This is a genomic window from Acinetobacter lwoffii (genome assembly GCF_022967985.1).
In the GTDB taxonomy this organism is placed as follows: domain Bacteria; phylum Pseudomonadota; class Gammaproteobacteria; order Pseudomonadales; family Moraxellaceae; genus Acinetobacter.
Genome location: NZ_JALJVC010000008.1, coordinates 1 through 115343, shown reverse-complemented (window position 1 = coordinate 115343; position 115343 = coordinate 1). Strand labels below are relative to the sequence as shown.

Below are 115343 nucleotides of genomic sequence, written 5' to 3'. Positions count from 1 at the left end.
ATACGGTCATTATTTTACTGGCGAATCATTATTTAAAATTGCCCGCGACTATACGCAGTCGTTTGCAGCATTTTGCTTTGGACCGGATTTCCGCAGAACAATTTAGCGATTATGTCCAGAATCAGCTCCCAGATGCAGGTGCTAGCCAACAACAGTTATTGATGAACCTGTCCAATCAGATGCCGTTACAGGCACTAGAGATTGCACAAAGTGCCTGGCTGCCACTACGTCAGGAATTCCTGCAAGACTGGCAAAAACTGGTCATGCAAAAAAATATGCCGATGGCAATTGCGACCAAATGGAATAAAAACCTGAATTTTGGTGACTTTGCTCAAATGTTTGAATACTTGTTGTCCGATTTAATTTGTGTCAAGCTAAATCAGACGGTGAAAAACATTGACCTTGAATTCAATGTGCTTGCCGAACAATATTCATTAGAAGCACTTTTTAAAATTTATGAGTATTTTCAGCAAGCCAAGCAATACCTCGAGCAGAATGTCCAAAGCAATCTGGTTATTGATGAATTGTTTATCAAGCTGATGAATCTTTAATTAAGGGGAAATCACATGCAACCACGTATGGGCGGTATTATTCAGGCCAATATTCCTGACATCGAAACACTGTTTGCCAGCTATATGCCTTATGTTGTGGGTGGTGGGCTTTTTATTCCTTCCAAGCAGCCGGTCAAACTGGGCGAAGAAGTTTTTGTATTGACAACTTTGCCTGACCAGACCCAGAAAATTCCTTTAACTGGTAAAGTCATCTGGGTCTCGCAAAAGCAGAATGGCATCAAGCCCCAAGGCTTTGGCATCCAGTTAAGCGGTGAAAAAGGCGTTTATTTTAAAAATGAAGCAGATCGTCTGGTTGCAGGTCTTAAATCTGAAGGACGTAAAAGTTACACTATGTAGTTAATTTACCCTTGGTAGGAACGCATCGTGTTTGTAGATACTCATTGTCATTTAACCCTGCTTGATTTGACACCATATTATGGTGATCTGGATCAGGCATTGGCTCAGGCTCGTGAAGCCGGTGTTTCCAAATTCATGAGTATCTCGGTCGATCTGGATGATCATATCGAGCTGGCCAAAATTGCCGCGCGTCATGCAGATGTCGGATATACCGTTGGCGTACATCCTTGCGAAGATGCTGCAACCATGGCGCGTGCCACGACTGAATATCTGGTCGAACTGGCGCAACCGGAGAAAGTCTGGGCACTTGGTGAAACAGGTCTGGACTATTATCACAGTACCGATTTTATTGCAGAGCAAAAAGCCTGTTTCGCCCGGCATATCCATGCGTCACAAATCACCAAAAAACCTGTAGTCGTTCATACCCGTTCCGCCAAGCATGATACCGTCGATATTATTCGCGCGGAAAAATCTACGCATGGCATCCTGCACTGTTTTACCGAGGACTGGGAAACCGCTAAAGCAGTACTGGATTGCGGCTATTATGTGTCATTTTCCGGAATTGTTTCATTTAAAAATGCGCAGGATCTGCGTGATGTCGCCAAACAGGTTCCGCTGGATCGTGTGCTGATTGAAACCGATAGTCCTTATCTTGCGCCAATGCCGTATCGTGGCAAATCTAATGAGCCTAAATACGTTCCTTATGTAGCCAAAGCGCTTTGCGATGTATATGATAAGTCACTGGAAGAAATGGCTTATATCACAAAGCAGAACTTTGAAAATCTTCTGAATTTAAAGTAAATAAAGTTATATAAAGTACAAAGAGAGTTTATAGGGTGAAGATGGATCGTCAAGCTCAGTTTCGAGCAAGAGAAACCTTGATTTTTCAAGTAGCAGAGCAACTCCTGTTAGAAAATGGTGAAGCAGGAATGACGCTCGATGCGCTTGCCGCCGAGCTTGATCTGGCCAAAGGGACACTTTATAAACATTTCCAGAGTAAAGATGAACTATACATGCTGCTGATTATCCGAAATGAGCGCATGTTGCTGGAAATGATTCAGGATAGCGATAAAGCCTTTCCTGAACATCTGGCCTTCTTTATGCTGCATCATTTGCATCATCCGGAACGAACCGTGCTGTTTCATCAGATTGAAGAACGCCTGTCGACGACTGGGGTTGGAATCCAGCACCTTTTTAGCGAACTTTATCAGGTGCGCAAACAGCGTTTACGCCTGATTATCCGTATGACAGAAACTTATCTGGCTTCTATTAATAGCCGCATGTCAGTACGCGATTATCTGGCTTCGATCTGGTCGTTGACCCATGGTGCAGCTGCAATTCTTAATTCCAGTTTCTATCAGCGTTATTTGGGTTCGCGCGATACCTTGCGTGTAGCCTATATCGATCAGGCACTGGCTTTGCCTAAGCAGGTACATTCAGCCGAGCAGTTTGCCTAAGGTTGTCCTATGATCAGATCACCTCACAGTGCAGTTCGTGGCTTTACCTTAATCGAATTGATGGTGGTGATTGTGATTATGGGAATTATGGCTTCACTAGTGCTGCTGAATACCAGTGGTGTCGATCAGCGCAAAGCGATGCAGGCACGGGAAATTTTATTGGTGGACTTGCAACGGGTGCTACGCGAGGCTAATGACCAATCCAGAATACTCGCGCTTGACGTTCAATCAGCGACAGATGTCACGCCATTTCGCTATGGAATTATAGAATATCGTTCGGCAGCGCAGACTGAACCGAACCTGCAAAATGAGAAATGGCAAAATTATGCAGATTTTAAATTGCGTAGTTTGCCTGATCATATTTCCTTTCAAATTCAGGCACTGGAACAGCAGCGTTATGCCAGGGCACAAAATCGTGACCTGACTCAGGCAAATTCACCTCAATTAATCTGGCTCGGCAATGGTGAAGTCAAACCGGTGCGGATTCAGTTCTTTTTAGAAGACCGTGAAGTGGGTGCTGCGATTGAGATTGATCATCTGGGTAAAATCAATGAAATCTAGATATTTCAAGCAGAGCGCTGGGTCTGGTGTAATCAAGTTGTTTAAGGCGAGTGTTCATGGATTTGATCATGTGTGCTGCAAGCATAGGACTTCGTCTTGCGCTGCTATCGGACTTTCTTGCGCGACAATGTCGCTCAGGTCGAGTGTTACTCGACTTAATCGTGCCTCAGGTTTTACCTTATTGGAAGTTATGGTCGCCTTGGCAATTTTTGCGACCGCAGCCATAACCCTGACCAAAGTCGCGATGCAATATACCCAATCCACCTCAAATGCCATTCTACGTACCAAAGCACAGTTTGTTGCCTTAAATGAAGTGGCACAAATGGAAATCAATCAGGAATGGATGGAAGGCACGGCTTCCAAACAGCTGACCCAGCAAGGTGAAACCTGGCAGATTGACAAGCGTAGTGAGCCGACGGTCAGTCCGAATGTCCAGCGAATCGAATTACAGATTAGTCTGGTTAATCAGGACAGTGGTCAGGTTGAATCTGGCATCAGCAGTCTGATGTTCTTTAATCATCGCATGAACAATACCCCATGAAGCCTAAAGGATTTACCCTAGTTGAATTAATGGTCGCAATTGCGATCTTTGCGGTGCTGTCTGCTTTGGGCTGGAAAGTTTTTGATTATATTGTCAAAACCAAAGATCAGAATGTGATTCATGAACAGCGTTTAGGTCAGTTACAGCAAACCTATCAGCAGATTCTGCGAGATACCGTACAGGCAGTACCCTTAACGGCCAATATCAATGGCGATATTCAGCCGGCTCTAGTGCTACAGAACGGACGCTTTAATTTCAGTAAAACTGGAGTGACTGACCCTTTAGAAGAAGGGATTTCCCCAGATGAGCGCATTGAATATCAGTATCGAGCCGATGAGCAGAAACTTTATCGCTTGAAATACCGGAATCTAAATCAGGCAGGTCAAGATCAGCCCGAATCCAGTGTTTTATTGTCGGAAGTGGAACAATTTCAGATCATCGTACTTAATCCGAATGAACTCACGCAATGGCCGGATGCTTCTGCTGATCTGAATCAGTTAGAGCATAAACAGCGTTTGCCTAAAGGGATTAAAATCAATTTAACCGTGAATGGTGTAAGTTATGAATGGATGTTCAGTTTATTGAATACGGACTTTTTGCTTGATACTCAGAACACCGGTCAACCCAGCTCAGAATAATAAGAAATGAAAATGAATAAAGCGATCATGATCAAGCAGCAGCAGGGCATTGCACTGATTACCATTCTGGTGATGGTAGCGCTAGCGACTATTCTGGCGGCTACGATTGCGCAACGTCAAGCTGCAACTGCTGAAAGCACTGCCTATTTGATGCGACAAAACCAGTCCTTAATGTATGCCAAAAGTGCTGAGGCCTTTTTTTCTGAATTGCTGGTCGATGATGCTGAAAATGCCGCAGAGGTCGACCATCTGCAGGAAACCTGGGCGCAGCCCATGCCAGCTTTTCCGGTAGATGACGGTTATGTCTCCGGAATAATACAGGATGAATCAGGCAAGTTTAATTTAAATAGCCTGATCACTGCCGAAGGTGCTGTCAATGAAAATGCCAAAGCATGGTTCGAGCTGATTTTAAAACGTGCCGGTTTGCCGGTACAGCTCAGTGAAGCAGTCATTGATTGGCAGGATGCAGACGAGCTGGTTAGTGGAGGCATGGGTGCTGAATCTAATTATTATCAAGGTTTGCCGAATGCCGCTTTGCCACCAAATGCAAAATTTCATAGCGTGGAAGAATTAAAGCTGGTACGCGGTTTTGAAGAGAATAAATATAAGTTGATAGCACCTTATCTGAGTACTGCACCGGTGCAGGAGAGTCCGGTCAATATTAATACGGCTTCAGCTTTTCTTTTGGCGAGTATAGATGAAAAGCTGGATGTGAATGCGGTGCAGCAATTGCTGGATCAGCGTCAGGCCAATTTGGAGTATTTTTCCAATGTATCTGATTTGTGGTCACTCGAGCCTTTCGCTCAGGTTGATGCGGATAAGCGTAATCTATTTAACAGCCTGCTTGGGGTTCAATCCAATTATTTTAAAGCCCGAATCGAAGTGGTTTTAAGTGAGCGTAAGCGCCAATTCAGCAGTGATCTGGTTCGTCAGGACAAACAGGTTTATGTAGCCTATCGTAGCATGGCGCCATTTTAATTTTAGCTCATGAATTGTACAGGCTGGATAAGCGCAAATGCCGGGCTGATGCCTTTTCCCTATCATGCTAAACAGCAAAATTAATCCTCAAAGCTTTACTTTTGCTTTATAATCAAAATTAATTCACCTATTTTTTGACGACATTACGGCATATGTTAATTCGTAAGTTATTTAAGTTTGAGAATGCTCATATTGTGCGTAACTGCACGTCAGATCGCTGTAAGCGTTCGATCCATGGCCATAGTTATAAAGTCGAGTTATTGCTAAAAGCCTCGAAGCTAGATCATGGTCAAATGGTCTATGACTTTGGTCTGCTTAAAGGTGTGATTAAGGATTTCTTTGATTCTTTCGATCATGCCATCTGCTTTTGGCAAAATGACGATCCGGAATATATTCAGGCCTGCAAGAATTTCAGTGCGCGCTGGGTGTCTTTGCCGGTATCGCCATCAGCAGAACAGTTTTCACGTATTTTCTTCTTTCTGGCACAGCAGGTGCTGGCATCGACCGTGACTCAAAATGGTGAAGGCGATGTCGAAGTCTATTCTGTGATTGTGCATGAAACCGACACCGGCTATGCACAAAGCTTTTTAGAAGATATTCAAAATGAACAAATGGGCATCCTTAGTCTGGAGCAACTTGAGTTCTCTGAACAAGTGCAGGCTGAATGGACAGATCCGGACATGTTTGCCAAGCTCAAACAGGGCACACCATTTCATAACCCTACAGTAGATTTACAGGTACAGATTTAAAGTCTGCGTGACTTTAAATCCATTGACATAGATTTAGGATTGAAGAATGTCTTTAAATGAACAGCAACTGGCCAAGCTGAATAAAGTTCAGTTGGATGAAAGCTGGAAATATGGATTGAGTGAATTTTTGCTCAGTCCAAAAATGGATGAATTAAAAGCATTTCTCGTTGAAGAAAAAAAAGCAGATAAAATCATTTATCCTCCCAATCATCTGATTTTTAATGCTTTGAATACCACGCCGCTAGATCGGGTAAAAGTGGTGATTTTAGGGCAAGACCCTTATCATGGCCCAAATCAGGCGCATGGATTAAGCTTTTCCGTGCAAAAGGGGGTTGCATTACCACCATCTTTGCGTAATATTTTTCATGAGTTACATGCAGATGTTGGGGTTGAAAGACCGAAGCATGGTGACTTGACGCATTGGGCAGAGCAGGGTGTGCTTCTGTTAAATGCAGTACTGACCGTCGAAGCAGGTCAGCCGACTTCGCATCAAAAGCGCGGTTGGGAAGAATTTACCGATCACGTCATTGATGTATTAAATGAACAGCGTGAACATATTGTCTTTATTCTTTGGGGCGCATACGCACAGCGTAAAGGACAGCGCATTAATCAAGACAAGCATCTCGTGTTAAAGGCAGCACATCCATCGCCTTTGGCAGCAAACCGTGGTGGTTTTTTTGGTTGTAAAGTATTTTCAAAATCGAATAACTACCTCAAACAACATGGCATTGAGCCTATAGATTGGCAGCTGGACGCATGAAATATTCTCCCCTTACTAAACATTATCATCCGGATTTGATTGTTGAAGAAGCGCACAATGGTTGGCGTATCGTTCGTTTAAATCGCCCGAAATCTTTGCATGCTCTCGATGAATCGATTGCTTCCGCACTTCTGGAAGTATTTCAGGACTTTCATCATGATGATAGCGTCAAAGCCATCTGGCTGGATTCAACCACACCGAAAGCGTTCTGTGCGGGTGGGGATGTGCGTAAGCTGCGTCAGTTAGTGATTAATGATGAAGTCGCGGCTGCCAATAAATTCTTTGAACAAGAATATGCACTCGATCTGTTACTGCATAATTATGCCAAACCCGTTTTAGTCTGGGGTGAAGGTTATGTGATGGGTGGTGGCTTGGGCTTGTTTATGGCGGCGCCTTTCCGTTTAGTGACGCCATATTCACGTTTGGCAATGCCTGAAATTAATATCGGTTTGTATCCAGACGTGGGTGCAACCCGCTTCTTGGCAGATCGTGGTGCGATTGGTCTATTTACCGGCTTGACCGGTTCAATCATGACTGCTGCGGGCGCTTACGGGATTGGCTGGGCAACGCATATTTGTGATGCACAGCGTGATTCAGTTTTGGATAAAGTCATTAATATTGACTGGGAGCATTATCCTGCAGGTGACTTCCGTGCCATTGATGACACCCTGAATAGTATGCACCGTCCGGTCGGCCCGGGACCGTTGCAAAACTCTCTGGATGTGATTCATAGTGTTTGCCGTGGTGTCAACTTTGAGCATGATTATGAGTCGATTATTGGCCTGAGTGACGCACGCAGTGACTGGTTGCGTCAGGCCAGTGAAAACCTGAAAAAAGGTTCGCCAACTACTGCAGCCTTGACCTGGCTATTGTGGCAATGGGGTAAGCAGATACATTCCTGGAATGAAGTTTTCGAACTGGAAGTTCAGATCTCAGACTGGAAAATCCGTCATCATGACTTTGTCGAAGGTGTGCGCGCACGTCTGGTGGATAAAGACCTTTCTCCTGCATGGAAAAAGGGTGCAGATATGAGCTTAAAAGGTATTTTGTCTGCAAACCCTCCGGTGACCAATATTGAAAGCTGGAATGCCTTGCTAAAACAGTATGGTGTGATTTAAGTTTTACATGTCCGAAACACAATTGAGCGATGAATACTGGATGCAGCTTGCCTATGCGCAGGCTGCACTTGCTGCCGCACAGGGCGAAATTCCGGTGGGTGCGATTATTGTTAGTCAGAATCAGATCATTGGTCAGGGCTTTAATGCGCCGATTTCTTTAAATGATCCGACCGCGCATGCCGAGATTGTGGCGCTGCGTGATGCCTGTCAAAATATCCAGAATTATCGTTTACCTGATGATGCAGTGCTTTATGTGACTTTAGAGCCGTGCACCATGTGTGTTGGTGCGCTGGTGCATTCACGGGTTTCACGGGTAGTATTTGGCGCATTTGAAGCGAAAGCAGGTTCACTGGTGAGTGCGCGTCAACTGTTTGAAACCGGTTATTATAATCACGTATTTTCTTTCCAGGCAGGCTGCATGCAGCAGCAATGCTCTGAACAGCTGAGTGCATTTTTTAAGTTGCGTCGCGAGCAGAAACGAGAACTCAAGTTACAAGAAAAGTTATTAAATACGCAGAAATAAATCTGCTTTATCCGCTAAAATTTTCCCACTTTCAAATATCTGCAATCTTCAGGAACAATAATGAACAGCATCCAAGTAAAAAAAGAATTCCCAGCAGCCCTTGATGATGTCTTCAATTTGATGTCCAAGCATGCCACCTATAATATTGCCTTCGCACCGATGCAGGTCGAACGAATCAAGGATTCTGCGGATGCTGAATATCCTGATGGACTCGGTTCAGTACGTGCAATGGGTATGGGGCCAGTGAAGCCGCTGAAAGAACAAATTACCTTGTTCGAGCCAAATAATCGCATCGAATATCAGATTATTAAAAATCCATTGATCAAGCATCATTTAGGCATTATTGAATTTGAAGCACTGGCTGATGACAAAACGTTAGTAACTTATACGATTGAATTGCAGGCACGTGCGCCTTTTGTGAGTAAATTAATCCTTGCACAGTTACAGGCAGCGATTAAACTAGGCCTGACAAAACTCGCAAAATCTGTTTAAACAACAACGGGAAAGCAATGACAGTTCAAATTATTACCATTGATGGTCCAAGTGGGTCTGGCAAGGGCACGTTAGCAGCGAAACTGGCTGCACATTATCAGTTTCACTTATTGGATTCTGGTGCTTTATACCGCCTTTTGGGTTTGTCATTGCATCACCATGATTTGCTGGATTCGCTAGACACGAAATTGCCAGAATGCGTACAAATCGCAACAAATTTAGATATCCAGTTTGTCAGTACCGACACCGGGGTGCAGGTGTGGCTGGATGGTGAAGATGTGTCCCAAACTATTCGAACTGAACGGGTAGGAGAGTTTGCTTCAAAAGTTGCAGCAATTCCTGAGCTTAGAACAGCGATGGTTTCACGTCAGCATGCCTTTGCACAGGCGCCTGGTCTGGTAGCAGACGGACGTGATATGGCGACAAGTATCTTCCCGAATGCTCAGGCAAAAATATATTTGACGGCCTCGGCTGAATCACGCGCGCAAAGACGTGTAAAGCAGTTGCAGGGCATGGGACTGGATGTTAAAATAAGCGACATTTTAGCTAATATCATCGCTCGCGATAAACGAGATACGGAACGCGCTGTCGCTCCACTCAAGCCTGCGGATGATGCTTACATTATTGATAGTTCAGATTTGAATATCGATGAAGTATTCCAGCTGATGACCACTTATGTGGATCAGCAGTTAGCAAATTAACCCAATTTTATCAGCAAACGCATAGCTTGATCAGTTTTATATGGACTATGTAGATGCTTAATTAAACCGGCCTTGTCTGATCCAAGACCGCTGACTTTATCGGAAATATCATGACCGAATCTTTTGCAGCCCTCTTTGAAGCAAGCGAATTAAACCTCAACGTTGAAAAGGGTGCAGTTATCCAGGGCGTTGTAGTAAGCATTGACTCTGATTGGGTAACTGTTGACACTGGCCTTAAATCTGAAGGCGTTGTTGACCGTGCTGAGTTCTTAAATGAACAGCGCGAACTTGAAGTTCAAGTTGGCGACACTGTAGACGTAGTTGTTGAAGCACTTGACAACGGTATGGGTCAAACAGTTCTTTCTCGCGAAAAAGCTAAACGCGCAGAAACTTGGACTAAACTTGAAAAAATCTTTGAAGACGGCGAAATCGTTACTGGTGTTATCTCTGGTAAAGTTAAAGGTGGTTTCACTGTTGACATCGGTCCAGTACGTGCGTTCCTTCCAGGTTCTTTAGTTGATACTCGTCCTATTCGTGATACTACTCACCTAGAAGGCAAAGAGTTAGAATTCAAAGTAATCAAACTTGACGCTAAACGTAACAACGTTGTTGTTTCACGTCGTGCTGTTATGGAAGCTGAATCTTCAGCTGACCGTGAAGCTCTTCTTGCTCAGCTTGAAGAAGGTCAAACAGTTACTGGTACGATCAAAAATCTTACTGACTACGGCGCATTCGTTGACCTTGGCGGTATTGATGGTCTTCTTCACATCACTGACATGGCTTGGAAACGTATCAAGCACCCTTCAGAAGTTGTTGAAGTGGGTCAAGAAGTTACTGTTAAAGTACTTAAATTCGACCGCGAACGTAACCGTGTTTCTCTAGGTCTTAAACAGCTTGGCGAAGATCCATGGTTAGCGATCATGAACCGTTACCCTAAAGGTTCAATCGTTAAAGCGCGCGTAACTAACCTGACTGACTACGGTTGTTTCGCTGAAATCGCTGAAGGCGTTGAAGGTTTAGTACACGTTTCAGAAATGGATCACACGAACAAAAACATCCACCCATCTAAAGTTGTTCAGATTGGTGATGAAGTTGATGTTATGGTTCTTGAAGTTGATGAAGAACGTCGTCGTATTTCTCTTGGTATCAAACAAACTCGTGCTAACCCATGGGAAGAGTTTGCTAAAGACCACGATAAAGGCGAAAAAGTTTCTGGTACGATCAAATCTATCACTGACTTCGGTATCTTCATCGGTTTACCAGGCGGTATCGACGGTCTAGTTCACTTGTCTGATATTTCTTGGAACGAACAAGGCGAAGAAGCGATTCGTCGTTACAAGAAAGGCGACACTGTTGAAGCGGTTATCCTTTCTGTAGACGCTGAAGGCAACCGTATCAGCCTTGGCATCAAGCAAATGAACAACGATCCGTTCAATGACTTCCTTGCTGCTAACGAACGCGGTGCTTTGGTTAAAGGTACTGTAACTGCAGTTGACGCTAAAGGCGCTACTGTTAAGTTAGCTGACGAAGTTGAAGCGACTTTGAAAGCATCTGAAATCAACCGCGATCGCGTTGAAGATGCAACTAAGTTCCTTGAAGTTGGTCAAGAAGTTGAAGCGAAGATCATCAACGTAGATCGTAAATCTCGCGCAATCAACTTGTCTATCAAAGCGAAAGACGAAGCTGAAGAGAAAGAAGCAGTTGCTAACTTGAAAACAGCTCCTGCTGGTCAAGACAATGGTCCTAAGACGATTGGTGACCTGATCAAAGCTCAAATGGGCAACTAAGTAAGCGTTTGAATTGTATTGTTAATGTAATTTAACTAATACTTTTTATACAAATACTGTAAACGGTAGCGTAGTATTTAATTATTGCGCTACCGTTTTGTATTTAAACAGGTTATTATCGGGAAATAGATCCCAAGTAGCTTGATAATTAAAGAGGTCGCAGATGACTACTGAAGCACTTAATAAGTCTGACTTAATAGAGCGTATTGCATTAAAAAATCCGCATTTGGCTGAGCCTTTAGTGGAAGAAGCCGTTAAAATTATGATCGATCAAATGATAGAAGCATTATCAACTGACAACCGTATCGAGATTCGTGGATTTGGTAGTTTTGCATTGCATCACCGTGAACCGCGCGTAGGTCGTAACCCTAAAACTGGTAAATCAGTAGAAGTGGCTGCAAAAGCAGTTCCGCACTTTAAACCAGGCAAGGCACTTCGTGACGCTGTGAACGAGTCTGCACAAAAATAATTGTAAATATTTTGCGGGGTGTTCATGCGTTACGTTCTGGTCATTCTTTTATTGGTACTGTTTGGTTATTCATTAGCTTTAGTTTTGCAAAACGGTACTGAATTGTCAGTGGACTTGTTATTTACTCAAGTTCCCGCAATGCGCCTGGGATTATTACTTCTCCTCACGTTATCTTTAGGTGTCGTTTTGGGCCTGTTATTGGGCGTTCAGATCTTCCGGGTTTTTCAGACGAATTGGGAAATTAAACGACTGCGTAAAGACATTGAACATCTACGTAAGGAACAGTTGAATACAGCCAAGTTAATGGCCGCTGAAGCAGCAGCCCATACCCGGCATGAAAAAACTGTATTAGATATTACCAATGAAAATCAAAGCCCATTATAATGGGCTTATTTTTTGCCTATATGAAGGGGTAATCTCTTGAGTATCATCGTCGCACTAGATGCCAAAAGCCAATTTGATGCCTTAGCCATTGCAGAACAGTTAGATCCTGCCTTGTGTCGACTTAAAGTTGGTAAAGAGTTATTTACCCATGAAGGTCCAATCATTGTCAAAGCGCTTCAAGATAGAGGCTTTGATGTATTTTTGGATCTGAAATTTCATGATATTCCAAATACAACAGCACAGGCAGTATGCGCGGCAGCAGATTTGGGTGTGTGGATGGTCAATGTGCATGCCTCAGGTGGCCGCAAGATGATGGAAACCTGTGTAGAGCGTTTACAAGCGGGTAATTATAAAACTCAGTTGATTGCAGTGACTGTATTGACGTCAATGGGCCGTGAAGACTTGAAAGATATTGGTCTGGATATTGAGCCGAATGAGCATGTAAAACGTCTGGCACAACTGACAAAAGACAGTGGTCTAGATGGGGTGGTTTGCTCAGCTCAAGAAGCGAAAATGTTACGTAAAACGATTGGAAAAGACTTTGCATTAGTGACACCCGGCATTCGTCCAGAAGGGTCGAATGCAGATGACCAGAAACGTATTGTGACACCGAAACAGGCAATGCTAGATGGCTCAACACATCTGGTAATTGGTCGCCCGATTACCCAGTCTAAAAATATGCGTCAGACTTTGAAAGATATTTTGGCAACGCTTTAATACGGTTTGAATGACAAAAAGCCTTTCAGTCGAAAGGCTTTTTTTATATATTGAAAAAATGGTTATAAAATAAAAAGGAAAAATGATGACTTCATCTGAACCACAATTATAAAAAGTACAGAATGACGTGATTCAAAATATTCAACAGGCAGAACAGCTTAAGCAACAAGAATAGCAACAACAGCAGGCAAGCTCAGCAGATCGGACAGCGGGGATCGATGTGGTCAGTTTGGCATCTGATGCCATCAGTCTTGCTTCGGATGTTATTGAAACAGTAGGCGATGCCTTAAGTGATATTGATTTAAGTTTTTAGTCAGCCCTCTCGGCCTACTTGCTTGTGCTTCGTTTTAAAATTCTGCTTTTAAACTGAATCAGGGAGGAGAGTTCCTTTTTATAAAAGAGGAATTTAGTGAGATTGAGAAAGTGATAAAGTAATTAAATCGCTGCCAGTACACTCACCATGACTGGTGCTAACAGTGACAAAATAAAACCACTGACCATGGCATGTGGAATAAAATCATGCCCACAGGCCTGTTTAACCATCGGTAGAGTCACATCCATCGCAGTTGCACCCGCTGCGGAAATGGCGGATCTTGGGTATCTCCAGCCCATACAATACATGAGTAAGATGGCAAAAATTTCTCTAAACAGGTCATTCATTAGCGCGATACTGCCGAGTTCTGCATTTCTGAGTTCTGTTACGACAACACCTGACATTGAGTAAAATCCATAGCCTTGTGACAGCATGATCAAATCTTTTAGACTGATGTCTGTATTCCAGAATGAATAAAGCATGACTGCAAATAATGAACCAAAAATACAACCAATCGGAACTAAGAGAATTTTAAAATTTAACCAGGAACGATCTAAAGGTGAATAAGCCAGATCCAGGCCAATCATGAACATAAATACCAGCAACAAATGCCAGGTGCTGATTTGCAAGGATAGATCAAACAGATTCAAGCCCGCATGTAAACAATATCCACCTGCGAGAGCCAAAAAGGCATAGCTCATATTCAGCAAGGATTTAAGTACCAGGTCGACGGAGACTCGGCCTGAACTCGGAAGATAACCTGCCCATTTAAATAGTAGATAACAAAATGCAAAAGCACCGAGCGAAGTCAGAAAGGCAATACTGATCGACGTACTTAGAATCTGTAGGGGATGCTGTAATTCATCTACCAGTTGTGAAAATTCAAAGGCAATCGCAATCAATAAAACATAGCTAAAATAGGGCAATAGCTTGAAACAGATTTTAATAATCGAAAGTGGAATTCGTTTTGCCATGGCAAAACCGAGTGCTAGACAGAATAGAAGCTGAAAGATAAGCCAAAGCGATTGCATAAGTTTAATGGATTGAAAAAATTACCTATAAATTATGCCACCGCTTGATGTCAGATGGTAAAAGCTTTTAGGCGACTTTATTCAATAATCGATAATCTGTGGCATTTGGCATTTGGCATTTGGCATTTGGCATTTGGCTTTTTGGTTTTGAGCCAGTATTTCCAGGTATAAGTTGGCCATAAGGCAAAGTTCTTGCCACCTTCCTGCTGATACCAGTTGACACAGCCAGATTGCCACACGGTCTTTTCAAACATATGTTGCACCTGCTGATTAAATGTATCTTGTGCCTGGTCTTTAACCATAATGGCATCGCTTTGGGATTGATCGACCAGTTGCATCAATTGCAAAATATATTCAACTTGTGCCTCAATCATAAAAATGACAGAATTGTGTGCCAATAGGGTATTTGGCCCCAGTAACTGAAACAGGTTTGGAAAGTCTTTCACGCAAATTCCATAATAGCTTTCAGCACCTTGTTTCCACATTTCATTCAGTTCTACGCCATCAAGCCCGGTACATTGAAAATTCTTCATATAGATACGTGGATCGGTAATGAATCCGGTGCCATAAATCAGACAGTCAATCGGCCGCTCTTTTCCATCTTGTGTAATGATACTGTGTTCAGTCAGTTCCTGAATCTTCTCGGTCACCAGTTCCACATTATGGCGGTTAAACGTCGGGAAGTATTTATTTGAAACCAGAATACGTTTGCAGCCCATGATGTAATCGGGAGTTAGTTTCTTGGCCAATTCAGGGTTTTTGACCTCATATTTAATGAATAGTTCTGCCAGTTTTTGGGTGAATTTCATAATGCCCGGTTTGACAATCGGTACCACACGCGATTCATTTGACCAATACAGGCGGGCACGGTGTAGCTTTCTAAACCAGTCATATTTTTTAAAGAGTTTCTTTTCAAGATTCGGGTAGGCACGTTCATCCCGAGGAATGACCCAAGCCGCAGTACGTTGCATGACATACAGTTGTTTGCATTTCGGGGCAATTTCCGGAATATATTGAATGGCGCTGCCACCTGTTCCAATCGATGCGACATTTTTGCCAGTCGGGTCATAAGTGTGATCCAATTGCGCAGAATGAAAGACTTTGCCTTGGAATTTCTCAATACCGAGAATATCTGGGATTTGCGGAATATGTAAAGGTCCGGAAGCGAATATAACAAACTGGGCTTCAAGGATACTTTGATCCTGTAGCTGTAATTGCCATAGACAGCGTTCTGCCTGGTAATGTGCTGCCAGTACTTCGGTATTTAAACGGCAAAAAGCACGCAGGTTATAATCGGTCACCAGATCCTGAATATAAGAAAATATCTCGGGTGCTTCCGCATAACGTTTGGACCAATTGCTTTTCGGTGCAAATGACAAGGAATATAAATGTGATTGCACATCACAGGCTGCTCCAGGGTACTGATTGTCCCGCCAGGTTCCGCCAAAATCGCTACCTTTTTCAAGAATAATAAAATCATAAATACCATGCTGTTGTAAACGTATTGCCATGGCAATCCCTCCGCAACCAGCTCCAATAATGGCAACTTTGGTATGAGGGGGGGAGCGTGTAGCGGTGGCATGATCTAGCATCACTACATTCCTTACTTATTTTAATGTTGGATATTTATCGTAATTTGCTCCCTGGTGATTAGACAGAAAATTGATCTAAACGGCAATAGCCGACACATTATTTTTATAGTACAACTAGAGCAATCACATTGTATTTGTATGGTTATGAAACGTTCTGTTCTCAGTCTGATGTATTTGATTCAAGGGATGCGCAAGGCTGGCATGAAAGTCGATCAGAAACTGCAAAACATTGGGCTGCGTGTAGATGCCTTTGATCCAAGCTCGGTCATTCACCCTAGTCTGGAACATGATGTGCTTAAGGTGGTAGGACAGGAAATCCAACCTGAACAGGGATTATTGATTGGCCAGCATTATGCTTTGGCAGGTTATGGTCCCTTACTCATGTTGCTGGTGACCAGTCCTACAGTACGTGATGCACTGAATCAGGTGATCCGTTTTCAGCAGTTGACGCATCTGACCGGTCAATTGGCTTTGGAACACAGCGAACATTATAGTGCGCTATGTTATCGGGCCAAGCAGCAAGATGATCATTTGGGGATGCTGCTGGCACAGGCGGAGATTTCCGGAACGTTTAAGTTTATCCGGGAAATTTACAAATTGATGGGCTTATCCAAACCTGATTTGCGGATCGAGTTGCCATTTGCCTATCCAGAAGATCTGAATACCTTAAAGGTCTACCATGATTATTATGGAACACAGGTACAGTTTGATGCATCTCGGGCAGCATTCTGGTTTGATGAAGCAGTGCTGGATATTAAAATTCCCTCTGCGGATGCGGTCACTTTTGCCGTCTATGAAGCCAAATGTCTGGCTGAACTGGAGCGGTTGCAACAGGATGAACAGACACCGACTGTGGTGCAGCGGGTGCAGGATTATCTGGAAATCCAAAGTGGCCTGATGCCGAGTATGGCTGAAACGGCACAGGCGCTGAATATTCCGGAACGAACCTTGCGACATCAGTTACAGCAGTGTGATACCAGTTATAAGCAAATTCGCGAAGAAATTATTAAAGATAAGGCTTTGCGACTGATTGAATATAAACAGTATTCGATTGAGATGATTGCAGAATTATTAGGCTATTCTGAGCCGGCTGCTTTTAACCATGCCTTTAAACGCTGGTTTGGGCAAAGTCCTCGGCAATATATAAAATAGCCTAAGTTAGTTTATGCCAAAGTGTTATAGCGTGTTGATTAAACTCCGCTATAATTAAATTGATCCCAAATAGTACGAAATTCTATGTCCGATTTTAATTCACAGCACAGCACCGCTTTTAGTCCGATTTCTCCTGCAGAACGTTATGCACAAGCGATCTCTTCGGGACAGTTTATGCCTGATGAAGCACAGGCAATGGCAGTACATGAACTGAATCGTGTCTGGCTGGAATTGATTCAGCGTTTTAAGGCATCGAAAAAAGCATTTCGCCGCTTTCGCCGTCAGACATCTCCGAAAGGGGTGTACATGTGGGGTGGTGTGGGGCGTGGAAAAACTTGGTTAATGGATCAGTTTTACGATTCGATTCCGTTTCGCCGTAAAACCCGGATGCATTTTCACCATTTTATGCAGCATGTGCATCGTGAGTTAAACAAATTATCCGGACAGCGTAATCCGCTAGATATCGTGGCGGATCGAATTTATAAAGAAGCGGTCATCATCTGTTTTGATGAATTTTTTGTGTCTAACGTGACGGATGCAATGATCCTGAGCGATCTGTTCCAGAAGCTGTTTGAACGTGGTATCACCTTGGTCGCTACTTCGAATATCGCACCGGACGGTTTATATAAGAACGGCATTCACCGTGACCGTTTTATGCCTACCATCGAACTGGTCAAGAAAAACTGTGTGGTCTTAAATGTCGATGCCGGAGTCGATTACCGTCTACGGGTTTTGAAACAGGCACAACTGTTTAAATTCCCGTTAACACATGATCATAAAAACTGGATTGCTCAACGTTTTAGCGCTTTGACCCAGACTCAGACCTGTTCTGAAGAGCCGATTATTATCAACAACCGTGTTGTTGAAACCGTGTCACATACTGAAGATGTATTGTGGTGTGAATTTTCTGAACTGTGTTTAAAGCCACGCAGTCCGGCTGATTTTATTGAAATCGCCAATATTTATAATACGGTTTTGGTCAGCAATGTGCCGCACCTGACCGATTTCCTGAATGATGGAACACGCCGTTTTATTTATCTGGTGGATGAATTTTATGACCGCGGCGTCAAGTTACTCTTAACCTCAGAAGATAATATCGTGGATATTTACCAGGGTGAGAAACTGGCCTTTGAAATTGAACGGACCCGTTCCCGTTTGCTGGAAATGCAGTCAGATGAATACCTGAATTCTGAACATCGCCAGATTGAGAAAATCGCCTCCGTGAACGGAGAGTAAGAATAAAAGCGCTGGTTATTTACTGGCGCTTTTTTTTATAAAAATAGGTACTTAAATTATCGACAAGCCTGATCAAACATGGCTTAATCTTGATCTAAATATGATCGTGTATAACTAAAATGCATAATTTTTACTCGAAAATCTGAACTTAAGTCTAATTTCTACATTTCGAAAACTTTATACACTGTCATTAGGGTATTTAGCAGAATGATATCTATTTGTAACTGAGAAATATCAAATATGTTTATGAGGGTATTCATATTGGAAAAAATGCTCAGTATTTAGCAATGTGATAATACTATTCAGCTAGATTTTAATCGGTATACTAGAATCTCTTGTATAAAAAGTAGCAATATCAGGAAAGACAATGACTGCACGTATTCAAAAAGGCAAGTTAGCGATTGCTAAAGAACTTTACGATTTCATCGAAAATGAAGCACTACCAGGTTCTGGTTTAGACAGCGAAACATACTGGAAAAACTTTGAACAAGTCGTTGTTGATCTTAGCCCTAAAAATAAAGCACTTTTGGCTAAGCGTGATGACATTCAGGCGAAAATTGATGAATGGCACCGCAATAACACATTTGAATTACAAGCTTACAAAGCTTTCTTGACTGAAATTGGCTACTTGTTACCAGAAGTAGAAGATTTTCAAATCAGCACTGAAAATGTAGACGAAGAAATTGCAATACTGGCAGGTCCACAGTTGGTGGTACCAGTACGTAATGCACGTTACTGCTTGAACGCTGCAAACGCACGTTGGGGTTCTTTGTACGATGCACTTTACGGTTTCGATGTCATCTCTGAAGAAGATGGTGCGGAAAAAGGCAAAGGTTATAACCCGAAACGTGGTGAAAAAGTTGTCGCATTTGCCAAGAATTTCCTCGACGAAACTTTCCCACTGGCACAAGGTTCGCATGCAGACGCAACTCAATACGCAGTTGAAGCTAATGCACTGGTTGTTACCCTAAAAGACGGTTCAAAAACAACTGTGGCAAATGCGGCTAAATTCGTTGGCTACAATGGCGAAGCTTCAGCACCGACTGAAATCGTATTTAAAAATAATGGTCTGCACGCTATTGTGCAAATTGATGCTAGCAGCCCGATTGGCCAAACTGATGCCGCTGGTGTAAAAGATGTGGTTCTTGAAGCGGCGGTTACGACCATTCAGGACTTGGAAGACTCGATTGCAGCCGTTGACGCTGAAGAAAAAGTGGAAGGCTACCGTAACTGGTTAGGCCTAATGAAAGGTACTTTAGAGGAGTCTATTGAGAAAAACGGTAAAACTGTTACCCGTAAACTGAATGAAGACCGTACTTTCAAAAATGTAGAAGGTGGTGAAACTAAAGTTCACGGCCGTTCATTGATGTTGCTACGTAATGTTGGTCATTTAATGACGAACCCTGCGATTCTGGTAGATGGCGCAGAAATCTATGAAGGCATCATGGATGCATTGGTTACGCCATTATTGTCTTTTGCAGACATCAAAGGTGAAAACACCATCAAGAACTCGCGTCAAGGTTCAATGTATATCGTTAAGCCGAAAATGCATGGTCCTGAAGAAGTGGCACTTGCCGTTGAATTGTTTGAACGTGCAGAACAGGCACTCGGCTTACCTGCAAAAACTTTAAAAATCGGGATTATGGATGAAGAACGCCGTACTTCTGTGAACTTGAAGAACTGTATTGCACAAGCCAAAGATCGTACTATCTTCATCAATACAGGTTTCATGGACCGTACTGGTGACGAAATCCATACCTTTATGGAAGCTGGTCCATTCGTTCGTAAAGGCGAAGTAAAAGGCCAAATCTGGTTCCCGGCTTATGAAAACCGTAACGTGATGATTGGTCTGCAAGCAGGTTTACGTGGTAAAGCACAGATTGGTAAAGGCATGTGGCCAAAGCCAGACATGCTGCTTGACATGTACAAAACCAAAACTGAACATCCTGAAGCGGGGGCGAGCTGTGCATGGGTTCCATCACCTACAGGTGCGGTGATTCACGCGATTCACTATCACCAGATTAATGTTGCAGACCGTCAGCAAGAGCTATTGTCGACTCAACCTTTATCTCTGGATGATTTGTTGACACCGCCATTGGCGAAAGACACCAACTGGTCTGAAGAAGAAAAAACCAAAGAACTCGAAAATAACTGTCAAGGTATCTTGGGTTATGTCGTTCGTTGGGTAGATTTGGGTGTAGGTTGTTCTAAAGTGCCAGACATCAATGATGTCGGTTTAATGGAAGATCGTGCGACTCTACGTATTTCTTCACAACACGTTGCGAACTGGTTGCGTCACGGTATCGTAAGTCGTGAGCAAGTAGAAGAAGTGATGCAACGTATGGCGAAAATTGTGGATGAGCAAAATGCCAATGATCCACTGTATACGCCAATGTCTGCTGACTTTGCCAACAATATTGCGTTCCAGGCAGCATCTGACCTGATTTTTAAAGGTGGTGAGCAGCCATCAGGTTATACCGAGCCGCTTCTGCACGCAGCGCGTTTAAAGTTAAAAGGTTATACAGGTGACTAATCCTGTCTAGCTTAAAAAAGCCTCTTCGGAGGCTTTTTTATTGTCTAATGGTAAGCCGTCGTTGTTTTGACTAGAAATTTTCCAGTTGAACTCTTAAAGTGGGGGCAAAGCATGTGAGGAAACAATAAAATGACAACGGTATATCAAAATTTAGACCAGCAGTTTATTCATGGTCAGTGGCAAGCTGGTACTTCAACCAGAATAATAAAAAATATTAATCCCTATACCCAGAGTGAAATTTTTAGTATGGCAGCTGCCAGTTCTGTCGATGTCGACAGTGCTTATACCGCAGCAGAGCAGGCTTTTCAGCAGGGTGTTTTGAATCCCACTGAAGTACGAAAAACAGTGCTGCAAAATGTGATGACAATTATTCAGCAGCGTCGGGACGAAATCATTGACTGGCTCATTATTGAATCAGGCAGTACGCGCATTAAAGCCAGCGTTGAGGTGGATGCTGCTCTGGGCATCATTCAGGAAAGTCTGGCTTTTCCAGACTGGATCCAAACAGAACAGCTGGAAAGTAAGGATCCGGCACGTAAAAGTATGGTTTTGCGCAAGCCCTTAGGCGTGATTGCTGTCATTAGTCCATGGAACTTTCCATTTCATTTATCCTTACGTTCAGTGGCAACTGCAATTGCCTGTGGTAATACCGTTGTGCTGAAGCCAGCCAGTAATACACCAGTGACTGGCGGCACCTTAATTGGTAAATTATTTGAAGAGGCAGGTTTGCCTGCAGGTGCACTGAATATTGTTGCCGGTGCTGGCAGTGAAATCGGGGATTATTTTGTTGAGCATTCAGTGCCGAAAATGATTTCATTTACCGGCTCCACCGAAGTGGGAAAAAGTGTTGGCAGTAAGGCTCTAGCCAGTTCGAGAATCAAACGTCTGGCACTTGAACTGGGTGGCAATGCACCTTTGGTCATTCTGGATGATGCCGATCTTGATCTTGCGGTTGAACTAACGCTGATGGGGCGTTTTATGCATCAGGGACAAATTTGCATGAGTACTAACCGGGTCATTGTCGATGCCTCTATCCATGATGCTTATGTAGATAAGCTCCTGGATCGGATCAAAATGATTCCGGTAGGTGATCCAAATCTGGAAGATACCGTGATCGGTCCGATCATTAATCAGAGTCAGGTTGAAAAGCATCAACAGATCATTCAAACAGGCAGCGAGCAGGGCGCACAACTGGTGTATGAAGGAGGAATTGAAGGGAATCTGGTCTATCCGCATATTTTTATTGATGTCGCGGAAGATTCCGATCTGGCGCAGCAAGAAAGCTTCGGTCCGATTTTACCTATCTTAAAAGCCCGGAATGAAGCACATGCTTTAAACCTGGCCAATGCGACCGAGTTTGGTTTATCCAGTGCAGTATGTACCTCAAACATCGAGCGAGGCAGCGCGTTTGCCGCACAACTGGATATCGGTATGACACATATTAATGGCATTAGTGTGGCAGACCAGTCAAATGCACCCTTTGGCGGCGAGAAAAATTCAGGATTGGGTCGTTTCAATGGTCGCTGGATTTTTGAAGAGTTTACCCGGACACATTGGTTGACGGTACCGAATTCATAACAGTCAACGCGCCTAAAACTATAGAAATACGACAGGCTTCGACTTGGCATCACGGTATAATGTTATGGTCGAATGATTTACATATATGAACCATGTGCGCCAATTTTAAGCCTTTAACCTTAGAGCAGTTGCATAATCTGGGATTGCCAGAAATTCCTTTTGAATATCCAGAGGAGGTCTATCCCAATTATGCTACACCGCTTTTATTTCATTCCGCTCAAGGACTGGAATGGCGTTCCGTGAATTTTGGACTCATTCCGAAATGGGCAGAAGACAAAACTATAGGCACCAAGACCTATAACGCCAGAAATGAAACCTTACTGCAAAAGCCCACTTTTGCTGAGGCCACTGCCAAATGTCATTTTGGCGTCATTCCGGTATCGGAATTTTATGAGTCCAAATATTTTGACAATAAACCGCAGCGTTGGGGTGTAAGACGTAAAGATGGTCAGGCGACTTTTATTGCAGCTGTGTATGAGATTGCTCGGGTACAAGGGGAAATTGTACGCTCTGCCAGTATGATTACCATGGATGCAATTGACCATCCCATGATGAAGGAGTTTCATGAGCCGGGTAATATCAAACGCTCGGTTATTGTGATTCCACAGCAGCGACTGCAAGAATGGCTAACGCTAAGGCATCCGGATATTCGTAGCTTTGTAGAGGGCTTTCCGGTAGAAGAGTTTGAATGTTCACATGTACCAAAAGAAAAAATCAAAAAAGTCAGTCCACAACTGAACTTTTTTGATTTTTAGAAAGCTCTGGCGAATTATTTATTATTGTAAAGTATGCGCCAATTCGCCAGCGTCTATTTAAAATAAAAAGTAGGTCTCTTAACGAGCTAAATTTTTGAAAATATGACGTAAACTTTCCATGGTTTTTTCAATTTGCAAAGGCGTCAGGCCTTCAAATGACTGTTCCAGTACCACATTTGTCAGATCATTGATCTTATGCGTCATTTGCATGCCTTTGTCGGTCAAAAATACTCGGGTAATCCGTGCGTCATCCTCACATGAATAGGTTTCAACCAGACCTTCGTCTTTTAAGCGGTAGACAATTTTAGTCGTGGTCGACATTTTAGAAACAACCATCTCTGACAAATCAGAAACACTGGCATGCGGTTTGGCTTTTAGTGCAAGAAGGATGCGGCGGCGGGAATTGTCAACACCATACTTTTTTAGTGCATGATCGACATTAACGACGTATTGAGCATGAACCTGAGTTACCCAATAATATGGAAAGTTTTCTAAATTAAATTCTTCCGTACACGGCAAAAATTTTGCATATTTCTTAGTCATGAAATGTTCCTTGTATTTATTTTTCTAGGGCCCTTTCATTTTATGAAAAAGTTTATGCATATTTCAACCTTTATTTTAAAAATGTTAAAGCGCTAACACTTTTTAGTTTTGCTTAACATCCCAAGGAGTTGATCAGTTCTGCATGTGAGCCTTATCTGGCGCGAAGATTGTTCTTTAAAATCGGATGAAAGGCGATAATATTTTGTATAAATTTAATTCCTCATTATGTATTTCGTGAGTAGAAATGTTTTCCAAGACTTTTTATTGTTCTTAAGCAGCCTGTCTGAATAGGTTTTAATGCAAATAATTGTATTTCAATAAATTAATCGATTTAAGAAATATAGGGTGATTGAGTGGTTTTAGTCAATATAGTAAATGATTATTTACAGCTATATTTTTAAGTGATTGTTCTTTCAATAAAAAAATAGTTTATGCTCTAATCTTTAAGTGACCTTAAAAATAATAGCCTAATCAAACTAAATTCTGTTTATTTTTAATTCAATTCGAATACATGATGTAGAAAAAATTAAAATTAATCAGTTTCAGCATCAATCAGTTGGTCATAAAAGTCTCAATAAAATCATGATCATGTAATTTTTTTGTAAATTAATACATTACAAAATACTCAGTTTATGCATAATGGAATAGTCTTAAGTTGCATAGGTTAAATTTTAATGGATCCCTCGCCGTGCGTTGATCTTCCATCTCTATTTCTAGCTTACTCGAACGGGGTCATTCTCTAATGGAATTTTTATTAGATCCCGGAATCTGGGTAGGTTTAATTACTCTTATTATTCTTGAAATTGTTTTAGGTATTGATAACCTAGTCTTCATTGCCATTCTGGCTGAAAAACTTCCTCCTGAACAACGCGATAAAGCACGTGTTATTGGTTTGTCTCTCGCATTATTCATGCGTCTAGGCCTGTTATTTGCCATTGCCTGGTTGGTCACTTTGACACAACCATTGATTACTGTGTTTGACTGGACCTTCTCCGGTCGGGACCTGATCTTGTTATTTGGTGGCTTGTTCCTGGTGTATAAGGCCGTTACTGAGCTGCATGAAAAGATTGAAGGTAAACCTGAAGTCACAGTGTCTACCAATGTGGTATATGCAAGTTTCACTGCTGTTGTTGCACAGATTGTTGTTTTAGATGCTGTTTTCTCTTTAGATTCAGTAATTACCGCCATTGGTATGGTCGACAACATTTATGTCATGATGGCTGCCATGATTGTTGCAATGGGCGTGATGCTATTGGCATCGAAACCATTGACCAATTTTGTGAACCGTCATCCAACCGTGGTGATTCTGTGTTTAAGCTTCCTACTTTTGATTGGTATCAGTCTAATTGCAGAAGGTTTTGGTTTCCATATTCCTAAAGGCTATATCTATTCAGGTATTGGTGTTGCGATCATAATTGAAGCATTTAACCAGTTTGGTCAGCGTAATGCTGCTAAACATGAATCTAAGATTCCTTTGCGTCATCGTACGGCTGACTCGATCCTGAAGTTAATGGGTGGCAAGCTAGAGACGACCGACAGTCAAAATAATGAGGCACAAGAAACCTTTGCAGATGAAGAACGCTATATGATTGGTGGGGTGCTTACCCTTGCAGAGCGTTCAGTTGCTTCGATCATGACGCCGCGCGGTCAGATTTCATGGGTTGATCTAGAAGATAACCCAGAACAGATCCGTGAAAAAATTCTGTCTGTTCCACACAGTCTGTTCCCTGTATGTCGCGGTAGCCTAGATAAGGTGATTAGCGTAGTACGTGCCAAAGAATTATTGGATGTACTGGAAGAGCCGGAAGAATTAAAAGCACTGATTAAACGTCATCGCCCAATTTATATCTTTGAAAAGATGAAAGTTATTGACGCGATTAATACCTTGCGTACTTCTAAAGGTTCTTTGGTCTTGGTGAGTGACGAGTTTGGTAATGTACAGGGTCTGATTTCACCGCTGGATGTATTTGAAGCAATTGCTGGTGAATTCCCGGATGCAGACGAACAGCTGGATCTGGTGAAAGTGGATGATACGCACTGGATCGCATCGGGCATGTTAGACTTGTATCAGCTTGAGCTGGAACTTGGCATGATTGATCTGATTGATGAAGATGCCGGTTATATCAGTGTTGCGGGTTTGATTCTGGATAAAACCAACAGTACGGTTGACGTGGGCACCGAGTTAAATTATCAAGGTGTACAGTTCAAAGTCACTGAAATTGAAAGCAATCGTATCAAGTCGGTCAGCATTCATTACGCAGGTTAAACAGGTGTTTTAAACACGTTATTTATTCAAATCTTAAAAGTCAGTTGCTTTAGTGGCAGCTGGCTTTTTTAATGCATATTTGTAAAGCTGACTTATTGAAATCAAAGTTAGCTCATTGTTTGAATTGATTTTTATTAGTCTATTCATACTATTAGTCATGTTCCGGATTGAGCTGAATATCCTAGTATTGCACTGAAATTTTAAAGCCGAAAAAGTCAAATCAGCAATCAAAAATAAGCATGATCAGGCTTTAAATATTGATTTATGTAACCTGTTAATCAAAACTTAAAAGTCATATTTAAATACTGACAAAAAATTGAACTACAATTCACATGAACTAGATTTGCATGATGCAAACAGATCTTAAGTAAAATGGAAACCGTTTGTGTGGAAATCACTAGATAAGTTGCATGAAGCCTACTCAGTTCAGAATAAAACTACTCAAAAATGATCTCCGAAAGAGCTAGACAAAACATTTCTAATGAGGTCAATAGAGCAAATGAGCAGGATCAATCTAAATAGGGGCGTTTATCTATTCAAGAGAATAAACACCCTGTGAAGCGACCAGTAAACTAAATGGATTCTGGCAGAATTTTAAAGTTGGCGTATTTTCGGATTGTTTCAGTATTGAGTTGGTGGATTTCATCCAGAAAGGCGACATTAAAACTGCCTAACTGTTGTGCGCGTTCAAATGCCAATTGACCGGCAATTGCAAAATGTACATGTGCCGTTAAAGCAGCAAGGGCTGGAGACGTTACTGCACTATAGGCAGCGATCAGTGCACCGAGTGCACATCCCATCGCCGTGATTCGGGGCTGTAAAGCAGAACCGCCTGACACCTGTATCACAGGATAGTCTTTCGAAATAATGTAATCAGATTCACCGGAGATCGCGATACATTCACAATGATCCAGCAAAGTTTGCGCCTGTAAATAAACATCTGCGCTGTCTACCGTGCTGTCTACACCCTTGGACTCAATCTGTTTACCGGCCAAGGCACCAATTTCAGAAGCATTGCCTCGTAAAATCGTAGGTTGGGAATGCATCAACTGATCTACGATGCCAGAACGCCAGTGCAGAACTGTTCCATAACCGACCGGATCAAGCACCCACGGTTTTTGCAATTGATGTGCAGTTTTCGCAGCAATCTGCATCGCCTGAACTTGCTCGGTGGTTGGTGTACCCAGATTCAGACTGATCGCTGCTGCAATCTTGGCAAAACTTTCAGCTTCAAAAGGATTGTCGATCATGGCCGGAGACGCATGTGCAGCCAGTACAATATTGGCGACATAGTTGCTGGCCACCGTATTGGTCATTATATGTACCAGAGGCTGCTGTTGCTGAAGTTTCAACCAGGCTTCACAGATCTGGTCCAGAAGTGTTTGCTGTAATGCTTGCATCGAAGTGGTCATCATGGTCATTTAGAATAAGAGAAAGATTCGTTGTATTCGGTCAGCGGGTAAAATAGTGGTCTTGATGCTTGCAGCTACGACAGAATAGGCTGACATAATCACTGGCATCATAATCCACCGACAGTTCCTGTGAGCCACAGTGCATACAACGTTTCTGGGAGTAGAATTTCAGGCGAGGTTCGATTTTGTGCCACGAACGCCAGACTGGCTGAAAGAAGATATTTTCATCATAGCCCAGAAAACGGTAAAACAAGATTTCGCTCATCTTGCTAAATGCCAGTTGCGGTGGTCGAGGCAAAGTAGAGGTTTCCCATTTTTCCGTCACGGAACGTTCGCGATACTGCTGTAAGGTTTTTTTCAGCAGATTGGTATTAATAAAGTTTTCATTGCGAGGCTTAAGGGCTTTTTGTTTATACAGATATTCAAGTCCTGTTTGTACCAGATAATAAATCTGGCCCACAGCAAGTACATCCAAAAGTCGATAGCAAAAGGTCTGAAAGCTCTGATTTCCGGCAATCTGCACATTCCAGCTACGGCAATAGAATTGGGCAAACTGAATAATTTCTTCATATAGCAGGCAATAGAGTGCATCTTTGACTTCATCTGCACTTTTAAAGGGCACACCTTGGCTCAGGTTTTGATAAAACCAATTGCGCAGCTGCTGGGTAATGCTGAACAGGGTCGGTTCAGAATAGCCATCCAGTCGCACATTTATATAATAATGCTGATTTTCCTGCTGGAGATCTTTGGGAATCAGAACCTGATCCCGGATCAGGCTTTTTACCAGACCATGTTGGAACAGATAGTTGGGACTGATGGAATAATATCGAATTTGATGCCAGTCAATATATTCACGGTGTTGGCTATATTCCTGCACCTGTTCATCCAGAATCGCAAGTAAAAACAGTTTATTGATAAAACTGAGCTGATTCAGCTCAAGAACCGGTCGATCCTGTTTTTTATGATATTGACGGTTTTCCTGTAAACGGACTTCCTTAAGCATGCGTTTACGCTGCGCCAGACATTGTTCGCAATAACAATTGTGCTTTTGATCGGAGTAAAGCTGATGCTGGCAATGACTGCATTCATGATAGTTCAGTTCCTGATCATATTGCTCTGCCTCAATCCAATACATCGATGCCTTACACAGCGGACATTGGGTACTTTCATCAAGCTGTTTTTGCAGAACACTGAATACCATGGTCGCGAGCAACTCTAGAATGGACGGGCATTTGATTATACACGGCTGATGAGATGCAAACGTAGTGGACTGGTGCAATTTTTCTAAATCAAAATTAGTCACCCAAACAGGAGAAGAGCTACCGAAGTAGCTCTGATTTTAAAAACATGAAATGACGCTTTTTAAACCGGGCAGGGTAATGTGTCATCCTCCTCGCCGCGATGTTTGGCATGAATTAAGGCCTGAACCTTTTTAGAGGGCACTTTTTTGGCACCGAGTGCATCGTAGGTGTTGAGAATGGCAGTCACTTCATGGGCCTGAAGCGGAATGCCTTCACAGCTCATCAATAGGGCAATCACTTTATGGTCAATATTGGCCTGATCCAGGGTCTGCAAAGTTTTGATATTTTCGATCCGTACAACATGCTGTTTTAAATACATGGCTCACCTCATCATCGTTATCATTATTCTTTCATTGGAAGTGTGGAAAAACACAGTTTAACTGTAGCAAGAAGTGTGCTCATTTATTAATCAGAATTTATTCGGTACTCAGCAAATAAAATTATATATTTTTAAATCAGTTATTTATGAAAATGTAAGAAATTATGATCCTGACTATTTTTATGGCACAGATATTTCTTATGTAGAGTCGAGTGCTGCTCAATTAGGCAGAATGCATTGAAAGTGGTGCATGAAATGCCCATATTAGATCTAACAATACAAATGCACAGACAGCGTTTAAAACTTGGCGTATGATTTTGACATGAACAATGTCGAACACGATAAAAGATTAGGACAGGACATGAATATTGCGGCAAACCCGGTGATCGAAGCGGATCAAACCATTTATTTAAAAGACTATCAAAAACCTTCCTTTATTGTTGATTTCATCGACCTGAATATTCAAGTCTATAGTGACCACAGTCTGGTCAGCAGCAAGCTGGAGATGCAGCGCCAAACTGCTGGCGATCTGGTTCTGCTTGGCCGCGATCTAGAGCTGCAATCGATTAAGTTAAATGGTCAAACCCTGAATGCCAGTGACTACCACTTGGATGCTGAACAGCTGGTCATTGCCAATGCACCTGATCAAGTGTTGCTTGAAATTGTGGTTAAAATTCATCCTGAAAGTAATACTATGCTGGAAGGTTTATATCAGGCTAGTTCAGATCTGTTTGTGACCCAAAATGAACCAGAAGGGTTCCGTAAAATTACTTTCTATCCAGACCGTCCAGATGTGTTGTCAGTCTTTACGACGCGTGTCGAAGCAGACAAGAAATATCCGGTCTTGCTCGCGAATGGTAACCTGCTAGAAACCGGTGAAGTCGATGCCAACCGTCATTATGCCATCTGGCAGGACCCGACCAAGAAACCGAGCTATTTGTTCGCCTGTGTCATTGGTGATTTGGCAGTGATGAAAGATTCCTATATCACATCGGAAGGCCGCAATGTAGCTCTGGAAATCTACGCAGAAGAAAAAGATATTCCAAAATGCAAGATCGCCATGGAAGCGCTCAAACATTCCATGCGCTGGGATGAGGAGCATTATGGTCTGCCTTATGATCTGGATAACTACATGATCGTGGCGACCAGTGCATTCAACATGGGTGCCATGGAAAATAAAGGTCTGAATATCTTCAATACTTCATGTGTGCTGGCCGATGAAGAGTACACCACTGATGCTGCTATCATGCGAGTGCAGTCAGTCATTGCGCATGAATATTTCCATAACTGGACTGGTAACCGGATTACCTGTCGTGACTGGTTCCAGTTGTGTCTGAAAGAAGGCTTGACCGTATTCCGTGATCAGTCTTTCTCGGAAGATTTACAGTCGGCTGCAGTACAGCGTATTGATGATGTGGCAGTTCTGAAAGCACATCAGTTCCCGGAAGATTCAGGCCCATTGTCACATCCACCGCGTCCGGATCATTTTGTAGAAATTAACAACTTCTATACCGCCACCGTTTATGAAAAAGGTGCGGAAATTAACCGCATGATGGCGACCTTGCTTGGCAAGGAAAAATTCCGTCAAGGAACTGATGAGTATTTCCGCCGTCATGATGGTCAGGCGGTAACGGTTGAGGATTGGGTGGCCGCGCTTACAGCCGGTTCAGGTGTAGATCTTTCTAACTTCCTGACCTGGTACAACCAGCCAGGTACGCCTAAACTTCAAGCAAAAGCTGAATATGATGTAGAGACCCAAATCTATCGCCTCAGCTTTAAGCAAAGCCTGAAAACCCATGCTAAATATCCAAATCTGAAAGCAGTACCCATTCCAGTGGCTTTGGCACTGTTTGATGCTGAAAGCGGTGAGCAGCTAACGCTGAACTCTGAGGCACTCTTTGAAAATGGCGTCAAAGATGGCGTGTATCTGTTTGATCAGGATGAAGCCACGATCGAATTTAGCGGTGTGACAGCAAAACCGGTGGTGTCCTTGCTGCGTAATTTCTCTGCACCGGTGAATCTGGACTTTGACTATTCAGAAAAAGAACTGGCTTTCCTGTTGCAATACGAGACCAATGGTTTTAACCAGTGGCAAGCAACTCAGACCTTACTCGAGCGTATCTTGCTGGATGACCAGCCTGCAGAAATTTATATCGAGGCTATGCTCAATACCTTGCCGGATGTGATTGAGAAAGATCCGCTGTTGGCATCACGTCTGTTTGATATTCCGTCGGAAGGTTATTTAGGTAGCCGTATTGATCAGGATTATAATCCAGTCATGATTCAGGAAAAACGTGAGGCTTTGCTGCATACCTTGGCACGCGCATTTGGGGAAACAGCGAAAGAAACTTATCTGAGTCTGGATCCAGATCTGCAATCTGAATTCTCGCAAGCAATGGGCGTGCGCGCCTTAAGAAACATCATGCTGACGATGATTGCTCGTCAGGGAGATGCATTTGCCTTTGATTTAGCCCATGAGCAATATCACACAGGCAATATGTCTGAACGTTTGGGTGCGCTGAAAGTCTTGGTCTGGAATGATGCACCACAAGCAGAAGAAGCTTTGGCAGATTTCTATAGCCGCTTTGAAGATGAAGCCTTGTCTTTAGACCAATGGTTTATGGTTCAGGCAGCACATCCAAAAGCAACGGATGCAACGATTGCGTATCTGACCCAGCATCCGGATTATGATTTGGCGGTGCCTAACCGTATCCGTGCAGTGAGCGGGGGGCTGAATGCTAATCCGGTCAATACCTGGAGCTTTGGCGTGCAGCATTTTATTGGACTGGCAAAATATCTGGACGAGAAAAATCCGATTGTAGGCTCACGTTTGCTACAGGTATTGTCACGCTGGTATACCTTGGCAGAACCGCAACGCAGTGAAGTGAAAGCACAGCTTGAAACCTTAAAGCCACTGGTTAAATCTAAAAATGTGTCTGAGACACTCAATAGTATGCTCAGCGTATAATATTTATTGTTAAAAAAACCGGATCGACATGATCCGGTTTTTTTTACTTTTCAAATGCTGTCTTTAAATACAGTTGAATTTCCCTAAAGGCCGAGTTAAGTATCAAAGGGTGTTACAGTATGATTATATGGAAAAGAGTATTTGTTTATTAAGCTGTAAGCTAGGTAAAGGGATCTACAGATTCGCTTACTAGAGGTTGTCCAAGATATGTTAGTGAAAATTGAAGATGGTTTTTATTTAAATAGCCAGCATATTATTGCCGTACATGTCAGCAAGAATCCTGAAAATGGCTTACTTGAAATCTCCATTCAATATACGCCGCATTCCATTCAGCAGGTCGGAGAATACAAAAAAGTATTTCAAAGCCAGCTTGATGCTGAAATTTTCTTAAGTGAGTTAAATCAAAAACTTCGCTAAAAGCCTGCATCATACAGGCTTTGATCAAGCATCTTATTGTCTGACGATGAGTACTGGAATAGAGGAAAGTGCCAGAACATTTTGAGCGACACTGCCCAGCATAAGTTTTTGCAGACCTTTACGACCATGTGAACCCATAATGATCATATCGGTCGGGGATTCATTTGCAGCCTGCATAATGCCTTCTGACGGCGCCATGCCATGCAGGATTTTTGTCGTCACCTGGATGCCATCACGAACAAAGTTCAGTTTCAGTTCATTTAAACGATCAAGTGCATTTTGTTCTGCATGCATAAAGTAATCTGTGACTGCTGGAGCAACTTTGTAAAAATCTACGCCCTTAAAGGGATCCACCGCAATCACACTGAGTAAAGTGACATGGCTATGAAATACTTTGGCCAGTTCCAGGGCATGATCTGCGGCAGCATAGGAAATCGAGGACTCATCGAGTGCTACGAGAAGATGATCATAGTTATTCATGGTGCTTCCTCATATTTATTATTGCAGTAAAGGGGGAGTGTGGTTTAAGCGAGTAAATCTCCACAGCATGTTTTGCTAGAGGTTCAAATGTAAAGTAGCAAGTACTGCGCATCTTGAAGATGCGCAGCATCAGGATTATTTTTTCACGATCAGTACGGGAATTTCACTCGCACCCAATACATCTTGTGCAAAGCTGCCCAGAATCATTTTCTGGAAGCCTTTACGGCCATGAGAACCCATGATGATCAGGTCGGCTTTCACCTCACCCGCGGTTTCAGCAATATGTTCTGCATTGACTAAACCTGTGACAATGCGGGATTGCGCTTCAATACCTTCACCGGCTGCGATGGCAGTGGCTTCTTTCAAGGCCTTTTTGGCATTGGCATGTGCCTCGATAAAATATTCCTTCATGATAGAGGAGCTGTAATAGAAATCAGCCTCGGTAAAAGGATCTTCTGCGATCAGGCTGATCAGGGAAAGCTGACTACCAAATGCCTTGGCAATTTTGGCAGCATGTCGTACTGCAGAAAAGGAAATTTCTGAACCGTCCACTGGGACTAAAATATGTTGATAGGCCATGGCTTTTCTCCGCAGGTTGTCTGATTTTTAGGCTTGGTTTATTGATAGCACAGTGCTGTGGCGGGTGCAATTGCAAAAAAGCGGTAAAATTGAAAAAACTTATTAAATTACAAATATTTTTCATGTAAAAGTGATGAGAAAAACAGAGTAAAAAACTCGGAATTGCAGTTTTAGTGATCAAAAATAAGAGGATGAATAGTCCTTGTTTGCAGCAGGATGGTTTAAACTGCCGTAGCCTGTTTTTAGATCATGTATAGGGGACAGTTTTGAGGTTTTTTGCCATTCATCTTTTGCTCATAAGTTCAGTTATTCTTTCCGGCTGTCAGACCGCACAGAACAGTAAAGTCATTGCCGGTGCTTTTAACCTGACCACAGGCTTGCAGCAAAAAGTGATGGATCGTTATGCACCTAGTGCGGTTATCGTGCAGCAGAATATTGCCTATGCGCCGCAACAGAAATTATCTCTGGATCTGTATCAGCCGCAGAATATTGCCAGTATTGGCCCGCGACCGACTATTGTCTGGATTCATGGCGGCGGCTGGATTTCAGGTTCGAAAGAACATGCACGGGGTTATTTCAAGCTGCTGGCGGCACAGGGCTATAACGTGGTATCCGTGCAATATCAGTTTGCGCCACAAGTGACCTATCCAAGCCAGTTACACCAGATCAATCAGGCACTTGAATTTCTCGATACCTATGCAGAAACCTATCAAATCGATGCCCAGAACTTATATCTGGCCGGAGATTCTGCCGGGGCGAATATGGCCAGCCATTACGCCGCTCTTTTGACCAATCCCGTATTTGCCGACCAATCCGGTATTCAGCCTCATCTGCAACCTGCGCAGCTTAAAGGTTTAATATTGCATTGTGGAATCTATGACTTGGAAGCATTTGCCAGCACAGCACCTGAGGAAATGAAAATTATCGAATGGGGTGTCTTTAACCTGATTCAGGCTTATACCGGCGATCGTAAACATGATGCCGAGTTTTTAAAGCAGATTTCTCCGATTCAGTATATTACGCCGTCTTATCCGCCAGTGTTCATCAGTGGCGGGAACAAGGATTTTCTGACCGATACTCAGTCGCTACCATTTGTAAAAGCTTTGAAGGAACAGCAGGTTCCTGTGACTGAAATATTTTATCCAGAGTCTAAGGCCTGGCTCATTCATGAATATCAGTTTTTTATGGGAAAAAAGGAAAGTCAGCAAACCTTTGTCAAAACCCTGGATTTTTTACATCAGCTTTCCCCTTGAAGAGAAAACGGTGCAAAATGAATCTCTCAAGATTGATCATGTCAGATCGTCCCGACAGCAATCATTGAAAAATTGTTTGGAGTTTAAAAAATGAATCCTGTGTCATGGGCATATTTATTGTTGGCATTGGCTATTATTGCCGAAGTGACTGGATCAACATTTCTGGTGAAGTCTGAAGGCTTTACCCGATTATGGCCATCTCTGGCAGTAGTCGTTTTATTCTGTATTGCGTTTTATTTGCTGTCTCAGGTGATTAAAGTAATCCCCTTAGGCATTGCATATGCAATCTGGGCGGGAGTAGGCATCGTTCTTACGGCAATCGTAGGCTATGTAATCTTTAAGCAGGCGCTGGATGTGCCCGCTTTTATCGGGATTGCACTGATCATTTCCGGTGTGGTGGTGATTAACCTGTTTTCCCAAACTGCCGGGCATTAAAAAGGCAGCAAAAGTAATTGCCTCATTTCTACAATAAGCTTACGCCACTTGCGGTTTAAGCTTAAACAGCAAATAAACCGTCAAACCAAGTAGCAGTCCCCAGAAAGCTGAACCAATACCGAAAAACTGAATATTAGAGGCACTAAACAGGAATGTCATCAGTGCCGCTTCACGGTCGTGACTGTCCTGAAAAGCCAGCGCAATATTGTGGCCAATGGTGCCAAACAGGGCAATGCCTGCCAAGACTGTAATCAGAATCCCTGGAAAAGCCATCAGTACACTGGTCAAGGTCGCAGCAAAAAAACCCATCAGAATATAAAACAGGCCGCAGCTCATCCCTGCAATATAACGTTTGGCCGGATCAGGATGCGCTTGGGCATCCAGACTGACTGCCGCACTGATTGCGGCAAGATTGACACTGAAACAGCCAAAGGGTGCCAGCATCGCCTGGGTAATACCCGTCCAGCCTAGAATAGAATTTACTTTCGGGGGATAACCATAACTTTTGATGACGGCCAAGCCAGGCAGGTATTGCGATGCCAGATTAATCACCATTAACGGTAAGGCTAATCCTAAAACAGCCTGCAAACTAAATTCAGGTGTAATCCATACCGGCTGGGCAATACTCCAGTTCAGCTGTGGAATAGTAAAATTAATAAAGAACGGACAAAGGGCAATAGCCATTAACACGGTAATCACGATGCTATACCGCGTACTCAGTTTTTTGGAAACCAGATAAATCGCCAGTACACAAAGCACAAATTCCCATGACTGTTGCAAACTACCAAACACAGAGATACCAAATTTCAGCAAGACACCTGCCAGCATGGCACTGGTCAAACTTTGTGGAATAAACTGGAAAATTCGCTCGAAAATTCCAAAAAATCCTAGACAAGCGATCAGAATGCCAGAAATCAGAAAAGCGCCAATTGCTTCCCCCAGACTATAGTGACCGGCAGAAGCAATGACCAGCGCCAGACCGGCAGTCGACCAGGCGGTTGAAATCGGATAGCGATATTTCCAGGAAAGCAGAAACCCGGAAACTCCAATGCCGATACCCAGTGCCCACAACCAGGAACTGATCTGTGCCTGATTGGCACCCAGGCTTTGCGCAGCTTCAATAACCAGTACGGCAGAAACACTGATACCAATCATGCAGGTAATAAAACCGGCCATGATGGCGGGAAAGGAGAGATCTTGTAAAAGTTTTGGCATCATCCATGACACTATTTTTAAATGCGTTTAAATCATACGCTTTTCACGTATCAACACAATGTTTTTAACAATTTTATCCAGAGGTCTGCTGGCTTGAAGCCGGTCATTGCTAGAAAGTTGAAGTCGCCAGTTTAAGGCCAAAACCGCAAAACAGGATCCCAACCGCCGCCACACAGCTGGCAGTCACTTTATAGTTCTGATTGAAATAGGAGGCCAGTTTTACACCAGAAAAAATCAGGATCGACAGATAGGTCATACTGATCAATTGCAAGATTACAGCCAGAAGCGTGAATGTCAGGGCTGGATAAGGATAGGCAGGATCGACAAACTGCACAAAAAAAGACAGATAAAACAGAATCGCTTTGGGATTTAAAATACTGATTGTGAGCGCTGTACGAAAGGGCTGAACAGATTCTACCGTATCTGGAGTCGTCTTTTTAATCTGGACGCGTTGTGATGACTTTTCCGGAAAGAAAGTCTGGTAGGCCGCAATGATTAGCTTGATACCCAAGTAACTGAGATAGATCGCTCCAATAACTTTCAGTGCAATAAACAGTACCGGAAAGGCATGCAGTAAAGAAGCTGCTCCCAATGCTGTACATATAATCAGGATCAGATCGCCCGTATAAACCCCCAAGGCACCCATATATCCCGTCTTAATCCCAAAGCGCGAAGCAATCGACATGACATACAGGGAATTCGGCCCGGGCAGTAGCACAATCAACGTGGTTCCAATGATAAAGGTCGTTAGATCTGTGATACCAAACACGAAAAACTCGCATGAACAAAAAAGCCGATGCGGCATTATAGCAACATCGGCTTGGAGAAATTTGCTAAATTTTCTTTAAATCTCAGTGGTACTCAGGAAAGTTTCACGTAATAAAGCAGCCAGTTGCTCACGGGCTTTAATGAAACCGTCAATGCCGCCTTGCAATAATTCACTGGCCATCGGATCCTGTTTCAGTTGTGCTTCAAAATCGGCAGGGCTGATTGGGCTGAGTTCACCTTGAACTTTAATATCTTTGGCTGAGAGTTGGGCCTGCACTTCACGCTGATCATTTTCCAGTTCGGCCAGCAGGTTTGGTGCTACCGTGAGCAGGTCACAGCCGCTCAAGCCTAGAACCTGATCAATACTGCGGAAGCTGGCACCCATGATTTCAGTCTGAATACCATGCGCTTTATAAAATTCATAAATACGCTTAACCGAAAGTACACCCGGATCTTTTTCAATCGGGTAAGACTCAACGCCTTCAGCTTTTTTGTACCAGTCCAGAATACGGCCGACAAAAGGCGAGATTAATGTTACTTTGGCATCAGCACAGGCATGGGCCTGATGTTGACCAAATAATAAAGTCAGATTGGTATGAATGCCTTGTTCTTCCAGTGCTTTTGCTGCCTGAATACCTTGCCAGGTAGAGGCAATCTTGATCAGGATGCGGTCTGAGTCAATTCCATATTGCGCATAAAGTGCCAGTAACTCTTTGGCTTTGGCAATGGTAGCTTCAGTATTAAAGGACAGCGAAGCATCGACTTCCGTTGAAACACGACCTTCAATCAGTTTTAAGATTTCTACACCAAATTTGACCGTTAAAATATCAATAGTCCGTTCAATCAGAGCGTCATCTGCATAGCCTTCTTGCTGGGCTTGCTGAAAAGCAGCTTCAATCAAGGCCTGATTTTCAGGTTGTTTTGCTGCTGCAGTAATCAGCGATGGATTGGTGGTTGCATCAAGCGGACGAAATTTTTCAATGGCACTCAAATCACTGCTGTCTGCCACAATGATCGTCAAGTTTTTTAATTGGTTTAATGCAGTTAATGTCATTACGATCTAGTTCTATGGTTATTGCTTATGCTTTCTTATATATCATAAATGGCCGGTTTACCAAGTAGACTGTCGTTGAATTTCTGTGATTAATGCCCGGTTTTACGTTGTTTGCGCAAGTGATTAATCAAAAAATGAGCAGCTGTGCCTAATCGGGTTTCTCTGCTCCAGACCAGATCAACAAAATATTCAAACTTTGGGGTGAAATCGAGCAGGTTGAGAACCTGTAACTGATCTTGCAAATGTGGCTGCTCATTCAGCATTTCGAGTGGCAGAACCCCCCAGCCCAGTCCTTGCTGAATCATGCTGCAAGCCGAGTGGTGGTTGTCGGTGCGCCAGTAATTTCGTGAAAAGAGTAGTTCCGGCTTGATGGTGCGATCCCGACTGGCCACCACAATCTGCCTATTTTGCAAAATCTGTTCATAACTGACTTGATCGAACTGACTTAGGGGATGCTGTTTGGCGACTACAGCCACCAGTACCTCACGTTTCAATTCCACAAACTGTTCCCGTGTTTCCAGTTGTTCGCGTTCAAACATCAAGGCTAGCTGCGCTGAACCTTCAAACAGCATACGATGTGCATCTTCCTGAGGTGCACTGAATACATTGACTTGCAGTGCAGGAAATTCCTGTTCTAGCAACACAATATAATCGGTCCAGCGCGTATGCAGCAATTCTGAAACTACCACAATATTCAATTCAGATTCCAAGCCTGAACTTAGGGCTTGAGCATGCTGTTTCCACTGGTTCATTTCTACCAGTAGCTGCTGGGTTTTTTCATACAATACCTGCGCTTGTGCAGTTGGTTTCGGTTCACGACCTATACGCTGAAACAGTTCCAGATTTAAATCAATTTCCAGATTGGCAATGGCCATGCTGACTGCGGAAGGTACTTTACCCAGTTGACGGGCAGCTGCAGAGAAAGAACCGGTTTCCATCACAGTTTTAAACATCAGCAGCTGTTCCTGATTAACATTCATAATTTTATCTTTCATTTTTATTGATAGATTCTAACTCGAATAGTCAGATTTAAAGAAATAAAATTCTTGCATCATGTAATGAATTGAGCTGATTTGATATGTTAATTTCTAAAAGAAGATTGATTCATGCTGCCTTATATGAAGGCATTCTGCTGGTCGTGATCGCTGTCCTGCTAAGTACATTGATGCACATGCCGCTTGGGGTCACTGGTGCACTTGGGATTGCTATGGCCGTGACTTCAGTACTCTGGAACATGCTGTTTAATCATTATTTTGAAAAGTTTGAAGCGAAACATTGCCTGAAAAGAACCATTAAAGTGCGGATTGCTCATGCAATTGGTTTTGAAGGTGGTTTGATGCTGGCGACTATTCCAATGGTGGCATATGCCTTACACATGAGTCTGGCTCAGGCCTTTCTGCTGGATTTGGCTTTAACCCTCTGTATTCTGGTGTATACCTTTATTTTTCAGTGGATTTATGATCATCTAGAAGCCAGACTGGGGCTACAGCCGGATTATCGGAAAATCTCATCATAAAATACGCCATAAAAAATACCACACAGTTCAGACTCCCTTTTCAGAATGCGAAAGGTGAAATATTCAGCGATGAGGACTTGATCAAGTCCTCATTTTTTATGCTCGAACCCAACTGAAAATTAAGCTATAAGACTTTGATTTTTTATTTTAATTTTTAAATTTATTGGGGAATTCAATGCTATTTAGACGAGCGATCTTGTCAGTGTCCATCGTGTTGCTGATGTGGGGTTGTGGGGGTGGAGGAGGTGAGAGCAGTACGCCACAGCAGACGCTGCCGGATCCAGTGACACCCCCCGGTTCGGGTGAGCAACTGAGCAAAATTGCGGAATTTAAGGTTCTGGATGTGGGTTCAGAATTAACAGCAGGGAATTTCGGTCTGGCCAGCTGGAATCCCACCGTCATGGTGGTAAATGGCGATGTCCTTTATATTGCCAATAGTCAGGCCGAATCGAATATTTTACGTTATGACTTAAAACAAAAACGTGCACTCAGTGCGATTGATCCTACGAAAATTTCGGGTCTGGCCAAAAAATGGGATAGCCTGAATGATCTGGAAATTCAAGCAGGGCGTTTGTATGTGGCCAATTATGGCTCGAACCGAATTGATGTTTTAGATATTAATAGCGAGCAACCGAACTTCATTATGGCACTCGGCACAGGTGTATGGTGGGGCGATGCGCTTAATTACGCGCTGGTACATAGCAATGCGGTGACTGCTGACGACCGTTATGTGTATGTGCCTGATATTGAAGGCCGCATTAATGTGTGGCGTCAAAGTGATGTAACGGCGCAAAACCATTTAAAAGCGCGGAAATTTGCACGGCTCAGCTTGCCGGGCTGTGCGCGCAACTGTAATGCACGCATGGAAGTCATAGGTGATTATCTGTATACCAGCCTGCCGGATGGTATGACCTATGTCCACGATATCAATCAGATTCAGGAAAATGAAAATAATATTGCGTCCATTTTAACAGAAACCAATTTGTCGGCAGTCATGCATCGCCATAATGATGGCTTGGTTTATGTGTCACGGAATGATGGCACTGTAGAAAGCTACCGGGAAAAATCTTTTAACTTGGAGTCTATCTTACCCAATAAAAGTGTGGATACCTTCCGAGATTATATTTTAAAAGGGCAAAACCAGAGCAGCCAACTGGCCAAGGCCAGTGATCTTTATATTTATGGTCAGAATCTGCTGCACATGGCCAATCAGAAAATTTATATTCTGCCAATGCTGACCCTGCAACAGAATAAATCCACCCAGCTAAACCAAGCTATGATTTTAACCGAATCTAAAGTACTCGAGAGAAGCCGTGTCTTGCAGGATGGTGAATCATGGGAAACCTTGACCAATAGCAGCCAGCGTCATGTCTATATGGACAAGATTTTATCGGCAACTCTAAATGGCAACCGCCTGCATTTGCAAAGCTACAGTGCTGTGCCTGTACGTGATTTGCAGATTCGTGCCAAGATTAAAAACTCAGAAGACTGGGTGATTCTGGCTAAGCTGGATCAGTTGACGCCATTTTCGAAGGCAAATTTTGGTCTCAAGTTAACCGATCAATCCCGTTTCCCGTTGCTTGATGGCACAGGCTCGATCCAGCTCGCAGGTCTGAGTCAGACCACGCAAAACCCAAGCAATGTTTTTGATCTGAAAATTAGCTCTGAGACCGATGAGCACGTCAAAAAGCTGAATCAGATTAAAGCCAAATGGAAAATTTATTTTGGTACCTATGATGAACCGAATAAATGGTGTCGTATTACGCCGGTCTATGCCCGGGAATGGGTCATGATGATGACCAATCTGGCCTATATGCTCAGTACTCCAGAATTTGAAACCTTATGGTTTAACCATAAAGCGGTCATGGGACACGATTTTTTTGGCAATGATGGTCAGGTAGAAGGGTCGAATGGTTTCTTTCAGCCAGAAGATTATGTCCGGATCTATCGGGAAATTCTTAATCGCAATGAAATTAATCTTGGCATTACCAATATGGGTGGTGGTTTAGGTGGTGGAGCAGTATTAGGAGTAGATACTTGGTTATTCTATGGCCATTACAGATTATCTGGTTATCGAATTATTGCACATGAATTTGGTCATCATTGGGGCGGGCATAATAGTGCCTGGGCCATGTCGAATTATGGCTTTGAAGCTATGGTCGATTGGTTAAACTTCTATTTCCAGCGCCGTCCAGGCTCAATTCCTTATATGGACCCAAATGTGAATGCTTTCCACCTAACACCCGACAGCGCGCTTTGTCAGGGTGTGAACCAGAATATGGTGAAAGGTGTGGCATCGACTGCACCGTGGAACAAAGTGGATGAATATTTTAAAAATAACCCGATGCCAAATCCCTAAAACATAAAAAAAGCCCCTCATTTGAGGGGCTTTTTAATTGGATCGGTCAACAGATTATTTTTCAATAATCGCCGTTACACCTTGACCACCGGCTGCACAGATCGATACCAGTACGCGACCTGAACCTTTCTGGTTAATCAGTTTTGCTGCTGTCGCAATGATACGACCGCCAGTTGCTGCAAACGGGTGACCGGCAGCAAGTGAAGAGCCTTTTACGTTCAATTTTGCACGGTCAATTGAACCTAATGGTGCATCCAGACCTAAACGCTCTTTACAGAATTTCGGATCTTCCCAAGCTTTCAGCGTAGACAATACTTGAGATGCAAAAGCTTCATGAATTTCATAATAGTCGAAGTCTTGCAGTTTCAGACCTGCACGTTCCAGCATACGCGGCACGGCATAAGCAGGCGCCATCAACAGGCCTTCTTTTTTCTCGACAAAATCAACTGCGGCAGTTTCCTGGAAAGTCAGGTAAGCCAATACTTCATGACCATTTGCCTTCGCCCATTCTTCAGAAGCCAAGAGCACGCAAGAAGCACCATCTGTTAGCGGCGTAGAGTTACCCGCAGTCATGGTACGGGCATCGCCCTTACCAAAGGCCGGCTTTAATTTCGCCAGTTTTTCAACACTTGAGTCCGCACGCAGGTTATTGTCACGTTGAAGACCCAAGAATGGTGTGATCAGGTCATCAAAGAAACCTTCTTCATACGCTGCAGCCATTTTCTGGTGTGAAGATGCAGCAAGTTCATCCTGTGCTTCACGGGAAATTCCCCATTCCAGTGTAGTAATCGCCTGATGATCACCCATAGACAGACCTGTACGCGGCTCACCATTTTTTGGTGCATCCATAAGGTCTTTCACATTGATTTTGGTCAGTGCTTTCAGACGGTCTTTTGCAGTTTTCGCAATGTTTAGCTCAAGTAATGCTTTACGTAAACCGTCACCAAAAGCAATCGGTGCATCAGAAGTCGTATCTACACCACCTGCAATGCCTACTTCGATTTGACCTAAAGCAATCTTGTTGGCAACAAGAAATGCCGCTTGCAAACCAGTACCACATGCCTGCTGGATGTCATAAGCAGGCGTTTCAGGTGCAAGGGCAGTATTTAGTACACATTCACGGGTCATATTGAAGTCACGGCTGTGTTTCAGTACTGCACCCGCAACCACTTCACCTAAGCGTTGACCTTGCAGATTAAAGCGTTCAACTAGGCCGTTCAGGGTTGCTGTAAACATGTCAGTATTGGATGCCGTAAAGTAAGCACCATTAGAACGTGCAAATGGAATGCGGTTACCACCGATAATCGCAACGCGGCGAACTGTATTTTGGCTCATGTTTGGTTCCTGTAGAACAGAAGTCTGTGTTGTAGAGATTAAATCTTTTTCAGATGAAGTCGTATTTTTGGCACGGGCAGGTGTGCTCCGTGTACGCGAGGTTTTAGTCGGACTTTTTTCTGTCCCAGTGGCTGTGTCAGTATTTTTAGTGCTACGCTTGATGCGCGTTGATGGTTTTGACACAGTTTCTGTCGCAGAGTTCTCGACTGCTGGATTTTCTTGAGTTGTTTTGCTCATAAGGCTTTACCAGGCAAATAGATCGTCTTCTTGGCGCTTACATTAGCATAGAAGAGGATAGGCTGTATTGACTACAATGACATTACAGACTGCGCTCAGGTCAAGTCATCTGCCTATTATCTCAAGTATGATTGGGCGGAATCTGGCGGATCTATTGAAATATATGTGTCTGGCATCATATTGAAGTTTAAGGGTAACTTTAGATCAACCAAAAATTAATTTGTATGAGAGATAATAAACATGACTGATCAGTACCAAACTTTTGCAAAATCTCCTATTGGTAAATTTGTCATTAAAAATTTGGGTTTGCCATCCCCAACTTCTTTAGACCGTTTTGAGTCTGCTACGCCGGTGGTAAAAGGCGCAGTATTATTGGGCGCAGCACCAGCAAGTCCATTGACGGGTGCTATTGCTCAGGTTCTGGCAAATATTCATGCCAACAGCTATGCAGGTAATAATGCTGAGTTGCAACAGGCGGCTGCAGCATCTGGGCTGAATCTGGGTGCATTTAACCCGGGCGATAAAGAATCAAAATTCAAGGTCGTTATTTTTGATGCTTCAGGGATCGAAAATTCAGAACAGTTAAAATCACTTTATGATTTCTTTAACCCGATTGCACGTCAGATCCAGAGTTCGGGCCGTGTGGTGATTGTGGGGACTACACCTGAAACAGCAAAATCGGTGAGCCAGGCGATTGCTCAACGTGCACTGGAAGGTTTCGTGAAATCAGTGGCTAAAGAATTCAAAAAAGGTATCGCAGCAAACCTGATCTATGTCGATGCAGGTGCTGAAGCAAATCTTGAATCTGCATTACGTTTTACGATTTCGCCGCGTTCTGCCTATGTTTCTGGTCAGGTGATCCGTGTTTCACCAGCTGAAAAAGTAGACGTAGACTGGACCAAGCCATTAGCGGGTAAAACTGCGGTTGTGACAGGCGCAAGCCGTGGTATTGGTGAAGCGATTGCCCATGTATTGGCACGTGATGGCGCACATGTCATCTGTCTGGATGTTCCACAACAGCAGGCTGACCTTGATCGCGTAGCCGGTGAGATTGCCGGTTCTACCTTGGCTATTGATATTACAGCTGCAGATGCAGGTGAGAAGATTAAGGCAGCGGCAGCTGAGCATGGCGGCTTAGACATCATTGTGCACAATGCCGGAATTACCCGTGACAAGACCTTGGCCAATATGAAGCCTGAGCTATGGGGTCTGGTGATTAATATCAACCTATCTGCAATTGAACGTGTGAATGATTACTTGATCTCCAACGATGGTCTAAATGCCAATGGCCGTATTATCTGTGTATCCTCAATTTCAGGCATTGCTGGTAACCTGGGACAAACCAACTATGCAGCATCTAAAGCCGGGGTGATAGGTGTAGTAAAATTCACAGCACCGACATTAAAAAATGGTATAACCATTAATGCCGTTGCACCGGGCTTTATCGAGACTCAGATGACGGCTGCGATTCCATTTGCGATCCGTGAAGCGGGCCGCCGTATGAATTCGATGAGTCAGGGCGGTCTACCTGTCGATGTTGCAGAAACGATTGCAATGTTTGCTGCTACTGCATCAACAGGTTTAAATGGCAACGTGGTACGTGTATGTGGTCAAAGTCTGTTAGGGGCTTAAAGCATTCAAATTCTCTCTTGCGCTTTTATTGAAGCTCAGGGGGAGGATTTAGGAGAGGGAGATTAGGGGCCTTTTTTTAGCCCTCTCTCTAACTCTCTCCCAAAGGGAGAGAGAAATCCACTCATATATAAATGAAAAGAATATTTTAAAGGTTCAGTATGAATACGCGCCATTTTAGTCAACTTCCAAAACCTTATTTAGCCTATCCAAAAGTGATTCAGGGCTTGATTTTTAAAAAGCCGAAAGCTGAAAAAGTTCTACCGCAAGTTGAATATGTGGTGGATTCATTCAAGGTCGATCAGAAACATCTGAAAGCCTATAACGAAGTTTGTGGTTTTAAAAATAATGGTTATATTCCAGCAATCTATCTGACGGTACTTTCACAAAGTCTGCAAATGCACATGATGACTTCAGAAGCATTTCCATTTCCGATTTTGGGCTTGGTACATATCCGTAACCAAGTGAAGCAATACCGTAAAATCGGCGTCAATGAAACCTTGACCCTATCATGCAAATTTGGCGAATTGCAGCCGCACGATAAAGGCGTGCAGTTTGATTTCATTACTACAGTCAAAGTGGGAGGCGAGGTCGTAGTTGAAGCATTGACGACTTATCTGTCACGTCAAAAGACCAATGCTAAAGCTGCTGCCAAACCTGCAGAAAGCCAAGCGCCAGAATATATACTCAATAATGAATGGAACATCTCGGAGAATACTGGTCGCCGTTATGCCATGACCTCAGGTGATTTTAACCTGATCCATATTCATGCAGTCACAGCGAAAGCCTTTGGCTTTAAACAGGCAATCGCACATGGTATGTGGAGCAAAGCCAAAGCGTTGGCAAATCTGTCATTGCCAGATGCTTATGAAGCTGACGTTTGGTTCAAGTTGCCGATGTACTTGCCATCTAAAGTTGAATTTCTGACCGCACAGGCAGCGAATGATACAGATTTCCTGATTCGAAACAGTAAAAATCAAAAACCGCATGTGACCGGTCATATCAAAGCGATTTAAATCTGAATCAAAAGCCTAAATCTGATTTAGGCTTTTTCATTTTAAGGGATCAATATTCTATGGATAGAATGATGCAGCCAATTAAAGATTATCTGTTTGCTGATCAGCATAATTATCAGGGCAATGTCGATGAGCGTTTCAGTGATCTTGCCCGTCAGTTTAGCCGGTTGCAGGATGCGCGTACCGCACAGGGTGGTGCGGCACTGGTGGTATATTTTGAGGGACAGAAAGTCGTCGATATTTATACCGGTAAAAAGTCTCTAACTGAAAACTGGCAGCTTGATACCATGTCGCTGTGTTATTCCACCGGCAAAGGCGTGCTGGCGACTTTGGCGCACATTCTGGTCAGTCAAGGTTATCTGGATTATGACCGACCGGTTGCAGAATACTGGTCTGAATTTGCGCAAAATAGTAAAGAAAATATTACTCTGGCGCATATGCTCAGTCATCAAAGCGGACTGTTTGATATCCGTAATCTCATTGATGATGCCACTGAAATGGCCGACTGGTCACAGATGCTGGACCGGATTGCGGCAGCTGAACCACGATTTCAGGTTGCAACCGATGCTGCTTACCAACCGCTGACTTTTGGCTGGCAAGTAGGTGGTGTACTGGAAAAAGCGACTGGTAAAAAACTGGGTGAACTGATGCAGGAATATCTGGTACAGCCACTACAGTTAAATGGTGCTTATTTTAGCGTACCGACGCATGAGTTAGCTCGGGTGGCCTTACCTATTTTAAAGCCTAAAACAACTAAGTCTCAAACACAAACTGCGAAAAAAACTGTGTCAAGGCAACCCAGCCTGATGGAACGAGCATTGGTATGGAGTGGTCAGAGTCCACAGGATTTTCAGGATGCCATGATTCCTAAGGGCATGAAGAACTTTAGTTTCTTTAGTCATGAGGGTCTACAGGCCATTATTCCGTCTGCTAATGGAGTATTTACCGCAGAGAGTCTGGCAAAAATCTATGCCATGCTGGCCAGTCGTGGTGAATGGCAAGGACAGCAACTGATCTCGCAGGAGGTATTCCAGCGACTTAGTCAGGTGCAATACAAAACAAGAGATCGGGTCATGCCTTTACCGATGCACTGGCGCTTGGGTTACCACCGTGTTCTCACTTTAGGAAAAGCCTCTAAAGGTTTTGGTCATATGGGCTTTAATGGCTCTGGTGCCTGGTGTGACCCTGAACGGAATTTAAGTTTTGCCTATACGCATAATTTCCCGACAGGTTCATTAACCGGAGATTACCGTCTTTGGGGCCTGACGCAGGAAACCTTGCGCTGTGCGGATGCGGTACTGACCGGCCGCAAAGGCTGGCGCTAAATATCCCTGATTTGGGAGTTTAGCCCGTCAGACAAATATGCTATTTTGTCGCGCAGTCCATGGCTATGGTGTGAAGTAATGAAAAAAGTGCTGGTGATTCCTTTGGTCGCAAGCAGTGCGTTGTTCGGATGTCAGGATCCGAATCAGCCGGCTGCAAAAACGGTGATGGAAGCCAAAGCTCAGATTCCTGCCTGGGTCGGGAGTTATCAGGGCACGACGCCATGTATGGGATGTTTTTCAAGTTGTGAAGATTGTCCAGGCATGGCAGTGGCCTTGACCTTGAATGAAGATCAGACCTTTACTTTACAGCGTGAAAGTTTAAGTGGACATAATGAAATTGAAACGATGAGCGGGCAGATTCGGTTTCAGGATGAATCACAACAAAAGATTGAACTACTGAATGTCGATACCCGAAATCTGCTCTATGTCGATCTGAAAAAGCATGTTTTGGAAATTCGTGAAGATCAAACAGGCAAACGCTACCAAATGCAAAGTGACTTTATCCTGTTTGAATCGGTCTAATTTTAAAAAAGCATCTGTTTTATATCCCTTTTTCAATGATTTTGATCAAGGGATTTTTATTCTTTATAAACCGGCATTCATTTCACTATTTTATAAAAAAACAGTATGCTTAGACCTGTAAAAAGGAGCATACATGTATCAAGTACTTGCGCGAAAATACCGTCCTCGTAATTTTAATGAATTGGTGGGGCAAAACCATGTATCACGTGCTTTAACCAGCGCGCTCGAACGTGGCCGTTTGCATCATGCCTATTTGTTTACGGGAACGCGTGGTGTCGGAAAAACCACGATTGCACGTATTTTGGCGAAGTGCTTGAACTGCGAGACCGGTATTACCTCGACGCCTTGTGAGGTCTGTGCGACCTGTACCGCAGTCAATGAAGGTCGTTTTATTGATTTAATCGAAATCGATGCAGCATCACGCACCAAGGTCGAAGATACCCGCGAGCTGCTCGACAATGTTCCTTATGCACCGACTCAAGGCCGCTTTAAGGTCTACCTGATCGATGAAGTGCACATGCTGTCCACGCATTCTTTCAATGCGCTGTTAAAGACGCTGGAAGAACCGCCAGAACATGTCAAATTTCTGTTTGCAACCACTGATCCGCAAAAACTGCCAATTACCGTAATTTCTCGCTGTCTGCAATTTACTTTGCGTCCATTGGCAGTCGATGAAATTACCGAACATCTGGGCAATATTCTTAGCAAAGAAAGCATTCAGTCTGATCAGGATGCGATCTGGCAGATTGCTGAATCTGCGCAAGGTTCTCTGCGTGATGCCTTGTCTCTGACCGATCAGGCGATTGCCTATGGTCAGGGTGTGATTCAGCATCAGGATGTCAAAGACATGCTCGGTCTGATTGACCGCACCATTATTTATGACCTGATTCTGGCGATTCACCAGAACCAGAAAGCGCATGTCAGTCAGTTATTGCTACAGTTCCGTCAGCAAGCTCTGGATGTGTCACTAGTGCTCGATCAGTTGATTTCGACGTTGCATGAACTAGCCTTATTGCAGTACCTGCCAGATCTGAGTCTGAAATATAGTGCTGAGATCAATCAAAAAATTATGCAATTATCCGGTCTGATTTCTGCTCAGGATCTGCAACTTTATTATCAGATTGCCTATAAGGGTCGTGCCGATTTACAGCTTGCAGTTACGCAGGAACAAGGCTTTGAGATGACGGTGCTACGCTTACTGGCTTTCCGTCCATTACAACCAAGTGAAATTCCAGTAATGCAGGAGACTGCATCGCAACAGGCAACAACCCATACAACACGTCTACAGCCACCTGTTCAGACACAACTTCAATCTGAATCAATAGAAACACAATCATTGGAGGCAGAACCGGTATTTGATGATTTCTCTCTGGACGATGGGACAGATGAGGAGATTGATGTTGCATCAGCGTCTGTGCCTTCTTCGGATGATTTTCTCGATGAAGAAGAGCCAACCAGCATCACTGCACCTGAATCTGTCCAGCCCGTAGTAATTCAGACCACCATTGAAGAAGTGCAGTCTAGTGATCAAATTGTTTTTGATCCAAATGATGATAAAGGCCTATTTGGTTTTGATGAAATCGAGAGTACGCCAGAAGCACCGGCTACTAGCAACAGTTCGGATGATTTCCTGCTTGAAGAGTTTATTCCTGCAGATGCCGTCATTCCTGCTGAGCCAGTACAAGAGACCATGTCTGCTGATGAGGAATTTAGTCTTGCTGCACCGGAAATAGAGCTTTCACAGGAAACAACCGATCAGCCTGCTCTTGAAAATACAGCGTCGGTTCAGCCAGTTGCACAGACAGCTTTGCTGGAAGATATTTCTCAAGATATAAATACGCAGAATCTGATGCCACAGGATATTCTGAAAATACCCGAGCAAGTTTTAGAGGGTGAGTGGAGCGTAGAAAAATGGGAATACTGGTTCCGTAACAGCCAGCTTTCTCCGGCAGTACAGGAACTGGCGCAGTATGGCGTCATGACTGGCCAGATGAATGGCGAATCCGTTTTCCATATTCCTGAACAGTACCAGCAGTTGTTGACCCAGTTGCAACATCATCTGGAAGCTGCTTTGCAACAGCAATGGCCGCAAACCAATTTCCAGGTGAAATTTGAAAATGTGGATCAGTTAACGCCCTATACCATGCAGCATCAGCGTAAGGTACGTGCCTTTAAACGTGCCGAAGAACTGTTACATGCTGAACCGGCAGTACGCGATCTGTTACAGCAGTTTGATGGTGAACTGCAAAATATTCAGCTGAAATAGGCTGGATGTTAAGTCACAACAAATCGAGATAAAGCATCCCGCATTTCGACTGGAATCGGGGTGCTTTTTCGTGTTTCACGGTCAACAAATACATGGACAAAATTGCCTTGCGCAGCGGCTGTATCTGAGTTGCGTTTAAAAATAGCCAGATCATAGCTGAGCGATGAATTTCCCATGCTTTCAATGGCCACGCCCACTTCAATAATTTCTGGATAAGACAGTTCCTGATTGAACTGACAGTTGGAGCTGACCACCAGCCCAATCATCGGGGAATATTTAGGATCAAAATCAGCCTCCTGAATCAGCAGGGCATTGGCTGCGGTATCAAAATAACTGTAATAAGTCACATTGTTGACATGGCCGTACAGATCATTGTCTGCCCATCGGGTTTGAATGGGCAGGAAAAATGTATAGTGTTCGCGCTGTTTGATGGTGGCTTTTATCACTATTCAGTCCTCGGCTAGATAAGGCTTAGGTGGAAATTGATCTAGGCATAGATCGCCTGATAAATCTGATAAGCATCCTCCACCTTGAGTTCACGTGGATTATTCTGCAACAGCCGGCTTTGTTGCATCGCATCTTCTGCCATGACCTGCAGCATATCTTCCGGAATATTCAACTGATTCAGTTTTAGGGTCAAACCGCTTTGCATCAGATGATTATTAAAATGATCAATAAACAGATCAGTCAGGCCATCATGACAACCTTTACTGTAAGGATCCAGCCAGGTCATCAATTCCGCATAGAGCTGTTTGGCCGCTGGCGCATTAAACTTTAATACTTCAGTTAGAACCAGCGCATTGCTATGCCCATGCGATAGATGAAAATGTCCACCCAGTGGATAAGCCAGCGCATGTACGGCGGCGACTGGTGCATTGGCAAAGGCTTGTCCGGCCAGCATGGAACCGACCAGCATATTTTGACGCGCATCTAAATCATATCCGTCTTGCAGCACGCGCGGCAGATTGGCATTCAGTAATCTTAAAGCCTGTTTGGCCAGCATATCCGAATAAGGGTTTTTCTTGTGTTTTGAGGTATAGGCTTCAATGGCATGTACCATGGCATCAATGCCGGTGGCGGCAGTGATCTGTGCCGGAAGATTCTGGGTAAAGGTTGCATCCAGAATGGCAATATCAGCAAAAAGGATCGGTGCCACAATACCGGTTTTAGTGGTTTCACCTGTGGTGACAATCGAAATCGGCGTCACTTCTGAACCTGTTCCAGCCGTAGTTGGTACCAGAATTAAAGCTAAACGCGGTCCGGTGGCATTATCAATGCCATACAGATCAGACAATGTCTGATGCTGCTCGGGATGTGCCAGAATCGCGATCAGTTTGGCCACATCCATCGAGCTGCCACCACCAAAGCCCAGCACCACATCAATATTTTCCTGTTTTGCAAAAGCCGCCGCTTCAAGCACCACGGTATCGGGTGGATCGGCCTGAACATCCGAGTAAATCACGTACTCCAGCCCGGCAGATTCAATAATATCCAGAAGCGGCAGATGTAATTGCTGCTTCAGCATACCCGGATCAGTCACCAGCAGAAGACGTTGATAACGGCCATTTTTTAGAATTTTAAATAATTCCTGAATCGTGCCTAGTCCGGCAATGATATTGGGGACGGTTTGAAACTGAAAACGATTCATGGCGATATCCTTGATTTTTTTATTGCAAATACGAGATTATTCTATGGTTGTAAGATAGGAATCAGTATATAAATAACTTAACATAAGAATCCTTAAAATAAAGTAGCTCTGAGGTTGTTTATGTCATCCAGAACGCCATACAAGGTGTTATGTGTTTGTTTGGGAAATATTTGCCGCTCTCCCACGGCAGAAGTTGTACTCAGACATTATTGTGATGAACAGCAACTGAACATTGTGGTCGACTCTGCCGGAACCAGTAATTATCATCCGGGCAAGGCACCGGACTTGCGTAGCCAGAAGCATGCACTAAAACGTGGCTATGACCTTTCAGCACTTCGCGCACGTCAACTTATTCCGCATGATTTTATTGATTATGATCTGATTCTGGCGATGGATCTGGAGAATTTATCCAATATCCAGAACATACAGCGTCTGGCAGAAACTCAGTTTGGTCATGTACGTGCACGCGTGGCATTAATGAGTGAACATGATCAGACCTATCCAAAACAGGCTTTACCCGATCCCTATTATGGCGAAGCGGATGGCTTTGAACGGGTGCTTGATCAGTGTGAGTCCAGCAGCCAGGCTTGGATTGAGATTTTTAAACAGAATTTACACAAGGTTTAAGCGATGCAGATTCAAACCCAGGTTCAACTTAAACCTTTTAATACCTTAAATTTAGAAGCAGTTGCTTCATACTATGCCCAGATTCAATCAACTGCTGACCTGCTAACTGCACTGAATTTTTCGGAACAGCAGCAACTCAATGTACTGATTCTGTCAGGCGGCAGCAATATGTTGTTGCCGGAGCAGATTGATGCACTGGTTCTGCATATGGATATTCAAGGCATTGAAATACTGGATGCTGATGATCAGTCGCAACGTTTACGTGTAGGCGGCGGACAAGGCTGGCATGACTTCGTGCTCTGGACCACGGCACAAAGTTTATATGGCCTACAGAATCTAGCTTTAATTCCGGGTCGGGTCGGTGCATCGCCAGTACAGAATATTGGCGCTTATGGTGTCGAAGTCGGAGAATTCATCGATTCTGTTGAGGTCTATGACCGACAATTGAAACAGTTTGCTTCGATTCAGGCAGCAGATTGTCAGTTTGCCTACCGGCATAGTATTTTTAAAGATGATCCTAACCGTTATGTGATTACCCATGTGACTTTTAGATTACTTAAACAGCCAGATTTGAAACTGAATTATGGTGATCTGAAGACTGCGGTCGGTGATCAGCTCACAGCAGAAAACTTGCAGCAACAGGTCATCCAGATTCGCCAGAGTAAATTGCCTGATCCACAAGAATTTCCCAACGTGGGCAGCTTCTTTAAAAATCCGGTGGTTGATCAGGCGGTCTTTGACCAAATTGCTGTATCTTTCCCGAATTTACCCCATTACCAGCAAACGAATGCTCAAGTTAAACTGGCAGCAGGCTGGTTGATTGATCAGGCGGGCTGGAAGGGTAAACAGTTGGGGCCTGTCGGCATGTTTCATAAACAGGCGCTGGTGTTGGTGAATTATGGTCAGGCCTCTCTCACCGATGTCCGTAAAACGTATCGTGCAGTACAACAGTCAGTTTGGGAAAAATTTAGTCTAATGCTGGAGCCTGAACCTGTATTGTTCGATAAAAATGGCTTGATCCGTTCTCATCAGGAAGAGGAATAACATGAAAAACACCCATTGGATGGTACGTTTGCTACAAATTGTCACTGGACTGTTTGTGCTATGCGGCTGTCTACTGGTGTTGGTTTATACGCCTTTTTACTCAAAAATGATCGTCAAGGGCTTAAACCAGTTTGTCTCCTTAGAGCTAAATGAAGTCGCGGCTCAAAGCCAGAAAATGGCTGCACTCAGCGAACATGAAAATCTGGAACCTGGCTCTGATTTGTGGATTGCCCGTCAGGCGTATTTAAAGGTCATGGAACAGGATATCCAGCAAAATAACTCGGCCAACCTCATGTTGATTCAGGCACGTTATAAAGCACTGCAGCAGGTGATTGAAGAATATCAGCGCGAACAGCAAGATCAAAAAGCAGAGCAAAGTCCACCTGCTCAGGTGCCCTTATTGTCCTCACAGGAAGATGCAGAACCAGCCGATCCGACAGCCAATGTCCGGGAATTGCTGGAGTGGGACAGTAGTGAAAATAAGGAACGCATTGAGCAATATATGGAGTTTTTGACGACGCATCCACTTGAGCAGGGTGAAGCCAGTTCGGTACAGGAAACCGATGGAGAGGAAATCCAGCAGGACTTGGCTTTACTACAAGAGCAACAGCAGGCTAAACCGGCGAATAGCTCCCAACCTTATGCCATTGTGGTATTGGGTGGTGGCTTAACCCTAGATGACCAAGGCAAAGAGATCATCGTCAATAACTATACGCGACTACGTCTGGAAACTACGCTGGCAGTAGAGAAACATTATCAGTTGCCGATTGTTCTGAGTGGGGTCGAAGCGCCGTATATGCAGCGCTGGTTAAAAAATCATGGTGTCGATGCCAAATTACTGGAAGATCGCAGCATGAACACCTGTGAAAATACCCGTTTCAGTTCATTATTATTACAAAAGAAAGGTGGAGCGCCTACAGTGATTCTGATTACGGATCGTTATCATATGCCGCGTACCCGCCGTTTATTTGCGTTAAATGGCATACAAACCATTCCGGTAGAAGCGCCGATGCCAACGCCATTGACACGATGGCGTCCAAGTGCACAAAATTATGATCACAGTCGTCGTGCCAATTATGAAATGTTGGCGACCATGCGCGATATGTGGTTTGGATCCAGTGACTGTCGGGAGGTGCCATAATGTCTGATATCCCATTTTTAAATCCCACCATTCTGAAACAGCTGGATTTACCCATTCCGAGTCGGGATGTTACGCCTCAACTCTTGCCACCTTTAAACCTGAATCGTAGTGATGAACCGCCGATTGATCTGCAGTCCTATCGAAAGCTTTATGGTTTTGATTTACTGGACTGCAAACACTGGCAGGGCTATGTACAGATGCCATTATTCAAGTTGCATGTACAGGTGTTTGAACCGAATCTGGAAAATACCCGCTTTGACAAGATTCAGGGAACTGCTTTTCTGTTGCATGGTTATCTGGAACATAGCGGCATTTATCAGCCGATTGTCAAAGAGCTTTTAGAACAGGGTTTTAGTGTGTTGACCTATGATCTGCCTGGACATGGTCTGAGTGATGGTTCACCTGCCAGCATTCAGAATTTTGATCATTATCAGCAGGTTTTGCATGCCGTACATCGTTATGTGCAACATGCCTCACAATTACCGAAACCTTGGGTTGGCATCGGGCAGAGTACCGGCGGTGCGATCTGGACGCACCATTTACTGGAATTTGCAGAACGTCGTGAAAATCCTTTTGTTGAGCGGGTCTTGCTATTATCACCATTGATTCGTCCCGCCAAAACTGCCTGGTGGCATAATTCGGTCGGATTGGGCATTATTAGCCGAATCAAACGTGAAGTTCCCCGGCATTTCAGACGCAATAATCATAATCCGGAGTTTCTGCGTTTTATCCGGCTTAAAGATCCATTACAACCACGAATGATGGGCATGGACTGGATTTTAGCGATGTCACGCTGGATGCTGGAAATGGAAGCGCGTCCGGCTTGTCGTATTCCAGTCTGGCTAGCACAGGGTGCACAGGATCAGACTGTGGACTGGCGTTATAATATCGAATTTATCCGACGTAAATTCAGACTCCAGACTTTGCTTATGCTAGAAGAGGGTTCGCATCAGTTAATCAATGAGCGTGCTGATATTCGTGCTGCATTGACGGGTTTGATTCCTGCCTTTCTGCATGCACACGGCAGCAAAACTTATTATTAATAGATTGAAAATTTAATATTTAAAAAGGCGTTTATGAAAACGCCTTTTTTAGTTCTAATGCTATTGATTTAAAATTTTTCTAATTGGGCCAAATTCCACATCCGGAAGTAGAAGTTCTCCTCATCCTTATTTTCACAGGACAATAATTCACCTTCTTTGAGCCAAAAATGAATCTGCGCAAAGTTCTTTATTTCGTGATTATTCACGCGTTGTGCCAGATGATGCGCCTTAATAGCGGAAGGGTGTTTGAGACCTGCGGAAGCTATTAATTCAGACAGGGCATGTAAGGTGTTTTTATGAAAATGAAACACCCGTTCGGCCTTGGTCGGCACATGTAAGGCTTTCTGGCGATCTTTGTCTTGGGTGGTGACTCCGACAGGGCATTGATTGGTATGACAACTTTGTGCCTGAATACAGCCCACTGCAAACATAAAACCACGGGCAGAGTTCACCCAATCCGCACCAATGGCAAGCGTGCTGGCAATATCGAATGCACTAATTATTTTACCACTTGCACCAATTTTGATCTTATCTCTCAAACCTGCACCAACAAGGGTGTTGTGTACAAACAGTAAACCTTCTCTTAAAGGCGCACCGACATAGTCAATTAATTCAATGGGTGCAGCACCGGTTCCACCTTCAGAACCATCAACCACAATAAAATCCGGATAAATCTGGGTATATAACATGGCTTTGACCATGCTCATAAACTGCCACGGTTGACCCAAGCACAGCTTAAATCCGACCGGTTTTCCGCTGGAAAGTTCACGTAATTTTTGTATGAAATGCATCATTTCAATCGGTGTGTTAAATGCCGGATGACTTGAAGGAGACACACAATCATGATCACGGCTGATGCCTCGAATTTGGGCAATTTCTTCTGAAATTTTACTTTTAGGTAAAATACCGCCATGGCCAGGTTTTGCGCCTTGCGAAAGCTTGATTTCAATCATCTTTACTTGGGGTAGTTTGGCTTGTGCAGCAAAACGTTCCGGATCGAATTGTCCATCTAAAGTACGGCAGCCAAAATAACCACTGCCAATTTCCCAGACCAGATCGCCGCCATATTCCAGATGGTAGGGACTGATACTGCCTTCTCCAGTATCATGGAAAAAATCACCTTTTTGAGCGCCGAGATTAAGGGCTCGTATCGCATTAGCGCTCATACTCCCAAAGCTCATGGCTGAAATATTTAAAATAGAGGCTGAAAAGGGCTGGGTACATTGCTCATTTCCAATCAGGATACGAAAAGTCTGCGGATCGGCAACTTTACAAGGCGTGATGGAATGACTAACAAAGCGGTAATTATCTTCATAGACATTCAGGATCGAGCCGAAAGGTTTATCTGAATTTTCATTTTTCGCCCGCTGATACACCAGACTGCGTTGCATACGGGAAAAAGGCAGTGCATCCCGGTCGGCTTCAATAAAATACTGACGAATCTCGGGACGGAATTCCTCAAAAATAAAGCGGAAATGTCCCATGATGGGATAATTTTTCAGAATGGAATGCTTGTTTTGCAGTACATCATACAAACCCAGCAGACTCAGCAGAATGCTCAGGATCCACAGGGTATTCACCAACGTTTGCGGCATAAAATAATAGATATAACGCGGCGAATAACCGATATGAAATGTAGTAAAAATCACTGCAATCAGAATGCAGGCAAACCAGACCGAATGGCGGGAAAAGAAAGTATTAAGCAGCTTGTGACGTACTAATTGAGCAGGGTTAGCCATTGTAAAATTAAGTCCCTATTTCTACTTCTATAGGGCTTTATGATGTGCAGAGCGAGATATCTTATACAAGCAGAGAATTGTTATTCGATTTTATAAACTTGCCGAAAATAGTATTAAGCCAAGCAATGAATCAGCAGCGATTACAGATAAATTTTGCGGAAAAAGTACTATAGAAAAATTCTGCAAAAGACATGCATTCTATTTATTTCACAAGTAAGGCGGATGACTTTATAGTCGGTTTATTCACTATATAGGAGTCTTAAACCATGACCAAAAAATCCATTCGCTTTAATGATGCTGAGCTGGCTTGCTCATGTCTCAGTCATTTTTAAATATTGATGTTTCATTCAAGCTGCATTTCGGGGTGTCAAAGAAAAGCAGATTGGCACAGCGGCAGATCACCACAACAAGAACAAAAATATAAGCATAATTCTCCAGTCCCCAATTTGGGGATTTTTTTATTCTGGAATACCTAAAAGAATCTGGATGAAGCCTGTGTAGTTAAGGGTTTTCCTTATCCAGTTGAGCGACTGCATTGGCCACAATACTCGGTTCAATATGTTTAATCTTTTTACCAAAGCTACGCAGCCACCAGACCAGTTGAGAGGTAAATGGCACGGTAGCAGTGATCAGCGACATGCCATCTTCCATTTTTTCAATTTTCTGGTCTTTACTGAGCTGGCTTTCCTCAAAGTAATGGGCATCCGACTCTGACATGCTGAGTTTAAGCGTGACATTTTCGGTGGGATGGTTGAAGTCCACCCGGAAGCCCAGTGCACCAGAATCAATATAATCATCAATATCGAAATTGACTGGATGCAAGGCACGTGAATTCAGCACGACGGCCGATTTAAAGCGGTGCAGTGCAAAGGTCTGGATATCCGATTTGTCATGACGGGTACACACCAGATAAATGATTGACCCTTTTTGTACCAATGCCAGAGGATTGAGAATATAGGTTTTTTCTTCGCTATTATGACCACGGCCCTGATACACACATTCCAGTTGTTTGTCCTGTAACAGGCCTTCATACACCGCTTGCTGCGCGGCCTTATCTACCACAGGGGGAATCAGGGGTTGGGTGGCCGGAACAATGCGTACGCGGTTAATCCATTGCCGGACATTGTTCTGGGAAGAAAGACTGCGTCGTGCCAGATCAAACCACGGATTCATTTCCTCGATCAGGCTCGGTGGCAGCAGATGTTTTAAATGTTCTTCGACCATCATGAAAGTGACCGCTTGCGAGCTGGTCATATGCGGCAAACTTTGCAGCGGCGCATCTGAACGCCAACGCCAGCCTTGCGGCGTGGTTTTACTGCTTTCAATCGGAAAGCGTTGAGCAATCTGATTCAGGTCGCGCTGAATGGTGCGCAGACTGATATCGATGCCTTCACGATTGAGGATTTCCTGTAATTCACGTGTTCCCATCCATTTGCCGGTAGAAAGACGCGACAAAATTTGCCATTGGCGATATAGACTGTTTGAAGTTTCTTTTTCTTGTGCTGACATAATTTATTTTGCTGGCAATAAAGAAGAGGGAATTTAGGCTTAGCTTAACACAATAAAAAAACTCTCATTTTTTCGCAAGTCCCTCTGTGCAACATTTGTCCTACAATTCTAAAACAACTTGGTCGAAAATGGCATTGAGTTCATTGGGCATTTATTAGATTAATGGTAATTGAAATACAGATGTCATGGCATGGATATTGCTTTGATTTGATTATAATAGATGATAATACGAGGGTTTGTATGCTTAAAGGAAATCAGGATACAAATGTGATTGAAACAATTGATAAATTTACTTCCCAAAATATTGGAAAAAATTTTATAGACACTAAAACTACAGCGGTATCTACTACAACAAATCCACAACTTTTACTGCAGCAGTTATCTTCAAAGTTCTTTAATGAAATGCAGGATGAACATGTGTTGTCCAGTCAGGCTGGTCAAAGACTGGAAGAATGGTTATCACAACATACGCTGGATGAACTCAATGCACTGAATCAGGTAGCAAAAGAACATTTTTTACATCACGGTATTACCTTTACCGTTTATGGCGATGAAGAAGGCGTAGAACGCACCATTCCCTACGATATCATTCCGCGAGTCATAGACCGGAAGCAGTGGAATATGGTGGCTTTAGGCTCGGCACAACGGATACGGGCGCTAAATTTATTCTTACATGATATTTATCATCAACAGGACATTTTAAAAGCCAATATTATTCCTGAGTTGCAGATTTTAACTCATGAGGCCTATCAGCCGCATATGTATCAACATAGCTTGAAAGGTGGGATTTATAGCCAGATTAGTGGAATCGATGTGATCCGTGATTCCAAGGGCGAGTTTTATGTCTTAGAAGATAATCTCAGAACGCCATCTGGCGTGTCTTATATGCTGGAATGCCGCAAGATCAGTGAAAAACTCATGCCAAAAGTATTCGAGCAGTCCAAGATTGCCGGAATCGAGCAATATCCACAATTATTGAAAGAAATCCTGATCGAAAATGCCTACGTCGACAAGCCATTTGTGGTGGTGCTGACCCCAGGACGTTTTAATAGCGCTTACTATGAACATGCCTTCCTTGCAAGGGAGATGGATGTACCATTGGTAACATCACGTGACCTTTTTGTTGATGACTCGAAGGTTTATGTAAAAACCATACGTGGTCGCCAACGAGTCGATGTTATTTATAGACGGGTCGATGATGCGTTTCTTGATCCTTTATGCTTTAAACCGGATAGCACTTTGGGTGTCGCTGGCTTGATGTCAGCTTATTTGCAAAATAATGTTGTGATTGCCAATGCACCGGGAACCGGTGTGGCAGATGACAAATCGGTTTATCCATATGTCGACAAAATGATTCGTTTTTATTTGGGCGAGCAGTCAATTCTAAAAAATGTTCCGACTTATCAATGTCGTAATTCTGAAGAATTAGACTATGTCGTGGCTCATCTGGATCAGCTGGTGGTGAAAGAAGCGCAGGGTTCGGGCGGTTATGGCATGCTCATTGGACCACAAGCGTCTAAACAGCAAATTGAAACTTTCAGGGAGAAAATTTTAGCTGCGCCGCATTTATATATTGCGCAGCCCACTTTGGACTTATCGGTTAGTCCGACTTTGACCAATTTTGGTATTGCTGAACGTCATATCGACTTACGCCCGTTTGTATTGAGTTCGCCTTATCGTACTGAAATCGTACAGGGTGGCTTGACACGCGTGGCGATGCAGCCCGGTTCACTGGTGGTGAATTCATCACAAGGTGGCGGTATCAAAGATACCTGGGTAGTCGACAATTTACATTCATAAGATTCCAAAGAAGGAAAATGTCATGGTTTTGCTGAATAGCAATGCACAACATATTTTTTGGTTAGGGCGTTATTTATCTCGCACTCATTTTTTATGTGCGCGCTTTCCATTTTTAGAAGACGAAGCGGCAGTAGCGTATGCCCATGCTTTCTGTTTGCCTGCCTTTGATGCCAGTTCCCTAAATGAGCTGGTACTTGATCCTACGCAAGTGGCGTCTTTTAGCCAGCAGTTTAAAGTAGCTAAAGACAATATTCAGGAATTACGCGGGGTGCTGTCTGCTTCAGGCTATGCGGAACTGATGAAATTGATCAAAACCGCAGACAAAAATGCTGGTTATATCTGTGAAGTGGTGACGGAATGTGAAGATATTCTGGAAGCCGAATCTTTCGATATTTTTCTGTTTTTTAGTCTAGGGCAATGTGTCGAACAGCTCGATCATCAGTTACGTCTGGGTGAAGAAACCAGTACTACACTCTGCAAGATTGATTATGTGGTCAGAATTTTGGTAGAGATGGGCTGGAATGATCTGGAACAGTACTGGGAGCAGTTGCGTACAGAACCGAACCGGATTCAGTTTTACCAGTTTAGCGACCATATTCATCAACTGTTTGAGCCAGATGTATGAAATTGATGGTGAATCACCAAACGCATTATATGTACACGGCCGAGGTGAGGAACAGTATTCAGTACATTAAAATGATGCCTTCGAGCAATGCGCATCAGCGGGTGCATTCCTGGGATATTAGTGTGCCGGGTAATAAAGAAATCCGGAAAGATGCATTTCATAATCTGTGGATGACCTGTAGCCAGCGGGAGCCTTATTATTCCCTGACTATCATGGCGCAAGGGATTGTTGAACTGAATCCTGCGGATCAGAGTGGACTGAATGATTCAATCAATCCCAATCTTTTTCTACAGCCGACCGAATCGACACAATGTAATGCAGCAATGAAAGACTTTGCACAACGTCATGTTCCTGCATTAACCCGTCAGCATTTGATTGGACTGGCACAGGCCTTGCTGGAGCATGTGCCTTATATTTCCAACAGTACTTCAGTGCAAGGCTCTGCAATAGATGCCTTTGAGTCCAGACAGGGCGTCTGTCAGGACCATAGTCATATTTTTATTGCCATGTGCAAATATCTAGGTTTGCCTGCACGCTATGTTTCTGGTTATTTATATGCACAAAATGCTTCGCATCTGGCCAGTCACGCTTGGGCAGAGGTGTTTGTAGACCAGACATGGTATTGTTTTGATGTCAGTAATCTGGTGTTTACTCCAAGTTCGCATATTTATGTGGCGATTGGACGGGATTATTGGGATGTGGCACCGGTACGCGGTGTCAGAGAAAAAGGCGGTGTAGAATCCATGCATTCCATCGTTCAAGTGCTAGGATGTTAATAAGGACGAATAAATGACGTATTGTTGTGCACTACGTTTAGAGCAAGGTATGCTTTTTATCAGTGATACCCGGACCAATGCCGGAGTAGATCACATTTCTGTATTTCGAAAGTTGTATACCTTTGGTATTCCTGGGGAACGTATGATCGTCATACAGGCATCCGGAAATCTGGCAACAACACAAGCCGTAATTGGACATATTAAAAATCAGCTCGAACTGAAGCAGGAACCCAATATCTTGAGTCTGCACACCATGTTTGATGTCGCTGAGCTGGTTGGAAGTATGCTGAAAAAAGTGATTGCGAATGTTACGAGCGATATTTCGGAACAAAGCAATTACTATTGCAATCTGCTGGTCGGGGGGCAACTTAAAGATCAGGATATGCAGCTTTATCATGTCTATCCGCAAGGGAACTTTATCTGTGCCACACGCGATACGCCGTATTTCCAGATTGGCGAAAGTAAATATGGCAAGCCGATCCTGGATCGTGCGCTGACTTATGATATGCCGCTGGATGAAGCTTTGCGCTGTTCCCTGATTTCATTTGCATCGACCCTACGTTCCAATGTATCGGTTGGTATGCCCCTCGATGTGCTGGTCTATAAAAAAGACAGTCTGATCATGCCAAGAGGCAAGCGTATTGCCGAAGATGATGAGTATTTCACGTCAATCAGCCGGCAATGGTCAGAGACCTTAAAAAAAGGACTGGCAGAACTTCCTGTTCCCTCTAATGAGTATTTCTTATAAAAACCTATCGTGATTCAGGCTTTTCGCGTACAGTGTTAACTTCTATGCAGTCCAGCATAATAAAAATAGAGAAGTTAGCGCATGTACCAATTTTGTTACGCCAGTAAAAGTACTTCTCCCAAAACTGATTTGCTTGAAGATTTAGCGAATATTTTGAAAGAAGCCCGTGATTTTAATTACCAGCATCAAGTGACAGGTGTACTTTATTTCGCAGATGGTCATTTTTTTCAATGTCTGGAAGGTGAATGTCCCACTTTAAAAAGTCTGCTGGTGGAGCGACTGAATAAAGATCCTCGCCATCAGGACATTAAACTATTTGAAACCAAGGAAATTGAATATCCAAGTTTCCCGGACTGGTCCATGAAATATATTTCCAAACGTAGTCAGATCCAGCAATTCTGTCGGGAAATGGGATTTGATGACTTTAATCCTTTTGCCTTTCAGCAAACTCATGTCGATGCCTTATTAATGCAATTATGCATAGAGCAGGGCGAGGAACAAAAGTCAGCCTAAAGAAAAAGCCCAACATAGATTGGGCTTTTTTAACTCTTAAGATTAGATCAAACTACTTTGCGTAGTGGACGATTGCTCAGTCGGCATAATAGTTCATAACCAATCGTGCCATTGGCTGTCGCTACATCATCCACTAGACGGGTTTTACCCCAAAGTTCGACTTCTGTACCTAATTGCACATCTAGTCCTGTCACATCAATGGCAATCATATCCATGGCAACCCGGCCAATCACGCGAGTTTGCTGACCATTGATTGCGACATAGTTCTGTTTAGGGAAAGCGCGAGGATAACCGTCACCATAGCCAATTGAAACAATGGCCAAAGTCATGTTTTGGTCTACGGTGAACGTCGAACCATAACCGACATGCTCACCCGCTTGAATATCATTCAAGGCAATAATTTCAGCTGTAAACGTCATGACCGGTTTTAAATCTAGGTCATGTACATCACGGTCTGCAAAAGGCGTCGCGCCATAGAGCATGATTCCGGGACGGACATAGTCAAAATGCAATTCTGAATATTTATAGATTGCAGCCGAGTTACAGCAAGAAGCTAAAATTGGCGCGCAGTCATTTTTAATTTCCAAGAATTGACGGATTTGTTCATCATTCAGTGGATGCTCAGCATCGGCATTGGCAAAATGCATGGCAAGCACGCAAGTAAAGCCTGCGGCTTTTAGCGTATAAATTACGTCTTTGATCGCTTCAATCTTAAAGCCCAGGCGGTTCATGCCGCTGTTCAGTTTGACCCAGACTTTAAGTTCTTTGGCGATATAGGCATCTTTATGTGCAATTAACCAGTCGACTTGTGCCTGTTGATGCACAATGACTTCAATACTTTGTTCAATTACGATTGGCATCTCATCTGGTGAAAAAACACCTTCGATAAGCGTGATCGGCTGTAAATAACCTAATTCACGAATTTCCAGGGCTTCTTGCAGACAGGCAACACCAAAGGCATCGGTTTCGCTTAAGGCTGCTAAGCAGTCTTTAACTCCGTGTCCATAAGCATTGGCTTTCACCATGCTGACGATTTTCGCGGTTGGGGCAAGTTGTTTGACACGGTTTAAATTATATTGCAGCGCAGCGCTGTCAATATAAACTGTAGCTTGACGCACCCTAAATTACTCCTAGAGGGACGATGGAAATGTGATGACGAGAGCCTGATTACTCTTCGTCATCATACTGAGCATAGAACTCAGGTGAGAGATTACTAAAGCGGGTATATTGACCTTCGAATGCCAGACGCACGGTACCAATCGGGCCATTACGTTGTTTACCGATAATAATTTCGGCGGTGCCAGCTTCCTTGGATTCCTTGTTATAAACCTCATCCCGGTAAATAAACATGATCAAGTCGGCATCCTGCTCAATCGCACCGGATTCACGCAAGTCGGACATCACCGGACGTTTGTTTGGACGGTTTTCCAGCGATCGGTTGAGCTGTGACAGGGCAATTACTGGACATTGCATTTCCTTCGCTAAAGCTTTTAAGCTTCGGGAGATTTCCGAGATCTCGCCGACACGGTTATCGCCCATACCGGGTACTTTCATCAGCTGCAAGTAATCGACCATGATACAGCCCAGCTTTCCGCCATGCATTTTGGCAATACGACGCGCACGGGCACGTAATTCTGTTGGTGGTAGCGCAGAAGAATCATCGATATACAGATTTTTTTCTTGTAAATGCACAATGGTACTGGTGACTTTTGACCATTCATCACTGTCCATTTTACCAGAACGTAAATGTCCCTGATGCACGCGACCAAATGATGAAATCAAACGCATGGCGATGGAGTCGGCTGGCATCTCCATCGAATAGACCAGAGCAGGCAGATTGTTATTGAATAAGACACTTTCGACCAGATTCATGGCAAAGGTGGTTTTACCCATGGATGGACGCGCCGCAACAATAATCAGGTCGCCGGATTGCATGCCGGAAGTTTTGTTATCCAGTTCCACAAAACCAGTGGTTAAACCGGTAATGCTGCCTTCCATTTGCGACAGTTCATTTAATTTGTCGAATACGTCCGCGACCACCGAGTTGATCGGCTTAGGCCCTTGCGCTTTGGCATTGTTATTATGCTGTTCGGCAATCGAGAAAATATTGGTCTCAGCCAGATCCAGAATTTCACTGACAGTACGGCCTTTGGTGTCATAGGCATTTTGTAAAATTTCAGAGCTGACTTTAATCATACTACGCAGGGTAGAGAATTCTTTAATTTTGCCTGCATAAGTTTCCAGGTTATAGAAACTCGATGGCGAATCTGCCATTAATTGCATCAGATATTCTTCGCCACCAATTGCATCGAGCAAGTTTTGTTTGATGAGCCAGTCATGCACCAGAACCGCATCATAAGGCGAGTTTTCTTTAGAGAGTTGCTCAATGGCACGGAAGATATATTTATGTCGGGTGGCATAGAAATCATTTTCGGTCAGTACATCACCGACCTGCTCAAAAGATTCAGCCACAGTCATAAGGGCAGCAAGTACAGCCTGTTCAATTGCTAAATTGTGTGGCGGAGTACGGAACTCCTTGAGATTGCTATTTTCAGTAACAATTTCTGGTTTAGCAGGAGCTACCTTTTTGCTGGCATTCGCCTGTGACATATAAATCCCTGATTTTAAATACAATGGTTAAATATCGTCGGAGATGAATAGCGTTTATTCACGACGAAATGAAATGATACGCGCTCTGATCAAAAATGCGAAGTGCAATTTTTTGTAAACACGAATAATAAAATGAATTTGACAGTGTTGGCTAGATTATATTTTTTAGAGATAAAAAAAGAGCATGCTTTCGCATGCTCTTTTTGAGGCGAGAAATTACTCAGCTACGATAGTAACTAGAACTTCTGCAGTAACATCATGGTGCAATTGGATTGCGATGTTAAATTCGCCAGTGTGACGAAGCGCGCCATTTGGAAGACGTACTTCAGCACGGTCTACTTCTAGACCAGCATTTGTCAACGCGTCAGCGATGTCACGAGTACCGATAGAACCGAATAGTTTACCTTCATCACCAGCTTTTGCAGTGATAACGATGTTCACTTCGTTCAATTGGTCAGCACGTGCTTGAGCAGCAGCCAAGATAGCAGCTTCTTCTTTCTCAAGTTCAGCACGACGAGCTTCAAAAGCAGCAGTGTTTGCTTCAGTTGCAGCAACAGCCTTACCTTGAGGGATAAGGAAGTTACGGCCGTAACCAGCTTTAACTGAAACTTTATCGCCTAGTTTACCTAGGTTTTTAATGCGTTGTAATAAGATAATATCCACAGCTCAACCTCACTTATGATTGTCAGTGTAAGGGATCAAAGACAAGTAGCGAGCTTGTTTGATAGCTAACGCTAATTGACGTTGGTAACGAGCTTTAGTACCTGTAATACGGCTAGGAACAATCTTGCCGTTTTCAGTGATGTACTGTTTTAAAGTGTCGATATCTTTGTAGTCGATGTACGTAACGTTCTCAGCTGTAAAGCGGCAGAACTTGCGACGACGGTAAAAACGTGCCATGTTATGTTCTCCTTAAGCTTCAGCAGAGTCTTGAGCGTGTTGTGCTTCTTCACGTTGAGCTTTACGCGCACGTTTTTCTTCAGCACTCTTCGCCAATAGTGACTCTTCAGTGATAGCGTTTTCACGACGGATGATAAGGCTACGAATGATTGCGTCGTTATAACGGAACAATTCTTCAAGCTCATCAAGAGTAGTTTGACCACACTCAACATTCATAAGAATGTAGTGAGCTTTGTGGATCTTGTTGATTGGGTAAGCCAATTGACGACGGCCCCAGTCTTCAAGACGGTGGATTTGACCTTCAGCTTCTTTGATGTGAGTTAGGTAGCGTTCTACCATACCAACTACTTGATCGCTTTGATCAGGGTGTACTAAAAGTACGATTTCGTAATGACGCATTGTCAGCTCCTTACGGTTTGGACAGCCCCAATTTAAGTAAATTGAAGCAAGGAGTCACAACCAAAGTTGTGTCGCAGTGTTTGCGAAGGGGGAATTGTAGTGATCTTTAGGGATAATTTCAACCAAATAAGACATTTTTGCGAAATTATATCTATAGTCAGATCTTTTAATAGAAAACCACATTAACTTTAAAACAGCAGGGTTCGACTGCTTAAATTCAGCAAATGTGCTATTGAGAATATCAAGTGGCTTTCTCTAACTTAAAATCTGCATACACATTATCAATGTCAGGCTAAAACCAAAAAACGGTAAATTTATCAGAGATAAGAAAAGAGAGGGAGGTTCTAAAGCAGAGATTTTGATTCTGCTCTACAGATACTTGGAATGGGGGATAGGAAAATCAAAATAAAAAAAGATAGAGACTAACTCTATCTTTTTAAAAAAACACAATCTGTGTAGATGGCGCAGTTGAGGTAAAGCTAAAGATAATACTGATGACAGTAATCAGGATCACCGAGAACAAGAAATATTTCTTTGCCCAAAGTTGATCATTTTCAGCTTTAAATCCAATGACACCGATATATAACCAGTAAATGCACAGTAAGTTTAAAATCACTGCATAGAACCAGTTGGCATAACCAAAGACAAATAACGCATTCATGGTCAGGGTGAATAACACCACATAAACCAGTGATTCAATCTTGGTACGATGAATCGAACGCGCCACAGGCAAGATCGGAATGCCTGCATTTTTGTAATCATCAAAGCGGTAAATCGCAATCGCCCATGAGTGAGGCATTTGCCATAGCGCATAACCTAAAAAGATCAATAACGCACCGAGGTCAAATTGATTGGCCACTGCGGTATAACCAATGACAGGCGGAGCTGCACCAGAAATACTGCCTACAACAGTTTGATGAATTGTGGTTCGTTTTGTCCATAGGCTGTAGAAACCAACATATACGACAAAACCAATCACCGCGAATAAGAAAGCGTACGCATTTACCCAGAACCATAAAAGACTAAAACCAACGATGCCTAATACCAGGGCAAAGGCCAGGGCAACAGGTTCAGAAATGGTTTTGGTGACCAGAGCACGGTTTTGTGTGCGCTGCATTTTTTGGTCGATGTCTTGGTCAATCACGTTGTTGACCACACATCCTGATGCTACGACAAGCGTAGTACCGAGAAGGGTAATAAGCAGGAGAAGGAAATCTACAGAACCTTGAGTGGCTACGAAGTAGCCACCCAAAGTGGTAACAAAGTTACCGAAGAGAATTCCTGGCTTAGTCAGGAATAAATACTTTTTCAGCATGACGACCAGTTTAGATCATCATGTTGTAGTGTAGGTAATTCATGATCCATACAGAACCCACTAAAAGAATAGCGATAGTTAAGATGGTATACACGAATGCAATCACGTTCCAGCGTTGCTCTGAAGAAGAGTTCATATGCAGGAAGTAAATTAACTGCACAAGAATCTGAGCAACCGCAGTAATCGCGATGACAGTAATCAAAATACCACGGCCAAAACCGCCTGCCATCACCATACCGAATGGAATTACGGTAAGGATGACAGAAAGGATGAAGCCGACGGTATATTGCTTAACGTTACCGTGTGATTCGCCAGCAGCGTTATGATCGTGACTCATTACAGAACTCCCATCAAGTAAACTACGCTGAATACACAGATCCAAACGATGTCAAGGAAGTGCCAGAACAAGCTTAGGCAAGCTAGACGACGCGTGTTTGCAAGAGTCAAACCATATTTCTTGATTTGAACCATAAGCACGATCATCCAGACCAGACCAGAAGTTACGTGAATACCGTGCGTACCTACCAAAGTAAAGAACGCAGATAAGAACGCACTTGTGCTTGGACCGTGACCCGCATGAACTAGATGATTGAATTCATATAGTTCCATGCCGATGAAGATAGCACCGAATACCCAAGTAATCGCTAACCAAGTCAGTACTTTTGCAACGTCTTTTTTGTATGCAGCAAGAACTGCAAAACCAAAGGTTACAGAAGAGATCAAGAGGGCGAAGGTTTCAGTAAGAACGAAACCTAAAGAGTCGCCAAACAGGTCTCTCGCACTTGGAGTACCCACAGGAATGTGGCTACTCAAAACAGCGAACGCAATGAAGAGTGTACCGAACAGGACAAGGTCACTCATCAAGTAAGTCCAGAAACCAAAGACGGTGATGTCAGTATCATCGTGATGATGATGCTCATCGTGTCCGTGGTTATCGTGATGAAGTACTTCAGCCATTGTCTTAGTCCTTCTTCAAGTGTTTTTCAAGAATCGCATAGCGTTCGTTTTCAATACGTTCAACTTCAGCAGCTGGAACATAGTAATCCACTTTCTTGGTGAAAGAAGACACGATGAAGCTAATGATAGAAGCAATGAACGTAACAACTACTAACCACCAGATGTGCCAGATTAAACCGAAGCCCATAACAGTGATGAACATCGCGATAACGAAACCGGCAGCACGGTTAGTCGGCATGTGGATATCTTCGTACTTCGTTGGTTTTGCATACGCAACACCATTTTCTTTCTCGATCCAGAAAGTATCAATACCATTGATCTTTGGAAGATGAGCAAAGTTATAGAACGGAGCAGGAGAAGATGTCGCCCATTCAAGGGTACGACCATCCCATGGATCGCCAGTCAAATCTAGACGTTGGTCACGTTGTAGGAAACCAACCACGATTTGCATGATGAAACATAGAATACCCAGTGCAACCAGAACCGCACCAAACATCGCGATATCTACATACGGGTCCCATTCTGGGTTGTCAAATGTATTCAAACGACGTGTCATACCCATGAAACCAAGGATATAAAGTGGCATGAATGCAAAATAGAAACCGAAGAACCAGAACCAGAACGCTGCTTTACCCCAAGTCTCATTCAGTCTCCAACCGAACATTTTCGGCCAGTAGAAGATGATACCTGCGAACATACCGAATACCACACCACCAATAATTACGTTATGGAAGTGAGCAATCAGGAATAAAGAGTTGTGTACCAGGAAGTCCGCTGGTGGAACTGCCATCAATACACCTGTTAAACCACCGATACCGAAAGTTACCAGGAAGCCTAGTGTCCATAGCATTGGAGTGGTGAAAACAATACGACCCTTGTACATGGTGAACAACCAAGAGAAGATCTTCACACCTGTAGGAATCGCAATAATCATGGTCATGATACCGAAGAACGCGTTAACGTTGGCACCTGCACCCATGGTAAAGAAGTGGTGAACCCATACAACGAATGACAATACTGTGATTGCTACTGTTGCATACACCATTGATTTGTAACCGAACAATGCTTTGCGCGAGAAAGTCGCAACAACTTCTGAGTAAATACCAAATGCTGGTAAAATCAGAATGTATACTTCTGGGTGACCCCAAGTCCAAATCAAGTTCACGTACAACATTGGACTACCGCCCAAGTCATTGGTGAAGAAGTGGAAACCAAAGTAACGGTCAAGCGTTAACATTGCAATTGTTGCAGTCAACACCGGGAAAGCCGCAATAATCAATACTGCTGTACATAAAGATGTCCAGGTAAAGATTGGCATTTCCATAAGTTTCATGCCAGGCGCACGCATTTTGATGATGGTAACGAAGAAGTTAACACCCGTTAATAGCGTACCTAGACCTGAAATTTGCAGTGCCCAGATATAGTAGTCCATACCTACGCCTGGAGAGTATTCGATACCAGACAGTGGAGGGTATGCCATCCAACCTGTTGCAGCGAATTCACCTAACGCAAGTGAAACCATCATCAGACCCGCAGCGCCGGCGAATAACCAGAAGCTTAAAGAGTTCAACAATGGGAATGCAACGTCACGTGCACCGATTTGAAGCGGTACAGAGATGTTCATTAAACCAACTACAAGACCCATTGCCACGAAGAAGATCATGATCACGCCATGCGCGGTAAAGATCTGGTCGTAATGCTCAGGGTGTAAATAACCTTCGCCGCCACCTTTTGCAAGGAACTGCTGAAGACGCATCATGATCGCATCGGCGAAACCACGCAAAAGCATGATCACGGATACGAAGATATACATGATACCAATTTTTTTATGGTCTACAGATGTGAACCATTCGTTCCACAGGTAGCCCCATTTTTTGAAGTAGGTAATACCAGCAAAAACTGCGATACCACCCAGGATCATCATTGCAACAGTTGCCAATACGATTGGATCGTAAGGAATTGCATCTGGACCTAACTTACCTAAGAAGCTCATGTCTTATTCTCCTTGAGAAGCAGTCGCATGTTCACCAGCTACATGAGCTTCAGAAGCAGCCGCTTCGTGAGCAACAGCATCAGTCGCTGCAGCTTCTACAGGAGCTGAATGATCAGCACCGTGATAGTTACTCATATACTTGTGAATCACAGATTCAAACAAACCTTGCTCTACAGAAGAGTAGTAAGTCACAGGATGTGGCTTAGTAGGGTAAGGCTTCATTGCTTCAGCAGCAGCCTTCTCTTCAGGAGTTTCAGCTTTTGCAATAATCGCTTCGATCTGGTGTTTACCACGGTTGCCGTCACGTAAAGTTGCAAATTCAGCTTGGTCTAGAACAGTTTTTTGTACTGCATTAGGGTTAACTGAAGTACCGTTTCCTGCCTGAACAGCAGAAATCCATTCAGCGAATTGAGCATCAGTCACAGAATGTGCACGGAAGCGCATTTGTGAGAAGCCATAGCCTGAATAGTTTGAAGAGAAACCACGATAACCTTCAGCTGGACTAGTTTCATCTGCTAAGAAGTTAAGGTGAGTTTGCATACCTGCCATTGCATAAATCTGACCACTTAACGCCGGGATGAAGAACGAGTTCATCGTGAAGTTAGAGGTTAAACGAAGGCTTACCGGAGTTTGCTCTGGGAAACGCAATTCGTTAACAGTTGCAATGCCTTGCTCAGGATAGATGAAGATCCATTTAAATTGCTCAGCAATAACCTGAACAGTTAATGGTGCTTTATCTGCTTCAATTGGACGGTATGGGTCATACTTGTGAGAACCCCACCAAGTTAACCAAGCTAAAATACCAATAATAATGACAGGGATACCCCATACTACAATTTCAATCGCAGTAGAGTGTGCCCATGTAGGTTTATAGTCTGCGTCTTTATTCGATGCACGATATTTCCAACCGAACCATAATGCCATGATGATTGATGGAATAACCACCAAAAGCATTAAGTAAATCGCAGTCATCATCAGGTTACTTTGACCTGCTGCAACTGGACCTTTAGAGTTCAGAAGTACCATATCACCACCACACCCGGTCAAGAGTGCAGTCATCGCAGATAAAGACAATACAGCTAAAATCGTTTGTCTCATTTTACAACCTCGGTGAAGAGTCCCATTCCCTAATTTAATATGGGATAGCGATTAAAGTGCACATGACAAAAGAGGCTGAATTTTACAAAACATCCTATTAATCACAATACACCGCTACGTTGTAGGGCATTATGCCTGAGATTCACGAACTAAGCTATATCTAGGGCGCTTTAAATGCCTGTAATAAAAACCGATTTTGCTGGTCTGGATTGGGGGGTTATGGGAATTTTATTTCAATTTCAAAGTTCTGTAATCAAAATGGGATGATATTCATCCCATTTTGTGTATTCCTGCGCTATTGTTTCACAACTTTCGTTCTTGCGAGTTTATCGTGCAAGGTTTGACGTTTTTTGCCCAATCCGAAGGCCCAGTCAATAATTAAACTCAGTGGCATAAATACAATATTTAAAAATATGAAAAATACACTACGAATAGTGAAGGCGCGTAACAGGCTGGTCTTTTCACCTGATTCGGCATCTACAATTTTGATTTTCGTCAGCTTTTTACCAATACTTTGGCCTGATTTGGCAATCAGAAAGGCTTGAATGGCCAGCATGATAATCAAATAGACCGCTGTGGCAAGCCACGCCTGCTGAGAAAACATCTCAAACATTTGAGTCTGTAATTGTTGGGCCAGAGCAGGATCTGCATTGCTACTCAGCACGACATTCATGAATTCTTCATTCAGTTGTGCAAATCGGGTTTCCTGTTCAGGTGTAAAAAATGCAGTCAAAATGAAGGTTGCTGGTAACCACAGTAACACATCTACAATTTTGGCCAGTATACGGCTTGGAATACTGGCGAGTTCATTCTTTTGAGTCGCTGTTTGAGTATGAGGCTGTGAATAGGCCGAAGTCGTTGACTGATTGTTCTGGAATACTGGCGTTTCAGGTGTGACTGCCGGAGCGACATACCCTGCAGGTTGATATACCGATTTCCCTTGGGTAAGTTCACCTAAGGCTTTCCACTCTGTCATGCCTTGATGCCATGCCAGGTCAGTCAGCATGACTTGTTGATTCGCCAGCATCTGATTCAATTGCTCGAGCGTATATGGACCAGCTTGTTGATTGTTTCGTGCCAAGTAAATCTGCATATAGACTGAATCTCAATATATAAATGTGAACTGATAATAGCTTTGATCAAGATTGTATTGAATTCTGTTTTGAAAACAAACATCCTCTCATCGTAAGATATAGATTAATTGAGGATTTTCAATCATATTTCTCATTAAAAATGCGCCCATACAAAATTGCAAGAATCTCCACTCTTAAAAATATCTTCCCCAACACCCGATGGTTATTCTTTATTATTGCCATTTTGATATAACTTTACTGTTGGTATTTGTTTGTCATTGCAGTTTTCATGTGTTGATAAGCTTTGATTTAATTATATTTATAAATTCAATTGGTTAAGTTTTGATAGGGTCTTTTTATCAATTATTCAAACAATAAATCATAATATCTATCTCATAAAAAAGACCCTATCAAAGGGTCTTTTTTATTCACAATTGCTTATGCTTTTTGCACTTTTTCTTCAGCCAGGAAGAACCAAGTTTCAAGTACCGAGTCTGGGTTTAAAGACACAGAGTCGATACCTTGTTCCATTAACCATTGTGCAAGATCTGGGTGATCAGAAGGACCTTGACCACAAATACCGACATATTTGCCAGCTTTACGGCATGCTTGAATTGCAAGAGAAAGCAACGCTTTAACCGCAGGATCGCGCTCATCAAATAGGTGAGAGACAATACCAGAGTCACGGTCAAGACCAAGCGTTAATTGTGTCAAGTCGTTTGAACCAATAGAGAAACCATCGAAATGTTCAAGGAACTGATCTGCCAATAAAGCATTGGTTGGAAGTTCACACATCATGATCACTTTAAGGCCGTTTTCACCGCGCTTAAGACCATTTAATGCAAGAAGTTCAATTACACGTTTCGCTTCAGCAACAGTACGAACAAATGGAATCATGATCTGGATATTGGTTAAACCCATTTCATCACGTGCCTTTTTCAATGCACGACATTCAAGTTCGAAGCAATCACGGAAGTTATCAGAAACGTAGCGACTTGCACCACGGAAACCTAGCATCGGGTTTTCTTCTTCTGGCTCGTATAACTTACCACCGATCAAGTTTGCATATTCGTTAGACTTAAAGTCTGACATACGAACAATGACTGGCTTGTCTGCAAATGCAGCAGCAAGTGTCGAGATACCTTCGACCAGTTTCTCTACATAGAATTCGATTGGAGATGCATAACCTGCAGTACGCGCCATGACTGCTGCACGTGTTTCACGTGGAAGGCTGTCAATATTGATCAATGCTTTCGGGTGAACACCAATCATACGGTTAATAATGAATTCAAGACGCGCCAGACCAATACCTGCGTTTGGAATTTGAGCAAAGTCAAATGCACGGTCCGGGTTACCCACGTTCATCATGACTTTAAATGGAAGAGCAGGCATAGACTCAATTGAATTCTTTTGAATTTCAAAATCTAGTGCGCCTTCATAGATAAAGCCAGTATCACCTTCGGCACAAGACACAGTCACTTCCTGACCGTCTACAAGAACTTCAGTTGCATTACCACAACCAACGATTGCAGGAACACCAAGCTCACGTGCAATGATTGCAGCGTGACAAGTACGACCACCACGGTTTGTTACAATCGCAGCTGCACGTTTCATGACTGGTTCCCAATCCGGGTCAGTCATATCAGATACAAGAACATCACCATCTTGTACTTTGTCCATTTCTTTAATAGACGTCACAATCCGGACTTTACCAGAACCAATGCGTTGACCGATTGAACGACCTTCACAAATTACAGTGCCACGTTGTTTCAACAGGTAGCGTTCCATGGTGCCGACATTTTCACGGCTTTTTACAGTTTCAGGACGCGCCTGAACGATATAAATCTTGCCATCATCGCCATCTTTTGCCCACTCGATGTCCATTGGTGCACCGTAGTGGTTTTCAATGATCAGCGCTTGTTTAGCAAGTTCTTGTAATTCCTGGTCGTTTAAAGCGAACTGTTGGCGTTCAGCTTTTTCAACATCCACGACAACAACAGATTTACCTGCAGATGCTTCTTCACCATAAATCATTTTTTGGTGCTTAGAACCCAGGTTGCGACGAAGGATCGCGTGTCGGCCTGCATTTAAAAGCGGTTTAGAAATATAGAATTCGTCCGGGTTAACTGCACCTTGAACGACCATTTCACCCAAACCATAAGATGCGGTAATGAATACTGCATCACGGAAGCCTGATTCAGTATCTAGCGTAAACATTACACCTGCAGCGCCAGTTTCTGAACGAACCATGCGTTGTACACCAGCAGACAGCGCAACTACATCATGGGCAAAGTTTTGGTGTACACGGTAAGAGATTGCGCGGTCGTTGTACAAAGATGCAAACACTTCTTTGATTGCGATCAGAACGTTATCAATACCACGAATGTTCAGGAAAGTTTCTTGTTGGCCGGCAAAAGAAGCATCCGGCAAATCTTCTGCAGTTGCAGAAGAACGAACGGCAACCGCGATGTCAGGGTTGCCGTTAGAAAGTTCTGCAAATGCTGTACGAACTTCTTGTTCTAATGCAGGCGTAAGTGGAGTATCCACAATCCATTGACGAATTTTTGCGCCAGTTTCGGCGAGTGCATTCACATCATCAACATTGAGTGCAGCAAGCTCTGCATTGATTTTAGCGTTTAGGCCACTTTGCTCGAGAAATTCACGGTAGGCATCGGCAGTCGTTGCGAAACCACCTGGCACAGATACACCAGCATTTGATAAGTGGCTGATCATTTCGCCTAGTGATGAGTTTTTCCCACCGACCAGCTCAACGTCGTGCTTCCCTAATTTTTCCAGACCAATTACGCGCGCTTCCAAAGTTGTTACTCCACTTTTGCAGTATTAATCACTATCTCGGCATGAGAGTATAGCAAATCATCTAGGTTTTTGATTTTACTAAGCGACAGTCATGTAAGATCGGTTTACTATAAAGATTATATAGCACTAAGACAAATGTTGGAGGAGAATTTTAATGTCGGAAGGTAAACAAATTCAGCGTAGTGTTTTCTTTATTTCAGATGGTACCGCCATCACCGCTGAAACCCTTGGACACTCGCTGTTAGCGCAGTTTCCGCATGTGAAATTTGACATTCATATTATCCCTTACATTAGTTCCGAAGAAGCGGCTACAAACGTGGTGGCAGAGATCAATGCAAGAGCTCAAATCGACGGTGAAAAACCGCTGGTATTTGATACCCTGGTTGATCCCTATGTTCGTGATATTATTAATACCGCAAATGCAGTAAATCTTGATGTATTTGAAGGGCTTATTAGCAAATTGGCTGATGAGTTAGGTACGATTCCTACAACTTTAGTCGGGCAGACCCATGCAGTGACGGATTCTGAGTCCTATAAAGCTCGTATTGATGCAGTGCATTTTGCTTTAGACAATGACGACGGCGCACGTACCCGTCATTATGATAAAGCTGACCTGATCCTGATTGGTGTATCGCGTTCAGGTAAAACCCCGACCTCTATTTATCTGTCTTTGCAGTTCGGTATTCGTGTAGCAAACTATCCGCTAACTGAAGAAGATTTGGACGATAACCGCCTGCCAGCCGTGCTGCGACCGCATAAAAACAAGCTGTTTGGCCTGATGATTGATGCGGAACGCCTGGTGGCCATTCGTTCTGAGCGTAAGGCGAATAGCCGTTATGCCAGCTTTAGTCAGTGTCAGATGGAGTTACGTGCGATTGAAGGGATTTATATTTCGGAAGGCATCAAGTACCTGAATGTCTCTGAAATGTCGATTGAGGAAATCTCAACACGTGTGTTGCAGATGACCGGTTTAAAACGTCGAATCGGTTAAGAAACCAACCAGAGCCAAACTTCGGTTTGGCTTTGATTTATAGTTGAAAATTACTAGTAAGCATTAATTAATCGAAATAATGTATGAGTTTTATAATTTAAATAAAATATCAGGTATCATTTTTAAAAATACCTGAGAGTGTTCTTTGATCAATCCGTTGAAAAAATCATCAATTGGTTCGTGGCATATAATTTAAAATCTCATTACTAGCTTACCAATTTTTCATTTTTACTCGCCAGTGTGAGTTATTTTTCTGCTGAATAAGTATGAACAATGATATCCACCGGATGCTGCTCACCATTAATACAATGAATCGTATTTTCCGAAATTTTCAGAATCGGCCAGGTAATCAGCTGGCAATTTTCACGCTGTAGCGCGGCATAGTAATGATCTGATTTCAGATAAATTTTACGGGAAGATGCCAGATTTGGCATTAACTGGCGTCTTAGCCATAAATTCTGCACCTGATTTTCTAAAAAACGCAGAGAGAGTAGACTTTTAATCCGGTTGTTAAATAAGCGACGATTTTTACCAATCAGTGGATGATTAATAAGTCGTTGCAGAATTCGGTCGGAACCGGGCAGTACAAAAGCAGGATTAATCTGGAAAACTTTTACCGAACGGGCATGTTGACTGATTTTATCCAGCTGGCTCACGGTAAACTGATCCGTGCCAATAATCGCAATATCTTTATCTGCATAATCCAATTCTAGCAGTTCGGAAGAGGGTACTTTAATTCCAGTAAACTGCTGAAAATGTTCGGGGCGATTTTCAAAAATACCAGCGTGTGGATCCTGCTTGGTAGACATTAGAATTCCTTGAATTTATTTAATAATTAATTTTCTTTGTATGAGATATAAACAAAAACTCAAGCTAGGGTAAAGTGAAAAATTTAACTTAGACAGTCATCTATTTGAGCAAAATATAAAATCTGATTTTATTGAAGACTGAATAGATTTACATGCGATCCAAAAGGAATGACTTTTAACTTGCTGAGATGGATGAAGGAAAAGAAGTGAAGTGTTCGTTTAGGGAAGAAGTTTTTTAATGGAGGAGGTCGATAGAAATGCTTTTACTGATATATTTCTTTTGGTCATTTATCTTTAAAGATGAAAAACATCTACCCATTGCTGAGAATAGGTAGATGCAACTCTCATTTACTGACCATTTTTAATTTGCATTAATAGCTCAAAGTTGTGCAGGCGCTTGTCAGTGTCATAGATGTCACAAGTAAAGATAAACTCATCCACATCATATTTAGCCAAAAGCGATTCTAGCCCAGCTTTAACGGTTTCTTTGGAGCCGACCTGAGCCATGGCAAAGAAATTATCGACTGACATTTTTTCCGGCGGCGACCACAGACCTTTCATGGAGTCAATTGGTGCTTTAAGTTTCAGGCTTTGTCCACGAATCAGTGATAAAACCCGCTGATAGGCACTAGTCGCTAGATATTCTGCTTCTTCATCAGTATCTGCGACACAGGTCGGTACACCCATCGACACATAAGGACGATCCAGGTATTCAGACGGTTCGAAATTGTCACGATATAATTGAATCGCCTGTCCCAGCATACGCGGGGCAAAATGCGAAGCGAAGGAATAAGGTAGACCAAGTTTCGCCGCTAATTGTGCACTAAACAGGCTGGAACCTAAAAGCCATACGGGTACGTGCGTACTTTGACCTGGCGTCGCTACGATACGCTGATGTGGTTCTGGATCTTTAAAATATTGCAGAATTTCCAGAACATCTTGTGGAAACTGATCTTCGGTTTCCTGACGGCCACGACGCAGGGCACGCATGGTCATTTGATCGGTACCTGGAGCACGGCCCAGACCCAGTTCAATCCGGTCCGGATAAAGTGTTGCCAAGGTGCCGAACTGTTCAGCCACGACCAGCGGTGCATGGTTGGGCAACATAATTCCGCCAGAGCCTAAAGTTAGGGTTTTGGTATTCGCCAGTAAATAGCCTAAGAGAACTGCAGTTGCTGAACTGGCAATACCATCCATATTATGATGTTCTGCCAGCCACATCCGGCGATAACCCAATTTTTCTGCTGTTTGGGCAAGTTCCAGCGCATGGTTCAGCGCGAATTGAATGCTCTTGTCGTCACGAACAGGAACCAGTTCGAGTATAGAGAACTGGGTATCGTTAAGCGTACGCATAGTATTACTCTTAAATAAACATCTCTAAAAGCATACGACTTTAGAATGTATTTGTATATCGAAAAAAATCGATATAAGTGTAAACCAAAAGATAAAGATAAAAAATAAAGGCAAAAAAATAAGCATCCGAAGATGCTTATAAAGGAGGAAAGAATAAGGGGAGAGAATCTTAACGACGACGGTTGTTATAGCGATAATCGTTATAACGGTAGTTACGAGAAGAGTTATAGCGACGTTCGCTGCGGTCATCATAACGACGGTCTTCGCTAACTTTTTTACCTAAAGCTGAACCACCTGCTGAACCCAGTGCCGCACCGATATAACCACCGTTAGTGCCTGCCATGTTTCGGCCAACTGCATAACCTGCACCGCCACCTAAAGCACCACCGATAATCGCACCATTACGGTCACGTTTATTTGCCGCTACTGCGGCACCCGCACCGCCACCAATCGCTGAACCGATTGTTGCACCAGTGGTACCGCCCATTTTATTACCTACTGCAGCACCAACAACACCACCTAGTGCAGAAGCTAAAGCTGTATTGGTTGTATTGCCTGCATTGGCAGCTGTCATACCCATGGCTGAGGTTGCTACGACAGCGATCATTAGAGATTTATAGTTCATGAGGACACCTTTTATATATCTAGCTATATTTTGTTGATGAGATAAATTTAATCTAGCAAGCGCCAAACAGCATGGAGGCAATGTTGGCGAATTGTGATTTTTATCTCCTTAATTTATTCATGATGTAGACAGGATAATTCCATGTATTACTTGAAAATTCACGTAGTAAAGCCACAATAAAAAAAGCACCAAAAGGTGCTTTTCATGTTAAATGTAGCGTCTGGTCTAAATTGCCTGAGCGCAAATTAACGGTAACGTTTTTTCCAGTGTTTAGAGCGTTTTTCAGCTGCTTTATCTTTGGCAATCTTGTTACCCAATGCAGCACCACCGGCAGCACCCAAAGCTGAACCGATATAACCGCCATTAGTACCGCCCATATTTTTACCTACGGTATAACCTGCACCGCCGCCTAGAGCACCACCAATGGCAGATTCAGTACGGTTTTTCTTGCTGCTTGCAACTGCTGCACCGCCAGCACCACCTAAAGCAGCACCAATGGTTGCGCCGGTATTACCGCCCATGTTTTTACCTAATGCTGTACCTGCAACACTACCTAAAGCACTTGCTGCTGCAACACGCGCTGTACTGTCGGCATGTGCGTTTACGGTCATCATTGAACCAGCAGCTAAAACTGTACTCATTAAAAGTGCGTTGAGTTTCATGTCATCACTCCGTGTCCATCTACAGGACTGTAGTTATTTCGATGCGGAAAATGTAACAAATCATGCCCAAAACAATATGAAGATGTTTCTTCATAATTCCCTGCTTTATTTGGCGAATTGTAAAATCAGCAAGAAATAAGAATAAGATCGACTATAAAAAAAGCAATTCCACTGTTTTTAATCATATTTGTTAACAAATGCTGTAGAGCACGAATGATAGCAACGCGGACTTACTCAATAATGATGTTCATTAGAAGCCAGAGTCGTTAAACTAGGCGCAATTTTTTGATTTCGCTGTGCTAAATCGGTTTTTAGTCGCAGCCTATGTTTGAGATTTTTTAGAAAATGAAAGAATCGTTACGTTTACGATTAGACCAACTCTCTGACCGCCATGAAGAATTGACCGCATTACTGGCTGATGTAGAAGTCATTTCTGATAATAAGCGCTTCCGTCAATTGTCACGTGAGCATAATGACTTAACAGAAATCACCAATGTCTGGACCAAGTACAGACAGGCTGAAGAAGACATTGAAACAGCTCAGGCCATGCTGTCAGATCCGGACTTTAAGGAAATGGCGCAGGAAGAAATTAAAGAGAATAAAGCTTTAATTGAATCGCTTGAAGCAGACCTGAACATCTTGATGATTCCGAAAGATCCGAATGATGCCAACTCGGCTTATCTTGAGATTCGTGCCGGAACCGGCGGCGATGAAGCTGCGATTTTCTCAGGCGATTTATTTCGTATGTATAGTAAATATGCGGAAAACCAAGGCTGGCGTATTGAAATCCTCTCTGAAAATGAAGGCGAACATGGTGGCTATAAAGAAGTCATCTGCCTGATTAATGGTGACGGGGTTTACGGTCGTCTAAAATTTGAAAGTGGTGCACATCGTGTACAGCGTGTACCAGCGACCGAATCACAAGGCCGTGTGCATACCTCAGCATGTACCGTTGCGATTCTTCCTGAAATTGATGTTGATACCTCGGTCGAAATCAACTCATCTGATTTGCGGATTGATACGTATCGTGCTTCAGGTGCAGGTGGTCAGCACGTTAACAAAACCGATTCTGCAGTACGTATTACCCATATTCCAACCGGCACCGTAGTGGAATGTCAGGAAGAGCGTTCACAGCATAAGAACAAGGCCAAAGCGATGGCACTGCTGGTATCACGTTTAGAAAATGCCAAACGTGCAGCAGCAGATGCAGCAACCTCGGAAATGCGTCGTGATCTGGTGGGTTCAGGAGATCGTTCAGAACGTATCCGTACCTATAACTATCCGCAAGGTCGTATGACCGATCATCGCATTAACCTGACTTTGTACAAGCTGGATGCCGTGATGGAAGGTGATTTGACTGAATTGCTAGACAGCCTGCATCGCGAATATCAGGCGGATCAGTTGGCCATGCTTGCACAGCAGAATGGTGGATAATGAATATTTTACAAGCCTTGGCTTTACGCGGCGAAGCTGAAAGTTATGAACGTCAGGAAAATGCCTGGTTACTGGAACACATCACCAAGATTGATTCATTTGATCTGCTGATGAAAAAAGATCAGGAATTAACGCCGGAACAGGAACAAGCGTATAAAGATGGGTTGGCGCGTATTGCTGCTGGCGAACCTTTGGCTTATGTTACTGGTTCACAGCCATTCTGGACTTTAGACCTCAAAGTGACCAAAGATACCTTGGTGCCACGTCCGGATACTGAAGTGCTGGTTGAGACGGTATTGAAGTTAGATCTGCCTGAAGATGCCCGTGTGGTGGATTTGGGTACAGGTACTGGTGCAATTGCCTTATCACTGGCATCTGAACGTTCTAACTGGACACTAACCGCTTCCGATATCTACGAGCCTACGCTTGAGGTGGCGAAATATAATGCGGAACAACATGATATTGAGAATGTAGAATTTGTTCTGGGTTCATGGCTGAAGCCATTTGGCCGTCAATTCTTTGACGCCATTGTATCGAATCCACCTTATATCGACGCTGATGATGTGCATATGCAGAATCTGGCGACTGAACCGGAACGTGCGCTGGTGGCAGATAAAAAAGGTCTGGCCGATATTGAAATGATTATTCTGCAAGCCAAGAAGCATTTGACTGTGAATGGTTGGGTGGTGCTTGAACATGGTTATGATCAGGCAGATGCCGTACAACATCTATTTAAACAGGCGGGTTATAAGCAAGTCCGCACGGTTAAAGATTATGGCGGGAATGATCGTGTGACTTTGGCGCAATGGCCGCATTAATCTGTAATTCTTTTTCTATAAAAAAGCGACTACATTGGTCGCTTTTTTATTGGATTTTTTCTTTATAAATTCCTGACTGCATTTGAAACCTTAAGTATTTTGAATGACATCAAGCCAACGCAGTATAACTAAAAACAAAAAAGCGATGCCAGAGCATCGCTTTCGAGGAATTCTTAAAAAGAATTACATCGGATAATCCTGTAGACAGTCATAGACTTCTACCTGATCTAGGCTACCGGTTTCCATTGCCAGACAAAGTGCCACAACTTTCAAAGTATCTGCCAGATATTTTTCATCTTTCAAGGCGATACCTTCCTGTAATCCACTTATACGTTCTGCTGGAATTTCAAGGGCCTGAGCCGCTTCCACAGCATCTACCTGGTTAAAGAAGTGCAAAATTGCATCTTTCAGTTCTGCATCCGATGCATTTAAAATCCCTTGATTCAACTGTTCTGTGATGAGATCAGTCGAAGAAAATAAAGCTTTAGAGAAGTTTTGAACAAGATTTTGCCCAAGCACATCAGTCATCTTTAACATGGAGATACCTTCAACTAGAAAGGAAAATGGAGAGTACAGCCAATAGCAAAAGTGCTATAAATTGAATGAAAAATAATCTATTCTCGGATAAATTGCAAAGCTTTCCGGGTGACTGTGTAGTCCTGCTAATATATGTTTTAGGGCTTGAAATATATAATCATAATAAAAATAAATGCTTAGAATCTAATTATTTTTCGGTAATATTTTTGAAGTCTAAGTTTATATAAATTATCTAATATTATTTTGTCGATACGCGCCTGGACTGACGCCAGTCCACTTTTTGAATGCACGATGAAATGCACTGGATTCCTGAAAATTAAGCTGATCGCTAATCTCTTGTAAACTTTGTTCAGTACGGGTCAGCAATTCAATGGCGGTATCCCGGCGTATCTCATTTTTTAACTGTTGATAGCTGACACCTTCACTTTTTAAACGCCGTTGCATGGTCGCTTCAGACATATTCATTTTTAAGGCCAGTTCATTCAGTTCCAGCCATTCTGCCGGTGAAACTTGCAGTAATTGACGGCGAATCTGGGTGCTCAAGGCATAGGGGTTTTTAAAACGCACCAATAAATTTTGTGGGGTTTGCTGAATAAACTGATACCAGGACTGAGCATCCTGTTTAATCGGCAATTGCAGATAGCTTGCATCAAATTGCACGTAATTTTCGCTGGCCTGATATTCAATCTGTTCACAGAACCGAACTTTATAGTCGAAATCATCCAGGGGAGCTGCACATTTGAGTTGAATCTGATTAAGTAAAATCCGTTGTCCACTTAACCAGCAGATCAGGGTATGAATCAGCATCAGATAAGTCGCATAACTAAACATGCGTTTGGTTGCTTTTAAATCATAAATCACGATATAGGCATAGTGTTCCTCAACCATGAGCGTACTTTGCAGATCGTCCAAAACCAGGTTGAGAAATTGCAGAATGTGTTGCAGCGCTTTTTCCAGTGTATCTGCCTGCATAACCATTTTCGAAAGCAATTTAAAACTGCCACGACGCATGGCATGGCTGTCCATGCCAAAAAATTCGTCATTCATGCTGTCTGCAAGCACAGTCCATAATTGGGCAAATTGGCTGACCGACACGCGTGCCTTGGGAGCATTTAATACTTCTGCTGGGATATTGGCTTTTTTCAAAATGGCAGGGATATCAAATTGCAGCCGTTTGGCATCCAGCAATGCTTCGTTCACCAGGTCAATCGAGATGGTGCCTTTGCTATATTCCAGTGCAGGCTTATGCATATTCAGTCTGACATCCTTGTTTTCATTGTCCAAATACATCATGCAAGATGCAATATTTGGAAATTGTACAGAATAAAAACTCTGTTTACTCTGCATATTAAGTCGTATCTGAAATAGAAAAATCGCTAGGAAATAAACATGAACATTCAGGGAAAAGTTATTGTGATCACTGGTGGTGCCTCAGGTTTGGGTGCAGCTACAGCGACTCATTTGGTTGAACACGGTGCTAAAGTGATTCTGGTCGATATGAATCAGGAGCAGGGTCAGGCATTACAGCAGCAACTGGGCTCACAGTCTGAATTTGTACAGCTCGATGTGACCGATGAACAGACAGTTGAAGCTTTCTTCGCTCATGTTGAAAGCACATATGGCCAACTGAATGGTTTGATCAACTGTGCCGGGATTGCGCCATCCGCCAAAGTATTGGGTCGTAACGGCATCCATGAATTGGCAATGTTCCAAAAAGTGCTGAATATTAATGTAAACGGTACTTTTAATATGTTGCGTCATGCGGCGGCTTTAATTGCAAAATATGAGCTGCAAGCTGGTGAAGAAGAACGTGGCGTGATTGTGAACACCGCTTCGGTTGCCGCTTATGACGGCCAAATTGGTCAGACTGCCTATGCGGCTTCTAAAGGTGCAGTAGTCGCAATGACTTTACCTCTGGCACGTGAACTGGCCCGTGAAGCGATCCGTGTCATGACCATCGCGCCGGGCATTATGGAAACTCCGATGCTGAAAGGCATGCCGCAAAATGTCCAGGATGCTTTGGGGCAAATGGTGCCGTTTCCACCACGTCTGGCAAAACCACAGGAATTCGCCCAATTGGTGGGGCATATCTTTGAAAATAGCTATTTAAATGGTGAAGTCATTCGTCTGGATGGCGCAATCCGTATGGCACCAAAATAATTCATTAAATAAACACACTTTCTTTGACTCATCAAAATGGCAATGACGTGTCAGGGAAAGTTGCATGCTGAATTTGCCGAATACATCCAAAAAAACATCAGATTTTGAAAATTAAAAATTCTTTGCTGATGCTGGATATAAAAAATAAAGAAGGGAAATACCCGTGATTTTAAATGATGAACAAAAAATGATTCAGGACATGATGCGCAATTATTCGCAGCAGAAGCTGAAACCGACGGCGGCCTTACGCGACAAAACGGCACAATTTCCAGCACAAGAACTTAAAGAGCTTGGTGAGCTTGGTGCATTGGGTATGACAGTGGCTGAAGAATGGGGTGGTGCAGGTCTGGATTATGTATCATTGGTTTTGGCGCTAGAAGAAATTGCCGCAGGAGATGGTGCAATCTCGACGATTATCAGTGTGCAGAATTCTTTGCCTTGCGGCATTACCCAGCGTTATGGCACTGAAGCACAAAAACAGCAGTATTTAACTAAGCTGGCGACAGGTGAATGGCTTGGCTGTTTCTGTTTGACAGAACCTCAGGCCGGTTCGGATGCCAGTTCGCTGGAGTGTAAAGCCGAACGTGATGGTGATGAATGGGTGCTAAATGGCACCAAGCAGTTTATCACGACAGGTAAACACGCACAGATTGCACTAGTCTTTGCTGTGACTGATAAATCTGCAGGGAAAAAGGGTATTTCATGCTTTCTGGTGCCGACCGATGCACCGGGTTATATCGTGTCACGCCTAGAAGAGAAAATGGGTCAGCATTGTTCGGATACCGCGACCATCGTTCTGGATAACTGCCGGATTCCTGCTGCCAACTTGCTAGGTCAGGAGGGTGAAGGTTATAAAATTGCCTTGTCGAACCTTGAATCGGGTCGGATCGGCATTGCGGCACAATCTGTCGGTATGGCTCGGGCTGCACTGGATGCTGCAGTGGAATATGCCAATGACCGTAAAGCCTTTGGTGTAGAAATTGTGCAACATCAGGCTGTGGCGTTCAGGCTTGCAGATATGGCGACACAAATTGAAGCCGCACGTCAGCTCGTTTTGCATGCTGCAACATTAAAAGATGCAGGCTTGGCGTGTTTAAAAGAAGCATCGATGGCAAAACTGTTTGCATCGACTATTGCAGAAAGAGTCTGCTCGGATGCGATCCAGATTCATGGTGGCTACGGTTATGTCTCTGATTTTCCGGTCGAGCGAATTTATCGTGATGTGCGAGTGAGCCAGATTTATGAAGGTGCATCAGATATTCAACGACTGGTGATTGCACGTGAAGTGTGTCAACGCTGATTGTTAAATTAAAAAAACAGACTTTGATTGATGTTCAAATCCTGCACTTACGTTGATGGATATGGAAATTGCAGGATTCAACTGAACATGATGATCTAAAGACATACAGTACAAATAATCGAAAAATAAGCCTTATTCATGTTCTAGCCCTAGGGCATGAATGCAGATTTGAGAAAGTATGCTGAGGGAATCAGCAGGAACAACAAATACAAATGGATAAACTCAGGCAAGGTCGCCTGAAAACTACAATAGGAAAGAGGTTGTCGTCATGAAGACACTAGAGCAGGCATATGCTGATTTTAATTTTGAAAATATGGTTCAGGAACATCTGGTTGGAAGCGCAGAGAACATCAATGCGTATACCGAATGCTGTGGTCGATACCTGGGTCAAAACCGAACTGCACTGATATGGGAAGGTAAAAATGGAGATGCAGAGCAGTGGACCTTTGAACAGCTGGCAACAGCTTCAGGACAGCTGGCCAATTATATGCATTCTCTGGGTTTAAAGGCCGGTGACTGTATTGCAGGATTGCTGCCAAGAACGCCAGCACTCTTAATTACCATATTGGCCACCTGGCGGATCGGTGCCATATACCAACCTTTATTTACTGCCTTTGAAAGCAAAGCCATTGAACATCGCATCAGTACCGCTGGCACCCAGTTGATTGTTACTGATGAAGAGCAGCGACTGAAACTTCATGATCTCAATGTCCCTAATATTCTGACTGTGCATCAAACAGCGGCAGATGATTATCAAGATGCTGATTTCTGGACAGCCTTACAGCAGCAACCGGAAGAGTTTGAACCGGTAAATTGCCAGTTTAATGATATTTTCCTGATGATGTTTACTTCAGGTACGACAGGCTTGGCAAAATCGGTTCCTGTGCCTTTAAAAGCCTTGTTGGCCTTTAAAGGCTATATGCTGCACGCGGTAGATCTGCGAGATGAAGATTCCTTCTGGAATCTGGCAGACCCGGGCTGGGCGTATGGACTGTATTATGGCATTGCAGGGCCGCTCAGTTTAGGGCACAGCATCATCATGGATGAACGTGGCTTTAGTGTCGATAATGCCGTACAAATCATTCAAAAATATCAGGTTAGTAACCTGACCGGTTCGCCAACCGCATTTCGCATGTTCTTTGGTTTTAAAGAAAAATTTGATGCAGGCATCAGTTCGCATTTACGCGTGGTAAGCAGTGCAGGTGAGCCGCTCACGCCTGAAGTGATTCAGTGGTTCAATCATGATTTAAGTGTGAATATTTACGATCAATATGGACAGACTGAACTGGGTATGGTGATCGCCAATCATCATGGCTTGGAGCATTATAAAAAAGTTGGTTCAGCCGGTTTTGCTATTCCTGGGCATCGTTTTGCTGTATTGGACAAAGAACATCAGGAAGTAGAAAAAGGCGGGATTGGAACCTTGGCAATTGACTGTGCAGCTTCACCGTTGATGTGGTTTGAAGGCTATGCAGGCCACAACCGCAAGTCATTTGTCGGGCAGTATTATCTCACTGGTGATACCGTGAAGCTGAATGAATATGGCGGTATTGATTTTATTGGGCGTGCAGACGATGTCATTACAACTTCGGGCTATCGGGTTGGGCCTTTTGATGTAGAAAGTACTTTGCTTGAATGTGAAGAAGTGCTTGAATCTGCAGTCGTCGGCAAGCCAGATCCAGAACGTACTGAAATTGTGAAAGCCTTTGTAGTACTTAAATCAGCATATCCAGCTACTGAAGATTTGATGTTGAAACTGCAAAGTTATGTACGTTCACGCTTATCCAAACATGCCTATCCGAAAGAGATTGAGTTTGTGGCATCTTTGCCTAAAACATCGAGTGGCAAGATTCAGCGAAATTTACTCAAACAGCAGGAAGTTGCCAAACTTCAAGAGATGAAGCGAGTCAGCTAATTTTTCAAATTAATTGTTTGATTGAATGCTAAAAGGCTGCCATAGCAGCCTTTTGGTTTTTTAAGAAATAAATCTGCTACTTAAATTTTAATCAGATATTGAGCTGATTTTCCCGAACTTATATTTTTAAGAGAGCAGATTAAGGCAAGCAAAAATTATAATTTTTTATGTCATTACAGTAAAATTACATTAATATTTAAAATTAAATATATCAAAAATTTAGCCTCTTAAGATAAAGAGGCTAAATCCTCATTCATTACCAGATATTACTTTGTAGATTCACTTTTTGATGTTCTGCATGCGGTTCGCCCGCTTCGCCGGTAACACCGCCTTTTAAGGCTTTAAAAAGCTGGGTAACTTTGTTATCTGTGACATTCCAATATTCTGCGCTGATTGCTTCAGCAATCAATACCCGTACGGTAGGATCATCTTTGCCTTCAAACCAGTTTTCAGCCCACGGATTCCACAACTGTTCAATCAGAATGCGGTCAGTACTGATCTGGGCATGTGCACTAATCGACACGTAAATACCATCTGATGGTTTTGCAAAAGACAGACCAATCTGACCACGGCCTGTTTCTGCTGCTTTGACCAGATCATTGGTGTTACGCAGGATGAAATATAAGTTTTGACGTTCATTCATCTGCTCGGAGTTGAGCATGGTCATCGGCTGGGAGTGTATTTCATGTGTGTCGGTTAAATGGCTGATCATGGTGTAACGAACATCCTTGATCAATTCCCATAATTTTTCACGATTATCATGTTGAGTATTGTTATGCTCGGTCATGTATGTTCTCCATACGATTTTATGAAAGCTGAAAAGATTGCTTGGTATTTTCAGATTAATCATATTTAGAGACAGATGCCTTAGGTCTCACTGAACTCATACATTTTCATACTCAAATATAGGCAGAGACTACAGAATTGCTAAACAAGACAGCTCGATTTACAGGGAAATTTAATAACAAAGATTTTAAAAACTTCAGGTCTGACACCTTTTATAAGTTAGAAAAAGCTGTTTGCCGGAACCATTGAATTGAGGTGATTCAAAAAATCTTGCCAAGCCATAGCCGCTGCATCTTGATACCGAGCGTTTAGCTGATATGCTAGTTGCCATCAACGATGGCCGAACCATTTATTGATGTGCTGTGAATTGAATGTGAGATTGATATTCCAGAGATTTATCAGTCCTTAAAAAATTCAGTAAAGCTAATTTTTGCGATCATTGTTAAAAATTTTCGAAACAAGGAAAGACGTTGTCTACATTTAACATGGATGCCATATCCCCAGAATTCGAACTCACCGATGCTGAACTGCATCTGTATAGCCGTCAGATTCTTCTGGATGGCTGGGATATTGATGCGCAGGAGCGACTGAAATTTTCTAATGTCTGTATTATTGGTTGTGGCGGAATTGGCTGTGCACTGGCAGAACTTCTGGCGCGCGCAGGTGTAGGGAAAATCACCCTGATCGATCCAGATACTATCGAGATGAGTAATTTACAGCGACAACTGGCATTTATGCCGCAGGATATTGGATTTTATAAGGCAGAAACTCTGGCCAAAAGACTGGGCCAGATTAATCCGAATGTACAAGTTGAATATATCAATCAGGCTTTAACGGCTGAGAATGCAGTAAGTGTGATCGAGCATCAGGATCTGGTATTGGATGGCTGTGATCAGTTTGCCACACGCTATCTGGTCAATCACATTTGCGTGGAGCTGAATGTGCCCTTATTGAGTGCCTCTGCGATTGGCTTGCAAGGCCAGCTGTTTATGGTCGAAGGGGATTCTGCCTGTTATGCCTGCCTGTTCCCGCCAGAAAATCAGGCCGATGAAAGTTTGCGCTGTGCAGACTCCGGTGTACTGGCGACTACCCCGAATGTGATGGCCAGTTTGCAGGCACATCATGCCTTGTTATATCTGGGATTGAGCCAGATGCCACTTCGACAAAAGCTGTTGTTGTGGGATGGGCTGAGCTTTAAACAGCGGATTCTCGCTTTCGAAAAAGATACAGATTGCCTGATCTGTCAGGCAAGATAAGCCTGCAAAGTGAATTTTTTTTGCTACACTGCGTGTAATTAATTTTTCCTAAGACATTATGAAAAACAATATCTGGTTAGATGGAATACGTTCAGTTGCCCGTATGGGAGAAACAGCGGTCGTTGCGGCCAAGGCGGGCATTAAATATGCCACTGAAAAGCCAAGCAATGCCAAGCTCATGCGTGAAACTTTCGAATCTTTGGGTTCGACCTATATCAAGCTGGGGCAGTTTATTGCCAGTACGCCGTCGCTATTTCCACGTGAATATGTAGAAGAATTTCAGGGTTGTCTGGATCAGACTCCACGCTTGCCGTTTAGCTATATCCAGCAAGTGTTGGCTTCTGAATTTGCAGGGCGCAATCTGGATGAAATCTTTGCATCGATTGATGAAACACCGTTAGCCTCTGCATCTATTGCACAGGTGCATGCGGCCAAACTGGTGTCTGGCGAAGATGTCGTGATTAAGGTACAAAAACCCGGTGTGGAGACCATTTTGTACACTGACCTGAATGTACTGCATTGGGCAACCAAGTTGCTGGAAAAAGCAGTCCCGAAAGTCAAGTTTGCTTCACTGGCTGATATTGTCGAAGAAATCAAAACCCGTATGGTGCGCGAAGTCGATTTTATCGAAGAAGCCCAGAATCTGGATGATTTCGTTAATTACCTGAATATCACCAACAATCAGGCAGCCACTGCGCCGAAGGTTTATCATCAATATTCGACCCGTCGTGTGCTCACCATGCAGCGTTTATACGGTGTGCCTTTGACAGATTTTGAAGTGGTCAAAAAAGTATCCAAAGATCCATCTCAAGTACTCATCACTGCGATGAATACCTGGTTCGGAAGCTTGATGATGTGTAACAGTTTCCATGCCGATCTGCATGCAGGCAACCTGATGCTGCTCGAAGATGGCCGTGTCGGTTTTATTGATTTCGGTATCGTTGGTCAGCTCAAGCCTGAAGTATGGACGGCATGTATGGCATTCATGGATTCATTGCAACATACCAATTATGAGCTGATGGCGCAAAACATGCTGAAAATGGGTATGACCGCTGTGCAGATAGACACCAAAATCTTGGCTGCTGATCTGGAACGTTTATTTAGTGGTGTGTTGATGGCGGATCCGCAGGAATTATTAACGTCAAACCCTGCTGACCTGAACGATATCATGATGGATATGGTGGCTGTGGGTGAACGTCACGGGATCCGGTTCCCGCGTGACTTTGCCTTGCTGTTCAAGCAAATGCTGTATTTCGACCGTTTCATGCGAATTCTTGCGCCGTATACCGATATCTATGCCGATCAGCGTTTGCAGATGGTACAGAGCATGGATCCGAATCTGCTGTTAAAGCATTAATTTAATCCCTCCCAACCTCCCTTTCTAAAGGGAGGAGTGTCTCATTGCTTGATAAAGTATAAGCGATAAAAATCCCTCTTTATAAAAGAGGGATTTAGGGAGATTAGTTGTAAATATCATATTCTCGAGCAATCCAATGGACGCCATTATTATTGAAGGTTTAAAGGTTGAGACAGTCGTGGGCTGCTTTAACTGGGAGCGTCAAATTATTCAGCCTCTAATGCTGGATTTGACCATTCAAACCGATTTAGAACAGGCATCAAACTCAGATGCACTTGCAGATACGCTGAATTATGCAGAAATTTGTGAGATTTCCAGCAAAGTCATTCAAGACGCCAAGCCTGAATTGATTGAACATGCAGCAAAGTTAGTGCTGAATGCACTTTTTACTACCTTTACAGCAATTGAATCGATTAATATTACGATCCGTAAGCCTGCCATTATCGCGCAAGCCAATTCTGTAGGGATACGTCTTGAACGCCACCGAAACGATTTTCGCCCTAGCATTAGCGAGTAATTGTCATCCTCAGCAACATTTTCAAGCTGCACAGCAACGTATTTCCGAATGGGGAGAAGTCCAGTTTTCTCCCATTTATATGATTCCTTGCCGTGATGGCATCGGCGCAGATTACTGGAATGCAGCGTGTTTATTGCGAAGTTCGGTGTCTAGTGAAGACCTGATTGAGCTGCTCAAACAGCTGGAACAGGCATTAGGGCGAGTACGTCCATCCCATCAGATTACTTTGGATGTTGATTTGATTGCCTGGGGATCCGATCTTCAACATATGCAGTTTAATGAAAAAAAATTGCCTTTGGCTTTGGATGTGAAAGTGCCCATGTTTGATATCTGGCATGATGCCATGTTCGAACATGGATCACATAGCTTCCCAACAGTTGAACAGCTGATTTAAATCAAATCACCTAATTTTTTGCTCATAAATTTTATCCAGTAAGAATGATTAACCAACCTGATCAAACAAGATCAGGCTTTTTTTATGATTCAATTTTTTGTTTTAGATGAAAAGAAAAATTCAGATAAGATGAGGTGCTTAAGTATAGAGCTCATTTAAAAATGAAAATATTAGAAATCTTGGTTTCGGTGATTTTAATCCTTGGGATTCTTTATGTGATCCAATGGGGATTTCATGGTTTTCCGACGGGAAATTAATATTTGATTGATTTAAAGCTCTGGAATTTATTTTAAGATCAGTAAAAACCCTCAAAGCAGTAAAAATGCCTCATCGCTCTTTCACTTTTTCTTGTTATAAAAAATGATCAGCAATATGATAATGATCGCCAAGATGGCAAGAATGATCGTAGTTTCCATAACAATACCTCTCATGCATAGATCTTAGGTTTTAAATATCTAAATTAAAACCGAACATATATTAATTAAACTCAAGTTTTGTTAGAGCGGCTAGTTTTTGAAAAAACATTTTTCAGTGATGTTAATACAAGAGCCGCTCAATCCTATTCTTTGTCTAGCTAAAAAATAAACACATATTTAGGCAACAGACACATTAAATAATGATCCGATCCATGCACTGAATAACATGGCGATAATTCCCCAGAGCATCACCCGAACAGCACCTCTCCAGACACTTACTCCACCGGCATAGCTTGCCAGTGCACCCATCATCCCCAAACTTAAAACGCCAATCAGCATGACGCCTTTATCCAGATAGTGTTCCGGTAAAATCATGATTGAAATTAAAGGGAATAATGAACCTACCGTAAAGGCCATGGCGGAAGAAAATGCAGCGAGAAAAGGTTGGGCAGAGGTATGTGCTGAAATACCAATTTCGTCTCGAGCATGGGCATCCAAGGCATTATGGTTGGTCAGCTGTTCAGCGACCTGTTGTGCCAAAGCAGGTTCCAACCCACGCTGTATATAAATCGTTTTGAGCTCATTTAACTCATGGGTGGGATGGCGCTGGAGTTCGCGCTCTTCCATGAGTAGATCATTGGTTTCAATATCTTGCTGGGATTTAACCGAAATATATTCACCGGCCGCCATTGATGCGGCTCCAGAAATCAATCCGGCAACACAGGTCACCAATAAAATTTCTGTGGATGCTCCACTGGCTGCAATACCCACCACCAGACTGGTGACCGAAATAATCCCGTCATTTGCCCCCAGTACAGCTGCACGAAGCCAGCCCGCGCGTTCGATATAATGTTTTTCAAGATGGTATGAATGGCGCACAATGAAGCCCCTTTTTTATTATCATCATGATTATATTAAATTTAAGTCATGTATAGATAGTAGGATTGAATCGATCTGAAAATTATCTTGAATGATCAGCTCATCGTGCGCTTGGCTGAGCATTTTATCAATCCAAGATAAAATCGAAGTGAGATTCATAAGTTCAAGAAATCAGACGCACTTGATACATAATTGATTTACGAATGGTAAAAATGACTAAAGCAAATCAAACATATCGAACAAAATAATAGCTGAGTGAGTTGGTTTAAAAAGAGAATTATCATGAAAGAAAAACATGAAAGCCATAAATGCTTGGTATGCGGCAAGCACTTTCTTCTGAAAAATCTCACCCCGATGGGAACAGTCAGACAAGTCATTACCGAAGAGATTGCCAAAGATATTCCAGGCTGGACACCGCAAGATTATATTTGCCAGGCAGATTTAACCCAGTACCGTATACAGTATGTACATTCATTATTAAGTTCGGAAAAGGGTGAAGTGACTGATCTTGAGTTTGAAGTGATTGATAGCATGCATCAGCATGAACTGATTACCAAAAATGTGGAAACGACCTTAGAGCAAAAGTGGACCTTGGGAGAAAGGCTCGCCGATAAAATTGCAACTTTTGGTGGAAGCTGGACCTTTTTGATTTGTTTTGCAATCTTCTTGGGCCTGTGGATTACGATAAATACTGTGGTGATGGTGACACGACCTGCTGATCCTTATCCTTTTATTCTGTTGAATTTAATCCTATCCTGTCTTGCGGCGATTCAGGCACCTATTATTATGATGAGCCAGAACAGACAGGAAGCAAAAGACCGCTTACGTTCGCAAAATGATTATCAGATCAATTTAAAAGCCGAGCTGGAAATCCAATACTTGCATGAAAAATTAGATCATCTGCTGCTACATCAATGGGAACGGCTGGCGCAAATTCAGGAAATCCAGCTGGACCTGCTTTCTGAAATGAGCAAAAAAGATTAAAGGATGCTGTGGGGGAATCTCTATTATTTTATAGAGCTTATAAGTAATAAGATCGCCATATGCCTTGAGTTGTTATTATCTCGCTCAAGATTTGACCCATATTAAAAAGCCCACAAATGAGTGGGCTCAAACTAAAACCGTCTTATTTAAATAAAATAACTGGTTTTGGTCATCAACTTGGAAATGCCTGTCATGGCGATCTTAACTGGAACGGGTAGATCTACACCGCCAGCATTTAACGCTGTATCCCGATGATGCAGTTCATCTTCATTCATCTGTTCTAGAATACGACGAGAACGTTCATCCTGCGGTGGCAACTGGCTAATATGATGCTGTAAATGCATGCTGACCTGACGTTCTGTTTCAGCCACAAAACCCAAGCTGTATTTGTCACCTGCGATTCCGGCAATCGCGCCCATACCAAAGGAAAGACCGTACCAGACCGGATTGAGTAGGCTGGTATGGCTATCCAGTTCTTTTAAGCGGTCTTCACACCAGGCCAGATGATCCTGTTCTTCAATCGCTGCCTGTTCCATTTCACGACGTACATTCGGGAGTTTAGCCGTCATCGCCTGACCATGGTACAGTGCCTGTGCGCAAACCTCACCACTATGATTGACCCGCATTAAACCTGCTACATGACGTGCATCACTGACCGTTAATTGTGTTTCTACCGGTTGGGCCGGATTTTCACGTCGTGCCGATGTCGTGCCCGGGACGAGACTGCGTAATGCCTGATCAAAAGAATGAATCAGCTTATCGACACCTGTATATTGACGCATGAATTAATCCTCCAAGGGTGCTTTCGCAGTTTTGATCATAGGTTTGAGTCGGAAAAGCAGCCATAAGGTAAACAGGCCACTCAATACTGCGGTAATACAAAAAAGTATTTTAAGATCAAGCTCTAAAACACTTAAAATAATAATCGAGAATATAGCAGAAGATACCATGAAAACGGCATTCAAAATGTTATTTGCTGCAACCACCCGCGCACGATGTGAGCGAGGCGAATGCGCCTGCATCATGGCATAGAGCGGAACAATATAAAAACCACCACTTATTCCGAGCAAGGTGACGGCCAGCATCACATGATAATAGCTCCAGCCTTGCTGAAAGACATCTGCCAAGCCGATTAATGCACCTGTACGCTCCGGAACAAAGGCCAGACTCGCGGCCAGATACAGGGCAAAGATCACCAGACCGATCGCGCCAAAAGGCACCATCTTGATATTGACCTGGCTGCCACCAATTTTACGGCATAAGTATGAACCCAGACCAATTCCGACAGAAAAAAAGGTTAAGAGCAGACTGGCGACATTTTCAGATGCATGCAGATTTTGTAATGTCAGCTGAGGAATCTGGGTCAGATAGGTTGCACCATAAAACCAGTACCATGAGTTGCCCAGTAAAATGGTAAAAATCAGAGGTAAGCTTTTGGCATATTTCAAGGTCTGCAAGCTGGTGCGGAAGAAATTCCAGTCAACTTGCAGCTCAGGCGCGGGAATACTTTGTTTCAGGATATAGCGACTGGATATATAACCAATCAAGGCGATGCTGATGACGGTTAAACTGATCCAGATCAGGTTGCCGGCGGAAGCTGCAATGACTGCACCGCCCAGAATCATACCGAATAGGATTGCCAGAGAAGTTCCGGACTGAAACAGGGCATTGCCGGACATCAGTTCATTCGGTTTCAGGACTTCAGGTAAAATCGCATATTTGATCGGGCCAAAGAAAGTGGAATGGGTGCCCATCAGGAACAGGGCAAATAACAGAATCCATAAATTGCCCATGAGGAAACCGACAGTTCCCAGCAACATAATGGCAATTTCCAGAAGCTTGAGATAGCGAATCAGCTGTGAACGTTCGTATTTGTCGGCAATCTGACCGGCCGTGGCTGAAAAAATAAAATAGGGCAAGATAAACAGTAAAGCCGCCAGATTATTTAAAGTGCTGATGCTGGCCGATTGCTGTTGAATCCAGCCATAAGTAATGACCAGCAGTAACGCCTGTTTAAATACATTATCGTTTAATGCACCAAAAAACTGCGTCAGAAACATCGGTAAAAAGCGCCGAGAAGCTAACAAATGTTCATTTTTGTTCATATAGGCCGTGCTACATTAAGTTTTATTAAGAAATGTCAGTTATGCGTAAACATTGAGAAAAATCATGTAAGATACTTTCAGCCATGTAAAGGTAAAAACCAATTAATTAAGCTCCTTAGCTTATATTTTTCGGTCAAATAATCAATTAAAGAATGTATTCGTTTAGAGTTTGCTATGCCTGCAAAGAAAAATTTTAAAAAAACGATGCTAAATCGCAGTATGGGGCCTCTCATACCACAGCATAGTGGTATGCAGCTGTGTATGAGCATCTTTTTTATGATGTTATCCCATCAGAGCATGGCACAAACCCAACAGCCAGAAACACCTGTGGCCATTTCTCAGGCAGAAATGGTGGACGAGCTATCCAAAGAAGCGATTCGTCAGGGAGTGGCCACGTCCGAAACGGAAGCGGAAGAAAAAATCGAAGAAGCCTTGGAGCCTGAAGTTCCAGTGGACAGCATGTTGATGCTGGAACAACAGCAAAATGCAGGATCTGGTCTGGGTGAATTTACGCCGATCGAGTTTGATGATCTGGAAGATCTGCCAGTACAGACTATTGATCAGAACATGGCGAATGAAATTTACCAGGTAGCCGAGCAAGCCAAACAGGAAGCACAAAACTATCGCAATACTCAGACCAGCGAAACGGTGGTGGCCGATATCAGCCAGCAAGAACTGCTGGAAATCAATCAGGCGCCGGTGAATGTCGATCAGTTGATGCAATCGATTCAGGCTGACAGCCAGATTATTGTACAAAATAATGAAGCCGGATTGACCTTGCCAGAAGTGCCAGGTCAGCTTGTCGCTGAGGATGATAAACGTCCGAATCTGTTCAAACGGCTATTTTATAAAATCCGTCCTCCACGTCAGATCATGACCGCAAGAGTTCCCCGCATTAGTGCAGATGTGGTGATCATAAATGGGCAAGGTGTGGCGCAAAGTAACGGTATGCTGAATCGTAAAGATGTGCCTGAAGGCCATCTGAATTTAAGAAATAATGTCAAAGCCAAATTATCCAGTTTTACCCAAGAGTCTTTTGGCGACTTTAATTCGGCTTTGCCGCAATTACGCACCTTGTCCAGACAGGCAGCGCAAGCAGTGGGCTATTATAATGCTCAGTTCAGATTTGAAAAACTCTCTGACAGTCGGGTTCGGGTTTTTGTGACCCCGAATGAACCTGTCCTGATTAGCAGTCAAAATATTGAATTTACTGGAGAGGGCGCCGAACAGCCACAATTCCAGGTCATCAGTCTTTTGCCTGAACAGGAAGAAGGCGATATTTTCAATCATGGCAATTATGAAAAAACCAAAACACGGATTACTACTGCAGCCAATAACAATGGTTATTTTGATTCATTCTGGCGTCTGCATGATGTAAAGATTGCCCAGCCACAAAATACCGCCGATGTGAACCTGCGTTTTGAAACCGGCGAACGTTACAAGCTGGGCAATGTCGAGTTCAGAATGAGCGATCCTGAAAAGGAATTTCCGCTGGATCGAGACGTACTGGAAAGTCTGGTCACCTGGACAGATGGTGCAGATTATACCTTCTGGCGGGTGAATGGCTTGGCCAATAACCTGACCAACTCACGTTATTTTAACTATACTCTGGTGGATGCGATTCGCCCTGATCCGCTTGATAAAGAGCTGGAACTGGCACCCGATATTCAAAGCCTGATTGAAGAACAGAAACGGACTGAAGATCAGGCTGCTACTATGCAACCAGCTCGCTCGGTATCCTCTTCTCAGGAAGTGACCCAGAATGTCGTAGATGAAGACCAGTTTGCCGGTAGCCGCGATCAGGAAAGCGCAAATTTAAGAACTTTACGGGTTGAGCAGCAAACCAAAGAGAATGAACAGGACCGTTTAAAAGTACAGGCACGGGAAGAGAAAAAGATTCCAGTGATTGTGACTTTAAATGCAGACCGTTTAAATAGTGCTGAAGTGGGTTTGGGTTATGGCACAGATACCGATATCCGCTTACGTGGTCAATATCGTCGTGCCATTGTGAACAAGCGCGGACATTCGTTTGATGCCAACATGGAGTTATCTGGCATCCGTCAGTCGATTGATGGACGTTATAATATTCCCTATCACCATCCGCTGAATGACTATGTCAGTATTGTGGGTGGTTATGAGCGTGAAGAACGTGAAGGTGTCGCACAGGGCGAAGGTCTGTTAATTGAATCGGCAGTCTTAGGGGCAGACCGGATTATTAAAAACCCGCTGGGTAACTGGCAGCGTACTTTTGGAGCGCGTTACCGTCTGGATCGCTTGAAGCAGAATGGTTCTGTTGATTTTAACCAGATTCCGGAAGCGTTTCGCTTTAATACCGAAGATGAACAGCAGTCGTTACTGGTCGGTTATGAAGTTTCACGTACCGATACCGATCGTCGGGTCAATCCGACCAAGGGTTTCAAGCAGACCTACAAAGTCGAGCTGGGTAGTGAGGCGTTATTGTCTGATGCAGATATGGCCATTGTAAATGCAGGCTGGCGTTTTATCTATTCATTGGGTGAAAATGCAGACCATCAGTTTGTTGGACGTGCTGATGCCGGTTATATCTTCACTGAGGATTTTGCCAAAGTGCCGTATAACCTGAGATATTTCACCGGTGGTGACCAAAGCATTCGTGGTTTTGATTACAAGAGTCTTTCTCCGGAAATTGAAGGCTTTAAAGTCGGGGGTCAGGCCTTAGGGGTTGCTTCCTTAGAGTATAACTATCAGTTTAGGGAAGGCTGGCGTGCTGCGGTTTTTGCAGATGCCGGAAATGCTTATAATAAAGAGTTCAGTAATCCGACCGAATATGGTGCGGGTGTGGGTGTACGTTGGGCCTCACCGATTGGACCGATTCGTATCGATGTGGCGACTGGATTGTCTGATGACAATCACCCAATTCGTCTGCATTTCTTTATTGGTTCGCAGTTATAAAACATCATTTTTTAAAAATAGTTATTTGGGTACATCATGGTCGAGAACCAACCACAGCCAGAACAACAACCACAAGATAGCGTTGTGCCGAAAAAGCGCCGTATATTGAGAAGTATCCTGTTGTCGGTACTTTTCTCACTCATTTTCCTGCTCTCTGTGCTGGCGCTGCTGTTTTCGACCAATCAGGGCAGTAAGTTCCTGCTGGATCAGGTATTACAACGCCAGCAAATTATTCATTATGAATATGAAGGCGGAAATTTATGGCGTGGAATTATTCTTAAAAATGTGCTGGTCAGCCTGAAACCGGTCGATGTCAAAATTGATCGTGCTGATGTAAAACTGGGTTGGCGCGCGATTGTCAAAAAAGAAATTCATCTGACTGAAGCCGATGTCCTCAATCTGCAAATTATTAACAAGCGACCTTCAACGGGCGAACCATTCAAGTTTAATGCCATCCGTTTGCCTTTTATTTTGCGCGTTGATCATTTACTGCTGGATCATCTGGTGATTAAAACCCAGACCAATGCAGTCGATTTCTATAATATTGAATTAAATGAGGCACTCTGGTCCGGCACCGAATTAAATTTTGAAGATTCCCGTATGGATATGGGCTATCTGTCGGTACGTGAAGCCACGGGTAAAATGCAGTTTGAAGGCAAATATCCTCTAGATGCCACGGGCATCGTTAATCTGCCTTCCTTAAGAGACAGCCTGAATATTCATGATATTCAGGTGCGGGCACGCGGAACACTGGACACGATTCAGGCTGGCGTAGCGACCAATACACCTGATTTATTAACGGGTTGGGTTATCGTGCATCCGATGCGTCCTCAGGTACCGATGCGCGGCGAGTTGAAGTTCAAGGATTATCACTGGCCTATTCTGGCCGAACAGAAACTGTTTACCAAAGACGGTATTGCCGAGTTTAATGGCGATATCAAGCGTCTGAACCTGAACGTCCAGACTGACCTGATTGGGGAAAATATTCCGCAAGGTCAGTATAGTGCGGTGATGTATACCGATCTGGTCAATCAGCTGAATATTACCGATCTGAATGGTCAGTTGATGAAAGGTGCAGTTAGCCTTGCTGGGACAGTGGGCTGGAAAGACCGGGTCAGCTGGGATCTGGCTGGACGCTTAAATGGGATTGATCCTAAACATGAGCGTATTCCGCAAGTCGTACAAGATTTCTTGCCGCCAAGTCTGGATGCGAATATTGCTTCTGCGGGTAACCTGGAAAATGGCCTGCACCTTACCGGATTAGTTGATTTCGACCGTTATGAAAGCTGGAATCTGAAGCTGGATCAAAATCCGGTCAAAGGCAATAAAGTACAACCGATGCTGCTGGATGTTGCCTGGAAAAATATTGATCGCGCCGTACCTTATGTGGGCTGGCTCAGCAGTCAGTCTGGCGATGTCAAATTGGCATTGGTCGAAGGGCAGCAGAATATTAATGTGGCCACTAAAGTCGAGCAGCATGAAGAAGGACTTCTACCTGCAGGCATGTACCAAGCCAAGCTCAATCTGAACAAGAATATCCTGAATGTCCCAAGCTTTAATTACAGCGCCAATGCAGCAGGCAGCTTAAGCGGCAATGCACGGATTGAACTGCCACAGGAAAAACGTCAGTTAAAATGGACCGCGGTATTAAATGCCAAAAATTTGAATACTCAAAGTATTGCCGCAGCTTCACCGGTAGATCGTTTGAATGGCCAGGTTAAAGCCAATGGTTATGCGCAACCGAATCAGCAGATTATTAAACTGAATAGTGTCGACCTGACCGGACGACTAGCGGAGCAAAATGAAACCGTACGTTTGACCGGAAACAGCACCATTGCCTTGTTATTCCATAATGAAAAAGCGGGTGGTGGTTTTAAAGGTTATGCGGTCAATTATGATGGTGCTTTAAATGCCAGCCAGCTTAAAGCCAGTCAGGGTATGCTGAAACTGCGCGTTTCAGGCACACCAGAAATGTTGAAGATAAATGAATTTCGTCATGATGGTGTGGCTGGCAAGATTAATGCCAACGGTCTGGTCAATCTGGCGAATGGCATTGGCTGGGATATCAACGCATCCTTAATCCGCTTTAAGCCGCAATATTTTAATGCCAAACTGAAAGGTGAATTGTCAGGCAATGTGCAAACTCAAGGGGTGTGGTCAGATGCCTTAAAACGCATTCAGATTCAACGCTTGAATCTGGCCGGTATGCTGAATAACAAACCGGTACGTGGCAAGGGTAATTTATCGGTCATCATTAATTCAAACCAGCGTGGTTTTGTACCACAGCAGTTTGAAGCCAATAACTTGTTCCTGTCTTATGCCAGCAACCAGATTCAGGCGACCGGTAATGCACAAAACCTCCAACTAAAAGTGAATGCGCCGGCCCTGTTTGAATTGTATCCGGGCTTAAGAGGTCGTGCGCAGGGCTATATCAATATGCAGGCGCAGCCACGATTGCAGGCTTCAGCTAATCTATCTATCGATAATTTTGCTTTTAAAAACCTGTTTAGCGTGCAGAAAGTTCGTGTTCGCGGACAGTTGCCAACATCGCAAAGCACACCAACCTTATTGACCGCGACAATGGATCGCCTGCGTAGCGGTTCACGCGAGATTGTACGCGGTGAGATATCACTGGCCGGTACCCGTGCTGCGCACATTCTCAAAGTGCAGGCAGAAAACCGCCTGTCAAAATTCTTTGTGCAGCTCGCCGGTGGCTTTAATGCCCAAAATAACTGGCTGGGTCAGATTCAAAAAGGTGATTTCGACTCTTTACGTGCTCGTCTGGTGCAGCGTCAAAATGCAGCAGTGATTTATAACAGTGCTCAATCGGATCTGTTTGTTGGTGCTCATTGCTGGATGAGTCAGCAAAGCCAGTTGTGTTTTGATCAGCCGATTCGGGTTAATAAAACCCGTGGCAGTGCCTCTTTTGTTACCCAAAACCTTGATCTGGAAGACTTCAGTGCATTCCTGCCTGATGGATTGGCGTTAACAGGGAAAGTCAATGGTTATGCCAAGGCTGCCTGGGCGCAAGGCGCTAAACCTAAAATCGATGCACGTCTGGTGACGCGTACTGGTGTGGTGGGCTTATCTTCCGAAGATCCAGATTATTTGGGCTCTACACTCAAATATGATGAAGTCGGGTTGGTCGCAAAAAGTGTGGCAGATGGCTTGCAGCTTCGTCTGGATGTCAAAACACCAGATATCGGAACCGGCTATGCCAATGTCATCATTGATCCATATCGTGACAGTAAACCGATGCGTGGTGAAATAGCCTTTAACCAGGTACAGCTCAAGGTCTTTAAGCCATTTATTCAGGACATCCGTAATCTGGACGGGATTTTATCTTATGCCGGAAAAATTAGTGGAACTTTAACGGATCCTTTGCTTGAAGGTGAGGTTCGGGTCAAAGATGCTTCGATTAGCATGATCTCCTTGCCGGTGAATCTGACCAATGTACAACTGTATTCATCCATACGTCAGAATTCTGCCAGCATTAATGGCGCATTTAACAGTGGTCGTGGTGTGGGTAAATTAACCGGATCGGTCGACTGGAAAGGTGATCCGCGAGTGCAGTTAAAACTGCAAGGTGATAATTTGTTGATTCGTCGGGCCCCATTAATTACCGCTGTGGTGACACCTGATTTGACCCTGGACATGTATCCATTTAATAAAAAACTGAGTCTGAGTGGTACAGTCGATGTACCGCGGGCATTGATTTCAATGCCTGAAGCCTCAGAACCTGTAGTCGGTTTATCTTCAGATGTACGGGTCGTGCGTGAAGGTGATGATCAACTAGCGATCCTGAAGTCTGCACGTCCTTGGGATATCCGGGCAGATGTCGCTGTTTCTTTAGGGAATCAGGTGATCTTCCAGGGCTTTGACAGTCGTATTCCGCTCTTGGGTCGGGTGAATTTATCACAGCGTGGTCTGGAAACCGCAATGCGTGCCAATGGTGCAATCGGGGTATCACAGCGCGTGAAAATCGAAGCCTATGGCCAAAGTCTGGACCTGAATCGTGCTATCGCGCGTTTTAATGGTGAACTTACCAATCCGACACTGGACATTGATGCCAATAAATCGGTTCAGGGTAGTACAGTTGGAGTGCGCGTAACAGGGACTGCATCGAGTCCAAGTATTCAGATTTATAATGATGCGGGCTTGTCAGAACAGGAAGCCTTGAATGCCTTGATTACCGGTCGTGTCAATGAAGGTGTGTCTGGTTTAAGCCAGGCTGAAGGATTTAGATCTGATGTAAATAATACGATCGCTGCTGCGGGGATCAGTCTGGGCTTGGGTGGCACCCGCGCACTGACCAACCAGATCGGGCGCAGTTTTGGCTTAACTGGTCTAGCTCTGGATGCCCAAGGCACAGGAGATGATACCCAGGTTTCTGTGACTGGTTATATTACGCCTGATTTATATCTCCGTTATGGAGTCGGGGTATTTACACCGGTGAATAAGCTCACTTTACGCTATCAGGTAAATCAGCGCTTGTATCTGGAAGCGAGTCAGTCTTTAGAGCGTGCGATTGACTTGTTCTATAACTGGCGATTCTGATCCCATTAAAAAAGCCCTAATTTTAGGGCTTTTTTAATATGAGACAGGACAAAGATTTTATTAGCTATAAAATAGATTGATATATTAGTCAGCAGAAGCGTTGATGTCTGAATCCAATCTCTATACATATACGACAATAAATCGCGAGTAGAGAAAGAATTTAGGGTTAGCTTTTATGCTGAAGAAAGCTGCTCGTCGCATAAGTCAGCTATCACATATAGAAAATCAATTAAAACATGCAATAACAGACTGAAAATCAATAAACCCATAATAAAAATAGGTGTATATTGAAAATACGATTTCACGCATAAGAGCATCTTCGCATGTCAACTAAATTTATCATCCGTTTTGCTGCGATTTTATTTTCTGTACTCATTTTGACTGCATTAGCCATTCAATTTTTCTTTAAATCGGATGTAACCGTAGTTCTATGGATTTTCGCTGTACCTTTCATTTTGGGCATTCCAATTTTGGCTTCTGTTGTATTGACCACCAATGATGAAATTGATATTCATAGCGTTAATTAGGCTTGAACCTTAAACTGGCGCATTTAAAGCGCATCTAATCTTTGCTGATAGAGCAGCCGATATTTGCACTTTGTTCAATTAAACAGACTTTATTTTAGAACAATGCCAGCCAGTTAAGCATGCATTAGAAAATGTAGTAAAAATGAGTGTATGTTTACGCTCATTTTTTATCAGGTTACTTCAGAATTTGGATTTAACTCTCAAATCATCATGATTTACATAAACTCTAAGAAATAAGGGAATATTCTTATCATTATTCATTCAAAATAGGTCTTCATCATAAAACTCATCATTTTAGAGAAAACAGAATGCCTAAAAATAATTATCTACCAGCTCTAGAACAAGTTTATGACTTTTTAAAGGAACGACCAGGTTTTAAGGATAAAAGTGAATTTGATAAAGCGGTAGAATATTTTCGAACTCTACATGAAAGTGATCCTCTGGATTTTAGAGTTCAAGCACCGAATAATGTCGCTGGAAAATTTGGTGCTAAAGAGTCTATAAATTTAGGGTCTATGCCAGAATTCAGTAATAAGGAAAATTTCCTTAACTGGATAGATACGCAAATTAACCACTAGTTGAAAGACTTTAAGCAAACACATCATCCGGCAGGTTTTCATTTATTATTCATACATTCATTAACATGTAGTACAGAAAACAATCGAAACTGAGTTGGAAAACTACAAATTTGAATGATAACTTTGTATTCAAATCTTCCCAGTAAAGAGGTGAGCAATGAAGTTGTTGACTTTGGTTGGTATGGGAGTAGCAGCGAGTTATTGTTATAAAACTATGAAAAATGGCAAGCTTGCTCTTTCAAAACCTGACTTTGATGAAAGTGTAAAACGATTTGTACTGCAAGAATTTGCAGCTTAGTCTTCACGATATATTTCCCAAAAAGGCTCATCGGATGATGGGCTTTTTTATTTTCTAAAAATTTATAATTTTAATATTTAGATTAAAAGCAGTTTAATTATAGCCACCATGTTATAAACCTACTTCGTGATCTATTTTAAATAATTAAATGAGAGCTAATGGGTGATGAAGATGGAAATGAATGGTGCGAGCTTATATATTCTGAAGCCTTGAGAATATATAAACCAACAAAATACAACACAGTCAACAAACTGAGATTCTTTGCGCTGATTTTAGAATTATTCGCAGAAATGCAGCATGAGGATGTAATAATTCAAGTAAAGGCCGTGAATGTAAAACTTAAATTGAGATCTAAAAATTACATTTTTTGGGTGTTTGAAATGCCTGATTTTCAGGATAAGACGTTATTTTTAACTTATATGTCTAGCAAATTAAGTCAGCTATAAGGTGTCGTTGAAGGTTAAAATCGTCAATCAATTTAACAAGCATAGTTTTTTTTATACTAATGGTCTATTTATATATTTTTATCAATAGCTTGCTTATTCTCTAGTCGTTACTCACTTTGACAACATACCTGAATCAGCGCAAAAGTGAAAAGGGGAAGACCTATCGAAAGATGGGCTTTTTTAATATGTATAGCTTATTGAACGAAAAGTAACTTAAAGCAAATGTAAGAAAACAGTTTATTAATACTCCCTATACTTTATTGATAAATTCACAGTGCTATAGTCATTTTGCGAAAACAAGAAGACGCAAATAATACGAAGAAAATGACTACAGCACTAGCCCGCTTATTTGAAAGAGTAAGCGGGCTTTTTAATTGAAAAATTAATGTAATATTATGCTAATGTATAAATTATAAGTTTATATATAATGCATGAATAGATTCTATCGCTGTAGTTTCTTTCCAATTTCAGCCTCCTTCCCTAAGGAGGCATTTTTTTGTCGATAGAAAAGTAATGTTCCAATGACTATTGTGTTTATTCAGTTACACAAATGATCATCGTTGACTCTTGAATGAATCTTTCAAATATTTGAGCATGATATTTTATTGGTTAAATAAGTGATGGATCGCCATGATAAATGAAGAAAAGCCTTTGAACTTTGACGACGATAGTGAGCCTCAAGATTTCGAAGATGAAGAATTTATCGATGATAAGAAAGAGGATGAAATGTACAATGCTATTACCAAAGATGGTTCTAGTGTTGATCCTGCGGATGATGGGACGCGTCATATTCGCCCTGAAGACGGTGATCCGATAGAAATTGAAGAGTAATAAAAAGCCCAATTTAATATTGGGCTTTTTTATCGTCTGGGGGATGAGAATGAAAATACAATATTTCCCATTTAGAATTGAGCGGATTGATCAAAATCCCCATCTAGAAAATTTAAATAGTCATTGAAATGATTTTTTTCACTTAATAAAAAAGCCCTCATTCATGAGAGCTTTTATGTCAATTCAATCTAGCAGAATAGCCTAAGAAAATATTTAAAATGGGGTGCAATTAATCTTTAAACGTCTCATTTAACGCAGTTTGAACCGCCTCAACCCGTGCCTTGCAAGCTTTATAAGCAGTCATGGATTCTTCCACGATTTTCATCAAGTTATCAATATCCGGTTCTTGCTGAGATTCGAGCAGTTCCGCATTCTTTTTCAAGATGTCATAGCCTTGTTGGAAGCTCAAAGTATCATGATTCATGAGGAAATACCTGTATAAGTTGTGCTGAAAAAATGCCGTCATGCAATTCGACTTCAACCAGATCATTGGGCTGAATCTGTTGAATAGATGCAACCACATGTTCTTGCTGGCGCACGATGGCATAACCCTTGGATAAAACATGTTTAGGATTTTGTAGTAGCGTTTCCCGCATCAGGGCATCGAGCTGTTGATTGATGAGCAGGGTATGCTGTTGGGCCAGACTGGCAGTATTGGCCTTGATCTGTTGCAGACGTTGCAGCGCATCCATAATCTGGTTATTGGCCAGACTTTGAATCAGTTTCAAAAATTGATCATTCTGATTTTGATAAGCCTGAATCTGTTGCTGAGATAAACGCTGAATCCGCTGTAGATAATTCAGGACATCCTGGGTTAGTTCAAAGATATGATTGCGGATTCCAGCAATGACTTTACTCGGGGTATCAAAGGAGTGATGCGCAATCTCATCCAGAATGGTACGGTCTTTTTCATGCCCGATGCCGACCCAGACCGGCACCGAACGTTTACAAAGCAGGGCAGCCAGATCATAGTCATTCAAATAAGCCAGATCATTGACTGCGCCACCACCTCGTATAATCACAATCAGATCCGGTGCGGTATTATAAGTCTGTGCCCATTGTTTGAGCGCTTGTGCCAGACTGTACATAATACTTTGCGGGGCGGTATTTCCCTGAAAAGTCGCACTGTGATAGATAAACTCACACACCTGCGCACGCTGCAGTGCATCGGCATCTTTTTTAAAATCTCCCAGGCCTGCTGCATTTTCGGGAGCAATCACCAGAATCCGGTTCAGGTCAAAAGGGCTGGGCAAGTTTCTATTGCGCTGAATCAGTCCTTCAGTCGTCAACCGCTCAACAATCTGCTGATAACGCCGGGCAATATCTCCCAGAGTATAGCCTGAGTCAATTTCAACGATATTTAAAGAAAAACCATACTGCGGATCGAAATTAGCTTTGACTTTAATCAGCACTTTCAAATCACGACTCAGTTCAATTCCGCTTTCACGTTCAAACTGCGTGACAATTTTCTGGGCACTGAATTTCCAGATAGTCGCTCGGCAACTGGCGATGACCTGATCACTGTCGGCTTCTTTTTCTGCCAGCTCCAGATAATAATGGCCGGCTTTAATACTTAGATTACGAATCTCGGCTTTAACCCATACCGGTGTATCGAAAGTGAGTTTGACCACTTCCTGAACTGTAGCAAGATATTCCTTGAGGGAGAGTTGAGGATCGTCTGTCATGCCAATAGAAAGTTTAAAATTCAATCAAATATTAAATCAATCCGGCACAGATCACAAATCTAAAAGCGAAGTCATATTTGAATTATGTAATGACAATGCAATTCTATTGAAATGCATAATCACTTGGTTTAGGCGGTTCATCTGGAATTTTCGTATTTTGTAGAGGTTCTTCTCTTCTGTTTTTCTTGTTCATTGAAAGAAGTTATAGCGTTGAAGTCCTTAATTTCCAAAGGTCTTATTTCCATTTTTTAATGAAAAAGTACAATTAAAAATGTACACAGACTTGTGTCTGGCGAGGACAAGGAAATATGCTAAATTGGTGAAGAATTATTAAAGAAGAATAGGCTCTCATGAAAAAAACAATGCTGTTCGGTTTGCTGGCTGTCGCTTTAAGCGCATGTACTACCACGCCGCAATCTAAGACGGAAGCTCCTAAAATAGGTTCAGCGAATCCTGCAAGCGCTTATTGTGTCAATCAGGGTGGCAAGCTTGAAATTCGTACTGAAAGCAATGGTCAGGTCGGATATTGCCATTTAAAGAATGGTCAGGTGGTCGAGGAGTGGGAATTACTGCACATGAATCAACCTAAATGTATTGCTGATCAGGCAGCGGAATTGGTCGGTCAGTCCAATTTGACTGAAGCGCAAATCAAGCAGAAAACCAAGGCACAAATTGTACGTATGGTCGAACCGGGTCAAGCGGTGACTATGGATTATCGTGAAGAACGAGTGACTGTCACCGTAGATCCTGTAAGCAAAAAGATTATTCAAGCTTCATGCGGTTAATCACATAAAATAAAAAAGCCCATGAGTGGGCTTTTTTTAATTCCATACAACTGGCATTTTGAAATGACAAATCTTCCCCGATCTTTTATATTGCCCCTCGGAAGGAGAAATTCATGAAAAAGTTATTGGCTTTATCGTTTATGCTGGCGCTGGCCGGTTGTGCCGAGAAGAAACCGTTAACCTCTGAAGAGCAGTGGCAAGGTTATTGTCGAAGTGTCGGAAATGCGGCGCGTACCATTATGCTGGATCGTCAGAATGCGATTGAGAAAGAAAAAGCAATCGAGCATGCTAACAAGATCGACGACGAAACCACTAAAGGTTTTATCCGGAATATTATTGATGAAGTTTATGCAATTCCAGCCGAAGAGATTAAGGCTGATGTAAAAGCAGCCCGTGAAAAAGTCCGCGCTGAATTTACTGCAAAGTGTATTGCGACACCGCATGATGAGTTACCAGATTACAAACCGTTCTAAGGAACGGTTTTTAAAATCTGCATAAAATCATTCAACTCATATTTCCCATTAAACGTATTTAAATATACACATCTTCAAAAGACTGAAAAACAGAAATAGCCTAAGCAAAAAATGTACACTTTGTGACAATTTTTAAATCTAAAATATAGAAATACTTATCTTTATATTGAATAATGAATTTAACTCCAATTAACCAAGGAGTAGCACAATATGGAAGTCGTAAGATATTTGCATCATTCTGATCTACTGCTGGAAGATGAAGAAGGTGTGGTCATTATTGGCGGCAGTCGCTATGTACTCAGCGTTGGTGACAAAGTCGTTTTAAAGAAGATGCTAGAACAAGATAAAAAGCTTTATCAGATTGATATTTCCTTTGCCAGCAATAATCACAGTACCACCTATGAAGATGAATGCGTGGTGAAATTCCAAGGCTGCCGAGACTCATATCAGCAGTATTTAAACTCGACCACTGTACACTAAGGTGGAGTATCTTTTTAACGTCAAATCAGGCAACATCAGGGTTGCCTTTTTTATGCATTAAATTCAGTTAAAAGAGCCTATTCATGGGCTTGTTTCGTGTGGTGTAAGCTAGAACTGATTATGGAATAATCATTAAGAGCATCATTTAGTTATAAAATAACGAGCATCACGAAGAAACACTTGAGTTGCATTAACTTTTAACTGGAAATTTAGTAAAATTTCGGAGTCCATATTATTTATGAAGCTTGGAATAAGCAGGAATTCATAAGTAATTTTTTAAAAAAGAGGAATAACACCGTGCTAGAAGCTTACCGCCAACACGTTGAAGAACGTGCCGCACTCGGAGTCCCACCGAAGCCACTTGACGATGCCCAAACAGCTGCATTAGTTGAACTACTAAAAAACCCGCCAGCTGGTGAAGAAGCATACTTGGTAGATTTGCTTGAAAACCGTGTACCAGCAGGTGTTGACCAAGCTGCATATGTAAAAGCTGCGTTCTTAGCTGCATTGGCAAAAGGCGAAGCAACCTCTCCACTCGTTTCTAAAGAACGTGCTGTTTACTTACTAGGTACTATGCTTGGTGGTTATAACGTAGCACCTTTAGTTGAACTTTTAGACAATGCTGAGCTTGCTGAACTTGCAGCTGAAGCATTGAAAAAAACGCTTCTTGTATTTGATGCATTCCATGACGTTGCTGATAAAGCAAAAGCTGGTAACGCAAATGCTCAAGCAGTTATGCAGTCTTGGGCTGACGCTGAATGGTTCACTAGCCGTAAAGACGTTCCTGAAGAAATCAAACTGACTGTTTTCAAAGTAACTGGCGAAACCAACACTGACGACTTGTCACCTGCACAAGACGCTTGGAGCCGTCCAGACATTCCATTGCACGCAAATGCAATGTTGAAAAACGTACGTGACGGAATCAATCCAGAAGTTCCTGGTGAAGTGGGTCCACTTAACCAGATTAAAGAACTGATCGCGAAAGGCAACCAGGTTGCTTACGTGGGTGACGTTGTTGGTACAGGTTCATCTCGTAAATCTGCAACTAACTCTGTACTTTGGTTCTTCGGTGACGACATCCCGCACATCCCGAACAAAAAAGACGGTGGTTACTGCCTAGGTTCTAAAATCGCTCCGATTTTCTTCAACACCATGGAAGATGCGGGTGCATTACCGATCGAGATCGATGTTGCCAACATGAACATGGGCGACGAAATCGTTCTTAAGATCGATCACGCTGCTGCTAAAGTAACTGCGTTCAAAGACGGCGCACAAATCGCTGAAGCTGAACTTAAAACTCCAGTACTTCTTGACGAAGTTCGTGCTGGTGGTCGTATTAACCTGATCGTAGGTCGTGGTTTGACGACTAAGGCTCGTGAAGCTTTAGGTCTTCCAGTATCTACAATGTTCCGTACTCCGGTTCAGCCTGCTGCAACTGGTAAAGGTTTCACTCAAGCTCAGAAGATGGTTGGTCGCGCTTGTGGTCTTCCTGAAGGTCAAGGTGTACTTCCAGGTACTTACTGTGAACCTAAGATGACTACTGTTGGTTCGCAAGATACAACAGGTCCAATGACTCGTGACGAATTGAAAGACTTGGCTTGCCTAGGTTTCTCTGCTGACCTTGTTATGCAATCTTTCTGTCATACAGCTGCTTATCCAAAACCAGTTGACGTTCAAATGCAACACTCGCTTCCTGATTTCATCATGAACCGTGGTGGTGTGTCTTTACGCCCAGGTGACGGTATTATTCACTCTTGGTTAAACCGTATGCTTCTTCCGGATACTGTTGGTACTGGTGGTGACTCGCATACTCGTTTCCCAATCGGTATTTCATTCCCGGCGGGTTCTGGTCTTGTAGCGTTCGCTGCAGCAACTGGTGTTATGCCACTTGACATGCCTGAATCTGTACTTGTGAAGTTCAAGGGTAAAATGCAGCCTGGTATCACGCTACGTGACCTTGTACATGCAATTCCTTACTACGCAATTAAGGAAGGTGACTTAACTGTAGAGAAGAAAGGTAAGAAAAACATCTTCTCTGGTCGTATCCTTGAGATCGACTTAACAGAAATGGAAACTGACCTGACTGTTGAGCAAGCATTCGAACTTTCTGATGCTTCTGCTGAACGTTCAGCTGCTGGTTGTTCTATCACGCTTTCTGAAGAGAAAGTTGCTGAATACCTTCGTTCAAACATCACTATGTTGAAGTGGATGATTTCTGAAGGTTATGGCGATGCGCGTACTATGGCTCGTCGTGTTGAGAACATGGAAAAATGGTTGGCTAACCCAAGCCTGATCAAAGCAGATGCTGATGCTGAATACACCAAAGTGTATGAAATCGATCTTGCAGATATCAAAGAACCTATTCTTTGCTGCCCGAACGATCCAGATGATGCAAAACTTCTTTCTGATGTTCAAGGCGCGAAAATTGACGAAGTATTCGTTGGTTCTTGTATGACTAACATCGGTCACTTCCGTGCGACTGGTAAATTGTTAGAGAAAGTTCCAGGTGGTGCATTGTCAACTCGTTTGTGGATTGCTCCACCTACGCGTATGGACGAACATCAGTTGATGGAAGAAGGTTTCTATAACATTTATGGTAAAGCTGGCGCGCGTACTGAAATGCCAGGTTGTTCATTGTGTATGGGTAACCAGGCACGTGTAGCTCCGAACACGACTTGTGTATCGACTTCTACGCGTAACTTCCCGAACCGTTTAGGTCAAGGTGCTAACGTTTACCTGGCTTCTGCTGAACTTGCTTCTGTTGCTGCTGTATTGGGTAAATTACCTTCTCCAGAAGAATACCAACAGTATGCAGCTCAAATTGACAGCATGTCAGCTGACATCTATCAATACTTAAGCTTCGACAAGATGAGCGAATATACTAACGCTGCTAAAGACGTTGATACTAAGAAAATTGCTGCTGCTCAGTTAACTTAATGAGCTAGGACTAAGAAAAGCCGAAAGGCTTTTCCCTAGCGCAAGAGCAAATCTATGATTTGCTTTGTTAATTAAGCAATAAGCGGTATAAGATAAGGGCTGAGTAATCAGCCCTTATTTTTTTATATGAATAATCAGACTTGCTATATGTGTGATAATTTGGCGACAACAAAAGAACACGTGCCACCAAAATGCTTATTTCCAGAAAAGAAGGACTTAAAAGATATTAGCCTAGATTTAAGGAAAGCCCTAATCAAGGTACCTTCATGCGTGGATCATAATTGTAAGAAGTCAGGTGATGATGAATATCTGTTTAATGTTTTGTCAATGACGATTCAAACGGGTAAATATGGACTTTTAAATTTTGAAAGTAAGGTAATGCGTTCTTGGACCAGAAAGGATCGAATTTCTAAACTAAAAGAAAAATTACTATCGACAGCTAGAACAGTAAAAATAAAAGATCCAGAGTCAGAAGATATTTTTGAGGCTTTAGAGTTAACAATAGATAGAGATAGATTAAAAGAAGTTTTAAAATGTTGTGCTCTAGGACTTTATTATTATGAATTTGGAAAGAAATATAAGGGGTCAATACACTCAACTCCTCTATTCTCACCAATCCTTGATAAAAATTGGATAGAACAACAAAGTCAAATGGAGGATTATTATTCTAATAAATTTAAGAATATTAAAAGAAAGGGCGATAATCCTGAGATTTTCCAATATGCATTTTATCAAGACACTTTTAATAATATGCTGGTAGTACAAATGTGGTTTTATGAAGAATGTAAAGTAATATCATTTTTCAGATAGTCATATATTAAAAAACTTCTGTAAATTACACATTTATTAAATATATTATTTAATTCAAACATTAAAAATTATTGAAAGTTGACGTAAAATGCCCAAACAATCCCGATTCCTCTGTATTGGTGGTTTCCTCAACGGAACGCAGGT

Annotated in this window: 107 protein-coding genes and 1 pseudogene (1 of these 108 running past the window's edge); 67 read left to right on the top strand and 41 right to left on the bottom strand. The window is 43.0% G+C overall.

What is annotated here, in order from left to right:
* From MWG72_RS06875 to pyrF, 18 genes are all read left to right on the top strand, one after another.
* Nucleotides 1–551: the 3' portion of a DNA polymerase III subunit delta' gene (locus MWG72_RS06875; RefSeq protein ID WP_247143526.1), read on the top strand. It extends 430 nt beyond the left edge of the window; only the last 551 of its 981 coding nucleotides appear in the window; its start codon lies beyond the left edge, outside the window; the stop codon is at nucleotides 549–551.
* Nucleotides 552–566: 15 nt separating this feature from the next.
* Nucleotides 567–908, top strand: a complete 342-nt coding sequence (locus MWG72_RS06870; RefSeq protein WP_004278877.1) for a PilZ domain-containing protein — start codon at nucleotides 567–569, stop codon at nucleotides 906–908.
* Between the two features lie 27 nt (nucleotides 909–935).
* A complete protein-coding gene (locus tag MWG72_RS06865) occupies nucleotides 936–1709 on the top strand; it encodes a TatD family hydrolase (RefSeq protein ID WP_247143525.1) in 774 nt (257 codons plus the stop codon).
* 41 nt (nucleotides 1710–1750) lie between these two features.
* The gene (locus MWG72_RS06860) at nucleotides 1751–2365 is read left to right on the top strand and encodes a TetR/AcrR family transcriptional regulator (protein ID WP_005252237.1); all 615 of its coding nucleotides are present in this window, start codon (nucleotides 1751–1753) and stop codon (nucleotides 2363–2365) included.
* 9 nt (nucleotides 2366–2374) lie between these two features.
* Complete coding sequence (locus MWG72_RS06855; protein ID WP_005106567.1) at nucleotides 2375–2926, top strand: type II secretion system protein; 552 nt, start codon at nucleotides 2375–2377, stop codon at nucleotides 2924–2926.
* Nucleotides 2916–3467, top strand: coding sequence for a type II secretion system minor pseudopilin GspI (gene gspI / locus MWG72_RS06850; protein ID WP_404976566.1), 552 nt, complete (start codon nucleotides 2916–2918; stop codon nucleotides 3465–3467). The genes MWG72_RS06855 and gspI overlap by 11 nt, the downstream gene beginning before the upstream one ends.
* Nucleotides 3464–4105: a type II secretion system minor pseudopilin GspJ gene (gene gspJ / locus MWG72_RS06845; protein ID WP_114541081.1), complete on the top strand. Its 642-nt coding sequence runs from the start codon at nucleotides 3464–3466 to the stop codon at nucleotides 4103–4105. The genes gspI and gspJ overlap by 4 nt, the downstream gene beginning before the upstream one ends.
* A 6-nt stretch (nucleotides 4106–4111) precedes the next feature.
* The gene (gene gspK / locus MWG72_RS06840) at nucleotides 4112–5083 is read left to right on the top strand and encodes a type II secretion system minor pseudopilin GspK (protein WP_247143524.1); all 972 of its coding nucleotides are present in this window, start codon (nucleotides 4112–4114) and stop codon (nucleotides 5081–5083) included.
* 152 nt (nucleotides 5084–5235) lie between these two features.
* On the top strand, nucleotides 5236–5832 hold the full coding sequence (locus MWG72_RS06835; protein ID WP_004278864.1) for a 6-pyruvoyl trahydropterin synthase family protein: 597 nt from the start codon (nucleotides 5236–5238) through the stop codon (nucleotides 5830–5832).
* Between the two features lie 46 nt (nucleotides 5833–5878).
* Nucleotides 5879–6592: a uracil-DNA glycosylase gene (gene ung / locus MWG72_RS06830; protein ID WP_005247316.1), complete on the top strand. Its 714-nt coding sequence runs from the start codon at nucleotides 5879–5881 to the stop codon at nucleotides 6590–6592.
* Nucleotides 6589–7710, top strand: coding sequence for an enoyl-CoA hydratase/isomerase family protein (locus tag MWG72_RS06825; RefSeq protein WP_213687406.1), 1122 nt, complete (start codon nucleotides 6589–6591; stop codon nucleotides 7708–7710). The genes ung and MWG72_RS06825 overlap by 4 nt, the downstream gene beginning before the upstream one ends.
* A gap of 7 nt (nucleotides 7711–7717) precedes the next feature.
* Nucleotides 7718–8233, top strand: a complete 516-nt coding sequence (gene tadA, locus MWG72_RS06820; RefSeq protein ID WP_247143523.1) for a tRNA adenosine(34) deaminase TadA — start codon at nucleotides 7718–7720, stop codon at nucleotides 8231–8233.
* Nucleotides 8234–8293: 60 nt separating this feature from the next.
* Nucleotides 8294–8725 carry an SRPBCC family protein gene (locus tag MWG72_RS06815; RefSeq protein ID WP_005247314.1) on the top strand — a complete coding sequence of 144 codons (432 nt, stop codon included), beginning with the start codon at nucleotides 8294–8296 and terminating at the stop codon, nucleotides 8723–8725.
* A 17-nt stretch (nucleotides 8726–8742) separates the two neighbouring features.
* Nucleotides 8743–9426 (top strand): (d)CMP kinase, encoded by a 684-nt coding sequence (cmk, locus tag MWG72_RS06810; RefSeq protein WP_004278855.1) that lies wholly within the window; start codon nucleotides 8743–8745, stop codon nucleotides 9424–9426.
* 110 nt (nucleotides 9427–9536) lie between these two features.
* Nucleotides 9537–11213 carry a 30S ribosomal protein S1 gene (rpsA, locus tag MWG72_RS06805; protein WP_004278854.1) on the top strand — a complete coding sequence of 559 codons (1677 nt, stop codon included), beginning with the start codon at nucleotides 9537–9539 and terminating at the stop codon, nucleotides 11211–11213.
* 163 nt (nucleotides 11214–11376) lie between these two features.
* Nucleotides 11377–11682, top strand: a complete 306-nt coding sequence (locus MWG72_RS06800; protein WP_004278853.1) for an integration host factor subunit beta — start codon at nucleotides 11377–11379, stop codon at nucleotides 11680–11682.
* Nucleotides 11683–11706: 24 nt separating this feature from the next.
* On the top strand, nucleotides 11707–12066 hold the full coding sequence (locus MWG72_RS06795; protein WP_004278852.1) for a lipopolysaccharide assembly protein LapA domain-containing protein: 360 nt from the start codon (nucleotides 11707–11709) through the stop codon (nucleotides 12064–12066).
* Nucleotides 12067–12102: 36 nt separating this feature from the next.
* Nucleotides 12103–12783, top strand: coding sequence for an orotidine-5'-phosphate decarboxylase (pyrF, locus tag MWG72_RS06790; protein WP_247143522.1), 681 nt, complete (start codon nucleotides 12103–12105; stop codon nucleotides 12781–12783).
* Nucleotides 12784–13218: 435 nt separating this feature from the next.
* Here pyrF and MWG72_RS06785 read toward each other — a convergent pair whose 3' ends face one another.
* Entirely contained in the window at nucleotides 13219–14127 is a 909-nt protein-coding gene (locus MWG72_RS06785) for a LysO family transporter (protein WP_216986152.1), read from the bottom strand.
* Nucleotides 14128–14204: 77 nt separating this feature from the next.
* Nucleotides 14205–15719: a flavin-containing monooxygenase gene (locus MWG72_RS06780; protein WP_247143521.1), complete on the bottom strand. Its 1515-nt coding sequence runs from the start codon at nucleotides 15717–15719 to the stop codon at nucleotides 14205–14207.
* A 144-nt stretch (nucleotides 15720–15863) separates the two neighbouring features.
* On the opposite strand from MWG72_RS06780, the gene MWG72_RS06775 reads away from it, so the two are divergent.
* The 5 genes from MWG72_RS06775 (at nucleotide 15864) to MWG72_RS06755 (ending at nucleotide 22973) form a co-directional block, all read left to right on the top strand.
* The gene (locus MWG72_RS06775) at nucleotides 15864–16871 is read left to right on the top strand and encodes a helix-turn-helix domain-containing protein (protein WP_247143520.1); all 1008 of its coding nucleotides are present in this window, start codon (nucleotides 15864–15866) and stop codon (nucleotides 16869–16871) included.
* Between the two features lie 84 nt (nucleotides 16872–16955).
* Nucleotides 16956–18107, top strand: a complete 1152-nt coding sequence (gene zapE, locus MWG72_RS06770; RefSeq protein WP_071850113.1) for a cell division protein ZapE — start codon at nucleotides 16956–16958, stop codon at nucleotides 18105–18107.
* 367 nt (nucleotides 18108–18474) lie between these two features.
* Nucleotides 18475–20640 carry a malate synthase G gene (locus MWG72_RS06765; RefSeq protein ID WP_247143519.1) on the top strand — a complete coding sequence of 722 codons (2166 nt, stop codon included), beginning with the start codon at nucleotides 18475–18477 and terminating at the stop codon, nucleotides 20638–20640.
* A gap of 129 nt (nucleotides 20641–20769) precedes the next feature.
* Nucleotides 20770–22218, top strand: coding sequence for an aldehyde dehydrogenase family protein (locus MWG72_RS06760; RefSeq protein ID WP_247143518.1), 1449 nt, complete (start codon nucleotides 20770–20772; stop codon nucleotides 22216–22218).
* Nucleotides 22219–22310: 92 nt separating this feature from the next.
* Nucleotides 22311–22973: an SOS response-associated peptidase family protein gene (locus MWG72_RS06755; RefSeq protein WP_071850115.1), complete on the top strand. Its 663-nt coding sequence runs from the start codon at nucleotides 22311–22313 to the stop codon at nucleotides 22971–22973.
* Between the two features lie 78 nt (nucleotides 22974–23051).
* Here MWG72_RS06755 and MWG72_RS06750 read toward each other — a convergent pair whose 3' ends face one another.
* On the bottom strand, nucleotides 23052–23516 hold the full coding sequence (locus tag MWG72_RS06750; RefSeq protein WP_004278843.1) for a MarR family winged helix-turn-helix transcriptional regulator: 465 nt from the start codon (nucleotides 23514–23516) through the stop codon (nucleotides 23052–23054).
* A gap of 742 nt (nucleotides 23517–24258) precedes the next feature.
* On the opposite strand from MWG72_RS06750, the gene MWG72_RS06745 reads away from it, so the two are divergent.
* Nucleotides 24259–25782 carry a TerC family protein gene (locus tag MWG72_RS06745; RefSeq protein ID WP_247143517.1) on the top strand — a complete coding sequence of 508 codons (1524 nt, stop codon included), beginning with the start codon at nucleotides 24259–24261 and terminating at the stop codon, nucleotides 25780–25782.
* 572 nt (nucleotides 25783–26354) lie between these two features.
* On the opposite strand, the gene thiM is transcribed toward MWG72_RS06745, so the two are convergent.
* The 3 genes from thiM to MWG72_RS06730 all read right to left on the bottom strand — a co-directional run bounded on the left by thiM (nucleotide 26355) and on the right by MWG72_RS06730 (nucleotide 28814).
* Nucleotides 26355–27203 (bottom strand): hydroxyethylthiazole kinase, encoded by an 849-nt coding sequence (thiM, locus tag MWG72_RS06740; protein WP_247143516.1) that lies wholly within the window; start codon nucleotides 27201–27203, stop codon nucleotides 26355–26357.
* A 31-nt stretch (nucleotides 27204–27234) separates the two neighbouring features.
* Nucleotides 27235–28395 (bottom strand): hypothetical protein, encoded by a 1161-nt coding sequence (locus MWG72_RS06735; RefSeq protein ID WP_247143515.1) that lies wholly within the window; start codon nucleotides 28393–28395, stop codon nucleotides 27235–27237.
* 161 nt (nucleotides 28396–28556) lie between these two features.
* Nucleotides 28557–28814, bottom strand: a complete 258-nt coding sequence (locus tag MWG72_RS06730) for a hypothetical protein (RefSeq protein WP_004278839.1) — start codon at nucleotides 28812–28814, stop codon at nucleotides 28557–28559.
* A 361-nt stretch (nucleotides 28815–29175) separates the two neighbouring features.
* Here MWG72_RS06730 and pepN point away from each other — a divergent pair, with 361 nt between their 5' ends.
* Nucleotides 29176–31782: an aminopeptidase N gene (gene pepN / locus MWG72_RS06725; RefSeq protein WP_247143514.1), complete on the top strand. Its 2607-nt coding sequence runs from the start codon at nucleotides 29176–29178 to the stop codon at nucleotides 31780–31782.
* A gap of 207 nt (nucleotides 31783–31989) precedes the next feature.
* The gene (locus MWG72_RS06720; RefSeq protein ID WP_004278836.1) at nucleotides 31990–32199 is read left to right on the top strand and encodes a hypothetical protein; all 210 of its coding nucleotides are present in this window, start codon (nucleotides 31990–31992) and stop codon (nucleotides 32197–32199) included.
* Nucleotides 32200–32232: 33 nt separating this feature from the next.
* Here the strand turns inward: MWG72_RS06720 and MWG72_RS06715 are convergent, their stop codons facing one another.
* On the bottom strand, nucleotides 32233–32679 hold the full coding sequence (locus MWG72_RS06715) for a universal stress protein (protein WP_004278835.1): 447 nt from the start codon (nucleotides 32677–32679) through the stop codon (nucleotides 32233–32235).
* 135 nt (nucleotides 32680–32814) lie between these two features.
* Complete coding sequence (locus MWG72_RS06710) at nucleotides 32815–33258, bottom strand: universal stress protein (protein WP_180086910.1); 444 nt, start codon at nucleotides 33256–33258, stop codon at nucleotides 32815–32817.
* Between the two features lie 266 nt (nucleotides 33259–33524).
* On the opposite strand from MWG72_RS06710, the gene MWG72_RS06705 reads away from it, so the two are divergent.
* Nucleotides 33525–34511, top strand: a complete 987-nt coding sequence (locus tag MWG72_RS06705) for an alpha/beta hydrolase (RefSeq protein ID WP_247143513.1) — start codon at nucleotides 33525–33527, stop codon at nucleotides 34509–34511.
* 90 nt (nucleotides 34512–34601) lie between these two features.
* Entirely contained in the window at nucleotides 34602–34946 is a 345-nt protein-coding gene (locus MWG72_RS06700; RefSeq protein WP_005106592.1) for an SMR family transporter, read from the top strand.
* A gap of 39 nt (nucleotides 34947–34985) precedes the next feature.
* Here MWG72_RS06700 and MWG72_RS06695 read toward each other — a convergent pair whose 3' ends face one another.
* From MWG72_RS06695 to aceR, 4 genes are all read right to left on the bottom strand, one after another.
* A complete protein-coding gene (locus MWG72_RS06695; RefSeq protein ID WP_180037492.1) occupies nucleotides 34986–36161 on the bottom strand; it encodes a benzoate/H(+) symporter BenE family transporter in 1176 nt (391 codons plus the stop codon).
* A gap of 109 nt (nucleotides 36162–36270) precedes the next feature.
* A complete protein-coding gene (leuE, locus tag MWG72_RS06690; RefSeq protein ID WP_004278829.1) occupies nucleotides 36271–36930 on the bottom strand; it encodes a leucine efflux protein LeuE in 660 nt (219 codons plus the stop codon).
* A 75-nt stretch (nucleotides 36931–37005) separates the two neighbouring features.
* A complete protein-coding gene (gene tal, locus MWG72_RS06685; protein ID WP_247143512.1) occupies nucleotides 37006–37983 on the bottom strand; it encodes a transaldolase in 978 nt (325 codons plus the stop codon).
* Nucleotides 37984–38072: 89 nt separating this feature from the next.
* Nucleotides 38073–38963, bottom strand: coding sequence for an HTH-type transcriptional regulator AceR (aceR, locus tag MWG72_RS06680; RefSeq protein WP_005263303.1), 891 nt, complete (start codon nucleotides 38961–38963; stop codon nucleotides 38073–38075).
* 98 nt (nucleotides 38964–39061) lie between these two features.
* Here aceR and aceI point away from each other — a divergent pair, with 98 nt between their 5' ends.
* Nucleotides 39062–39499, top strand: coding sequence for a chlorhexidine efflux PACE transporter AceI (gene aceI / locus MWG72_RS06675; RefSeq protein WP_247143511.1), 438 nt, complete (start codon nucleotides 39062–39064; stop codon nucleotides 39497–39499).
* Between the two features lie 175 nt (nucleotides 39500–39674).
* The gene (locus tag MWG72_RS06670) at nucleotides 39675–41858 is read left to right on the top strand and encodes a YncE family protein (protein ID WP_247143510.1); all 2184 of its coding nucleotides are present in this window, start codon (nucleotides 39675–39677) and stop codon (nucleotides 41856–41858) included.
* Nucleotides 41859–41912: 54 nt separating this feature from the next.
* Here MWG72_RS06670 and MWG72_RS06665 read toward each other — a convergent pair whose 3' ends face one another.
* Nucleotides 41913–43430, bottom strand: a complete 1518-nt coding sequence (locus MWG72_RS06665) for an acetyl-CoA C-acetyltransferase (protein WP_247143509.1) — start codon at nucleotides 43428–43430, stop codon at nucleotides 41913–41915.
* 240 nt (nucleotides 43431–43670) lie between these two features.
* Here MWG72_RS06665 and MWG72_RS06660 point away from each other — a divergent pair, with 240 nt between their 5' ends.
* From MWG72_RS06660 to dnaX, 5 genes are all read left to right on the top strand, one after another.
* The gene (locus tag MWG72_RS06660; RefSeq protein WP_247143508.1) at nucleotides 43671–45062 is read left to right on the top strand and encodes a 3-oxoacyl-ACP reductase; all 1392 of its coding nucleotides are present in this window, start codon (nucleotides 43671–43673) and stop codon (nucleotides 45060–45062) included.
* 158 nt (nucleotides 45063–45220) lie between these two features.
* The gene (locus MWG72_RS06655) at nucleotides 45221–46075 is read left to right on the top strand and encodes a MaoC family dehydratase (RefSeq protein WP_247143507.1); all 855 of its coding nucleotides are present in this window, start codon (nucleotides 45221–45223) and stop codon (nucleotides 46073–46075) included.
* Between the two features lie 71 nt (nucleotides 46076–46146).
* Nucleotides 46147–47400: a serine hydrolase domain-containing protein gene (locus MWG72_RS06650; protein ID WP_247143506.1), complete on the top strand. Its 1254-nt coding sequence runs from the start codon at nucleotides 46147–46149 to the stop codon at nucleotides 47398–47400.
* Between the two features lie 78 nt (nucleotides 47401–47478).
* Entirely contained in the window at nucleotides 47479–47922 is a 444-nt protein-coding gene (locus MWG72_RS06645; RefSeq protein ID WP_004278816.1) for a copper resistance protein NlpE N-terminal domain-containing protein, read from the top strand.
* 133 nt (nucleotides 47923–48055) lie between these two features.
* A complete protein-coding gene (gene dnaX / locus MWG72_RS06640) occupies nucleotides 48056–50188 on the top strand; it encodes a DNA polymerase III subunit gamma/tau (RefSeq protein WP_247143505.1) in 2133 nt (710 codons plus the stop codon).
* Between the two features lie 8 nt (nucleotides 50189–50196).
* Here dnaX and MWG72_RS06635 read toward each other — a convergent pair whose 3' ends face one another.
* Nucleotides 50197–50631, bottom strand: coding sequence for an acyl-CoA thioesterase (locus tag MWG72_RS06635; RefSeq protein WP_081401206.1), 435 nt, complete (start codon nucleotides 50629–50631; stop codon nucleotides 50197–50199).
* 44 nt (nucleotides 50632–50675) lie between these two features.
* Nucleotides 50676–51836: an iron-containing alcohol dehydrogenase gene (locus MWG72_RS06630; RefSeq protein ID WP_247143504.1), complete on the bottom strand. Its 1161-nt coding sequence runs from the start codon at nucleotides 51834–51836 to the stop codon at nucleotides 50676–50678.
* 120 nt (nucleotides 51837–51956) lie between these two features.
* Between MWG72_RS06630 and MWG72_RS06625 the strand changes: the two genes are divergently transcribed.
* Genes MWG72_RS06625 through MWG72_RS06610 form a run of 4 tightly spaced genes read left to right on the top strand, consistent with a single transcriptional unit; the run spans nucleotide 51957 to nucleotide 55691 of the window.
* Nucleotides 51957–52463, top strand: a complete 507-nt coding sequence (locus MWG72_RS06625; protein WP_004645426.1) for a low molecular weight protein-tyrosine-phosphatase — start codon at nucleotides 51957–51959, stop codon at nucleotides 52461–52463.
* Between the two features lie 3 nt (nucleotides 52464–52466).
* The gene (murB, locus tag MWG72_RS06620; RefSeq protein ID WP_247143503.1) at nucleotides 52467–53507 is read left to right on the top strand and encodes a UDP-N-acetylmuramate dehydrogenase; all 1041 of its coding nucleotides are present in this window, start codon (nucleotides 52467–52469) and stop codon (nucleotides 53505–53507) included.
* Between the two features lies 1 nt (nucleotide 53508).
* Nucleotides 53509–54648, top strand: a complete 1140-nt coding sequence (locus MWG72_RS06615) for a YdcF family protein (RefSeq protein ID WP_005263276.1) — start codon at nucleotides 53509–53511, stop codon at nucleotides 54646–54648.
* Nucleotides 54648–55691, top strand: coding sequence for an alpha/beta hydrolase (locus MWG72_RS06610; RefSeq protein WP_247143502.1), 1044 nt, complete (start codon nucleotides 54648–54650; stop codon nucleotides 55689–55691). Before MWG72_RS06615 ends, MWG72_RS06610 begins: the two co-directional genes overlap by 1 nt.
* A gap of 68 nt (nucleotides 55692–55759) precedes the next feature.
* Here the strand turns inward: MWG72_RS06610 and MWG72_RS06605 are convergent, their stop codons facing one another.
* Nucleotides 55760–57430, bottom strand: coding sequence for an FMN-binding glutamate synthase family protein (locus MWG72_RS06605; protein ID WP_247143501.1), 1671 nt, complete (start codon nucleotides 57428–57430; stop codon nucleotides 55760–55762).
* Nucleotides 57431–57931: 501 nt separating this feature from the next.
* Entirely contained in the window at nucleotides 57932–58939 is a 1008-nt protein-coding gene (locus MWG72_RS06600) for a helix-turn-helix transcriptional regulator (protein WP_247143500.1), read from the bottom strand.
* A 354-nt stretch (nucleotides 58940–59293) separates the two neighbouring features.
* Between MWG72_RS06600 and MWG72_RS06595 the strand changes: the two are divergent.
* The 5 genes and pseudogenes from MWG72_RS06595 to MWG72_RS06575 form a co-directional block, all read left to right on the top strand.
* A pseudogene (locus tag MWG72_RS06595) lies at nucleotides 59294–60739 on the top strand (circularly permuted type 2 ATP-grasp protein); the annotation flags it as partial.
* A 22-nt stretch (nucleotides 60740–60761) separates the two neighbouring features.
* On the top strand, nucleotides 60762–61364 hold the full coding sequence (locus MWG72_RS06590) for an alpha-E domain-containing protein (protein ID WP_153566248.1): 603 nt from the start codon (nucleotides 60762–60764) through the stop codon (nucleotides 61362–61364).
* Nucleotides 61361–62140, top strand: coding sequence for a transglutaminase family protein (locus MWG72_RS06585; protein ID WP_247143498.1), 780 nt, complete (start codon nucleotides 61361–61363; stop codon nucleotides 62138–62140). The genes MWG72_RS06590 and MWG72_RS06585 overlap by 4 nt, the downstream gene beginning before the upstream one ends.
* Nucleotides 62141–62153: 13 nt before the next feature.
* Entirely contained in the window at nucleotides 62154–62888 is a 735-nt protein-coding gene (locus tag MWG72_RS06580) for a proteasome-type protease (RefSeq protein WP_004278798.1), read from the top strand.
* Between the two features lie 81 nt (nucleotides 62889–62969).
* Nucleotides 62970–63401 (top strand): BLUF domain-containing protein, encoded by a 432-nt coding sequence (locus MWG72_RS06575; RefSeq protein ID WP_004278796.1) that lies wholly within the window; start codon nucleotides 62970–62972, stop codon nucleotides 63399–63401.
* 47 nt (nucleotides 63402–63448) lie between these two features.
* Here the strand turns inward: MWG72_RS06575 and alr are convergent, their stop codons facing one another.
* The 12 genes from alr to ppsA form a co-directional block, all read right to left on the bottom strand.
* Complete coding sequence (alr, locus tag MWG72_RS06570; RefSeq protein WP_247143497.1) at nucleotides 63449–64519, bottom strand: alanine racemase; 1071 nt, start codon at nucleotides 64517–64519, stop codon at nucleotides 63449–63451.
* A 49-nt stretch (nucleotides 64520–64568) separates the two neighbouring features.
* Entirely contained in the window at nucleotides 64569–66011 is a 1443-nt protein-coding gene (gene dnaB, locus MWG72_RS06565; RefSeq protein WP_044108866.1) for a replicative DNA helicase, read from the bottom strand.
* A 216-nt stretch (nucleotides 66012–66227) separates the two neighbouring features.
* The gene (gene rplI / locus MWG72_RS06560; RefSeq protein WP_004278793.1) at nucleotides 66228–66674 is read right to left on the bottom strand and encodes a 50S ribosomal protein L9; all 447 of its coding nucleotides are present in this window, start codon (nucleotides 66672–66674) and stop codon (nucleotides 66228–66230) included.
* A gap of 9 nt (nucleotides 66675–66683) precedes the next feature.
* Nucleotides 66684–66911, bottom strand: coding sequence for a 30S ribosomal protein S18 (gene rpsR, locus MWG72_RS06555; protein WP_004278792.1), 228 nt, complete (start codon nucleotides 66909–66911; stop codon nucleotides 66684–66686).
* A gap of 12 nt (nucleotides 66912–66923) precedes the next feature.
* A complete protein-coding gene (gene rpsF / locus MWG72_RS06550; RefSeq protein ID WP_004278789.1) occupies nucleotides 66924–67310 on the bottom strand; it encodes a 30S ribosomal protein S6 in 387 nt (128 codons plus the stop codon).
* A 436-nt stretch (nucleotides 67311–67746) separates the two neighbouring features.
* The gene (gene cyoE / locus MWG72_RS06545; protein ID WP_153566251.1) at nucleotides 67747–68625 is read right to left on the bottom strand and encodes a heme o synthase; all 879 of its coding nucleotides are present in this window, start codon (nucleotides 68623–68625) and stop codon (nucleotides 67747–67749) included.
* A gap of 10 nt (nucleotides 68626–68635) precedes the next feature.
* Complete coding sequence (locus MWG72_RS06540) at nucleotides 68636–68962, bottom strand: cytochrome o ubiquinol oxidase subunit IV (protein WP_004645410.1); 327 nt, start codon at nucleotides 68960–68962, stop codon at nucleotides 68636–68638.
* Nucleotides 68962–69582 (bottom strand): cytochrome o ubiquinol oxidase subunit III, encoded by a 621-nt coding sequence (gene cyoC, locus MWG72_RS06535; RefSeq protein ID WP_004278786.1) that lies wholly within the window; start codon nucleotides 69580–69582, stop codon nucleotides 68962–68964. The genes MWG72_RS06540 and cyoC overlap by 1 nt, the downstream gene beginning before the upstream one ends.
* A 4-nt stretch (nucleotides 69583–69586) precedes the next feature.
* The gene (gene cyoB, locus MWG72_RS06530) at nucleotides 69587–71575 is read right to left on the bottom strand and encodes a cytochrome o ubiquinol oxidase subunit I (RefSeq protein WP_004278785.1); all 1989 of its coding nucleotides are present in this window, start codon (nucleotides 71573–71575) and stop codon (nucleotides 69587–69589) included.
* 3 nt (nucleotides 71576–71578) lie between these two features.
* Complete coding sequence (cyoA, locus tag MWG72_RS06525) at nucleotides 71579–72673, bottom strand: ubiquinol oxidase subunit II (protein WP_004278784.1); 1095 nt, start codon at nucleotides 72671–72673, stop codon at nucleotides 71579–71581.
* A gap of 295 nt (nucleotides 72674–72968) precedes the next feature.
* A complete protein-coding gene (locus tag MWG72_RS06520) occupies nucleotides 72969–73766 on the bottom strand; it encodes an RDD family protein (RefSeq protein ID WP_247143496.1) in 798 nt (265 codons plus the stop codon).
* A gap of 418 nt (nucleotides 73767–74184) precedes the next feature.
* Nucleotides 74185–76563, bottom strand: coding sequence for a phosphoenolpyruvate synthase (ppsA, locus tag MWG72_RS06515; protein WP_004278782.1), 2379 nt, complete (start codon nucleotides 76561–76563; stop codon nucleotides 74185–74187).
* 154 nt (nucleotides 76564–76717) lie between these two features.
* On the opposite strand from ppsA, the gene ppsR reads away from it, so the two are divergent.
* Entirely contained in the window at nucleotides 76718–77554 is an 837-nt protein-coding gene (gene ppsR / locus MWG72_RS06510) for a posphoenolpyruvate synthetase regulatory kinase/phosphorylase PpsR (RefSeq protein WP_004278781.1), read from the top strand.
* 245 nt (nucleotides 77555–77799) lie between these two features.
* Here the strand turns inward: ppsR and MWG72_RS06505 are convergent, their stop codons facing one another.
* The 4 genes from MWG72_RS06505 to MWG72_RS06490 all read right to left on the bottom strand — a co-directional run bounded on the left by MWG72_RS06505 (nucleotide 77800) and on the right by MWG72_RS06490 (nucleotide 81003).
* On the bottom strand, nucleotides 77800–78363 hold the full coding sequence (locus MWG72_RS06505; protein ID WP_247143495.1) for an NAD(P)/FAD-dependent oxidoreductase: 564 nt from the start codon (nucleotides 78361–78363) through the stop codon (nucleotides 77800–77802).
* Nucleotides 78364–78711: 348 nt separating this feature from the next.
* Nucleotides 78712–79716 carry an LLM class flavin-dependent oxidoreductase gene (locus MWG72_RS06500; protein ID WP_247143494.1) on the bottom strand — a complete coding sequence of 335 codons (1005 nt, stop codon included), beginning with the start codon at nucleotides 79714–79716 and terminating at the stop codon, nucleotides 78712–78714.
* A gap of 169 nt (nucleotides 79717–79885) precedes the next feature.
* Entirely contained in the window at nucleotides 79886–80341 is a 456-nt protein-coding gene (locus MWG72_RS06495; RefSeq protein WP_004278778.1) for a hypothetical protein, read from the bottom strand.
* A gap of 245 nt (nucleotides 80342–80586) precedes the next feature.
* A complete protein-coding gene (locus tag MWG72_RS06490; RefSeq protein WP_004645401.1) occupies nucleotides 80587–81003 on the bottom strand; it encodes a glycine zipper domain-containing protein in 417 nt (138 codons plus the stop codon).
* Nucleotides 81004–81348: 345 nt separating this feature from the next.
* On the opposite strand from MWG72_RS06490, the gene prfA reads away from it, so the two are divergent.
* On the top strand, nucleotides 81349–82437 hold the full coding sequence (gene prfA, locus MWG72_RS06485) for a peptide chain release factor 1 (protein ID WP_004645400.1): 1089 nt from the start codon (nucleotides 81349–81351) through the stop codon (nucleotides 82435–82437).
* Nucleotides 82437–83255 carry a peptide chain release factor N(5)-glutamine methyltransferase gene (prmC, locus tag MWG72_RS06480; protein ID WP_044108872.1) on the top strand — a complete coding sequence of 273 codons (819 nt, stop codon included), beginning with the start codon at nucleotides 82437–82439 and terminating at the stop codon, nucleotides 83253–83255. The genes prfA and prmC overlap by 1 nt, the downstream gene beginning before the upstream one ends.
* Before the next feature lie 183 nt (nucleotides 83256–83438).
* Here prmC and MWG72_RS06475 read toward each other — a convergent pair whose 3' ends face one another.
* Both MWG72_RS06475 and MWG72_RS06470 read right to left on the bottom strand, forming a co-directional pair.
* Entirely contained in the window at nucleotides 83439–83792 is a 354-nt protein-coding gene (locus MWG72_RS06475; RefSeq protein WP_044108873.1) for a hypothetical protein, read from the bottom strand.
* A gap of 228 nt (nucleotides 83793–84020) precedes the next feature.
* Nucleotides 84021–85043 carry an AraC family transcriptional regulator gene (locus MWG72_RS06470; protein WP_176580849.1) on the bottom strand — a complete coding sequence of 341 codons (1023 nt, stop codon included), beginning with the start codon at nucleotides 85041–85043 and terminating at the stop codon, nucleotides 84021–84023.
* Nucleotides 85044–85181: 138 nt separating this feature from the next.
* On the opposite strand from MWG72_RS06470, the gene MWG72_RS06465 reads away from it, so the two are divergent.
* The 3 genes from MWG72_RS06465 to MWG72_RS06455 all read left to right on the top strand — a co-directional run bounded on the left by MWG72_RS06465 (nucleotide 85182) and on the right by MWG72_RS06455 (nucleotide 89167).
* On the top strand, nucleotides 85182–85952 hold the full coding sequence (locus MWG72_RS06465) for an SDR family NAD(P)-dependent oxidoreductase (RefSeq protein ID WP_148334492.1): 771 nt from the start codon (nucleotides 85182–85184) through the stop codon (nucleotides 85950–85952).
* A gap of 163 nt (nucleotides 85953–86115) precedes the next feature.
* Nucleotides 86116–87252: an acyl-CoA dehydrogenase family protein gene (locus MWG72_RS06460; RefSeq protein WP_247143493.1), complete on the top strand. Its 1137-nt coding sequence runs from the start codon at nucleotides 86116–86118 to the stop codon at nucleotides 87250–87252.
* 268 nt (nucleotides 87253–87520) lie between these two features.
* The gene (locus MWG72_RS06455; RefSeq protein WP_247143492.1) at nucleotides 87521–89167 is read left to right on the top strand and encodes an AMP-binding protein; all 1647 of its coding nucleotides are present in this window, start codon (nucleotides 87521–87523) and stop codon (nucleotides 89165–89167) included.
* A 256-nt stretch (nucleotides 89168–89423) separates the two neighbouring features.
* On the opposite strand, the gene MWG72_RS06450 is transcribed toward MWG72_RS06455, so the two are convergent.
* Nucleotides 89424–89954 carry a pyridoxamine 5'-phosphate oxidase family protein gene (locus tag MWG72_RS06450; protein ID WP_005247254.1) on the bottom strand — a complete coding sequence of 177 codons (531 nt, stop codon included), beginning with the start codon at nucleotides 89952–89954 and terminating at the stop codon, nucleotides 89424–89426.
* A 484-nt stretch (nucleotides 89955–90438) separates the two neighbouring features.
* Here MWG72_RS06450 and MWG72_RS06445 point away from each other — a divergent pair, with 484 nt between their 5' ends.
* The 4 genes from MWG72_RS06445 to MWG72_RS06430 all read left to right on the top strand — a co-directional run bounded on the left by MWG72_RS06445 (nucleotide 90439) and on the right by MWG72_RS06430 (nucleotide 93477).
* The gene (locus MWG72_RS06445; RefSeq protein ID WP_247143532.1) at nucleotides 90439–91209 is read left to right on the top strand and encodes a HesA/MoeB/ThiF family protein; all 771 of its coding nucleotides are present in this window, start codon (nucleotides 90439–90441) and stop codon (nucleotides 91207–91209) included.
* Between the two features lie 58 nt (nucleotides 91210–91267).
* On the top strand, nucleotides 91268–92566 hold the full coding sequence (locus tag MWG72_RS06440; protein ID WP_247143491.1) for an ABC1 kinase family protein: 1299 nt from the start codon (nucleotides 91268–91270) through the stop codon (nucleotides 92564–92566).
* A gap of 136 nt (nucleotides 92567–92702) precedes the next feature.
* Nucleotides 92703–93083: a dihydroneopterin aldolase gene (gene folB / locus MWG72_RS06435; RefSeq protein ID WP_004645388.1), complete on the top strand. Its 381-nt coding sequence runs from the start codon at nucleotides 92703–92705 to the stop codon at nucleotides 93081–93083.
* On the top strand, nucleotides 93040–93477 hold the full coding sequence (locus tag MWG72_RS06430) for a 2-amino-4-hydroxy-6-hydroxymethyldihydropteridine diphosphokinase (protein ID WP_004645387.1): 438 nt from the start codon (nucleotides 93040–93042) through the stop codon (nucleotides 93475–93477). Before folB ends, MWG72_RS06430 begins: the two co-directional genes overlap by 44 nt.
* Nucleotides 93478–94070: 593 nt before the next feature.
* Here MWG72_RS06430 and MWG72_RS06425 read toward each other — a convergent pair.
* Complete coding sequence (locus MWG72_RS06425; protein ID WP_004645386.1) at nucleotides 94071–94772, bottom strand: VIT1/CCC1 transporter family protein; 702 nt, start codon at nucleotides 94770–94772, stop codon at nucleotides 94071–94073.
* Nucleotides 94773–95054: 282 nt separating this feature from the next.
* Here MWG72_RS06425 and MWG72_RS06420 point away from each other — a divergent pair, with 282 nt between their 5' ends.
* Nucleotides 95055–95756 carry a DUF1003 domain-containing protein gene (locus MWG72_RS06420; protein ID WP_004645383.1) on the top strand — a complete coding sequence of 234 codons (702 nt, stop codon included), beginning with the start codon at nucleotides 95055–95057 and terminating at the stop codon, nucleotides 95754–95756.
* A gap of 146 nt (nucleotides 95757–95902) precedes the next feature.
* Here MWG72_RS06420 and coq7 read toward each other — a convergent pair whose 3' ends face one another.
* Both coq7 and MWG72_RS06410 read right to left on the bottom strand, forming a co-directional pair.
* A complete protein-coding gene (coq7, locus tag MWG72_RS06415; protein ID WP_004645382.1) occupies nucleotides 95903–96538 on the bottom strand; it encodes a 2-polyprenyl-3-methyl-6-methoxy-1,4-benzoquinone monooxygenase in 636 nt (211 codons plus the stop codon).
* A 3-nt stretch (nucleotides 96539–96541) separates the two neighbouring features.
* Nucleotides 96542–97861, bottom strand: a complete 1320-nt coding sequence (locus tag MWG72_RS06410) for an MFS transporter (RefSeq protein ID WP_004645381.1) — start codon at nucleotides 97859–97861, stop codon at nucleotides 96542–96544.
* A 174-nt stretch (nucleotides 97862–98035) separates the two neighbouring features.
* On the opposite strand from MWG72_RS06410, the gene MWG72_RS06405 reads away from it, so the two are divergent.
* The 7 genes from MWG72_RS06405 to MWG72_RS06375 all read left to right on the top strand — a co-directional run bounded on the left by MWG72_RS06405 (nucleotide 98036) and on the right by MWG72_RS06375 (nucleotide 108029).
* Nucleotides 98036–100792: an autotransporter assembly complex protein TamA gene (locus MWG72_RS06405; protein ID WP_247143490.1), complete on the top strand. Its 2757-nt coding sequence runs from the start codon at nucleotides 98036–98038 to the stop codon at nucleotides 100790–100792.
* A 36-nt stretch (nucleotides 100793–100828) separates the two neighbouring features.
* The gene (locus MWG72_RS06400) at nucleotides 100829–105349 is read left to right on the top strand and encodes a translocation/assembly module TamB domain-containing protein (protein WP_247143489.1); all 4521 of its coding nucleotides are present in this window, start codon (nucleotides 100829–100831) and stop codon (nucleotides 105347–105349) included.
* Between the two features lie 323 nt (nucleotides 105350–105672).
* A complete protein-coding gene (locus tag MWG72_RS06395) occupies nucleotides 105673–105876 on the top strand; it encodes a hypothetical protein (protein WP_247143488.1) in 204 nt (67 codons plus the stop codon).
* Nucleotides 105877–106184: 308 nt separating this feature from the next.
* Nucleotides 106185–106454 carry a hypothetical protein gene (locus MWG72_RS06390; RefSeq protein ID WP_005247243.1) on the top strand — a complete coding sequence of 90 codons (270 nt, stop codon included), beginning with the start codon at nucleotides 106185–106187 and terminating at the stop codon, nucleotides 106452–106454.
* A 157-nt stretch (nucleotides 106455–106611) separates the two neighbouring features.
* Nucleotides 106612–106752, top strand: a complete 141-nt coding sequence (locus MWG72_RS06385) for a hypothetical protein (RefSeq protein WP_004645377.1) — start codon at nucleotides 106612–106614, stop codon at nucleotides 106750–106752.
* A gap of 158 nt (nucleotides 106753–106910) precedes the next feature.
* Nucleotides 106911–107198, top strand: a complete 288-nt coding sequence (locus tag MWG72_RS06380) for a hypothetical protein (RefSeq protein ID WP_247143487.1) — start codon at nucleotides 106911–106913, stop codon at nucleotides 107196–107198.
* A 630-nt stretch (nucleotides 107199–107828) separates the two neighbouring features.
* The gene (locus tag MWG72_RS06375; protein WP_005103446.1) at nucleotides 107829–108029 is read left to right on the top strand and encodes a hypothetical protein; all 201 of its coding nucleotides are present in this window, start codon (nucleotides 107829–107831) and stop codon (nucleotides 108027–108029) included.
* Nucleotides 108030–108258: 229 nt separating this feature from the next.
* Here the strand turns inward: MWG72_RS06375 and xseB are convergent, their stop codons facing one another.
* Both xseB and xseA read right to left on the bottom strand, forming a co-directional pair.
* Entirely contained in the window at nucleotides 108259–108453 is a 195-nt protein-coding gene (gene xseB, locus MWG72_RS06370; protein ID WP_247143486.1) for an exodeoxyribonuclease VII small subunit, read from the bottom strand.
* Nucleotides 108443–109714 carry an exodeoxyribonuclease VII large subunit gene (gene xseA / locus MWG72_RS06365; protein WP_247143485.1) on the bottom strand — a complete coding sequence of 424 codons (1272 nt, stop codon included), beginning with the start codon at nucleotides 109712–109714 and terminating at the stop codon, nucleotides 108443–108445. The genes xseB and xseA overlap by 11 nt, the downstream gene beginning before the upstream one ends.
* 350 nt (nucleotides 109715–110064) lie before the next feature.
* Between xseA and MWG72_RS06360 the strand changes: the two genes are divergently transcribed.
* From MWG72_RS06360 to MWG72_RS06340, 5 genes are all read left to right on the top strand, one after another.
* Nucleotides 110065–110499: an I78 family peptidase inhibitor gene (locus MWG72_RS06360; RefSeq protein WP_247143484.1), complete on the top strand. Its 435-nt coding sequence runs from the start codon at nucleotides 110065–110067 to the stop codon at nucleotides 110497–110499.
* Nucleotides 110500–110612: 113 nt separating this feature from the next.
* Entirely contained in the window at nucleotides 110613–110972 is a 360-nt protein-coding gene (locus tag MWG72_RS06355) for a hypothetical protein (RefSeq protein WP_044108893.1), read from the top strand.
* Between the two features lie 210 nt (nucleotides 110973–111182).
* Nucleotides 111183–111452: a hypothetical protein gene (locus tag MWG72_RS06350; RefSeq protein WP_005263233.1), complete on the top strand. Its 270-nt coding sequence runs from the start codon at nucleotides 111183–111185 to the stop codon at nucleotides 111450–111452.
* A 297-nt stretch (nucleotides 111453–111749) separates the two neighbouring features.
* On the top strand, nucleotides 111750–114389 hold the full coding sequence (locus MWG72_RS06345) for a bifunctional aconitate hydratase 2/2-methylisocitrate dehydratase (RefSeq protein WP_005106643.1): 2640 nt from the start codon (nucleotides 111750–111752) through the stop codon (nucleotides 114387–114389).
* A gap of 159 nt (nucleotides 114390–114548) precedes the next feature.
* Nucleotides 114549–115199 carry a hypothetical protein gene (locus MWG72_RS06340; protein ID WP_228128805.1) on the top strand — a complete coding sequence of 217 codons (651 nt, stop codon included), beginning with the start codon at nucleotides 114549–114551 and terminating at the stop codon, nucleotides 115197–115199.
* The last annotated feature ends 144 nt before the right edge of the window (nucleotides 115200–115343 follow it).

Excerpts from the sequence above, each read along its gene's own strand:
- MWG72_RS06870 (WP_004278877.1), top strand. The coding sequence starts at position 567 with ATGCAACCACGTATGGGCGGTATTATTCAGGCCAATATTCCTGACATC.
- MWG72_RS06860 (WP_005252237.1), top strand. The coding sequence starts at position 1,751 with ATGGATCGTCAAGCTCAGTTTCGAGCAAGAGAAACCTTGATTTTTCAA.
- MWG72_RS06855 (WP_005106567.1), top strand. The coding sequence starts at position 2,375 with ATGATCAGATCACCTCACAGTGCAGTTCGTGGCTTTACCTTAATCGAA.
- gspI (WP_404976566.1), top strand. The coding sequence starts at position 2,916 with ATGAAATCTAGATATTTCAAGCAGAGCGCTGGGTCTGGTGTAATCAAG.
- gspJ (WP_114541081.1), top strand. The coding sequence starts at position 3,464 with ATGAAGCCTAAAGGATTTACCCTAGTTGAATTAATGGTCGCAATTGCG.
- gspK (WP_247143524.1), top strand. The coding sequence starts at position 4,112 with ATGAAAATGAATAAAGCGATCATGATCAAGCAGCAGCAGGGCATTGCA.
- MWG72_RS06835 (WP_004278864.1), top strand. The coding sequence starts at position 5,236 with ATGTTAATTCGTAAGTTATTTAAGTTTGAGAATGCTCATATTGTGCGT.
- ung (WP_005247316.1), top strand. The coding sequence starts at position 5,879 with ATGTCTTTAAATGAACAGCAACTGGCCAAGCTGAATAAAGTTCAGTTG.
- MWG72_RS06825 (WP_213687406.1), top strand. The coding sequence starts at position 6,589 with ATGAAATATTCTCCCCTTACTAAACATTATCATCCGGATTTGATTGTT.
- tadA (WP_247143523.1), top strand. The coding sequence starts at position 7,718 with ATGTCCGAAACACAATTGAGCGATGAATACTGGATGCAGCTTGCCTAT.
- MWG72_RS06815 (WP_005247314.1), top strand. The coding sequence starts at position 8,294 with ATGAACAGCATCCAAGTAAAAAAAGAATTCCCAGCAGCCCTTGATGAT.
- cmk (WP_004278855.1), top strand. The coding sequence starts at position 8,743 with ATGACAGTTCAAATTATTACCATTGATGGTCCAAGTGGGTCTGGCAAG.
- rpsA (WP_004278854.1), top strand. The coding sequence starts at position 9,537 with ATGACCGAATCTTTTGCAGCCCTCTTTGAAGCAAGCGAATTAAACCTC.
- MWG72_RS06800 (WP_004278853.1), top strand. The coding sequence starts at position 11,377 with ATGACTACTGAAGCACTTAATAAGTCTGACTTAATAGAGCGTATTGCA.
- MWG72_RS06795 (WP_004278852.1), top strand. The coding sequence starts at position 11,707 with ATGCGTTACGTTCTGGTCATTCTTTTATTGGTACTGTTTGGTTATTCA.
- MWG72_RS06785 (WP_216986152.1), bottom strand. The coding sequence starts at position 14,127 with ATGCAATCGCTTTGGCTTATCTTTCAGCTTCTATTCTGTCTAGCACTC.
- MWG72_RS06780 (WP_247143521.1), bottom strand. The coding sequence starts at position 15,719 with ATGCTAGATCATGCCACCGCTACACGCTCCCCCCCTCATACCAAAGTT.
- MWG72_RS06775 (WP_247143520.1), top strand. The coding sequence starts at position 15,864 with ATGAAACGTTCTGTTCTCAGTCTGATGTATTTGATTCAAGGGATGCGC.
- zapE (WP_071850113.1), top strand. The coding sequence starts at position 16,956 with ATGTCCGATTTTAATTCACAGCACAGCACCGCTTTTAGTCCGATTTCT.
- MWG72_RS06765 (WP_247143519.1), top strand. The coding sequence starts at position 18,475 with ATGACTGCACGTATTCAAAAAGGCAAGTTAGCGATTGCTAAAGAACTT.
- MWG72_RS06760 (WP_247143518.1), top strand. The coding sequence starts at position 20,770 with ATGACAACGGTATATCAAAATTTAGACCAGCAGTTTATTCATGGTCAG.
- MWG72_RS06755 (WP_071850115.1), top strand. The coding sequence starts at position 22,311 with ATGTGCGCCAATTTTAAGCCTTTAACCTTAGAGCAGTTGCATAATCTG.
- MWG72_RS06750 (WP_004278843.1), bottom strand. The coding sequence starts at position 23,516 with ATGACTAAGAAATATGCAAAATTTTTGCCGTGTACGGAAGAATTTAAT.
- MWG72_RS06745 (WP_247143517.1), top strand. The coding sequence starts at position 24,259 with ATGGAATTTTTATTAGATCCCGGAATCTGGGTAGGTTTAATTACTCTT.
- thiM (WP_247143516.1), bottom strand. The coding sequence starts at position 27,203 with ATGACCATGATGACCACTTCGATGCAAGCATTACAGCAAACACTTCTG.
- MWG72_RS06735 (WP_247143515.1), bottom strand. The coding sequence starts at position 28,395 with ATGGTATTCAGTGTTCTGCAAAAACAGCTTGATGAAAGTACCCAATGT.
- MWG72_RS06730 (WP_004278839.1), bottom strand. The coding sequence starts at position 28,814 with ATGTATTTAAAACAGCATGTTGTACGGATCGAAAATATCAAAACTTTG.
- pepN (WP_247143514.1), top strand. The coding sequence starts at position 29,176 with ATGAATATTGCGGCAAACCCGGTGATCGAAGCGGATCAAACCATTTAT.
- MWG72_RS06720 (WP_004278836.1), top strand. The coding sequence starts at position 31,990 with ATGTTAGTGAAAATTGAAGATGGTTTTTATTTAAATAGCCAGCATATT.
- MWG72_RS06715 (WP_004278835.1), bottom strand. The coding sequence starts at position 32,679 with ATGAATAACTATGATCATCTTCTCGTAGCACTCGATGAGTCCTCGATT.
- MWG72_RS06710 (WP_180086910.1), bottom strand. The coding sequence starts at position 33,258 with ATGGCCTATCAACATATTTTAGTCCCAGTGGACGGTTCAGAAATTTCC.
- MWG72_RS06700 (WP_005106592.1), top strand. The coding sequence starts at position 34,602 with ATGAATCCTGTGTCATGGGCATATTTATTGTTGGCATTGGCTATTATT.
- MWG72_RS06695 (WP_180037492.1), bottom strand. The coding sequence starts at position 36,161 with ATGCCAAAACTTTTACAAGATCTCTCCTTTCCCGCCATCATGGCCGGT.
- tal (WP_247143512.1), bottom strand. The coding sequence starts at position 37,983 with ATGACATTAACTGCATTAAACCAATTAAAAAACTTGACGATCATTGTG.
- aceR (WP_005263303.1), bottom strand. The coding sequence starts at position 38,963 with ATGAATGTTAATCAGGAACAGCTGCTGATGTTTAAAACTGTGATGGAA.
- aceI (WP_247143511.1), top strand. The coding sequence starts at position 39,062 with ATGTTAATTTCTAAAAGAAGATTGATTCATGCTGCCTTATATGAAGGC.
- MWG72_RS06670 (WP_247143510.1), top strand. The coding sequence starts at position 39,675 with ATGCTATTTAGACGAGCGATCTTGTCAGTGTCCATCGTGTTGCTGATG.
- MWG72_RS06665 (WP_247143509.1), bottom strand. The coding sequence starts at position 43,430 with ATGAGCAAAACAACTCAAGAAAATCCAGCAGTCGAGAACTCTGCGACA.
- MWG72_RS06660 (WP_247143508.1), top strand. The coding sequence starts at position 43,671 with ATGACTGATCAGTACCAAACTTTTGCAAAATCTCCTATTGGTAAATTT.
- MWG72_RS06655 (WP_247143507.1), top strand. The coding sequence starts at position 45,221 with ATGAATACGCGCCATTTTAGTCAACTTCCAAAACCTTATTTAGCCTAT.
- MWG72_RS06650 (WP_247143506.1), top strand. The coding sequence starts at position 46,147 with ATGCAGCCAATTAAAGATTATCTGTTTGCTGATCAGCATAATTATCAG.
- MWG72_RS06645 (WP_004278816.1), top strand. The coding sequence starts at position 47,479 with ATGAAAAAAGTGCTGGTGATTCCTTTGGTCGCAAGCAGTGCGTTGTTC.
- dnaX (WP_247143505.1), top strand. The coding sequence starts at position 48,056 with ATGTATCAAGTACTTGCGCGAAAATACCGTCCTCGTAATTTTAATGAA.
- MWG72_RS06630 (WP_247143504.1), bottom strand. The coding sequence starts at position 51,836 with ATGAATCGTTTTCAGTTTCAAACCGTCCCCAATATCATTGCCGGACTA.
- MWG72_RS06625 (WP_004645426.1), top strand. The coding sequence starts at position 51,957 with ATGTCATCCAGAACGCCATACAAGGTGTTATGTGTTTGTTTGGGAAAT.
- murB (WP_247143503.1), top strand. The coding sequence starts at position 52,467 with ATGCAGATTCAAACCCAGGTTCAACTTAAACCTTTTAATACCTTAAAT.
- MWG72_RS06615 (WP_005263276.1), top strand. The coding sequence starts at position 53,509 with ATGAAAAACACCCATTGGATGGTACGTTTGCTACAAATTGTCACTGGA.
- MWG72_RS06610 (WP_247143502.1), top strand. The coding sequence starts at position 54,648 with ATGTCTGATATCCCATTTTTAAATCCCACCATTCTGAAACAGCTGGAT.
- MWG72_RS06605 (WP_247143501.1), bottom strand. The coding sequence starts at position 57,430 with ATGGCTAACCCTGCTCAATTAGTACGTCACAAGCTGCTTAATACTTTC.
- MWG72_RS06600 (WP_247143500.1), bottom strand. The coding sequence starts at position 58,939 with ATGTCAGCACAAGAAAAAGAAACTTCAAACAGTCTATATCGCCAATGG.
- MWG72_RS06590 (WP_153566248.1), top strand. The coding sequence starts at position 60,762 with ATGGTTTTGCTGAATAGCAATGCACAACATATTTTTTGGTTAGGGCGT.
- MWG72_RS06585 (WP_247143498.1), top strand. The coding sequence starts at position 61,361 with ATGAAATTGATGGTGAATCACCAAACGCATTATATGTACACGGCCGAG.
- MWG72_RS06580 (WP_004278798.1), top strand. The coding sequence starts at position 62,154 with ATGACGTATTGTTGTGCACTACGTTTAGAGCAAGGTATGCTTTTTATC.
- MWG72_RS06575 (WP_004278796.1), top strand. The coding sequence starts at position 62,970 with ATGTACCAATTTTGTTACGCCAGTAAAAGTACTTCTCCCAAAACTGAT.
- dnaB (WP_044108866.1), bottom strand. The coding sequence starts at position 66,011 with ATGTCACAGGCGAATGCCAGCAAAAAGGTAGCTCCTGCTAAACCAGAA.
- rpsR (WP_004278792.1), bottom strand. The coding sequence starts at position 66,911 with ATGGCACGTTTTTACCGTCGTCGCAAGTTCTGCCGCTTTACAGCTGAG.
- rpsF (WP_004278789.1), bottom strand. The coding sequence starts at position 67,310 with ATGCGTCATTACGAAATCGTACTTTTAGTACACCCTGATCAAAGCGAT.
- cyoE (WP_153566251.1), bottom strand. The coding sequence starts at position 68,625 with ATGCTGAAAAAGTATTTATTCCTGACTAAGCCAGGAATTCTCTTCGGT.
- MWG72_RS06540 (WP_004645410.1), bottom strand. The coding sequence starts at position 68,962 with ATGAGTCACGATCATAACGCTGCTGGCGAATCACACGGTAACGTTAAG.
- cyoC (WP_004278786.1), bottom strand. The coding sequence starts at position 69,582 with ATGGCTGAAGTACTTCATCACGATAACCACGGACACGATGAGCATCAT.
- cyoB (WP_004278785.1), bottom strand. The coding sequence starts at position 71,575 with ATGAGCTTCTTAGGTAAGTTAGGTCCAGATGCAATTCCTTACGATCCA.
- cyoA (WP_004278784.1), bottom strand. The coding sequence starts at position 72,673 with ATGAGACAAACGATTTTAGCTGTATTGTCTTTATCTGCGATGACTGCA.
- MWG72_RS06520 (WP_247143496.1), bottom strand. The coding sequence starts at position 73,766 with ATGCAGATTTACTTGGCACGAAACAATCAACAAGCTGGTCCATATACG.
- ppsR (WP_004278781.1), top strand. The coding sequence starts at position 76,718 with ATGTCGGAAGGTAAACAAATTCAGCGTAGTGTTTTCTTTATTTCAGAT.
- MWG72_RS06505 (WP_247143495.1), bottom strand. The coding sequence starts at position 78,363 with ATGTCTACCAAGCAGGATCCACACGCTGGTATTTTTGAAAATCGCCCC.
- MWG72_RS06500 (WP_247143494.1), bottom strand. The coding sequence starts at position 79,716 with ATGCGTACGCTTAACGATACCCAGTTCTCTATACTCGAACTGGTTCCT.
- MWG72_RS06495 (WP_004278778.1), bottom strand. The coding sequence starts at position 80,341 with ATGAACTATAAATCTCTAATGATCGCTGTCGTAGCAACCTCAGCCATG.
- MWG72_RS06490 (WP_004645401.1), bottom strand. The coding sequence starts at position 81,003 with ATGAAACTCAACGCACTTTTAATGAGTACAGTTTTAGCTGCTGGTTCA.
- prfA (WP_004645400.1), top strand. The coding sequence starts at position 81,349 with ATGAAAGAATCGTTACGTTTACGATTAGACCAACTCTCTGACCGCCAT.
- prmC (WP_044108872.1), top strand. The coding sequence starts at position 82,437 with ATGAATATTTTACAAGCCTTGGCTTTACGCGGCGAAGCTGAAAGTTAT.
- MWG72_RS06475 (WP_044108873.1), bottom strand. The coding sequence starts at position 83,792 with ATGTTAAAGATGACTGATGTGCTTGGGCAAAATCTTGTTCAAAACTTC.
- MWG72_RS06470 (WP_176580849.1), bottom strand. The coding sequence starts at position 85,043 with ATGCATAAGCCTGCACTGGAATATAGCAAAGGCACCATCTCGATTGAC.
- MWG72_RS06465 (WP_148334492.1), top strand. The coding sequence starts at position 85,182 with ATGAACATTCAGGGAAAAGTTATTGTGATCACTGGTGGTGCCTCAGGT.
- MWG72_RS06455 (WP_247143492.1), top strand. The coding sequence starts at position 87,521 with ATGAAGACACTAGAGCAGGCATATGCTGATTTTAATTTTGAAAATATG.
- MWG72_RS06450 (WP_005247254.1), bottom strand. The coding sequence starts at position 89,954 with ATGACCGAGCATAACAATACTCAACATGATAATCGTGAAAAATTATGG.
- MWG72_RS06445 (WP_247143532.1), top strand. The coding sequence starts at position 90,439 with ATGGATGCCATATCCCCAGAATTCGAACTCACCGATGCTGAACTGCAT.
- MWG72_RS06440 (WP_247143491.1), top strand. The coding sequence starts at position 91,268 with ATGAAAAACAATATCTGGTTAGATGGAATACGTTCAGTTGCCCGTATG.
- folB (WP_004645388.1), top strand. The coding sequence starts at position 92,703 with ATGGACGCCATTATTATTGAAGGTTTAAAGGTTGAGACAGTCGTGGGC.
- MWG72_RS06420 (WP_004645383.1), top strand. The coding sequence starts at position 95,055 with ATGAAAGAAAAACATGAAAGCCATAAATGCTTGGTATGCGGCAAGCAC.
- coq7 (WP_004645382.1), bottom strand. The coding sequence starts at position 96,538 with ATGCGTCAATATACAGGTGTCGATAAGCTGATTCATTCTTTTGATCAG.
- MWG72_RS06410 (WP_004645381.1), bottom strand. The coding sequence starts at position 97,861 with ATGAACAAAAATGAACATTTGTTAGCTTCTCGGCGCTTTTTACCGATG.
- MWG72_RS06405 (WP_247143490.1), top strand. The coding sequence starts at position 98,036 with ATGCCTGCAAAGAAAAATTTTAAAAAAACGATGCTAAATCGCAGTATG.
- MWG72_RS06400 (WP_247143489.1), top strand. The coding sequence starts at position 100,829 with ATGGTCGAGAACCAACCACAGCCAGAACAACAACCACAAGATAGCGTT.
- MWG72_RS06395 (WP_247143488.1), top strand. The coding sequence starts at position 105,673 with ATGTCAACTAAATTTATCATCCGTTTTGCTGCGATTTTATTTTCTGTA.
- MWG72_RS06390 (WP_005247243.1), top strand. The coding sequence starts at position 106,185 with ATGCCTAAAAATAATTATCTACCAGCTCTAGAACAAGTTTATGACTTT.
- MWG72_RS06385 (WP_004645377.1), top strand. The coding sequence starts at position 106,612 with ATGAAGTTGTTGACTTTGGTTGGTATGGGAGTAGCAGCGAGTTATTGT.
- MWG72_RS06380 (WP_247143487.1), top strand. The coding sequence starts at position 106,911 with ATGGGTGATGAAGATGGAAATGAATGGTGCGAGCTTATATATTCTGAA.
- MWG72_RS06375 (WP_005103446.1), top strand. The coding sequence starts at position 107,829 with ATGATAAATGAAGAAAAGCCTTTGAACTTTGACGACGATAGTGAGCCT.
- xseB (WP_247143486.1), bottom strand. The coding sequence starts at position 108,453 with ATGAATCATGATACTTTGAGCTTCCAACAAGGCTATGACATCTTGAAA.
- xseA (WP_247143485.1), bottom strand. The coding sequence starts at position 109,714 with ATGACAGACGATCCTCAACTCTCCCTCAAGGAATATCTTGCTACAGTT.
- MWG72_RS06360 (WP_247143484.1), top strand. The coding sequence starts at position 110,065 with ATGAAAAAAACAATGCTGTTCGGTTTGCTGGCTGTCGCTTTAAGCGCA.
- MWG72_RS06355 (WP_044108893.1), top strand. The coding sequence starts at position 110,613 with ATGAAAAAGTTATTGGCTTTATCGTTTATGCTGGCGCTGGCCGGTTGT.
- MWG72_RS06350 (WP_005263233.1), top strand. The coding sequence starts at position 111,183 with ATGGAAGTCGTAAGATATTTGCATCATTCTGATCTACTGCTGGAAGAT.